Genomic DNA, 112,782 nt, shown 5'->3' with positions numbered 1-112,782 from the left:
TCTCTGTTGCTCAGCGCGGGCCACGCGTGCGCCAATATTGTCATTAATGGCACGCGTGTTCTTTACCCTGAGAATAACAAAGAGGTGATTGTTCAGTTAATCAATACGGGTGATGCCCCTGCACTGGTGCAATCATGGATTGATGACGGCGACATTAATTCCACACCGGAAACGGCAAACGTTCCGTTTCTGTTATCACCGCCGGTAGTGAAGGTCAGCGAACATAATGGTCAGCAACTGCGTATTAAAAAGCTGCCTGCGAATTTACCGGGCGATCGTGAATCGGTCTTTTTCCTGAACGTGCTCGATATTCCCCCGAAGCCGGAAAATGTGCAAAACCAGAATACCGTTCAGCTGGCGATTAAATCACGCATCAAACTGTTTTATCGCCCGGCCGCGTTAACCGGCACGCTGGATGACGCGACGGGAAAACTGACGCTGATTGCCAGCGGAAAACAGTTTCGCATCGTAAATGAGAGTCCTTTCCATATTACGGTCGCCAATATTTCCCAGGGCAAAACCAAATTACTGCAGGAATCACCGATGGTATCGCCATTCGGTCAGCTCACCGTTGCGACGAAAAACGCGGTGAAACGCGGCCAAACCTACCAGCTGATGTATGTGGACGATTTGGGTGCTTACAAAACCCGCACGCTCATCAGCCAGTGACCGGAAAGACTCACCATGAAATTGAAACAAAACAGGCTCTGCATGCTGGCTGTCTGCTCGCTTCTGCTTTCGCATAAATCGGGGGCGGTATCGTTTGATACCTCCCTGCTTGCTGGCGCATCCGGTGAGTCCGATCTGTCACGCTTTTACGAAAACAACGCCATGCCTGCCGGCCCGCAGGAGATGGATATTTACGTCAACGGGGACTGGAAAGGACGCTATACGGTGACCTATGGCGAACAACAGGATGACGTTCGCCTTGCGTGGAAAGATGCCCTGATGCTGGGGATCAACACCAAAGCGATCCCGGCGCCCGCCATTGCTCAGGGACAGGTGCAACTGCACGATCTCGTTCAGGGTGGCGAGGTGAAAACGGATACCGGCACCCTGAGCCTGGCGCTCACCGTGCCGCAGGCGGCCGTGTTGCACACGGAAGAGGGCTATGTTGCCCCCCAGTTCTGGGATGAAGGGATCCCGGCGCTCATGCTCTCCTGGAACACCACCTGGTACAACACGCGGACGAAAGGCTCAGCGAAAGAGACCAATGACGATTTTTACGCCGGACTGGATTCCGGAGCCAACCTGCTGGGCTGGCAGTTTCGCGACAGCAGCACCTGGCGCAAATCCGCGAGCGGCGACAGCAGCTGGCAGAACAACACCCGTTACCTGCGCCGCCCGCTGGCGGCGCTGAAATCCAACCTGACGCTGGGTGACTTTTATATTCCGGGCGATCTGTTTGATTCCCTGCGCGTGCGCGGCGTCTCGCTGGCGTCAGATATAAAAATGCGTCCCAACTCGCAGCAAGGCTTTTCGCCGGTAGTGCACGGGGTGGCGCGCACCAACGCCCTGGTCAAAGTGATCCAGAACGGTAACGTCATCTATCAGGAAAACGTTCCGCCGGGACAGTTTACCCTTGACAGTATTCAACCTACCGGGTCGGCCGGCGACCTGCTGGTGGTCGTGCGTGAAGCCGACGGCTCGCAGCAATCCTTCACGGTGCCCTTCTCTGCCGTGCCCGGTATGCTTAAAGAAGGCGTGAGCGAGTACAGCGTGGTCGCCGGTAAAGTCCATCAGAACACCCTTGAGGCGGAACCGGCCTTCCTGCAGGCCACGCTGCGCTATGGCTTTAATAACCTGATGACAGGTTATACCGGCACGATCGTGAGCGACGATTATCAGGCCGGGCTTATCGGCACCGGCTGGAACTTGCCGTTCGGCGCGGTCTCCGTTGACGTCACCCATGCAAAGACGACGCTGCAGGACAGAACCGACAGCGGCCAAAGCTTTCGCGTGTCGTACAGTAAGTTTATCGATACCACTGCCACCAACTTCACGCTGGCGGCCTACCGTTATTCCACAAAAGGCTATTACAGCTTTAGCGACGCGCTCTACTCCCGGGACGGGTATCAACGCCTGAAAGCGCAGTATAACGAGTATGAGGATCGCTTCGGGGTCGCCCCGGAGATGACTATGAGCACCTGGGATGCCCTGCGCGCCGCGCAGCCTAAAAATACCTTCACCCTGAACCTGAACCAGCGGCTGCTCAATAATTGGGGCACGGTATTTATCTCCGGCACGCAGCGCGACTACTGGAATTCCGGGCAAACCTCGCGCGAATATCAGGCCGGCTACTCCAACGCTATCGGCCGGGCCAGCTATACCGTCTCCGCCAGCCGGGTGCGCAACAGCGAGCGTGAAGAAGAGACGCGTTTTTACCTCTCCCTCAGCCTGCCGTTCTCGCTATTTGATAATAACGCGTGGATCACCTCCAGCCTGACGGCCAGCGATTCGCATTACGAACAGAGCAATATCAGCATGAGCGGCAACGCGCTGGAGTCGAACCGCCTGAGCTATACGCTCTCCGGCAGCAATGCCCGGGGCGGGAACAACACGGCGAGCGTGAACACCGCATACCGTGCAAACTTCGCCACGCTGGGCGGCTCATATAGTGAATCCTCCGACTACCGCCAGACCGGGCTGAACGGGCGCGGCAGCCTGGTGGCCGTGCCGTGGCATCTGCTTGCCTCGAACGAAACCGGCACCACCATGACGATTGTGGATGCTCCACAGGCTGAAGGGCTGATGGTCAACGGCGACGAAAGCATCGTGACCAACCGTGATGGCGTGGCGCTGGTTCCCTATGCCACGCCGTACCGTAAAAACGCCATCACCCTGTCCGAAACGGCGAACAGCCGTGGGGCGGAAGTGCGCGGCAACATCGCTAACGTCGCCCCATACGATGGCGCAGTGAACTACATCCGCTTCGACACCGACCAACGCCAGTCCTGGATGCTTCGCGCCAGCCGTCCAGACGGTGCGCCGCTGCCGTTTGGCACCGAAGTGCTGAATGAGCGCGGCGAGTCGGTAGGTTATGTCGGCCAGGCCAGCGTGCTCTATATCCGCGCGGAACAACCACCACGCGAGCTTAACGTTCATTTGCGTGGCGGAAACTGCACTATCGCCACTCCGGCGTGGGGACTGGAAAGCCCGTCCTCTGTTTGCCATAACTAACGGAACATCAACATGATACGGTTACTGACCTTTCTGTTTCTCGCCTGCATTAGCGGGGCAAGCTATGCCACCTGTTCCGGGGGCGGTATCTCCTATGGCCCGCCGATCGGCATCGACCTGTCGGATAAGCTGACGCCGGCCACACCGACCTGGACCGGGAGCTTCAGCACCCAGTACAGCGGCTCGTTTAACTGTTCAACCGGCAACAGCGAGTTTTCCTACACGCCGATCCTCTCGACCGACAGTAAGTACGCCACCATTCTGGGCTTCAGCAACGATAAATATAGGGTGCGGGCGGAGATCACCAGCACGCAACCCAACAAAACGCTGACCGCGGGCGGTAACCATACGGCCTCTGAGCTGAATACGCCGTTTACCGTACGCTTTACGCTGGTTAACCAGAGCGGCACCACGCTCACGGGCGACACGGCGACCATGAGCGATGTGCTTTTCGTCAGCGATATGAGCGGCATGTCGTTCTGGGAGATCGTTACCTGGCCGATAAACCAGCTGGTGAAAATTGTGCAGTGGCTGTTTAACGGCTTTAAGTGGCCATACGATAACCGCGATATGTTTGGTCAGCCGATGACCATCAAATATGCGCCGAAGCTGACGACCTGCTCGTTCGATAACGCGGGGCTGACGGTTCATTTGCCTACGCTCGGTATTCCCCAACTGAGTGCCTCTGCTCAGCCAGGGCTGACCCCCTTTACGCTCAATATGAGCTGCCAGAATCTGGCGACGAACGGGAGTTCTGACCGGTCGATTGAGATGTTCCTCTCCAGCACCCAACTGCTGTCGACCGACAGTTCCGTGCTGGTCGACACCAGCAGCAGCGCCGCGCAGGGCGTTGGCCTGCGGCTGATTCAGAGGAACAACCCGCAGCTGCCGGTCGTCTTCTCAACCTCGACCACCAGCCGGGGGAGCGCCACGCTGCTGTTTAGCGTGGCGGCGGGCGAGGCATTGAGCAAGACCTTCACCCTGCCAATGGCGGCGTCGTATTATGTCTGGGCACCGGCGAAGGTCAGCCAGGGCAAGCTGAATACCTCGGCCACGCTGAATATTATCTACCCGTAATACGCAATCATGAGACATTCTCGCTTAATTCCCGATTTTCCCCGCCATCTGCAGGTACTTGATCAGTTCACTGTGGTTGGCGAGGTTGAGCTTCTTCATCGCATTGTGCTTTTGGGTGGCGATGGTACTGGCAGAGCGGCTTCGCAGGTGGGCAATTTCGGTCACCGTATAGCCTTCCACAATAAGATGAAGAACCTCCCATTCCCTGGCGGATAGCACCGAACGCGATCGCGCGCCGGCGCGCATCATCCCCTTCAGAAAAGATGAGATCCGCGGCTTAACGTCTTCTGTCGTCAGCAGCGCCCGCAATTCAGTTTTTAACTCCCCGGGCGCATCCTGCAGAGAAAGTGTCAGCTCATACTTCATCTCCAGCACTTTTTTTAATAAACCGTACTGTAATTCCGGAACAAACAGCACACGCTTTACGTTATGCGTATGACACAACGTATTAAGCCTGTTACTGGTTTGCACTCCCCACGCCTTATGATTAAACAGATAACTGAACTCGGTTATCATAATATCAACCTGGCGATCGATAATCGCATCAAAGAGCTGCTCTGTTGATTCAACTATCGTTATGTGCAGGGAATATTCAGGCAGTAATTTCTGTAGCGCATCGCTTATCATCTCCTGCAGAATATTGACTCGATAAAACACAAGGATCCTGACGGTTAATTCAGTATAATTCATATTATTTCATTGCTAACACGAATAAAGAAGAGTGATAGTAATTTAATAAAATCACGCTCACAACTTATTCCCTCCAGGATTTTAACGGCTATGGCGATAAAAATCTGCAGCGGGGAAAAACACTAGCCCAGGGTAAAGATTTTCGGGACCGAAAGAGCCATACCCCCCACAAAAATCGACCTTCACAGCCACTTTGCACCAGACCAAATCTTAATTTTCGCTATTTTTCAGAATAAAAATCTGTTTGCAATATTATTAGAAGATTAAAGACATTGGTTCTGACATTAAAATATTTTTTGAATTTTATTTCCCTCTAATAAAAAACATTCCCTTTACTCGTTATGTTCCTCTGGCATACATTTTACGCATCATCCCACCACACATTAATGGGTGACGACTACATTCGAATGACTTTTTCGCTTACAGGGATCTGGTGCTCAGCTAAAGGAGAATGACCATGAAAGAAAAAATATATGTGGCGGTTGTTGATAGTTGCGAATTCACAATGATTGGCCTGCAATATCTTGGCAACCGCGAACCTGACGAGCATCGGGATGTTATTTTCCATGGGTTTAGCAATATTGAAGACTTTCTTCTCAGCGAACGGGTGTGGGACATCGTGATTTACGATCCGCTAAATACCGGCAATTTTATGATCACGCCAAATGAAGACATTCTGCGCATGAAAGAAATACAGCCTGAAGCGAGGATATATATCTATTCGTTATCCGCTGGTTTTCTGAAGTTTAAGCATGTGGATGGGATCATCAATAAGCGTGTTTCGCTGGGGGATATCAAGGCGATGTGGCAAATCCTGATGAGCCAGACGCCAAAGGCATTAAACCATTACAACGTCAGTATTACGACGCGACAGCGCCCTGCAAGACTCTCTAATGAGGAGGCCAGCGTGCTTCGGGGTTACTCATGTAATCTGAAAACCAAGCAGATTGCCCGCCAGCTGGGCTGCAACGTCAGGCTGGTCTACTTCTACAAAAACAACGCCATGAATAAGCTCAAGGCCGTCCGGGGACCCTCGTTCTATCAGAGCATTCGCTGGATCCTGAATTAACTTCTCGACCGTGTGTCGTTTGCCTTTGTTCCCGCATCCGCGGGAACCTTTTTTTTCTCAGGGCCTCGTCATGTACACCGTTCTTCCCTCTCCCATGCTGCATACCATCACGGGGCTTCGGTTTCAGCCTTTAGTGGATTTTCATTCCGGCCAGGCCGTGGCGCATGAGGTTCTTGTGGAGATCCACAACGTCAATCTTGATGTGCTGTTCGCTTCGCTGCCCACCCGGTGTGCGCTGCAAATCTTTTTCTGGCAGGCTAAGACGCTGTTACAGAGACAGGACAAAGGCCAGTACTGGCTTAATTTTCCGACAGATCAGCTGCTTGACCCCAGGTCCATCGATCTGTTGCTTGCGCTACGTCACCAGCAACGCTTAACGATTGAGATTCAGGACCCGCTAACCCTGACCCGCATGAGTACCGCAGAGCAACGCAGCATTCATAAAAACCTGCATCGGCTTAAAGCGGCGGGCTGGAAAATCTGGCTGGACGACCTGACTTACGAGCTGGCAGACGATTATGCGCGACTTGCCCTGCCGGTTGACGGCATCAAACTTGACCGCTCAGAGCTCAACACCGCTGGCCGGTTTGACGAACTCGTTCACTTCGTCCGAGATAAGATTGCCAGGGCTGTCGTCGTTGAAGGGATTGAAACCGCGCAGGATCTGCAGCGAGCCCGCGCGTCGGGCGCCCGGTTTGGCCAGGGTTTTCTCTGGCCGGAAAGCCGGATAGACGCCACCGTGACGACGTAAAAGCCGGTGGCGTTACCAGCCCGGTACCGCCCCGCCGTTAAAGATCGTTTCAGCCGCTTTTGCCACTTCAGGCGACTGATAAGACTGGATAAACGCCTTCACGTTTTGCGCTTCTTTGTTGTCTTCGCGCGTGACCACAATGTTCACGTACGGCGAGTTTTTATCTTCAATAAAGACGCTGTCATGTACCGGCGACAGCCCGGTTTGCTGAATATAGGTGGTGCTGATAATGGCGACGTCCACTTTCGGGTCATCCAGCACGCGCGGCAGCTGTGCGCCTTCCAGCTCCATAATGTTCAGGTGTTTAGGATTGGCGGTAATATCCAGCGCAGTTGGCAGCAGACCGGTGTCTGGCTTCAGGGTAATGAGCTTCTCTTTTTGCAGCAGCAGCAGCGCGCGACCAAGGTTGGTTGGATCGTTTGGAATGGCAATGGTCGCTCCGTCCTTCAGTTCGGTCACGGATTTAATTTTGCGGGAATAGCCCGCCATCGGGAAGACGAAGGTGTTCGCCACGGCAACCAGTTTATAGTTATGCGCCTTGTTATCTTCTGCGAGGAACGGGCGATGCTGGAAGACGTTGGCATCCAGTTCACCCTGGTTGGTGGCATCGTTAGGCAGCAGCGAACCACTGAACCCCACCAGCTCCACATCGAGGCCATATTTCTCTTTTGCCACTTTTTTGGCGACTTCCGCCACGTCCTGTTCAGCGCCATTGATGACGCCGACTTTAATGTGTTTGGCATCGCTGCCACTTTGATCGCATCCTGCCAGCAGCAGACCCGCGAGAACCAGAGCACCCAATCGACGTTTCACAAGACAGTTCCTTTTGATGAATGTTGTAGAGACTATATCGACAACGAGATGGTGAAATAAAAACCGAAAACGAATCAATAAGAAGGATAAGTTATATGCGGTCTGTTGCCGGGTGGCGCTGCGCTTACCCGGCCTACATGACGGGGGAAGTGTAGGCCCGGTAAGCGTAGCGCCACCGGGCGATGAATCTCGATGCCTAATGACAGAACCGGGCTTAAAGGGCTTTCGCCAGATAGTGTCTCTGCATACCCGCATAGGGGTAATCCTGCAAAGACATCTGCAGCTGATACCCCTGTTTTTCATAAAACGGACGCGCCTGGAAGCTGGCGGTATCCACCAGCGCGTGCTTGCAGCCTTTACGTCTGGCTTCATCTTCCGCCGTTTTGATGAGCTGGCTGCCAACGCCGCTACCCCGCACGGTGTCGCTCACCCACAGATAATCAATATTCAGCCAGTCGCCTTTTCGCACGCCGATTAACCCGCCCAGCATCACGCCTTTTTCATCTCGTACGTACACACCAATATCGCCGCTAAAGGTCGCCATATCCAAAAACTGCGCGTTGTAGGCCCTTAATCCCACGAATAACTCTTCTTTTTCCTGCTCCGTAACCGTATTGGTAATACTCAGTTGCATAGCGTTCTCCCTGTTTTTGTGTGCGGTTTGACTATCTCACAGATATTTTCTGGAGAAAATTCATACTTTCGGATGGCGTCGCTACACTGAATGTAACGATATATTTCATGGGAAGCATGTGTCTCTTAAAGGGGGTTTCGATGAAAGCTGCGCACCTGGTCTGCCTGCTGGTTTGTCTGCTCTTCGCTGCGTTTGTCCATGCTCAGGAAAAGGACGACCCGGCGAAAGAGGCGCAAATCAAGCAACAGGTTCTTAGAGATGTGAAGAAAACCTGTACGCCACAGAAAAAACAGAGCGATAAGGCCTGGCAGGAGATGATTTTGTCATCTGAGGCCAATCAGCTGCTGATCAAAAACGCCATTACCGCCGTCAAGCGCGACAACCTGGACGCCTACTGGGCAGCGATTGGCCAGGTGGATTGTATGGAAGATTATTGAGGGCTGGAAACGTGCTTCTCGCCGGGTGGCGGCTGCGCCTTACCCGGCCTACACAACATTTTTAACGCTTACGCACATCCGGAATAATCAAATCCCCGCGCAGAACGTAGGACCCGAGCATCTGCGTTTTTTCCGTCAGCCAGCTCACGATACGCGCTGCCATTGCATCCATTGAATATTCAATAGCCGGGATCACCGGAATACCCGGCAGGTGCAGCGATCCGGCAAGGCTGAAGATCATAATGTCGTCCGGCACGGATTTATTGAACGCCTGAAGCTGCGGGATCACCCGCTGGGCTTCCTGCTCGTCCGCCACCAGTAACGCGTTGAAATTCAGCGTGCTGGCGTTATTCAGCAGCTCCTGTAGCGCAACGGATGAGGAGGTCGCGTCCATAAAAACAAGGTTGCGATTAAAGGGCAGGAAATTTTTCTCCAGCGCGTGTTTGTAGCCAAGCAGAACCTGGTCAGCAAAACCGCTGCCGTGCGGGTGGATGAGGGCAATCTGGCGTCGACCCTGGCTGGTCAGGTAGTTACAGGCGGTTTCGGCGGCAAAGGCGTGATCGAACTGGATGCTGTTGGAATTATCAGACTCCATACAGTCAACCAGGATGACGTTGTCCATATCGACGTCCAGCGGAAAACGTGCGCCAATCACCAGGATGTCATCACAGAGCCCGCAGGAGAGTTCTTCAAGGGCGTGCATCACTTCCGCTTTGCTATGCGCGAAGCGCAGCAGCAGGTGTTTTTGATGCTGGCTGAGCTGTTTTTCCAGCGCGTAGAGATAACCGGTGGTCTGGTTAATGTTTTCCTGCGCGCAAATGACCCCGATACAGCCCGTCGACTGGCTCAGCAGCGACTGCGCAATCACATTTGGGCGGTAGTTAAGTTCATCCACGGCCTTCAGAACGGCCTGACGGCTGGCTTCCTTTACGCCACGCGACCCACTCAACACTCGCGATACCGTGGCTTTAGACACCCCGGCAAGACGTGATACATCATTGATTGTCGACATCTCTTTCCCCTGACAGGCTTACCTTTCGCCTGCAAATTCCATGACCGCTTCGGCTCACATTATAGCCAGAACGGAGTATATCCGTTTCCGTTTTTCATGGAAACCGATTTTCCGTTTCCACTCAAAATGATGTCAAAACAGCCAAATTCTGTGACATGCATCCGGTTAATTAGCCTCATAAGTAAGGGATCTTGATGGTTGTCACACTTCTGTCTTTTATGAATGGAAACCGGTTTCCGTATAATGTCCAATCATCCTCGCAATAACTTTTTACATTTAGAGGATGGTTGTCGATGTTCAAGATTATGCTGTGCTGCTCTGCCGGGATGTCCACCAGCCTGCTGGTCAGCAAAATGGTCGATGTCGCGAAAGAACGTGGTTTGCCGGTGAAGATAGATGCGTACGGTGTTTCCGAATTTGATACGCAGTTTCCGCAATACCAGGTCGTCCTTCTCGGACCGCAAGTGAAATACATGTTAAAGACACTCTCAGACAAGGCGGCGACGCAAGGCATTCCGGTGCAACCCATCGATATGATGGATTACGGCATGCAACGCGGCGATAAAGTACTGGACTATGCTCTGTCGCTTATCGAAGCGGCACACTAAAAGGTGTTCACATGAGTTCGTTATATCAATCAATGGTCGCGGTGATTGAGCAGTCAATTACCCCGCTGGCCGCAAAGCTTGGACAGCAAAAGTATGTGATTGCAATCCGCGACGGCTTTACCGCCGCGCTGCCGTTTATGATCATCGGCTCGTTTATGCTGGTGTTTATCTTTCCGCCGTTCTCGGCGGATACCACCAACAGCTTTGCCCGCGGCTGGCTGGATTTCTCCCAGACCTACCGCGAGCAGCTGATGCTGCCGTTTAACCTCAGCATGGGCGTGATGACCTTCTTCATTTCGGTGGGGATTGGGGCAAGCCTGGGGCGTCAGTTTAACCTCGACCCGGTGATGTCCGGCCTGCTGGCCTTTATGGCCTTCCTGCTGGTGGCCGCACCGTATGCAGACGGTAAGATTTCCACTCAGTATCTGTCCGGCCAGGGGATTTTCACCGCACTGATCACCGCGATTTACTCCACCCGCGTTTACGCGTGGCTGAAGCAGAACAACGTGACCATTCGCCTGCCAAAAGAAGTGCCGACCGGCGTGGCGCGCTCGTTTGAGATCCTGATCCCGGTGATTGTGGTGATCGGCACTCTGCATCCGCTAAACCTGTTCATTGAAGCGCAGACCGGGATGATTATTCCGCAGGCGATTATGCACCTGCTGGAGCCGCTGGTCTCTGCGTCGGACTCTCTGCCAGCCATTCTGCTCTCCGTGCTGCTGTGCCAGATTTTCTGGTTCGCCGGTATCCACGGCTCGCTGATTGTCACCGGCATCATGAACCCGTTCTGGATGGCAAACCTGTCGGCAAACCAGGCGGCGCTGGCCGCAGGCGCCGCGCTGCCGCACGTCTACCTGCAGGGCTTCTGGGATCACTACCTGCTGATCGGCGGCGTGGGCTCTACTCTGCCGCTGGCCTTCCTGCTGCTGCGCAGCCGCGCAACGCACTTACGTACCATCGGAAAAATGGGCATTGTGCCAAGCTTCTTTAACATCAACGAACCGATTCTGTTCGGCGCGCCGATCATCATGAACCCGATGCTGTTTATCCCGTTCGTGTTTGTTCCGCTGGTAAACGCCTGCCTGGCGTACGGCGCAACGAAGCTCGGCTGGCTGGCACAGGTTGTGTCGTTAACGCCGTGGACCACCCCCGCACCGATTGGTGCCTCGTGGGCTGCCAACTGGGCGCTAAGCCCGGTGGTGATGTGCCTGGTGTGTATGGTGATGTCAGCGTTGATGTACCTGCCGTTCCTGCGTGCCTATGAGCGTACGCTCATCAAAAACGAAGAGCAGAAAGCTCAGGCGACCGTCGGTGCCGCTGAAACAGCAAGCCATTAAGTCAAAGAGGAAGAGTCATGAAATACGCATTTCCCGATAACTTCTGGTGGGGCAGCGCAAGCTCCGCTCTCCAGACGGAAGGGGCAAGAGAGGGTGAAACCACGTGGGATTTCTGGTTTGCCCGCGAGCCGAACCGTTTTCACAACGGCGTGGGGCCGCAGCAGACCTCCACGTTTTATCAGCACTGGAAAACGGATATTCAGCTGTTAAAGCAGCTGAACCACAACAGCTTTCGTACCTCGATTAGCTGGGCGCGCCTGATCCCCGACGGTATCGGTGAAGTGAACCCGGAAGCAGTCGATTTTTACAATCAGGTCATTGATGAGCTGAATGAACAGGGCATCACGCCGTTTATCACCCTGTTCCATTTCGACATGCCGATGGCGATGCAGGAAATCGGCGGCTGGGAAAACCGCGACGTGGTGGACGCTTACGCCCGCTATGCGCAGATTTGCTTCGACCTGTTTGGCGATCGCGTGCTGCACTGGTTTACCTTCAACGAGCCGATTGTCCCGGTTGAGGGCGGTTATCTCTACGACTTCCACTATCCGAACGTGGTGGATTTCCGTCGGGCGGCTACCGTGGCGTATCACACCGTGTTGGCCCACGCGAAGGCCGTTCAGGCTTACCGCACCGGACATTACGCGGGTGAGATCGGCATCGTGCTGAACCTGACCCCGTCTTACCCGCGGTCGCAAAACCCGGCTGACGTGAAAGCGGCGCACGTTGCGGATCTGATGTTTAACCGCAGCTTCCTCGACCCGGTGCTGCGCGGGGAGTATCCGGCCGACCTGGTGGCGTTACTGAAATCCTACGATCAGCTGCCCGCCTGCAAGCCGGAAGACGGTTTCCTGATTGCGGAAGGGAAAATCGACCTGCTCGGCATTAACTACTATCAGCCGCGTCGCGTGAAGTGTCGCGACAGCGCGGTGAACCCACAGGCACCGTTTATGCCAGAGTGGTTCTTTGATAGCTACGAGATGCCGGGCCGCAAGATGAACCCGTACCGCGGCTGGGAAATCTACGAGCCGGGTATTTACGATATTCTGGTCAACCTGCGCGATAATTACGGCAACCCACGCTGCTTTATTTCTGAAAATGGCATGGGCGTCGAAAACGAGCAGCGCTTTATTGAGAACGGCCAAATAAACGATCAATACCGCATCGAGTTTATTTCCGGGCATTTAACCTGGCTGCATAAAGGTATTAGCGAAGGGTGCAATTGTCTTGGCTACCATATGTGGACATTTATAGATAACTGGTCGTGGTGCAATGCGTATAAAAATCGCTACGGATTTATCCAGCTCGATTTAGAGACGCAGCAGCGCACCATTAAAAAGAGCGGAGAGTGGTTTGCTGCCACCTCTTTGAATAATAGTTTCGAGATATAGAGAAAGAGATGATGATTGCCTTAGAAGAAGCCGTAATGGAAATCATCGTCAATGCTGGTCAGTCGCGCAGCCTGTGCTTTGAAGCACTGCACGCTGCGCGTCAGGGCAACATCGACGAAGCCAAAAGCCTGCTGCGCGAAGCCGATGGCTACGCGCGCCAGGCGCACAAGATGCAGACCAAACTGATCGAGCAGGATGCGGGTGAAGCCCGCCAGCCGATGACCTTAATTATGGTGCACGCGCAGGATCATTTAATGAATTCGCTATTAGCGCGTGAATTGTCTGAAGAAATTATTCATTTATATCAGAGATAGTCTATGGCGAAATAATGTTAATGTAATACCTCTGTACCTTAAATAGAATTCCACTTGTTCTGATGATAGCGACATATTCTGTCAGATCGGAGCGGGATGGTTATTGTCTGAATAAAACTAAACTATATTGAGATAACCATGAATACGATTAAAAAACTTCCATTAACCATGGCGGTTATCGCCGCGCTTTGCCCAATTTCCGTGCTCGCACAAGAATTTACGCAGGAGCAAATCGACGCCATTGTGGCAAAAGCGGTGGACAAAGCGCTGGCTGAGCGTCAGGCCAAAATGGATGCCGCCGTCGCGAAAAAAGCCGACGTGGTGACCGAGCCGCAAAGCGCGGCGCAATCGCCGGATATGGCGATTCCATTCGGCATTAAGTTTACCGGCTACGCCCGCTACGGAGCGCACTTCCAGGCGGCCGATCAGAAATACGTAGCGGTAGACGGTTCCTATAACGGCGCGTCCGCCATTGGTCGTCTCGGTAACGAAGGCAACGGCGGGGAATTCCAGCTATCCAAAGCCTTTAAGGGTGAAAACGGCGCCATCTGGGACATCAACGTGATGATCGACCACTGGGGCGACGAAGTTAACCTGAAAAAGGCCTACGCCGGGGTGACCAACATTATGGCCTCCAACCCGAACGCCTACTTCTGGGCCGGCCGTGACTTCCACCAGCGTCCGCAGCAGGGCATCAACGATTACTTCTGGATGAACCACGACGGCCAGGGCGCCGGGGTGAAGAACTTCGATATCGGCGGCGTGCAGTTTGACGTCGCCACCGTGGCGGCGGTGGAATCCTGTAGCCCGGAAGTGATGGAAGACGAAGCGAACCCGTCGCGCATCACCTGTACCGGCGGTTCCGGCACGGGCGACAAAGGCAACTACGCCGCCACCTCAAAAATTCACGGCATGAAGCTCGGCCCCATCGACATGGAGCTGTATGCCAACTACGGCTTTGACTCCAAAGCCGTTGATAGCGACGAGCGTCTGAACGCCTGGCAGGGCGGCGTGGTGCTGAGCCACACCAATGACAGCGGCGTGAACAAGGTGATCGCCCGTTACTCTGATAACGCGGACAACAGCGTGTTCAACAAAACCGAGGATCTGACCACGGTCTACGCCAGCTTCGAAGGGCTGTACAAATTCACCCAGGCCACGCAGGTGGAGTACATCCTCGCCTTCCACGACTACGACAACAGCCGCGATAAAACCGATAACCGTAAGAACTACAACGCCATCGTGCGCCCGATGCACTGGTGGAACGACGTTCACTCCACCTGGCTGGAAGCGGGCTGGCAGCATGTTGATTATGACAACGGCGGCGATAACAAAGGCTGGAAGCTGACCCTGTCGCAGAACATGTCTATCGCCATGGGGCCGGAGTTCCGTCCGATGCTGCGCTTCTACGTGACCGGCGGCAAAGTGGATAACGAACGCACCGCGCGCGTGAACGGCACCAAAGACGAAACGCTGGACGACTTCAACGTCGGCGCGATGTGGGAGGCGTGGTTCTAGTAGAGCGTCGTTTGTTTCGCCCGGCGGCGCTGCGCTTGCACGGGCCTACAAGGTTTTGTAGGCCGGGTAAGCGTAGCGCCACCCGGCAAGATCCCATGTTATGCTACAAAAAAACCAACATAGCAGGGGAGAACATGGGTTCCACACGTAGAGGGATGCTAAACGTCCTGATCGCCGCCGTTTTATGGGGCAGTTCAGGCGTTTGCGCGCAGTACATCATGGAGAAAAGCCACATTTCTTCGCCTTACCTGACTATGGTTCGCCTGCTGTTTACCGGCGTGATCCTGCTGACCTTATCCTTCGTTCACGGCGACAAGATTTTCTCGGTCATCAGACATCGCAAAGACGCCCTCAGCCTGCTGATTTTCTCGCTGGTTGGCGCACTTACCGTGCAGCTCACCTTCCTGCTGACGATTGAAAAATCCAACGCCGCTACCGCCACCGTGCTGCAGTTTCTGTCCCCGACCATCATCGTGGCGTGGTTTGCCCTGGCGCGGAAAAAGCGCCCCGGCGTGTTTGTCCTGTCCGCCATCATGACGTCGCTTGTCGGTACCTTCCTGCTGGTCACCCACGGCGATCCGACCTCGCTCTCCATCTCACCTGCCGCGCTGTTCTTCGGCATTGCCTCGGCCTTTGCCGCGGCGTTTTACACCACGTACCCGTCAACGCTGATTGCCCGCTACGGCACGCTGCCGATTGTCGGCTGGAGTATGTTAATTGCGGGATGCATGCTGACGCCGTTCTACGCCGGACGCGGCACCACTTTTACGATCGACGGCAGCCTGCTGCTGGCGTTCTTCTATCTGGTGGTGATCGGCACGGCGCTGACGTTCAGCCTGTATCTGAAAGGCGCGCAGATGATCGGCGGGCCGAAGGCGAGCATTCTGAGCTGCGCCGAGCCGCTGAGCAGCGCGTTACTGTCGGTTATTTTGCTGGGCGTGGCGTTCACCCTGCCCGACTGGCTGGGCACGCTGCTGATTGTGTCGTCAGTGGTGTTGATTTCGATGGATTCGAGAAGACGGGTTCAGACATCGGCATGATTTATGAATAATAGTGATAGCGGCACATCAGAATGGTGAGCGCGCTATCCGACACACCGTAAACCAGACGGTCAGTGTCGTTGATCCGGCGGGACCAGTATCCGGAAAGATTGCCTTTAAGCGGTTCCGGCTTACCCAGGCCATCGAAGGGTTGACGCTTCGCATCTTCAATTAATTTATTGATTCTGCGAAGCGTTTTCTTATCTTGCTCCTGCCACCACAAGTAATCATCCCAGCCGTTATCAGTCCAAATCAGTAGCCTGGTCATCTATCAGATCCCTCTGCGTGGTTTTTCCCGTGCTTGCCTGTGCGATTGACTCCATCAGTCGGCTGGCGTTGGCAGGCGAACTCATCAGATGGATGGTTTCCATCATTGAGTTGTAGTGCTGCAGAGACATCACTACCGCATCACCACCGTTGCGACGGCTGATAATGGTTGTCTCCACGTTGTCATTCACGTCGTCCAACACATCTTTGAGTCGGCTTCGCGCTTCGGTAAACGTCACAACCTGCATACTTCCTCCTGTACAAGTTACGGTACAAGTATATCGCCGAAGTGACTATTTATCAATCAACGCGCCTTAACCTTCCCCGCCACCAGCAGCGCCGTCAGCAGCATCAGCGTGCCGGAAATCACCAGCGGTGACGTCAGCCCCAGATGGTCGAGCGCAACGCCGCCCACCGCCGCGCCGCAGGTGTTCGCCAGCTGGATCACCGCCACCTGAATCGACCCGGCTTTTTCGGCCTGATCGGCAAGCGTTCGGGTGATCCACGTCGACCAGCCCACCGGGATCAGCGCAAAGGCAAAGCCCCAGATAATCGCAACCGCAGAGGCCACCCACTTATCGCTGCCCCACAGCACCAGCACCGCTGCACTGACAGCCAGCACCAGAGGCGCCCCCGCCAGCGCCACTTTCAGGGAGCGTTTCAGGAACTGGGACGACAGCGAGGTGCCGACAAAGCTGGCGATACCGAAGCTCAGGAGCACCAGCGTCAGACCGTCCACGTCAAAGCCCGCCATGGTCATAAACACCGGACGGATATAGGTGAAGAAGGCAAACTGCCCGGCAAAGGCCATAAAGATGGCGGTCATCCCCGCCAGCACGCCAGGGCGTTTAAGCAGGCTGAACATGTTCTGTTTGTGATGCGCCGCTTCGCCCGGCAGCGACGGCAGCGCTTTCCAAACCCAAATGATGCAGAGCAGGCCCATCACCGCCGCCGCGTTAAAGACGTTACGCCAGCCGATAATCCCGCCGAGGAAACTGCCTAACGGCGCGGCGATCACCAGTGCGATGGAGACCGCGCCAAAGATAACGGACAGGGCTTTTGGCACGGTACGCGCGGGTACCAGGCGCATGGTCAACGAGGCGGACATTGCCCAGAAGCCGCCTAACCCCAGTCCGAGACAGGCGCGCCCCAGCAGCAGCAGGGTGAAGCTTTCAGCGAAGGAGACCAGCAGGCAGGAGAGCGTCAGCAGGACGCTAAAAAGAATGACCACTTTACGGCGGTCAATCGCGCCAATCACCTGCGTGATAAACAGGCTGGCGAACATCGCCACAAAGGCGGTGACGGTAACAGACTGCCCCGCCACGCCTTCAGAAATGCCCAGGTCCTGCGCCATCGGGGTCAGCAGGCTCACCGGCAGAAACTCAACAGTAATCAGGCAGGCGACGCAGAATGCCACAGAGAAAACCGCCGACCAGTTGGGGCGAGAAACCTCTTTGGTCTGCGGTTTGGTCGAAGGCTGGATATGTTCTGTCATGGCGTCACCTGAAGATAAAAACGTGCGGAAAAGTCGCGCAGTTTATCATCAAAAGTGTGATGAATTTAACGTTTAGACAACTTTTGACGTTTTTAATGGGCCAGGAGGGAGAGCATCGTCGACTGATACCTTTTCAGCATAACGAAAATGAAAATTCAGTATCCACATTTGAGGTGAAACAATCATAGCGTCTGAAAAGGAGAAACTATGAAAACACGTACTTTATCTCAAAATCTTACCGTCAGTGCTGTCGGCTATGGTGCCATGGGTCTGAGTGAATTTTATGGCCAGACTAATGACAAAGCCTCACTGCAGGTATTGCATAGCCTCATCGATCTGAACGTGACGTTTATTGATACCGCAAATTTATATGGCCGTGGTCATAATGAAAGACTAATCGGTCATTTTCTTGCCGGGCTGGATAAAAGCACTCGCGAGCAGTTCAAAATAGCCACGAAGTGCGGCATCGACCGCTCGCCTGACGAGTCTTACGCCCGCACCATCAACAATACGCCTGACTATATCATCCGCTGCTGTAATGAGTCCCTCAAGCGGCTTGGCGTGGAGCGAATCGACCTCTTTTATCTACACAGACTGAGTAACGCCACACCGGTCGAAGAGAGTATGGATTGTCTGCGCACCCTGGTTAAAGAGGGCAAGATCAACCACATCGGCCTTTGCGAAGTGTCGGCTGCAACGCTGCAACGGGCCCATGCGGTACATCCAGTCACCGCACTGCAAACGGAATATTCTCTGTGGACACGCGACATCGAGGAAAGCATTCTGCCGGTCGTGAAAGAGTTAGGCATCGGTCTGGTGCCCTACTCGCCTCTTGGCAGAGGCTTCCTGACGGGAAAATACCTGAACAATAGCGACTTTGCAGAAGGTGATTTCCGTAGAAATAACGAACGTTTTGTTCAGTCCAGCCTCGATCATAATCGCCAACTGCTCGATGTCATCCACCCGCTGGCGGCGAAGTACGGCTGTACCGCAGGTCAGATTGCCCTTGCCTGGCTGTTAGCGCAATACGATAAGCTTGTGCCCATTCCTGGCACTAAGCACCTCAACTATCTGACCGAGAATGCGCAAGCTGCCGACATTGTGCTTGAGATGAATGACATTGAATCATTGAATAACCTTCATCGCCGGATAGCGATCAAAGGCGATCGCTATTCCGCCGAGGGTATGAAGGGCGTGAACGCCTGATACCTCATCATGAAATAAAAAAACCGGGTTTCCCCGGTTTTTTTATTTCTACGGATACGCCGAGCCGTCAGCGATAAACGCTCAACGCGACGCCTTCCCCACCGCCTACGCACAGTGCGGCGACGCCACGCTTGCCGTCGTTACGGACCAGGGAATGAACCAGCGTCACCAAAATCCGGCAGCCAGATGCGCCTATCGCATGCCCAAGCGCGATGGCCCCGCCGTAAGGATTGATACGATCCGGGGAAATCCCAGCCAGCTGAATCACCGCCAGCGCCTGGGCGGCAAACGCTTCGTTGGATTCAAGGTGATCGACATCCTCAGGCTTCCATCCCGAGCGGGAAAGACAGTCGGCAATGGCTTGAATCGGGGCTGCCCCCATTAATGCCGGCTGGATACCGGAATTGGTAAACACGCCCAGCGAAGCCAGAACCGGCAAGCCACGCGCTTCGGCGGTATCACGCGTACAAAGCAGCACCGCAGCGGCACCGTCATTCAGCGATGACGCATTTCCCGCCGTCACCGTTCCCTCTTTTCGGAAGACAGGCCTCAGCTTCGTCAATTTTTCAATACTGGTTGCACGCGGCCCTTCATCCCTCTCCACGCTAATCGTTTCGCCTTTTCGCGTCAGCCACTCAACCGGCACAATTTCGCGCTCAAAAATGCCGCGCGCCTGCGCTTCAAGCGCATTGTGGTGAGAGACAAGGGCATACTCATCCTGCATTTCGCGGCTGATACCAAACTCCGTTGCAACATTCTCAGCGGTGATACCCATATGATAATCATTGAAGGCATCCCAGAGCCCGTCAGAAACCAGGCTATCTTTGAGAGTGATATCACCCAGCCGCGTTCCGCTACGCGACGTCATGGCGATATGCGGCGCGTTGGACATACTCTCCTGACCGCCGGCGATAACAAACTCAGCCTCACCCGTCTGAAGCGCCTGCATACCTAGATGGACCGCCTTAAGCCCGGAACCACACACTTTATTGATTGTCAGACATTGCGTTTCTACCGGTAATCCGGCATTCAGGGCCGACTGCCGGGCCGGATTCTGACCACAGCCCGCAGTAAGTACCTGTCCCATAATGACCTGAGAGATATCACTGGCCTCTACGCCAGATTCTTTCAGGAGCGCCTGAATGACCCGGCTTCCCAGGTCAGAGGCGGAATGCTCCGCAAGCGCGCCCTGAAATGCGCCCGTCGCCGTGCGGCGGGCTGCAATAATGACAACCTCGCTCATGCGCCTTCCCCTTTCAGTCCTGGCAAGGTATGACCCGTCGCGGCCATTGCCGCCCGGTATGCAGTAAGACCATTCATACAGGCGGGAATGCCAGCATACACCGCCATCTGAATCACGATTTCAAGCAGCTCTTCCGGCGTCACGCCCGTGTTGAGCGCGCCTCTCATATGCAGTTCCAGCTGCGGCATGGCATTACCCAGCGTCACAAGCGAGGCGACGGTCAGCATTTCGCGCGTTTTGAGATCCAGTCCCGGACGCCCCACCACATCCCCGAACGCATAGTCGGTAATCAGGGCGGGCAGCCCCGGGTCCAGCTCGCTCAGGCGGCGGGTAACTTTATCCGCAAGTCCCGCTTCAAGACGGTCCATAATCTCTCTGCCATAGCGCGTGCGGTCATTAATTTGACTCATAAGATTTCTCCAGTGGGGACTGTTTTGCGGTCAACGTTGCAGGAATAACCGCGACAAGCAGAACGGACAGGCCGATGGCCGTGCCGGCGACGATATACAGGAGCGGCATTGAAAATGCTGAAACCATCCAGGCACCGACCGACGCGCCGATACCAATGGCGGTATTGAAAAACGAAACGTAGATTGCGGAGGCCGGAAAAGCTTTATCTTCAGCCATACGTAAAACCCACGTCTGGAAGCCGACAAATATTCCTGACACGGCAACGCCCCAGACAATCATGCTGATGAATATCAACGCAGCAGAGAGCGAGGAACCAGACAGGCCCAGGAACAGCAGCACTGCACAGATCAGCAGTACAGACAAAGAGACCGTCAGCTTGAGATACTTATCAATCAACACGCCGGTCAGAAAGTTACCGGCCAGACCCGCGATGCCGTAAACAAAAAGCACAGCGGGAATAAACGCGGTGGACAGTAAACTCTGCGTGTGCAGCCAGGGTTCAATGTACGTAAAGGCGGCAAAGTGGGCCGTAACGGCCAGCAGGGTAGCGGAGTAAATTTTCCACAAGGTAGACGATTTCAGCACGCCTTTAAGCGCATCCAGGCCAAGCGCACTTTTGCTGGTGATCTGGGGAACAAGCACGCTAATACCCACAAAGGCAATTACGCTCAGCGCGGCCATCAGCCAAAATGCCTGCCGCCAGCCGAAGTGAATACCAATGTAGTTGGATACCGGCACGCCAAAAACGCTTGCTGCGGAGACGCCACCAAATACGATTGACGTCGCCGCCCCAATATATCTGGCAGGAACGATAGCAACCGCCGTTGCGCCGATCATCGCCCAGAATGCACCGTGAGCAAGCGCACCCAGCACTCGGGCGCTAAGCAGCATGCTGTAGGTGTTTACCGTCGCGGCCATGATGTTGGAGATCAGAAGCACCACGGTGAGCACGAGTAAAAGGCGTTTCTTGGCCACATTGCCTAAAAAGACGGATGCAAACAACGCACTCAACGCTCCCACCCAGGCATAAAGCGACACGGTCATGCCCACCGCGGATTCCGAAGACTGTAGCCCCTCTGCGATTGGCGTTAATAATCCGACCGGCGCCAGTTCGGTAGTGACAATAGTAAACGTTGAAATAGCCAGAATGAATAAAGCAAGCCATGACCTTAACGTCATATTTTGCAAAGAGAGTTCTGAAGTCATACTACTTACCTCAATGATAGTTTAAATAATTTGCCAATTTTTTTCTGTTGCATATCTGGTAAGCGCGGAATGCTCTCCCACACACACGGGATGCCCGATGGCTTCGAGCATTGGAATATCCGAAAGATCGTCACCGTAGGCATAACAATCCACCGGGTTAATTTCCTTATTCCGGCAAAACGTCATAAGCGCGTCTTTTTTACCCGCTCCAATGGTTTGCGGCAGGCCGATTTCACCCGTTAACTCACCTGCTTCATTTATTATGACCGGCGCACAGAGTACATCCGTTACCCCAAGGTATTTCGCAATGGGTGAAAGAATCGGAAGCATAGAGCCAGATATAAATACGGTGTACATATTCTGGCGCTGATGTTTTTTCAGTGCTGCAACAGCGCTCTCAATAAAAAACTCATTTTCCAGCTTACGCCTGAACCATTCCTCACCCATTTCGTCCAGATAACGACGAGATACACCTTTAAACTGGCGATAATACTCTCGGTTCAGCGTCTCCCTTGGCACACCGTTTTTTACGTCGGCGCGAAAGCGAGACATAAAGCGCTGAAGACGACCGTGTTGATTATTTCCCCTGCACCAGAAATCATAAAAATCAAACATACTTTTAATATTTATAAGCGTCTCATCAACGTCAAAAAATGCGGCGTGTTTACGCAAAGCCTATTCCTCGTAGTTTTTTCTTCGACTCTTAACCGGGAAATCTTTATCCGTACCAGGCACGCCTGCATCCGCCCAGCGGGAAGGCGGAATTTCAGAAACCACCACGGAAATTTTATCCAGCGGTGCACCTGTATTTTTGTGAACGGCAAACGTAATATCTTCCTGTAGCCTGATGATTTGATTTTCATCTTTCGTCGGCCAGGTCATCACATGAACAAACGGCATACTTTTCTCACTCTATAGTTGTAAATTCATCGAAGGAACGGCCTTTGAGTTTTAAATGGGCATGGATATCGCCTCCAAGACCGTAAAAACCAATTGCACCGCCGTAGCTCTGACGCGAGCTCATATAAAGTACGACTACGTTAATAATTCTGTTTCCTTTCCTCTCCGGTGCCGGAAAAGGATCGGTTAACTCAGCCCAATATTCGGCATTGCCTTCGCTATCGGTTATAAATACGTTGGGTATGCCCAGCGGGCCAGGCCTGCTCGGCGCCTCAGAGGCTAAATCGTTTTCCCTGAGGCTCATCACGGTATAAACGCTATCCGGAACAAGACTCCGGAACGAAAACGTGAACCGTGCTCGTTTTTTATCTTCGGACAACGTGACGTCAAAAGTTCCCTCTGCCTCAAGCCAGGCAGCGAGGGTGACAGGCTGGATGTCTCGCTTTCCATCGCTGCTGCGATAGTCCGCGATATAGCCGTCATGAAGCGGCACGCTCGGCCTCTTTTCTTTGTTGGCGTGCGGCCGCTGTTCCGGTGCAAAAATCATCCGATAGTTGTTCATCGGAATGGGTAAAGGAAGAGTATGAAGAATAATGTCCTTCAACGCGTCCTGGGGCATCTTTTCTATATCACACAGAATGTTATAGGGTGCGATTTCCCCAAATGCCGGAAGCGCGCTGTTCGGTGAGACAATGACGCTTCGCCACTGCAAACCGTTATCCCCAGGCACCATGCCAACTACGACAAAATTACCCTTCCCGTCCATGACCTCCGCAGGGGGGTAAAGCGGCCCCTGCGTGGTCGCAGCCAGACGGTATTTCTGGCTACGTAATTCAGGCATGCGTTACCCCCTGAACCACCCCTTGCTGCTGAACGATGGCCGCCTGCATGGCAACCTCAGCCAGAGATTTTTCTTTCTCTGTAATCAGGGCGGAAGGATAGACGGTGAACGACACATCCATTGTCGCGCAAAGCGTTTGGTGCTGAGTGACGCGTACCTGAGCCTTGAAACGCCCCCGGCGGTCGTTAATATCTTTTTCCAGAAATTCAAAATGGACCAGCGCCGGTAAAGGGAACAGGAAACTGGCAAAATTGATTGCCATGCTATTAATGACGTAATAGCGCCCACTTTCCTGCTGGTAAATAAACTCTTCGGTGACGCCGATAAAGGCCTGTCGGCTGGCTTCAACCAGCAGCATTCCCTGAATATGCTGACCCGTCTGGTGATCCGCCATCAATTCGCAACGTTCGTCGATTAACAGAGGCATCGCATAAAGGTCGGGATTATGCTCAGCCTGTTCCGCAGGTCCTATAAGTACGTTCTGTTCCAGTTTTTTATGGCAATGTGCATTTTTTTTGTCGCTAACCAGTTTTTCCAGAGAGCACATTTTTAGTTTATTACCATGAATTGCGTTTCTTGCCTGGTTTGAAATTACTTTTCCGGCAAAATCCTTGCGCACGCCCTGCCCAACAATAATTTCGTGTTCTTTATCTATGATATTCGCAGGGATCTGAGTCAATAATTCAAGCTGAGATATAGTCAGTACATCTTTACCGTTGGCAAATTCATTAAATTTATCGCCAACAACAACCAACTTTTTACAGTTCATTCATTGTTCCTCAACAACAGCAAGCACGGTAGATGCGCGTATAAAGGCCGTCATTGCCGCCAGTGATAAAGTTGTCGCCGGCCTGCTGAATGATTTCCTGGTAACGCGCATTGGTAAATGCTTCTTTATATGCTGCTTTATCGCCGTTGAATGAGGAGATAAACATTACGCCCGGAACGCCACTGATCAGAGAATGAAACGCTTCGAAACTTTCAATCTTATCTTTGTTATCTCTTACCACATTAAAAATGGTTTCATCGCGCCACTGACGGTACTGCTGATAGTTATGCGCAGGCACTTCAACGTGACGAAGCTGGATATAAGTTGATTCTGGTAAGTTCTTTTTATTATCAATCGGGGATTCAACAAACTTAAGTAATTCGCGACGAATATCGGCAGAAAGAACATCAGAGAAACGATGGAACATGGATTCCATTTCACTCTCAACCCACGCAATTTCTTTAATATCGTTGAATGCGCGCAGTTCCAGCAATTCATTAACACCGTTTTCTTCACAGGAATAGTAGCGAACGTTTTCATTGCTTTTTAATGAAGTGAATTCTTTTTCAGAAAAAGCATTTTTTAATGGGAAGCGTGATACCAGTACATATTTAGACGACATAATTACTCCGAATATTGATTGAGTGAGGATTCGGATAGAAATTTATCAATACAGGAAACAATTGGAATTGTTAAATTTGTAATATATTTTTTGTATTACTGTTAAAACGGGTTTTGCTGCCTGCATTTAGCGTGTAATATCAAAATCGAAAAAAGACTAAATACCTTTTCGCATTCAGGACTCACGTATGGCCACAGCAGAACATTTAATCAGCAATAACCTGCCCAGTATCAAACAATTACAATGCTTTCTCGCTGTTGCACATGAACTGAATTTCCGTAAGGCTGCCGAACGTCTACGCATGACTCAACCGCCATTGACGCGTCAGATAAAGTGTCTGGAAGCGGTTCTGAAACGTCAGTTGTTCAGCCGCAGCACGCATGACGTTAGCCTCACTGAAGCAGGTCGTGCGCTGGTTGTTCAGGCAGAAAAAATACTTAAAGACATCAGTAATCTAAAAGAAGATCCTCTCTCTTCTGAAACGAGCCTGCGTATCGGGCTCACGCGGACGCTTAATTTTGAATATATTGAACCCGTGAATACCCAGCTTCAAAAAATGAACGCGGGAGATGATGTCGAAACGCCGGACCTGACGTCTGCCCAACTGCTGCAAAGCTTGTCAAAAAATATGCTGGATCTGGTGCTGACCGGTGAAAAAGGAACGGGTCATGAAGACATTGTTCAATACCGCTGGGTCTGCCAGGAACCGTTGCTCATCGCAATGCCCTCTTTACATCCTGCCAGCCTGAAAGAGAAAGTCGCGCTGGAGGATATTAGCGATCTTCCCATTTTCTGGTTTTCCAGAAGTGCTAACCCGTCATTCTACGACAAATGCGAAAGCTACTTTGATACGATGAAAACGCCGCTGAAGCGGATAAAAGAGCCGGATGATACCCTCGTGATGCTAAGCCGTATCGCAAGAGGGAAAGGATTTGCGCTGCTGCCTCAGTCGAAATGCACCTTTAATCAGGAAGGACTTTGCTACCGTGAACTCACGGACGCGGAGGCAAAAAGGTTAAACATAGATATCTATGCCGCCACCCGCCTCAATGAAAACAGAGAAGAAATTCTTAACGCTCAAAATATCCTGTGCGGAAAAACGGCTTAATGCAGATAAAACACACCCTCTTCCGGCAGGAAGAGCTGGTTATAGCGTAGCTGGAAGGCGTTAAGCTCCTGCGGATCGGGTTCCATCTCGCGCATAAAGCCAAGCGCCAGACGAATTTGCGCATCGGTAATGGGCGCGGCCAGGCGGGCTTTACGCAGCAAGCGGTGCCACGTATGCAGGTTCTCTTCGCTGCCATCGACAATGCAGACCTGCCAGATGAGCAACACCTGGGCGGCGTTTTGCATATGCGCCTCGTCGGGGCGCTCAAGATAACGAATAAACTCGTTGCCGGGCGTTTTACCGAACTGGTCGATCATCGACTCGACCGGCATCAGGGTGATCCCCAGCCGCTCGCTTAAGCGTTTGATGGCGCGGCGGGAATCTGAGGTCAGGATACGGAATCCGACCACAAACACCACGGCAAGCGTTGCCAGCATTATCCAGACCATGCGTTCTCCTTAGACTAGCCGCTCATCATAGCGGGAAACGCAGGGCGTCAACAGCGGGCAGAAGCATAATAGTGAACTGAAAAGCGCTGGAAAAAGGGCAGAAAACTTGTTTTAGTTTTTATGGGGACGATTGTATATCCACGGTGTATGGTCAACGACTGGCGGTAACGAATCATCACTTCAGGGAAAGAGCGAACATGTCCATAACTATCAGTGTCCTGCTGGAGAACCGACCTAACCCCGGCGCTAAAAACTTATTGCGGGCTAAAGCAGGGCTCAGCCTGTTTATACAGGATGAAAATGATTTCATTCTGTTTGATACCGGTCCTGATGATAGCTTCCTGCATAACGCAGGTCTGATGGGGGTCGATTTGACTCGCCTGACCGCAGCGGTACTTTCTCACGGGCACTATGACCACTGTGGCGGCGTTCCGTGGCTACCGGATAATTGCCGAATCGTATGCCATCCCCACGTGGCCTGCGAGCGCTACTCGGCAATACAGTTTTCAGGGTATACCGCCAGACTAAAAAAATTGTCGCTGAATAATGATTATTCACGCTACCGTATGGAATACAGCAGTACCCCGCTCCAGATTGGGGAGCGCTTTATGTGGTCAGGGGAGATCCCTGTCGCAAAACCGCACGCCTACGGTGTTATCGGCAGTAAAAATGCGAATACGGATTATGTAAAAGATGAAGGGGTTCTGATTTATAAATCTGACCGTGGCCTGGTCATTTTTATCGGCTGTGGGCACCGAGGGCTGATTGATATTGTGCGTCATTGCCAGAGAATAACCGGCATCAATCATATCCATGCAATTTTCGGCGGTTTCCATCTTCGCTGTGCGTCACCGCGTAAGCTCTGGGCAGTCAGGCAGTTTCTGCACGGCTTACAGCCCGACAAAATAATGGGCTGCCATTGTACGGGTAAATGGGGCAATTTATGGTTGCCGGGCACTGTCACCCCGTCAACAGGGGATATTTTTGTTCTGGGGTAGGTCTTAATTCAGCGAATAAAAAAGCCCGGCATCACACACCGGGCAAAGAAGTCACCTGCACACTCAGGCTATTTTTAATTTCTGCGCACGATTTTCACGGCGAATTTTACGTTCTTCCAGCACCGCAACCATCGCCATCAGAACGATACAGCCAATCGCTGCCGCATCCAGCGCCGCGAAGGTGCCTGCCCAGCCGGTGAGGCCGAAAATCGGCGTGCCGTCGGCGATCATCCCCAGACCCAGCTTAGCGAAGCTGTCACCAATCAGATAAGCGAAGGTGCCCTTAATCCCATCGGCAGCGCCGATCGCTTTTTTCGGCACGAAGCCAACGGCGGCTACGCCGATCAGCAGCTGCGGACCAAACACCAGGAAGCCGAGCGCGAACAGGGACGCCAGGTAAACGTACTGGTTACTGGCGTGTTGGTACACGCCAAGGGTGGCAATAATCAGCGCCAGCGCGACGCAGGCCACCAGCGCGCGACGGCCGTTGGCGAGGTCAGAGAGCCAGCCCCACAGCAGGGTGCCGACCAGCGCGCCCACTTCAAACAGGGTAAAGCCCTGAATCGCCACTTCTTTAGAAAGCTTCAGCTCCTGGAAGGCATACACGGTCGACCATTGGTCAATACCGATGCGCACCACGTACAGGAAGATGTTCGAGAAGCAGAGCAGCCAGATCACTTTGTTTTTCAGCACGTACTCAACAAAGATCTGCCATTTGGTCATCTCGTTTTCTTCGGTCTCTTTGTCCTCTTCGCTGATCTCCTCGCCGAACAGCTCTTCAGCTTTGCCGAGGCCGTAGGATTCCGGGGAGTCGCTGCCGAAGCGCAGGCCGATAAAGCCGACAATCAGGGCGATAATCGACGGGAAGATAAACATGCCGATCACGTGGCCGTCGAACAGGTAGTTCGCGCCAAACAGCGCCACGCCTGCCGCACCGGCCCCGCCGAGGTTGTGGGAGATGTTCCACATGCCGAGGTACGAACCACGCTTGCGGCGCGGGGTCCATTTGGTGATGGTAGAGTAGCTGCACGACCCGCCGGTACTCTGGAAGAAACCGCTCAGGGCGTAGAAGGCGATCATCAGGAACAGGCTAACGGAGCCGGTGCCCATGCTGGCGCTGAAGCCGAGCATACAGATAGCGGAGAGGATCAGCATAAACGGCAGGAACTGCTTGGTGTTTTTGCCGTCCGCGTAGTAGGACACAACGGTTTTCCCCACCCCGTAGGTGATGGAGAAGCCCAGGCCAATCATCCCCAGCTGCGTCATGCTCAGCCCGTAGGTCGAGATCATGTCGTTCTGCGCGATGTTAAAGTTCTTGCGGATCAGGTACATGGTCAGGTAGCCGATAAAGACCACCAGATAAGACTGCATGAACGGTTTGAACCACATTTTGCGCCGCACGTCGAGCGGCAGATCCAGGGTCGGCTTACGCACCTGATTGAGGAAGGCCAGCATGGTTTGCTCCTGAGCTGATTTTTACCTGCGAATGGCAGGCATTGTAAAAATCAGCCGGGAGAGACGCCTGAGACAGCGTCCAGGTAAAACCGGGAAAATTTCTTAGTTTTACGCCATTCGGGGCGAAAAGGTGAGGCGCATCACATCACGCTGGCTTCGCGCGGCGCCTGCGCGTTCAAAAACGGCAGCAGCAGCAGCGCAGAAATCCCCGCAGCGATGGCGATCACCGCGAAGAAACCGCTCCAGTGCCAGATGTCGATCACCCGCGCCAGCGGCCAGCCGGAGAGCGACGCGCCAAGGTAGGCGAACAGCCCGACAAAGCCCGTCGCCGCGCCGGCCGCCTCCTTGTGGGAACACTCCGCCGCCGCCATGCCGATCAGCATCTGCGGGCCGAACACGAAGAAACCAGTGGTGAAGAAGCACGCCGCCTGCATCACGTAGCTGGCAAACGGCATCAGCCACAGCGAGCCGACGGAGAGCAAAATCCCGGCGGCGAAAATCAGGTTCATTGGGCCGCGGTTGCCGTTGAACAGCTTATCCGAGCCCCATCCCGCCACCAGCGCACCGATAAACCCGCCCAGCTCGAACATCGTCACCGCCGAGTTGGCGGTCACCAGGTCCACACCGAGCGTCTCGGACATGTACAGATTGCCCCAGTCGTTGATGGCCGCACGCACCACGTAAACCAGCACATAGCAGAGCGAGAGAAGCCAGATATAGGGGTTTAACAGCACGTATTTGGTGAGGATCTCCTTGCGCGTCAGCCCCGCCCCCTCCTGCTGTTGCGCCATTTCCATCTCATCGTGCCGCCAGTCGCCCACCGCGGGCAGACCAACGGTTTGCGGCCTGTCGCGCAGCCGCCAGCAGAGGAACAGCCCCGCGAGAATGGCAAGCCCGCCGGCAATCATCATTCCCGCGCGCCAGCCGTAGTGCAGCGCCGCCGCGCCTACCACCATCGGGATCAGCGCCCCGCCGACGTTATGCGCGGTGTTCCAGACGGCCCACCAGCCGCCGCGCTCGTTGCGCGAGTACCACGCCGTGAGCAGGCGGGCGCAGACCGGCGCGCCCCAGCCCTGGAAAAACGCATTCAGCGCCCACAGCAGAGCAAAGGCCCAGAGAGAAGTGGAGAAGCCAAACAGAATATTCACCACGCCGGTGGCAATCAGCCCAACGCCCATGAAATAGCGCGCGTTGGAGCGGTCGCTGACAATGCCGGAGAAGAACTTCGACAGGCCGTAGGTGATGTAAAACAGCGTCGCCAGCAGGCCAATATCGGTACGCGTCATCACGCCGCTGGCGAGGATTTCCGGCGCGGCGGCGTTGAAGCTTTTGCGGGTGAAGTAGAACAGCGCATAGCCGAGCCAGATAGTGATCAGGATATGGCGACGCCAGTAGCGGTAGCGGGCGTCGATCTCCGCTTTATTGCCTATCGGCGCGGCGTTAACAGGGGTTTTAAACATGGTGGCTCCTTAGCGGCAGGCTGACGCTGACGCGCGTCCCGTGGGTGCAGGAGATATTCAGCGTGCCGCCCAGCGCCTTCACGCGCTCGCGCATGCCCGCCAGGCCAAAGCCCTGCTGGCCGGAGCCCGGCGGCAGGCCGCAGCCGTCGTCTTCAATCACCAGCTTGAGGCTTTCATCCTGCTGCCAGCCCTGCAGCGTCACCGCGCTGGCGTTGGCGTGTTTGACGATATTGTTCAGCCCCTCCTGACAGACGCGGAACAGCGTCACGCGCTGGCCTTCGCTGAGCGTAGATTCGTTAATGCGCCAGTCGAGATGGCTGACTATTCCGCGGCTTTCCAGCTCCATCTCGCGCATCAGGGAACGCACCGCCTGCTCCAGCGTCAGGTCATCAAGCTGGCGCGGGCGCAGCCGTCCCAGCAGGCGGCGAACAGAGTCATAGACCCCCAGCGAAAGCTGTTCGATATGCGCCCCGCCCTGCTTCACGCCGGCGTTTTCCGCCGCCAGACGCTGGACGATGCCCGCCTGCGTGCGGATGGCGGTGATGGTCTGGCCGATATCGTCGTGCAGTTCGCGGGCAACCTCCTGCCGCACGCTCTCTTCGGTCTCCAGCAGGCGCTCTGCCAGGCGGCGGTTGCGCGCCAGCTCGGTCTGCAGGGACTGGTTCAGCTCGCGCAGGCGCTGAATGCCCGCCCCCAGCAACAGCCCGGTCAGGCTCTGGGCCAGCAGGGAAAGCAGGAGGTCCACCGGATGGTCGTGCCAGGTCTGGCTGGCAATCAGCGCGATGGCGTTCATCAGCGTGGCGATCAGCGCCCCCTGCCAGCCATAGTGCCAGGCCAGTGCGATGATCGGCAGCGCCAGACAAAACGGGGTAAAGCGCGAAAGCTCTGCGGGCAGGCCAAGCTGCAGCCACAGGCTCACCACAAACAGCAGCAGATACCAGATGAGATGCCGGGCACGCCAGTTCACGGGTTGAGATACCAGCGCCGGGCCGAGCGGCTGCCAGACGGTGCTGGTGAGGTAATGCCAGATAACCAGACAGGTCGGGGCCAGCGTCAGGCCGCCGGTGAGGGTCAGCAGCAGCGCGTTGAGCATCTCCTTTTCCCCCATCCACGGCAAGGACTGCAGCAGCGCGGCGGCAATCAGCGCCGCGCCCTGACGCAGAAGCGTGCGCCAGTCGCGCTGGTGACGATAGCGGGAAATAAGCGCAACCGGAAGGAGCGTGAGCAGGCTTCCGGTCATCAATAAGGGCAGATGCGCGAGGGCGACTTCCTGCGCCAGCCAGACCAGCATCAGCCATTCAGCACCCAGCAAAACGGGCCAGTAGCCGCGCGGACATTGCAGCATCAGCCCCAGACGCAGACCGAAGGGAAACAACAGTACCGCCAGCTCCGGGCGCTCCACCAGATGCAGACTGATGCTCCACAGGCAGAACCAGGCGGCGGAGAAGATAAAGAAGCTGGCAACGACGGCAATCAGCCGCGAAAAGACGGGACTCATTGCCAGCTGTCGAACATACGGCGCGCCAGCTCAACGTCGTTGCTGACGTTGAGTTTTTCCATCAGGTTGGCGCGATGAACGTGCACGGTTTTCGGGGACAGATCCAGCTCAGCGGCAATCTCTTTTACCGACATCCCCTGCGCGAGTTTTTCCGCAACCTGACGCTCGCGCTTTGTGAGCGGATCCTGGCGTCCGGCCGCCAGCTTGATGGCGATATCCGGAGTTAAATAGCAGCCGCCGGTGGAGACGGTACGCACGGCGGCGATCAGCTCATCCGGGCTACAGCGTTTAGAGAGGAAGCCGCGCGCGCCCGCGTTGAGCGCCTGCTCGACCAGCGCCGGGCTGTCGTGGACTGACAGCATGATAGTCGCCATGCCTTTTGGAAGCTGGCTTAAGAGCTCAAGCCCGGAGAGATCCGGCATCGAGATGTCGCAGATACAGACCTGCACGCCGCGCCCCGGCAGGCCCGCCAGCGCTTCGCGTCCGGAGCCGAACTCGGCCACGACCTGAAAATCGGGTTCGAGGTTGAGAAGCTGGGCAAATCCGGAGCGGACGATAAGGTGGTCGTCGATAAGGGCGATGGTGGTCATGTGAGTTCCTGCGGTCTGAAAAAGCCGGATGGCGCTGCGCTTATCCGGCCTACAAGAGCGAAAGACGCTTACCTTAAGCGATTTACTCGAAGAACACCGCAATTTTGTTAAACATGGCGGGATCGGACTGGTTGCGCGCCACTTTGGTGACGTCTTCCAGCTTGTCGATCTGAGCCATCATCTGCTCCAGACGCTGGTCATCATTGACCAGTAGCCAGATGCGACTGTGCTCGCTGCCCTGAATCGGCAGACAGAGAATGCCTTCCACGTTAAACGCGCGGCGGGCAAACAGCCCGCAGACGTGAGTCATGACGCCAGGGTGGTTGCGGACGGTGAGTTCCAGAATGACGTTATCATGTTGTTTCTGCATGGCTTATTCCCCCACCATCTCAGTATTTGCCGCACCCGGCGGCACCATCGGATACACTTTTTGTTCAGGATCGATACGCACGTGGATCAGCGCCGGACCAGGGCGAGAGATCGCCTCCTGCAGTGCCGCGTGGGCATCCTCTTCCGCGTTCAGATCGCAGGTGTGCAGGCCAAAACCGGCGGCAATCTGCATAAAGTTAATCATCCCCGGATAGGTCGCGGCAAATACCCCCTGCTTGTAGAACAGGCTTTGCTGCTGGTGTACCAGCCCCAGCGCCTCGTTGTTCATCAGGATGATTTTCACGTCTAACTGGTTTTCGGCCGCGGTCGCCATTTCCTGAATGTTCATCATCAGGCTGCCGTCACCGGAGAAGCAGATCACCTTACGGTCCGGATTGGCCAGCGCCGCGCCCACGGCGGCGGGCAGGCCAAAGCCCATAGTGCCCAGGCCGCCGGAGGTCAGCCACTGGCGCGGACGGTTCAGCGGGTACGCCTGGGCAGTCCACATCTGGTGCTGACCAACGTCGGTGGTAACGATCGCGCTGTCGTCCACGCAGGCGGCAACGGCGTTAATCAGCCCGTAGTGGCTCAGCGGGTCGCCTTCGGTTGGAATGGTGCCCGGGAACTCGCGCTGCAGATCGGCCACCAGCTTACGCCAGTCGGCGCGGTCGGCTGCGTCCGTCTGCGGGATCAGCTGCGCCAGCACTTCCGCCACATCCCCCTGAATCGCCACATGCGGCTGTTTGATTTTGCCCAGTTCGGCGCGGTCGATATCCACGTGAATGATATTGGCATTCGGGCAGAACTGTTCGGTTTTACCAATCGCCCGGTCATCAAAACGCGCGCCCATAACAATCAGTAAATCAGCCTCTTGCAGAATGTAGTTGGTGCTGCGCGCGCCGTGCATGCCCAGCATTCCCAGAGACAGCGGGTGCGCTTTGGGCAGCATGCCGAGCGCCATCAGGGTCATGGTGGTGGGCAGGTTGGCTTTTTCCGCAAACTGACGGATTTCATCTGCGGCGTTAATTGCCCCACCGCCCAGATAGAGCACCGGACGTTTGGCGGCGTTAATCATGGCGGCGGCATCGCGCACGCTCTCAGCGCTGAATTCTGGCGCGGGGGCACGGTCGCCCGGCTCCGGCAGCACGTCGATCTCAATTTCCGCGGTCTGGACATCCTTAGGAATGTCTATCCACACCGGGCCTGGACGGCCAGACTGCGCAATGCGAAACGCATCGCTGATAACCTGAGGAAGCTCGGCGATGTCGCGAACTAAATAGTTATGCTTGGTGATGGGGATAGAGATGCCGTAGGTATCCACTTCCTGGAATGCATCGGTACCGATCATCGAGGACGGCACCTGACCCGTGATGCAGATCAGCGGAATGGAGTCGAGGCGCGCGTCGGCGATGGCGGTCACCAGGTTGGTTGCACCCGGGCCGCTGCAGGCCATACAGACCGCCGGTTTGCCCTGGGTACGCGCCATGCCCTGAGCGATAAAACCTGCCCCTTGCTCGTGGCGCGCCAGCACGTGGCGGATCTGCGTGCTTTGGCTTAACGCATCGTACAGCGGCAGCACCGTGCCGCCAGGGATGCCCGCAACCGTGGTGATACCTTGCCGTTCCAGCAAATGAACGATCAGCTGCGCGCCGGTGAAACGCGTCTTGGTGGATGTTGTGCCCGAAATTGCCATGCTCCAGTCCTTTTATGGGCCGACTTTCCGGGAGGCGTTTAAACTAAAAACCCCGCCCGGTTTGCGCCGGCGGGGTTTTGGATTCGTGTGTTGATCCAGTCCCTACGGCGCATTGCCGACGACCACCACCACACGCACGACGACCACTGCGGCTGGTTGCGCAGTTTTTAGTAGGGTCGCGGTGTTCATGGATGCAGTCATTGGGGACCTGTGTTTGGATTCATTGATTGAATTTATACAAACACAGGTTTTTCGGCGTGACAATGGAAATATTTTCATCTGCGCAAAAATGCGTCAGGGATCACGTTTCGTTTGTTGAGCGATAAAAACAAAAAACCCCGCCGGAGCGAGGTTTTTATCAGGGTTTTGCGGTTGGTCGCCGCAGAACACACTGTGTTACGTCAACGCAAAAAAGTATACGCGATCGAAGACGAACGCGCAATTCAGGCACGGATTTTGACGTTTTTGAGTATGGATGGGGTTTCGTGTTTTGTCCAAAAAATACTGTTCATACATACAGTATTTATCTATAATGAGGATGTTCGCAGTGAGCGAGGGGGCCGCAGTTCTACCGGCGCAACGAAGTCCTGGCTGAAACGGGTGGTGCCGTCAGTGCCTTAACCCCTGAAGTGAGCACACTGTGTTACGTCAATCCAGGTGCTGGCAACAGGCGGCGGAAAGGTACGCCAGCATCGTGCTCCTTTTAACCAAAAGGAGACGCGTATGAGCGTAGTGGATATGGTGATACTTATCCTCAAACTCATTGTTGCTGTACTGCAACTGCTTGATGCTGTCCTGAAATTCATTCGCTGATTCAGGTTCAAGTCGCACCTGAGAGGGGCGGGAAACCGCCCCTCTTTAATAACGAGGGAATGCTATGTCGCGTCTGTTAATTGAGCCTGTTACGCCAGAAGAGCCAGGGTACATCGCCCTGAAGGCTGAAAGTATCGCATTGAATTTCAACATGCTGCGCAGGCTGGAAGAGAACTGGCAGCGGGGTGAAAACCGCTTTAACGCGCCGGGCGAAAAGCTGCTGGGTGCCTTTCTCAACGGCAAGCTGGTGGGCGTGTGCGGTCTTAACCGCGATCCGTTCAGCCAGCAGCCGCGCGCCGGCCGCATTCGCCATCTCTACGTCAGCGAGAAGTGCCGCGGGTTGGGCATTGGCAAACAGCTTTTGACCGTGGTGATGGCCGATGCCAGCATCTGGTTTGATTTCCTCAATACCCATGCGCCGGACGCCGCGTACGGTTTCTATCGTCAGGCGGGTTTTACGCTGGTGTCTGACGAACCGCGGGTGACGCACCGTCTGTTTTGCGCAATTTGAGCGGCTTGCGGCATCGGATGGCGAATGTTACAGTTAAGTGACAACTCACCACCCGACACGCCATGACCATCACCGTTTTCTGCATTTTACTCTTCGCCGCGCTGCTGCATGCCAGCTGGAACGCCATCGTCAAAGCCGGAACGGACAAGCTCTATTCTGCAATCAGCGTCAGCGGCTCCGCCACGCTGATTGCCCTGGTGCTGCTCCCCTTCTCGCCGCAGCCTTCTGCCGCAAGCTGGCCGTTTTTGATTGTCTCCTGCGCCTTACAGGTGGTGTACACGGTGCTGGTGGCGAAGACCTATCAGGTCTCCGATATGAGCCAGACCTATCCGCTGATGCGCGGCACCGCGCCGCTGCTGGTGGCGCTGGTAAGCGTGCTGGTGCTCGGCGATAGCCTCTCGTGGCTCGCCTGGTCCGGCATCGGGGTGATCTGCCTGTCGATACTGGCGATGGCGATGAACGGACGCATGCAGTCGCGAAAAGGGATCTGGCTGGCGCTGCTGAATGCCTGTTTTATCGCGGGCTATACGCTGGTGGACGGCACCGGCGTGCGGCTCTCGGACACCGCGCTGGGCTACACGCTGTGGACCTTCTTTATGAACGGCTTCTGCCTGCTGAGCTGGGCGATGGTCGCGCGTCGGCGTGAAGCGTCCAGCTATCTCCGTCTGCACTGGAAAAAGGGGTTGCTCGGCGGCGTGGGGACCATGGGCTCTTATGGCCTGGCGCTATGGGCAATGACGCAGGCACCGCTGGCGGTGGTCGCGGCGCTGCGTGAAACCTCCATTCTCTTTGGGGCGCTTATCGCTTTTATGCTTTTAAAAGAGCGGGTTGCGGGCCTGCGTATTGCTGCGGCGCTGGGAATTGCGGGCGGCGCGATTCTGCTGCGCCTGGCGTAAATCACTGGCAACATTAGTTGCCGATCTTGTTTACAAATCCTGCCTTGTCCTGTTTCTCCATTCATCACAGTAATGCTTAATTTGTCATCTCACTGTGGTAGATTCCTCGCGCATTTATGGGAATGCGCAGTCACTTATTCTTCATTTTTCTCTTTTGGCAAAAGTATTCAGCGACATGAAAAAACAAAGGAACGTTAACTTATTGTTGATGCTGGTGTTACTGGTGGCCGTCGGTCAGATGGCGCAAACCATCTACATTCCGGCGATTGCCGACATGGCAAAGGAACTTAACGTCCGCGAGGGCGCAGTACAAAGCGTGATGGCAGCCTACCTGCTGACCTATGGCGTTTCGCAGTTGTTCTATGGTCCGCTCTCCGACCGTATCGGCCGCCGTCCGGTGATTTTAGTCGGCATGTGCATTTTCATGGTCGCGACGGTGATTGCGATGACCACTCATAACCTGACCGTACTGATTGCCGCCAGCGCCCTGCAGGGCGTCGGTACCGGCGTCGGCGGTGTGATGGCGCGAACCTTACCGCGTGATATGTATCAGGGCACCCAGCTCCGCCATGCCAACAGCTTGTTGAATATGGGGATTCTGGTAAGCCCGCTGCTGGCACCGCTGATTGGCGGCCTGCTGGACACGATGTGGTCCTGGCGCGCCTGCTACGCCTTCCTGCTGACGCTCTGCATCATTGTGACCTTCAGCATGGCGCGCTGGATGCCGGAAACGCGCCCGCATGACGCGCCGCGCACGAAGCTCATCACCAGCTATAAAACGCTGTTCGGTAACGGATCGTTTACCTGCTACCTGCTGATGCTGATCGGCGGTCTGGCGGGCATTGCGGTGTTCGAAGCCTGTTCCGGCGTGCTGCTGGGCGCGGGTCTTGGCCTGAGCAGCATGGTGGTGAGTATTCTGTTTATTCTGCCAATCCCGGCGGCGTTCTTCGGTGCGTGGTTTGCCGGACGTCAGAACAAGCGTTTCTCAACCCTGATGTGGCAGTCGGTGATCAGCTGCCTGCTGGCTGGCGTAATGATGTGGATCCCGGGGCTGTTCGGCGTGATGACCGTCTGGACGCTGCTGATCCCGGCGGCGCTGTTCTTCTTCGGTGCGGGCATGCTGTTCCCGCTCGCCACCAGCGGCGCGATGGAGCCGTTCCCGTTCCTTGCAGGCACGGCGGGCGCGCTGGTGGGCGGTTTGCAGAACATCGGTTCCGGCGCGCTGGCCTGGCTCTCCGCGATGATGCCGCAGAACGGGCAGGCTAGTCTGGGGTTACTGATGACGCTGATGGGGCTGCTGATTTTACTGTGCTGGCTGCCGCTGGCGTCGCGTGTCCCGCATCACGAGCAGCCGGTTTAACCGCATGATGGCCCGGCTTCTCGCCGGGCTTTTCACAGACAGGTGCGATCATCGCCTGTAATAACGGCTCTGGCGCAGGTCGCCAGGCGCCCTCTTCTCCGTCGTAAAACTGAAAATCCGCGTTAAGCGCATACGGAATTTTCGCCTTTTGCAGCTCGCAGGCCATATACGTGGCAAACGCCATTTGTGACGCAGTCGGCGTTAAGCGGCTTGATTCCCCAACGCCCCAGCCGCCGACCCAGCTAACGTGTCCGGTTTTTTGCTGCCAGCGCAGCGCGGTATTGATGCGGTTATGGATAGCCGCTTTCTCCGCCGCCGTGCCGGACGTCCACGGATATTTACCGCTATTTTTCAGCGGCCCCCACGGGAAAATATGCCACTCCGCCAGCAGGTAGTTCTGGCTATGGGCAGGCAGCTTCAGGCTGGTTAAATCCTCCGGCGCGGCGCGCAGGCGCGGTGCGATGAAGATCATGCGCTGCGGGTCAATGTCGTGGATCGCTTTAATGGTTTTTTCATAGACGCGGTTTAACGACGCCAGGTTGTGATTGAGCTTGTCAGCCGGCTCATAAATGAGATCAAACCCCAGCAGAGGGTAGCTCTGGCCGAAATAGTGCGCCACGGCAATCCACCAGTTGATCGTCTCTTTCTCATTATCGGCTTTCGGGTCGTTTTTGTATTCATCAGCCTGATAAGCGACTATCGGGATCACGCCATACTGCTCGCAGGCTTCCACCAGCTTGCGCAGGTGGATCAGCCGCGCTTCCGTCGGTTCATCGGCCACGCGGATACGCACATGGGTAATGCCTTTTGCACGGAAATCGCGAACCACCAGCGGATCGAACTCGCGAATACCGCGCTCGGTGCGCGCCCAGTCCACATCCATTCCGACGCCCAGCTGCTGCGCATAGTGGGCAGCCGTCAGCGGCGGCTCAGCGGCAACCGCCCAGCCGGAAGAGATCAGTAACGCAGAGGCAATAAAAGGCTTTAACACGGTTTACCCTGGATAAATCAAAAGCATTACCTGTATTTAGCACGCTTTTTCACATTTGGTGTAGCGTCAAAGCGTAATAATTCTTCACCTCACCAGTTCTCTCAGCCAGCCGATAAAGGCGTCAATTTTCGGCCACTGGCGGCCGGGAAGCGTTGAGATGTAATAATGCTGATGGCATTTGAGGGTTTTTTCACCAAACGGTGCAATCAACTCGCCCCGCTCGAGCCGTTTTTGCACCAGCCGCTTTCTTCCCATCGCGACGCCTACGTGGTTGATGGCCGCAATAATCGCTAAATCGGAACGATCGAAACCAATGCCCGATGATGGCGGCATATTCACCGCAAAGTGCTGCGCCCAGCTCAGCCACTCGTCCGTGCCGGAATCATTGCTCCAGGCCTGACGGTCATGCAGTAACGTGCAGTGGCTGAGGTTATGGGGGTTTTTCAGCAGTTCATGCTCCCGGGCATACGCCGGCGAGCAGACGGGCAAAATTTCTTCGTCCATCAAAAAGTGATGAGAAAGGTGGTTTGGCGGCGTATCGTCGAAATAGAGCGCCAGATCGATGCCGGTTCTCTGCATGTTGACGTAATCATTGCCGGTCAAGATGGTGAGTGAAATCGACGGGTAGCGGCGGGTAAAATCCCCCAGCATCGGCACCAGCCAGCACTGAGCAATCGACGGCCGGGAGTATACCGTTAGCGTACCGGACAGCGCCTGGTTTTTGATATCCAGGATCTCCTGATTCAGGGTGTCGAGGGACGATTTCAGCGTCCAGTAAACGCGCTTTCCCTCCTGCGTCAGTTCAACTTTACGGTGTGAGCGAACAAACAGCTGAATGCCCAGTTCCTCTTCCAGCAGGTTGATGCGGTGGCTCACCGCGCTGGGGCTGAGCGAGAGTTCCTCCGCCGCCAGTGCGAAGGACTCATGCCGGGCAGCCACTTCAAAGGTGTACATTTTCGACAGCTGCCAGCCGTTTAACAGCCGGTTTCTGACTTCATTCGCATCGGTCATCACAATTCTCACACGTTATTTCTGCGCTCAGCATACCGCTCAAGCATGAATTAATGTGAACCAACGACGAAATAAGTGTGCTTTTTAGAGTTCAGTCACTCAGTTGATCCAATCTGGCTCACCTGAACGCCAATTTATATCGTTTGTCAGCCCACGCCGTTTTTTCGTCCAATACCCCCAGATGACATAAGGGTGAGGTGAGATATGGGATCTCAGGTCTGGGTTGTGGCAACGCTGCTTGTCAGCATCGTGTTGATTGTTTTAACCATCGTAAAACTGAAGTTTCACCCGTTCCTCGCGCTGCTGCTGGCGAGCTTTTTCGTCGGCGCGATGATGGGGATGAGCCCGCTGGATATGGTGAACGCCATTGAGAGCGGAATTGGCGGTACGCTGGGCTTCCTGGCGGCGGTTATCGGCCTTGGCACTATTCTCGGCAAAATGATGGAAGTTTCCGGCGCGGCAGAGCGCATCGGGATTACGTTGCAGCGCTGCCGCTGGCTGTCAGTAGACGTGATTATGGTGCTGGTGGGCCTTATCTGCGGCATTACCCTGTTCGTGGAAGTGGGTGTGGTACTGCTGATCCCGCTGGCGTTTTCCATCGCCAAAAAGACCAACACGTCGCTGCTCAAGCTTGCCATTCCGCTCTGCACCGCACTGATGGCGGTGCACTGCGTGGTGCCTCCGCATCCGGCTGCGCTGTTTGTCACCAACAAATTAGGTGCGGATGTCGGAACGGTGATTGTCTACGGTCTGATGGTGGGCCTGATGGCCTCTCTGGTCGGTGGCCCGCTCTTCCTGAAACTGCTCGGCAACCGTCTGCCGTTTAAACCGGTTCCGGCGGAATTTTCAGACCTGAAGGTGCGGGAAGAGCACACTCTGCCGTCGCTGGGTGCGACGCTGTTCACCGTGCTGCTGCCGATTGCCCTGATGCTGGTGAAAACCATCGCCGAGCTGAATATGGCAAAAGAAGGCACGCTGTATACCCTGCTGGAGTTTATCGGCAACCCAATCACCGCGATGTTTATCGCCGTGTTTGTCGCCTACTACCTGCTGGGGATCCGCCAGCATATGGGCATGGGCACGATGCTGACGCACACCGAGCACGGCTTCGGCTCTATCGCCAACATTTTGCTGATTATCGGCGCGGGCGGCGCGTTCAACGCCATCCTTAAAACCAGCGGGCTGGCGGACTCACTGGCGCATATTCTCTCGAACCTGCACATGCATCCTATCCTGCTCGCCTGGCTGGTGGCGCTGGTGCTGCATGCCGCCGTTGGCTCCGCTACGGTCGCGATGATGGGGGCGACGGCGATAGTCGCGCCGATGCTGCCCCTCTACCCGAACGTAAGCCCGGAGATTATCACCATTGCCATCGGTTCTGGCGCTATTGGCTGCACGATCGTGACCGATTCTCTCTTCTGGCTGGTGAAGCAATACTGCGGCGCGACCCTGAATGAGACCTTCAAATACTATACGACGGCGACGTTTATCGCCTCGGTGCTTGCACTTGGCGGCACATTCCTGCTTTCTTTCATTATCTGAGCGCGACGAGACGTATTATGGAAAACGCAACTATCACTACTTTAACCGCACAGTTTCCTCTGGTTGAGGATCTGATTGCCCTGAAAGAAACCACCTGGCTCAACCCGAACGCCACCACGCTTGCACAAGGGTTGCCGTATGTCGGGCTGACCAAAGCCGACGTGGACGATGCGCATGCTCGTCTCAACCGCTTCGCGCCGTATCTGGCGAAAGCCTTCCCTGAGACGGCCGCCACGAAGGGGATTATTGAATCCGAACTGGTCGCCATTCCGGCAATGCAGGCGCGGCTGGAGAAAGAATCTGGCAAATCCATTCCCGGCATGCTGCTGCTGAAAAAAGACAGCCATCTGCCAATCTCCGGCTCGATTAAAGCGCGCGGCGGCATCTATGAGGTGCTGACCCACGCGGAAAAGCTGGCGCTGGAGGCCGGATTGCTGAGCACCGAAGACGACTACAGCATTCTGCTGGAACCGCGCTTTAAGGACTTCTTCAGCCAGTACAGCATCGCGGTGGGTTCAACCGGCAACCTGGGGATGTCCATCGGCATTATGAGCGCTCGTATTGGCTTTAAGGTCACGGTGCATATGTCCGCCGATGCCCGCGAGTGGAAGAAAGCCAAACTGCGCAGCCACGGCGTCATCGTTGTGGAGTATGAGCAGGATTACGGCGTGGCGGTAGAGCAGGGACGAAAAGCGGCGGAAAGCGATCCGAACTGCTTCTTTATCGACGATGAAAACTCCCGCACCCTGTTCCTGGGCTACGCGGTTGCAGGCGAGCGCCTGAAGGCGCAGTTTGCCGAACAGGGCCGCGTGGTGGATGCGGAGCATCCGCTGTATGTCTACCTGCCGTGCGGCGTCGGCGGCGGCCCTGGCGGCGTGGCGTTTGGCCTGAAGCTGGCCTTTGGCGATAACGTGCACTGCTTCTTTGCGGAGCCTACGCACTCTCCGTGCATGCTGCTGGGCGTCTACACCGGCCTGCATGATGAGATTGCCGTGCAGGATCTGGGCATTGATAACGTCACGGCAGCGGATGGGCTGGCAGTAGGACGCGCGTCGGGCTTCGTGGGCCGCGCGATGGAGCGCCTGCTTGACGGGTTCTACACCCTCTCCGATCAGAGCATGTACGACATGCTGGGCTGGCTGGCGCAGGAGGAAGGGATTCGCCTGGAGCCGTCCGCGCTGGCAGGCATGGCCGGCCCGCTGCGCGTGCATTCGGATGCCAGCGTCACTCACCTGGTGTGGGCGACCGGCGGCGGCATGGTGCCGGAAGACGAGATGGCGAAGTATCTGGCTAAAGGGAAGTAATTATGCCGGGTGGCGACTGCGCCTTACCCGGCCTACAGTTCGCGGCAGTTGTAGGCCCGGTAAGGCGTAGCCGCCACCGGGCTTACAGGCTTAAAATTTGTTGAATGTGGGTTACCGCAAACAACAGCGACAGCGAGAAAACAGCGAGCGCGATCAGGAACTTATCGCGCACCGCTTTCGGCTGCACAAAATCGTCCTGCGCCACGTCCATCAGGTTACGGCTGCGGGTATAGCGCCATAAAATGAGGGCCACCAGCGCCAGCACAACAACAGAGATCCAGAACGGCACCCCGGCGCGGTGCCAGTTGTGCTTAATCGCCAGGGCAATCAGCGCGCCATACCCCAGCAGCGTGCGCAGCCACGCGAGGGACGTCCGCTCCGGCTGCAGGCCGGGGTCCGCTTCGCGCCGCGCTTTGCGGCTATCCGCCATAGAACACCAGCACCATCACCACGCCCGCTACCGCCAGCAGGATTGCGCTGATGATGAGTAATCCGCGCGTATAGGGCAGATCCTGCTTCAGACGCATCGCCTTCTCATTGCGCAGCCAGCGCAGGTAACCATAAATCGCCAGCACGCCCGCAAACAGGCACAGCAGTAGCGCCAGCACTTCGCGAATCAGCGGCGTGGCGAAATCAGGCGCGAGCTGGTCGAGGCCGACGCCTGCCGCCAGAAAACCGAGCGCCGTGCGGATCCACGCTAAGAACGTGCGTTCATTAGCCAGCGAGAAGCGGTAGTCCGGCGCTTCGCCGAGGCGGGAAATTTTCATGAAGGTTCCTTGTCGTGCTACAGGCAGGCTTCAGCATAGCGTAAATCGACCAGGACAAGGAGACCGGCATCGGGCGATGCCGGTCTGGAAGGTTAATGCAGCTCTGGCCAGTACTCTTTGTTGGCTTCGATCAGGTCATCCAGAATCGCTTTCGCAACGGACGCGCTCGGCACGGTTTTCGACAGGGTAATCGCCTGCCAGAGTTTCTGGTACGAGCGGTGCTCCCAGGCATCCACCACCAGTTTCTCTACCGCCACCTGCTGGCTCATCAGCCCTTTCTGGAAGTGTGGAATATCACCCACCGTGAGCGGCTCCGGCCCGTTATGGCCCACCAGGCACGGAATTTCCACCATCGCGTCGGCGTCAAAGTTATGGATGGCCCCGTTGTTTGGCACAATCAGCAGCATCCGCTCCTGGGTGTTAAAGGCAATGGCCGTCGCCAGATCGACGATATACGACGCATGTTCATCGATTTCCAGCTCACCGGCGGAGGATTTTCCGGCTTCGATAATCGCCCGGCAGGCGCTGAACACATGCTTCTCACGGTGATCCATGACCTCATTAGCGCGGGTCCGTTCCGGGTTGGCGTGCGCCACCACGTAGTCCGGGAACAGGTAATACTTCAGGTAGGTGTTCGGCATAGTGTCCGGATCCAGCGCCTGCACGTCTTTTGCTTTGGCGAAGGTATCGTTCCAGCTCGCTTCGGTATGCGCATCGTCCGAAGGCGGAACATAGCCGTTTTTCGCCACGTATTCGCGCAGTTTCGGCAGCAGATCGTTGCCGTTCAGATCTTCAATAGACGTCCACCAGCCGAAATGATTCAGTCCGTAGTAGCGCACGCGCATCTGTTTGCGGTCTTTCAGGCCGACAATCTGCGCCATGCGTCCTTCAATGCCGATCGGCATATCGCATATGTTGAGGATTTTGGCGTTCGGACGCAGGCGGCGCGTGGCTTCCGCGACAATCGCCGCCGGGTTGGAATAGTTCAGCATCCACGCGTTCGGGGAGTACTGCTCCATGTAATCCACCAGCTCCAGCACGCCGCCGATAGAGCGCATGCCGTAGGCGATCCCGCCCGGTCCGCAGGTTTCCTGGCCCAGCACGCCGTGGCGCAGCGGGATTTTTTCATCTTTTTCACGCATCGGGTATTTGCCCACGCGGATATGCGCCATCACGAAATCCACATCAGTAAACGCCGCTTTCGGATCGGTGGTGTAGCTGAACTCAATCTCCGGAGCCTGCTCTCTGAGGATGATTTTGCACGCTTCGGCGATGGTCTCCTGACGCGCGCCGTCGTTGTCATAAAACTTCAGGGCGCGCAGCGGGAAACGGTCACGGTTGGCTAACAGCATCAGGACGATACCAGGCGTAAACGTGCTGCCGCCGCCTGCAATGACAACTGAGAATTTTTTCATGATATAGCCTCTGTCAGGGTAGTTTGTTCATTCGTTGAAGGGGTTTTCATTAGCGATTCAAGCTGGTCGCGCACCTGAGGAACGTGCAGACCAACAATCACCTGAATGCCGTTGCCGCGTCGCACCACACCGTGTGCGCCAAGGGCTTTGAAGACGTCGTCGCTTTGCGTTTTCGCCATATCGACCAGCGCAATGCGCAGGCGGGTGGCGCAGTTGTTGATGCTTTCGATGTTGGCCGCACCGCCGAGCGCCTGCAGGAATCCGGCGGCCTGTCCGACCTGCTGGCTGGCCGCCGCCGGGGCGGTGGTTTGCCCGCGCGCCGCCTTATAGTCGGCCTTGCTGTAGAGTTTGATTTCGCTCTCTTCCCGGCCCGGGGTTTTCAGGTTCAGCCGCTCAATCAGCGTTTTGAAGACCACGAAATAGAGACCGGTGAAGCAGACGCCAATGCCGATCTGGGTGAATACCGTTGACGCGTGGTTGTGGAACATCGGGATCCAGTTTTGCGGCAGGAACTGGTCCAGCAGGCCGCCACCCATGTTCCCCACGACGCCGAAGAGGTACATCACCGTCGCCATGGTCGCCGCCAGCACGGCGTGGACGGCAAACAGCAGCGGTGAGATAAACAGGAAGGTGAATTCCAGCGGCTCAGTAATACCCACCAGCACGGCGGTGAGCGTAGCCGGGATCAGCAGCCCCGCCACCTTAACGCGGTTTTCCGCCGACGCGGTGTACCAGATGGCCAACGCAATCCCGACCGAGCCAAACACCTTAGAGTTGCCGTGCAGCGCGAATCCGCCTTCCGGGAAGAGAGTTTTCAGCGGCAGCGTGCTCTGGCTGAATTCCTGCAGGTGCTGCGCCCAGTAGACCTGAATCCCCCCTTCCACCGCCGCCGGACCGAAGATGAACGGACCGTAGACGAAGTGGTGCAGCCCGGTTGGGATCAGAATGCGTTCCAGGAAGGTATACACCCACACGCCCAGCGCACCGGCAGAGCGCAGGAAAGCCTGCAGGGACTCGATGCCCATCTGCACTTTCGGCCAGCCCAGCAGCGTCAGCCAGGCGCAGGGGATCATGACGAAGAACGCGAGGATAACGACAAACGAGCTGCCCTGGAAAATCCCCAAAAAGACCGGCAGCGGCTTGTCAAAATAGCGGTTGTGGATGGCGGTAACGATACCTGAAATCACAATGGCACCGATGATGCTGGTATCGAGCGTTTTGATTCCGGCAATCATCGCCAGCCCGCTTCCGGCGGTAGGTTCAGCAGAGAAGTCGACGCCAAAGAAATGGCCCCAGGTCATGCCCATCGCGTTGATGAAGTAGTTCCAGGTCAGGAAGCTAATCAGCACCGCCAGACAGGCGCGGCCCTGCGCCTGCTTCGCCAGGCCAATCGGTAAGCCGACGGCAAAAATCAGCGGCATATTGCGAAACACCGCCCAGCCGCCCTCTTCAATAATGTGAACAATCTGCGCGAAAAGATGATCGGGGGCCGTTAACGCTTCGCCGACAAACAGCGGGTTGCGAAGCATAATGGCGATTCCCACCACGATCCCGGCAAACGGAAACAGCAACACCGGGGTAAACATGGCACCGCCAAAACGTTGTATTTGACTGAGCATTTTTAAATCCTCACGTAACAACCTGTAGGGGGTAGAGGCCTTTATGTTTTTTTACTGGCCTGAGGTGAGCATAAGAACTTACTGATGCGCGAACATGGCGTGCCGCTGCGATTCGTGATCGCATTCATGGTTTTATTTTGACCAATCAGGTCTACTTTTTGCTGTAAATATGGACATGTCAGGACGCCCTCCACGCCCTGATAAGGGCAGAGAGGTCTACTGGTGATCTACAAATCAATCGCCGACAGATTGCGGCTGCGGCTGAATTCGTCGGACTACAACATCGGCAGCCCGCTGCCGGGCGAAAAAGCGCTGGCGCAGGAGTTTGGCGTGGCGCGAATGACCATCCGCAAGGCGCTGGATCTGCTGGTGAGCTGGGGTCTGGTTGAGCGGCGGCACGGCAGCGGCACGTTTGTCTCGCGTAAAGACGTTCACCACGAAACCACTAACCTGACCGGGCTGGTGGAGGTGCTGCGCCAGCAGGGGAAAGAGGTGCAGAGCAAGGTGCTGCAGTTCGAAGTGATGCCCGCCCCGCCCGCCATCGCCAGCCAGCTGCGGATTCAGGTGGATGAGCGGATCTATTTTTCACGGCGGGTGCGCTACGTGGACGGAAAGCCGCTGATGCTGGAGGACAGCTTTATGCCGGTGAAGCTGTTCCGCAACCTGTCTCTGGCGCATCTTGAAGGGTCAAAGTTTGATTACATCGAGAAGGAGTGCGGGATCACCATCAGCGGCAACTACGAGAGCCTGACGCCGGTGCTGGCGGATAAACAGCTGGCTGGCTATATGAACCTGCCGGAACAGACGCCGCTGCTGCGCATTACATCTCTCTCCTACAGCGACAGCGGCGAGTTCCTCAACTATTCCGTCATGTTCCGAAATACCAGTGATTACCAGGTGGACTACCATCTGCGGCGCATCCACCCGGACGACCTGCTAGCTCATCCCCCAGAACAGCACCGCCAGTAGCTGCGGGGTGATGATGCGCAGGAACATCACCAGCGGGTAGACGGTGGCATAGGACAGCGCCGCCGCACCGCTGGTGGCGTGCAGGTTGTTGGCAAAGGCCAGCGCGGGCGGGTCCGTCATGGAGCCCGCAAGCATGCCGCACAGCGTCAGGTAGTTCATTTTAGCGAACATACGCGCCAGTATGCCTACCGTCAGCAGCGGGATCGCCGTGATAAATATGCCGTAGCCGACCCAGCTCATCCCTTCCCCCCTGACCAGGGTATCAACAAAATCCCCGCCGGATTTCAGGCCAACCACTGCCAGGAATAACACAATGCCCAGCTCGCGCAGCGCGAGGTTGGCGCTCGGCGGCATGAACCAGTAGAGCTTACCGATACAGCCGATACGCCCGAGGATCAGCGCCATAATCAGCGGCCCGCCCGCCAGGCCCAGCTTGAGCGCGACCGGGAAACCCGGCACGTATACCGGAATGGAGCCGAGCAGCACGCCAAGCCCGATGCCGATAAACACCGGCAGCATCTGCACCTGCTGCAGTTTTTGCTGGGCGTTACCCACCATATCCGCGACAGCGTCAATGGACGACGGACGCCCGACCAGATTAAGGATATCGCCGAACTGCAGGCTGGCCTCCGGGCTGGCAACCAGCTCGACACCCGCGCGATTAAGCCGGGAGATGACCACGTCATAGCGCTCTTTGACCTGCAGATCGCGTATTTTCTTGCCCAGAACGTGCTCGTTAGTCACCACAACGCGTTCCACGCGCATATCGGTGCCGCGGGTGGAGAGCGAGGTATCCACTTCCTGACCAATCACCAGCCGCGCGTTGTTTAAATCGCCTGGCTGGCCGACCAGGTGCAGCAGATCGCCTTGCTGGATAATGGTGCCCGGCGCGGGCACCATCAGCATCTCGTCGCGCTTAAGGCGCGAGCAGATAATGTTGGCGCTGTTCAGGATCGGCACGTCCTGAATTGCCATATTGTTCAGGTTGGGGTTATCGACCCGAATGTTGATGGTTTTGATCGGCATATGGCCGTTGGTGAGCGTGGTTTCGTGGTCCTTCGCCTCTTTGTCGACGTTAATGCGAAACAGGACGCGTACCAGCCACATGGAAAGCAGAATGCCGCAAATCCCAAACGGATAGGCCATGGCGTAGCTCATCCCCATCTGGTCGACAATGCCGGGTTCGATGCCCAAATCGCGCAGGATTTGCTGCCCCGCACCGAGCGCTGGCGTGTTGGTAACCGCCCCGGAGAAAATGCCCAACACGACGGGCAGCGGGATATCAAAGATCTTGTGCAGAATCGCGGTGACCAGCCCGCCCATCACCACAATACCGAGGGCAAACAGGTTGAGCCGTAATCCGGAGACCCGAAGAGAGGCGAAAAAGCCCGGTCCCACCTGAATGCCAATGGTATAGACGAACAGGATCAGGCCGAACTCCTGAGTAAAGTGGAGCATTTCGGCGCTGAGGACCAGACCGAGCTTGTCGGCAAAATGCCCGACAAAAATACCGCCAAACAGCACCCCGCCGATCCCAAACCCAACGCCGCGGATTTTGATATTACCAATCCACAGCCCAACGACGGCGACCAGGGCCAACACGCTGACGGTTAACGCGATATCACTCATGATCCCCTTCCTTAGCATAACCTTAGTTATGCTAAGGATTCTCTCAGAACCGGGGGCGATTGTATGGGCGATGGCGCACAAAAAAGCCCTGCCGGGGCAGGGCTTCGTGCTGTCTGTGAGTATTGTCGGGTGGCGGCTACGCCTTACCCGACCTACAGGATCGGCGGGCTTGTTAACTGTTCAACGCCGGCCGATCGCTAATGGCGATACGCTGCGGCGCGATGGCTTCCGGCACGTTGCGGAGCAGGTCGATGTGCAGTAGCCCGTTGGTAAACGTTGCACCAGATACTTCCATATGGTCTGCCAGAGTAAAGCTCAGGCTGAACGGCTGATTAACCAGCCCCTGATGCAGCCATTTGGTCTCGGTCTCTTGTTGTTCCGGCGACCCTTTCACGGTCAGGCGCGTGCCTTCAAGCTGGATATCCAGATCTTCCTGGCGGAAACCGGCCAGCGCCAGGGTGATGCGATAGTGGTTATCGTCGCTTTTTTCGATGTTGTAAGGCGGAAACGTCTGTTGCTCATTGCTGCTTTGCAGGGCGTTAGCCAGTTTGTCAAAACCAATCCACTGACGCAGTAAGGGGGATAAATCATAGTTACGCATACTAAATCTCCTTCTGAGAAGCGAGTTCGGCACAGTTTAATTTTGTGCGCAGTTGTTCCTGCAAATCCTGACGGATTCACATATGCTCCCATTACGGCAAGCAAGTCTGGGTGGGCCGCTCGCGCGACCCACATAATTAGTTAATTTCGATACGACGCGGTTTTTTCTCTTCCGGAATCACACGTTCCAGTTCGATAAACAGCAGACCGTTGACCAGGTTCGCGCCTTTCACGTGAATGTTCTCGGCTAACTGGAACTTGCGTTCAAAGTTGCGCTCGGCGATGCCCTGGTAAAGGTAGGTACGTTCTTTCTGCTCAGCCGTATGAGAACCTTTCACCACCAGCAGGTTGTCCTGCGCGGTGATCTCCAGTTCGTTTTCTGCAAAACCGGCGACGGCAATGGCGATGCGGTAGTGGTTTTCGTCAACCAGCTCAACATTGTATGGAGGGTAGCCGTTGCTCTGGCTTTGGTTATTTTCTAAATGGTTAAACAGGCGGTCAAAACCAATTGCAGAACGGTATAGCGGAGAAAGATCGAAGTTACGCATAAATAAAACTCCTGAAATCAGCGAGAAAATGTAGCCTTCCACCATGGACAGGCCTTTGCGCCCCCGAACACCCATCAGGCGTGTTCGTTATCGGGCCACATTCTTAAAATGGGTCTGCAATCGGGCTTTTCAAGCACGACGACTGCACTTTTTTTTGCACTTTTGTGCATCTCGCTTAGACTGGGACAACAGCACAAAGGGTTAAATTGCGATGGCTGCCACAGTGCGGGGTTATCGGGCTATCCATTTTGGATAAGGCTCGCTATAACCCTGAGTTGCAGGTCTATGCAGTGCCATTAACGATGACTGAGTGATGATGAAAAATGTTCTGATAAAGCTGACGACGTTCAGCGGGGTAGTTTTACTTTGCGGGTGTTCGAGCGTGATGTCTCACACCGGCGGTAAAGAAGGAACATATCCGGGGACGCGCGCCAGCGCGGCGATGATCTCCGATGACGATACAAACTGGGGCACCAAATCCCTGGTTATCCTGGATATGCCGTTTACGGCTGTGGCGGATACGCTTCTGCTGCCGTGGGATATATTTCGTAAGGACAACTCCGTGCGCTCACGGGTAGAAAAAAGCGAGCAGGAAAACCTGGCGACGAACGCCGTCATCCCGCCCGCAGCAATGCCTCCACGCTAGTTCTGCGCGGTTTCCGTTAACCAAAGCTGACGGAAACCGCCTGTCTCTTCCATCCACGCGATAAAGCGCCCGTCCGGCGAAAATACCACCGCATCAGCAGACGGCGGGTTGCCGTGATCGGACGTCAAAAACGTCACCTTGCCGGTTCGTACATCGCAGCAGGCGATCCGATTTTCGAGCACAAACCCCAGATGATTGCCGGAAGGATGCCAGTTAAACGCAGACTGAATGCCGCTCTCAGTATGGGTTAACGGGTACGGCTCGCCGCCCTCAGGAGAGATCAGCCACAGCTGCACAATACCGTTATCATCACGCATCAGGAATGCAATCCGCGTCCCCTGTGGGTTGCTGCGTACCCAGTGACGCGGTACGTTCACCAGACCCGGATAGCGGTTCTGGTGAGTAAACGTTAACCGGCGCTGCATCACCCCCGCGGGTGGCGCAGGCAGGGTTTCTGCCGTGCCCTGCAGCGGCGTATCGCCCGCACGCTTCCAGCCCTGCTCGTCTTCTGGCAGGTCGACGATAAACAGTTCAGGCACTTTTTCGCCTTGCGCAGAAAGGGTATCGCCGATAAACGCCAGCCTGTCGTTGCCCACCCAGCCCTCTTCATAGGCGCGGTTGATCTCATCGCTGCCCGGCTGCGGGTCAGGCGTCGTGCGGGTGACCAGCACGCTCCAGAACGTGCCCGAGTACTCACGGGGATGGTTCCCCTGCGGGTTCACCGGGCCGTAAGGCGCAGCTACGCCGACGTTGCGCAAATCAAGCTTAGGGTCGCGCGCGTGCAGAACATGGTCGTTATAGGTAAAGCTGACGAACTGCCCGTTCGGGCTGTAGACATGGACGTGGCTGCCGCCGCGCAGCGCGCCTGCGGTGTAAGGCGCGGTGATATCCATCGCATCCAGATTGCTCACCTGGCCATGATGCGCAATCACCCCCTGGCGATGATGAAAATCGTAGTGCCAGTCTGCATCTGGGTTTTTCGGGCCGTGGATAAAGACGTATTTCTCCTGGGCAGGATGAACGGTCACCACGCCGACGTGCGCGCCGTCAGTGGCGCGATAAACCACCTCCACCTCGCCTGAATGGACGTTAACCCGCTCAATGGTTTCACCGGTGAACGACGCGCCTGACGGGCGCACATCGTAGACCAGCCACTGGCTGTCCGGCGTCCAGGTATTGATATTGGTGAGCTGGTGGTGACGGGAAGCGAAGGTGATTTGTTTCATGGGGATACCCTGATGCGCGGTTTTCGCATCAGGGTAAAACATCAGCGGGATTTAGCCTACTCGTTTAACGTCGCCCACCAGCAGAATGTAGGAGAGCGCACCGACCAGCGCAACCGCCGAGATATAGACCAGCGCCGGGCCGAAGCCGTAGTCCTGCGCCAGGTAGCCGATAACCAGCGGCACGGTGATGCCGCCCAGCCCGCCAACGAAGTTAAATACGCCGCCGGTCAGGCCAATCAGCCGCATCGGTGCCAGAGACGACACCAGCGACCAGGTGATAGAGGCGAACCCATTCCCGAAGAACGCCACCGCCATCAGGGTCATAATCCACACCGGATCGTTAGTGTAGTTGGCGCCCATGATGCAGGTAGAGATCAGCAGCCCGCAGATAATCGGCGTTTTACGCGCCACACCCAGCGAGTAGCCTTTTTTCACCAGCTTATCGGCCAGCCAGCCGGAAAGCAGTACGCCGAAGAAGGCCGCCAGGAACGGTACGGTGGTCATAAAGCCTGCCTTCAGCGCGGTAATCCCCTTCTCCTGCGTCAGATAGTTCGGGAACCAGGTCAGGAAGAACCACAGCGTTGAGGTCACCGCGAACTGGCCCAGATACACGCCCACCAGCTTACGATGGAAGACCAGCTTCCAGTCTGCTTTGGTCAGCGGCTGGCGCGCCTCTTTTTTCACCGGCGCATCGCCATCCACCAGGCCACCGCCGTCGCGGATGTAGTCCAGTTCGGCTTTGGTGATGCTTTTGGTCAGACGCGGCGGCTGGTAAACCTTGAACCAGATCAGCGACCAGATAATGCCAACCCCACCGGTGACGATGAACACCCAGTGCCAGCTCAGCAGCTCCTGGATCCAGATCAGCAGCGGCGTCAGGAACGCCAGGCCGACAAACTGTCCGGAGGTATAAAAACCGACGGCGGAAGCGCGTTCGTGTTCCGGGAACCAGCTGGTCACCATACGGTTGTTGGTGGGGAATGCCGGCGCTTCAAAAATACCGGTGATGGCGCGCAGGCCAATCAACGACATCAGCCCGGTCGCGAAGCCCTGGAACAGGGTCGCCACGGACCAGCCGAAAATGGCGATAAAATAGGTCAGACGTGAGCCGACGCGGTCAAGGAACCAGCCGCCGGGGATCTGGCACAGCGTATAAAGCCAGGCAAACGCCGAGAAGACGTAGCCCATTTCCGCTTTGGTGATGCCAAACTCTTCCTGAATATGAGCCGATGCCACGGCAAGGTTGGCGCGGTCAACATAGCAGATAACCACGGTAATAAAGATCATGATTAGCGTCAGGTAGCGGCGACGCCCGGTTTTTGCAGCAGTAACTGGAATATCCATCGCAATCTGTCTCCAGATTTTGGGCATAGCGAAGCCGCTCACCATGCCCTGTAATTTACAGAGGGTTATATTTTTGTATGTATAATTTTTGCCCGAAGGCTTACGGGTCTACGGGATGGCGATTACCATTCCGCTACACTGCCATCTTCATGACGCCACAGTGGGTTACGCCAGTCCGGCGCGTTTTTACTCAGCTCAATAACTTTGGCTTCGTCAATATCCACGCCAAGGCCAGGCTTCATTAACGGTTTGAAGAAACCGCCTTCCATGTTGAAATCGTCTTTGTTTTTCACAAAGTCGAGCAGCTCTGCGCCCTTGTTATAGTGAATGCCCATGCTTTGCTCCTGGAACACGGCGTTGCGGGAAACAAAGTCGACGTGCAGACAGGCAGCCAGCGCGATCGGCCCAAGCGGGCAGTGCGGGGCCAGCGCCACATCATAGGCTTCTGCCATCCCGGCAATTTTGTAGCATTCGGTGATGCCGCCTGCGTGGGAGAGATCCGGCTGCAGAATCGCAATACCTCCCGCTTCCAGCACGCGCTTGAACTCGAAGCGCGAGAACATACGTTCACCCGCCGCGATCGGAATATGGGTCTGTTCTGCCAGCTTCGGATAGTACTCCGCCTGCTCGGCCAGCACCGGCTCTTCGATAAACAGCGGGCGATACGGTTCCAGCTCTTTAATCAGCACTTTGGCCATCGGCGCGCTGACGCGGCCATGGAAATCCAGACCAAACTCAATGTCGTTGCCGAAGGCTTCACGGATTTGTGCCACGGTATTCACGGCACGATCGACCGCGCGCGAGTTGTCGATAACGCCCATCTCTTCGCAGCCGTTGAGCTTGAAGGTATCAAAGCCAATGTTGCGCAGCTGCGTGATGCCGTCGATCACTTCCGCAGGGCGGTCGCCGCCCACCCAGCTGTAGGCTTTGATTTTGTCGCGCACCAGGCCACCCATTAGCTGCCAGACCGGCGCGTTTAGCACTTTGCCTTTGATATCCCACAGCGCCTGGTCGATGCCTGCGATCGCGCTCATCAGGATCGGGCCTCCGCGGTAGAAACCCGCGCGGTACATTACCTGCCACAGGTCGTTGATGCGTGCCGGATCCTGACCAATCAGGTATTCACCCAGCTCATGTACCGCAGCTTCAACAGTGCGCGCACGCCCTTCAATCACCGGTTCGCCCCAGCCCACAACCCCTTCATCGGTTTCGATTTTCAGGAACATCCAGCGCGGGGGTAAACGGTACGTGGTGAGTTTGGTTATTTTCATTTCACTGCCTCTCGATACGCTTTCACAAATGCTGTCGCCTGCTGTGCGGTACGTTCCACGGACTGTCCAGCGCGATAGAGATCGCTGCCCAGCCCCGCGCCCACGCAGCCAGCGTTCATCCACTGGCCCAGGTTTTCTGGCGTTACGCCGCCCACGGCAAAGACCGGCACGCTGGCGGGTAAGACCGCTTTCAGCGCTTTGATGTAGTCAGGGCCAAAGGCCGAAGACGGAAAAATTTTGAGCGACTGCGCGCCCGCATCGAGGGCAATAAAGGCTTCGGTAGCCGTCGCACATCCCGGACACACGGTCATGCCATGGCCCACCGCGCGGCGGATGACCTCGGGGTTGATGTTGGGGGTGACGATGAGTTTGCAGCCCATCTTCGCCAGCCTGTCCACCTGCTCCGGCTGTAACACGGTACCCGCGCCAATCAGCGCTTTATCGCCATAGGCATCCACCACCGCCGGAATGCTTTTTTCCCATTCCGGGGAGTTGAGCGGGATTTCCACCGCGTCGAACCCGGCGTCGATAACCGCGCCAACGTGCTCTAGCGCTTCACCGGGCGTAATGCCGCGCAAAATCGCGATAAGGGGAAGATCAGTTTGCCACTGCATGAGCGATGCTCCTTATTCCTGCCTGAAATGCCGTGTCGCCGGATACCGTTGAAACATCACGTCCAATGGCTCGAAACGCCTGCTTGTAGCGCGACGTTAGCGATGCGCCAGCGACAATCGTGATAGCCTGGTCATGCGCGATGAAGTCACGCATGCTGGCGACCTCTGCGCCAATCAGCAGGCCAGAAAGAAACTCGCTAACCTGCTCACGCGGGAGGCTTCCCAGCACGTGCGAGGCGCGAACCTCAAAAAGCTGCGGCAAAACGGCAGGGGAAGCGATCCCACGTTCAAGCCCGGCAGCAAACGCCTCTGACGAGGCTTCTTGCTCCGGCAAACCGGCTCCCACCAGTGAATGGTTGAGCAGCAAATGGTGCAGCTCGCCGGTCATCACGGTGCGAAAATCGTGGATTTGCTCAGCGTCGGCCTGCACCCACTTGCAGTGCGTTCCGGGCATGACGTAGACAGAAGAAGGAGAAAGCGTGCGCGCGCCAAGCAGCTGCGTCTCTTCGCCGCGCATCACGTTGTGGTTATCGTCGCGAGAGACGCACAAGCCGGGAATAATCCAGATATTGTCGCCAACGAACGTTAACTGCTCGCCAATAGCGGAGAAATGGGCGGGAACCGGTAGATAAGGCGCGACTTTCCAGCCTACGTTACTGCCGACCATCCCCGCCATCACCACCGGCGTGGCGCCATCGCGCCAGTTTTGCGTTATCTCTGCTAACACCGCTTCGGGGGATTTCCCGTTCAGACGCGTAACGCCTGCTTCCGATTGCCTGCTCTCCAGGCACTGCTCGCCCTGATAAAGCCAGGCGCGCAGATTGGTCGATCCCCAGTCAATTGCGATGTAGCGAGATGTCATGTGATTTCCTTCAGCCTTCGTGTCGAGCTGGCGATCATGGTGAGCGCCGCCTGCTCTGCCGCATCGCCGTCCTGATGCCGTATCGCATCGAACAGCGCTTTGTGTTCCTGGAGCGTTTTCGGCATGTTGGCCTCATCGCCCATCCAGGTACGTTCAAATACCGCCCGCTGTAGCGAGCTGATCGCTACGCTAAGCTGCTGTAACACCGGGTTATGCACCGACTGCAACACCGCTTCGTGGTAGCGAATGTCCGCCTCGTTGAACGCCTCCCGGTTCTGGTTATTGGCGATCATGTCGTTCAGGGCCGACTCAATCTGCGCCAGGTCACCGGACGTTGCGCGTTCCGCCGCCCAGCGAGCGATGGCCGGTTCAACCAGGTTTCGCACCTCGCTCATCGCGCCGATAAGCCGTGGGTCGTAGTCGTTTTCCAGCACCCACTGCAGAACGTCGGTATCGAGGTAGTTCCACTGATTACGCGGAGCGACAAACGCGCCGCGATAGCGTTTCATTTCAATCAGCCGCTTCGCCATCAGCGAGCGGAAGACTTCCCGGATGATGTTGCGCGAGGTTTCAAATTCCTCACACAGTTCAGCCTCTGCCGGTAGCGGCGAACCGGGAACGTATTTCCCACCCACAATCTGGGTGCCCAGCGTGATGACGATGCGATCGGTTTTATTGAGAGTCATGGAGAGTCCTTGTGCTCTGTATGTCCATCACTACTTTACCGCGACCGCTGAATTTCACCTCACTTTTGCAGTACAAACGTGAGGGCGTTCGTCTTTGCTGTGGTGGTAATGTAGTACAATAATTTAATGTTGTACTACAATCCAGATCACAAAAAGAACAATTCAATAAATTCAGCGCAAAAAAAAGCCCCGGTTAATAACCGAGGCTGATGACTGAAAATGAGCGTTACTGCAGCACAAACTTCTCAATGGCGTATGCCACGCCGTCTTCGAGGTTGGATTTGGTAACAAAATTAGCCACTTCTTTCACCGACGGGATGGCGTTATCCATCGCCACACCCATACCCGCGTATTCAATCATCGCGATGTCGTTTTCCTGGTCGCCCAGCGCCATGATCTCGTCAGGTTTGATGCCCAGCGCGTCGGCCAGCGATTTTACGCCCGTACCTTTATTGACGCGTTTATCGAGGATTTCGAGGAAGTACGGCGCGCTTTTCAGCACGGTGTACTTCTCTTTTACCTCAGCCGGGATGCGCGCAATCGCTTTATCCAGGATCTCTGGCTCGTCGATCATCATCACTTTCAGGAACTGAGTGGCCGGATCCATCTTCTCGGCTTCACAGAACACCAGCGGAATGGTCGCGACATAGGATTCATGTACCGTGTAGTAGCTGATATCGCGGTTGGCGGTGTAGAGCGTATTGCGATCGAGTGCGTGGAAGTGGGAACCCACGTCACGTGACAGTTTTTCCAGGAACAGGTAGTCATCGTAGCTCAGCGCGGTTTGCGCAACCGTACTGCCATCCGCGGCTTTCTGCACCAGCGCACCGTTATAGGTAATGCAGTAGTCGCCAGGCTGATTCATGTGCAGCTCTTTCAGATAGCTGTGCACGCCGGCATACGGACGACCCGTGGTCAGGACCACATTCACGCCCTTTGCGCGTGCTGCGGCGATCGCGTTTTTAACGGCTGGAGAGATAGTGTGGTCAGGCAGCAGCAGCGTGCCGTCCATATCGATTGCAATGAGTTTGATAGCCATGAGTTCCCCGGGATAAATGAGTGCTGCCTCATGCTAACGCGATTAAGCACACAAAAATAGAGCTACATTGCGCAACAAAAACCCCCTTTTATGCTCATCCCGGAGAACGACGACTCACTCGCGGGTGAGAACGATTTTACCAAACGCGCCACGATCCAGATGTTCGAGCGCCTGTTCAAGTTCATCGAAGCGGTAGCGATGCTCAATCACCGGTTTCAAACCCGTGACGTCAACGGCACGGACGAAATCTTCCAGCGCCCGGCGATGTCCCACGCCAATCCCCTGAATGACCGGGGATTTCAGCAACAGTTCGCCAGCAGACAGCGAAATGTCCGTCCCGGCCAGCACGCCAATGACCGATATACGTCCGTGAACGGCAACGGCGCGCAGGGAATGCTTCAGGTTCTCCCCACCCACGGTTTCGATAATATGGTCGATGCCGCGATCCTGCGTGAGTGCCAGCGTATCTTCAGCCCAGTCGCCTTTCAGCCGGTTGATACCCTGGCTGGCCCCCAGTTTTTTGGCCAGCGCCAGTTTTTCATCACTTCCCGAGGTGACAAACACCTCTGCACCGTGCGCTTTTGCAATTTGCAAAGCGAAAATCGCCACGCCACCGGTACCTTGCACCAGTACCGATTGCCCGGCACGTAGATGACCGCGCTCCACCAGCGCGAACCACGCGGTAAGCCCTGCGCAGGGTAAGGTGCTGGCCTCTGCGTCATCCAGGGTCTCCGGGGATGCCGCCAGCGCATCTTCATTCACAATCACATATTCGGCCAGCATGCCCTGGAAGTAGCCGCCGGACGTTTTATAGGGCAAATTGCGCGCGTCCGCCTGCGGCTTACCGTCGATCCACTCAGGGAAGAAGGTTGAGATGACGCGCGCACCGGGTTTGAAACGTGTAACACCTTCACCAATGCTGTCCACCACGCCCGCCATGTCAGACGCCGGCGTAAACGGGAAGGAAAGCGGAATCGGCATCGTGCCTTCAATCACCATTTTATCGCGATAGTTGAGCGCAACGGCATTTACCCGTACGCGCACTTCACCCGGGCCGGGCTGTGGAACAGGTTCCTGAATGAGTTTGAGGCTCTCGCGCCCGAGGGCGTTCATGGACCAGCGCTGCATTGTCTCTGTCATTTTTTCTCTCCTGCCATCAAATAAGCTTTAAGACTGACAGTCTACCGTTGACTTCCACTCACCAGTGGCGATAAGTTTTCTCTTTATTGACGCCTTAATAGATACAATTCATGACCGATACGCTGAAGGATATTCCTGTTTTTGTAGCCGCCGTTGAGGCGGGAAGCTTTGCTCAGGCCGCAATCCGTCTGCATTTGTCACGCTCGGCGGTAGGAAAAAGCATCGCTCGTCTTGAACAACGACTGGGAGTACGCCTGTTTCAACGCACCACCCGCAGCCAGAGCCTGACCGATAACGGTGCCCTTTTTTATGAACGCTGCCTGCGCGCGCTGGAGGAAATTCGGGGCGCAGAGTCGCTGCTTGAAACAGGGAAACAGCAGGTCAGCGGCCGCCTGCGCGTTGCCATGCCGGTGCTGTTTGGTCGCCAGTGTGTCGCCCCGCTGCTGATAGAACTGGCACAGGAACACCCCGGACTTGAACTGGAAATGTCATTCAGCGACCGCGTGGTGGATCTCGTCGAGGAAGGGTTTGATATGGCAGTGCGTAACGGCACGCTACAGGACAGCAGCGTGCTGGTCGCCAGAAGGCTGGGTGAACACCGCATGGTGCTGTGCGCGGCGCCGGATTATCTACAGAAAAGAGGTCTGCCAGAAACCGTTGCTGATTTACCCCAGCATACGGCGATTAACTATCTGCGCGCAGGCAGAGTGTTGTCCTGGCAGTTGATGGACAGCGAAGGAGCGTCGCACACCTTTACACCCCGATCGTCGCTCAATATGGATGATTTGCAGGCGATCTGCGACGCTGCGCTGGCGGGGCACGGCATTGCATGGCTGCCCTGCTGGATGGTCGTCAAAGATATTCACCAGGGTAAACTCGTCCCGCTGTTAAAGCAGGCACCGGATGTGCATTTCGACGTTCATGCGGTCTGGCAACAGACGCCGCATCTGCCGCTGAGAGTCAGAATTGCCGTCGATACGCTCGCCAGCCGTTTACCGTCAGTGCTGTCGCTGGAGATGCCTGCGCCCATAAAAAAGCCGCGCTAAAAGCGCAGATTAACGATCTGATTCATACAGGCAAACCTGCTTACCAGGCGAAACTCTGCTTATAACAGTGAAGTACACATCCTGGCTACGTTCTGACGTCCACAGCTCCCCGGCCGGGGCTTTTCTCGCAAAGGAATAGCCACGCAAAACAAGATATTGTTTAAGTGCAGCGGTATCAGATACCCCGCTAAAGCACACCCCAGCGGTGTCCGGCTGTCCATTTGCAGCAGAGTGGCTGAAGGTATAATCCGGTGAAAGGCGTGGTGCCTGCTTAATCGATTCTGGGGTGTAAAGATGATAGCGAACCCTATCTGATTCACGGTATGTCATCTCAGGCTCATACGGCAAAAGGAGGTATATGACCGTGACAATCACAATGGCCAGCCCTGAGAATATGGCTAACTTTTTCATGCTCAACGTCGTCCTGAGTGGGTAAAGAAGGAATGATATGTGCCGTTATCGTTAAGAATACGAACAATGTCTGAACTGAAGTTATCAAACGGCGTTACCCACCTCATAAAGCGGGGAAGCGGGCCTTTATAGGGTTCATGCCGGATATTAAGGTCATCAGGGTCGGGAAACATCAATGGAAGAAAACCCCGGTTCTTGAAATTACCGATCGGTCCGTAATGATCCCAGCGGCGTAGTGCGCTTTCACGACTGACAGGCCGCAACTGAGCCCGGTAATCCGAAGGAATCAGCGCCCTGTAAAAACCGAGCAGATCCGACACCAGGTCTTCTCCGCTGAACCCGCTATCGGTGTACCAGCTGAAAAAAGCGCGGGACTGGTAATTTTCAAAATTTCTCGCGGTATCCATCATCATGGCCAGGGCAATGCTGTTAATTTCTGACATCGAGCGCCCACGTTTTATTTCCCAGCGAACAAACTTACCCGTTCCGGCCAGTCCTTTCCCGATATTCATTCTCTGATTGTATGCAATCGTGTAATAAGGTCTGCCACTGGCTTCGCCGCTGCTGAAATCAGCCAGAAGCAGGGAAATATCTTCGCCCCTGGCATGCCCCAGGTCGATCCAACCGAGGACCTCACTGTAGACGAGGCCGCTGCGGGTCGTTACCTGCCATTCATCGGCCCCGATAATATCGCTCCTGCGGCTCATTCGGTGTATTCCTTTTTCCGTAACGATTTCAACTCTAACAGACCACCATACTCATCGTCAGGGTATGTTCGGGATATATTCTCCTGGTAGAGGATTATGTCAATGAGATCGACTTTGTTCTATTGATACACAAATTTAAGCAAAAAAAGAGAGGGACATCATGCCCCTCTCTTTTTTGTTCTTAGCCAACTGCATTCTTTATGAGACATCATTTCATTTGGAATGAGACCCCACAATAACAACCGTTAAATATCGATATTTGCCGCTTTCAGCGCGTTCTCTTCGATGAAGGCACGACGTGGTTCAACCGCATCGCCCATCAGCGTCGTGAACAGCTGGTCAGCAGCAATCGCGTCTTTAACGGTGACGCGCAGCATGCGACGGCTTTCCGGATCCATGGTGGTTTCCCACAGCTGATCCGGGTTCATTTCACCCAGACCTTTATAACGCTGGATCGCGAGGCCACGACGGGACTCTTTCACCAGCCATTCCAGCGCCTGCTCGAAGCTGGCAACCGGCTGACGACGCTCGCCACGTTCGATAAACGCATCGTCTTCGATCAGGCCGCGCAGCTTTTCGCCGAGCGTGCAGATACGACGGTATTCCGGACCGGTCACAAATTCGTGCTCCAGCGGATAGTCGGTATCAACGCCGTGGGTACGCACGCGAATAATAGGCTCGAACTGCTTATCGGCGTTCTGCTGGATATCGCATTTCCACATGCTGCCGTGCTGCTCTTTCTCGTTCAGATCGGTCACCAGGGCGTTCACCCAGCGGGTTACGGTCTGTTCGTCGCTCAGATCGGCTTCGGACAGAGTTGGCTGATAGACCAGCTCCTTCAGCAGCGTTTTCGGATAACGGCGTTCCATACGCGTGATCATTTTTTGCGTGGCGTTGAACTCGGACACCAGACGCTCCAGCGGCTCACCAGCCAGCGCAGGAGCGTGAGAGTTCGCGTGCAGGGTAGCGCCATCAAGCGCGATCGCGATTTGGTACTGATCCATCGCTTCGTCGTCTTTGATGTACTGCTCCTGCTTGCCTTTTTTCACTTTATACAGCGGCGGCTGGGCAATGTAGACGTGGCCACGCTCAACGATTTCAGGCATCTGACGGTAGAAGAAGGTCAACAGCAGCGTACGGATGTGCGAGCCGTCGACGTCCGCATCGGTCATGATGATGATGCTGTGATAGCGCAGTTTGTCCGGGTTGTACTCATCGCGGCCAATGCCGCAGCCCAGCGCGGTGATCAGCGTCGCCACTTCCTGAGAAGAGAGCATCTTGTCGAAGCGCGCCTTCTCAACGTTAAGGATTTTACCCTTCAGCGGCAGGATAGCCTGGTTCTTACGGTTACGGCCCTGCTTCGCAGAACCGCCCGCAGAGTCCCCTTCCACAAGGTAGAGTTCGGACAGCGCCGGGTCGCGTTCCTGACAGTCAGCCAGTTTGCCCGGCAGACCTGCGAGGTCCAGCGCGCCTTTACGACGGGTCATCTCACGGGCTTTACGCGCCGCTTCACGGGCACGCGCCGCATCGATAATTTTGCCCACAACGATTTTCGCATCGGACGGGTTTTCCAGCAGATATTCGCTCAGCAGTTCGTTCATCTGCTGTTCAACCGCCGATTTCACCTCAGAAGAGACCAGCTTGTCTTTGGTCTGTGAGGAGAACTTCGGATCCGGTACCTTCACGGAGACAACGGCAATCAGGCCTTCACGGGCATCGTCACCGGTGGCGCTGACTTTCGCTTTTTTGCTGTAGCCTTCTTTGTCCATGTAGGCGTTCAGGGTACGGGTCATCGCCGCACGGAAGCCCGCAAGGTGAGTACCGCCGTCACGCTGTGGAATGTTGTTGGTAAAGCAGTAGATGTTTTCCTGGAAACCGTCGTTCCACTGCAGCGCCACTTCTACGCCGATACCGTCTTTTTCAGTGGAGAAGTAGAAAATATTCGGGTGAATTGGCGTTTTGTTCTTGTTCAGATACTCAACGAACGCCCTGATTCCGCCTTCGTAGTGGAAGTGGTCTTCTTTGCCGTCACGCTTGTCTTTCAGGCGAATAGACACGCCGGAGTTCAGGAACGACAGTTCACGCAGGCGTTTCGCCAGAATGTCGTATTCGAATTCGGTGACGTTGGTGAAGGTTTCGTGGCTCGGCCAGAAGCGCACCAGTGTACCGGTCTTATCGGTATCGCCCGTTACCGCCAGCGGAGCCTGCGGCACGCCGTGGGTATAAAGCTGACGGTGAATTTTGCCTTCACGCTGGATAACCAGCTCCAGCTTCTGCGACAGGGCGTTAACCACGGAAACGCCTACGCCGTGCAGGCCGCCGGAAACTTTATAAGAGTTATCGTCGAACTTACCGCCTGCGTGCAGGACGGTCATGATCACTTCTGCCGCAGATACGCCCTCTTCCGGGTGAATACCGGTTGGGATGCCACGACCATCATCGGTGACGGAGACGGAGTTATCCGCATGGATGGTGACCACGATGTCTTTACAGTGACCCGCGAGCGCTTCGTCGATAGCGTTATCTACCACCTCGAATACCATGTGGTGCAGACCGGTGCCGTCATCCGTGTCGCCGATATACATACCCGGGCGCTTACGCACCGCATCCAGTCCTTTCAGGACTTTGATACTGGAGGAGTCATAAGAATTCGACATCAACGTTTCTCGCTCATTTCAACTTGGGTTAATCCGTTATTTTACCCTTTTCCACGGTAAACATCTTCGAATTTTCGTCCGACATGTCTATAACGTGTTCAGCGCTAATGGCGCTGACGAAAACCTGCGACTGCGTGGCTTTTAAGCGGCTGGCAAGCAGCCCGCGCCGCGCGTCGTCAAGTTCCGAGGCAAAATCATCTATCAGGTACAGGCAGCGTCGCCCGCTCTCGCGGGTGAGAAACTCCCCCTGCGCCAGGCGCAGCGCGCACATCAGGAGCTTGAGCTGCCCGCGCGACAGCGTATCTTCCACCGGAGCACCGTCGGCACGAATGCGGAAATCCGCCTTGTGCGGGCCGTGCGCGGTGTAGGTCAACATGCGGTCGCGCTCGAAGTTTCTCTCTAACACCTCGGCATAATCCGTCTCTTTCTCCCAGCCGCGCTGGAAGGAGAAGGTGAGAGAGAATTCGGGTAAAAACTGTTTGCAGGTATCGGCCATGTCTTCGGCGATACCCGCGCTGTATTCGGCACGCCAGCGGCTGATCTGTTCCGCAAGGGGAATGAGTTCCATATCCCACGGACGCAGCTGGGCGTAACGCGTTACCTGGCGCAGTGCAGCGTTACGCTGCTTGAGCAGGCGCTTCAGGTTGCTCCAGGCGTTAAAGAAACCGGCTTCGTTGTGAAAGCATCCCCAGTCGAGGAACGCTCTTCTGTATTTGGGGCCGCCGTTGAGTAAAGTAAACCCCTCGGGCGTAATCAGCTGCATCGGCATCAATAGCGCCAACTCGGCCACTTTGTGGCCGTCGGTACCGTCGATGCGCACCTTGCTGTCACCCTGCTTGTCTTTACTCAGGCCGATGGCGGTTTCCCGCTCTTCGCCCTGCAAACGCCCATGCAGAACAAAAGATTCCTGTTCGTGGCGGATGACGCGACCAATCTGCAAACTGCGAAACGCCCGACCGTGGCCGAGCGTATAAATGGCCTCAAGCACGCTGGTTTTGCCGCTGCCGTTTGCGCCAACCAGGAAGTTAAAGCCAGGGGATAAAGCGAGATCCGCGCTTTCGATATTGCGAAAGTCGCGGATCAACAGACGGGTGAGCGACATTACAGTCTCATTGGCATGACAACATAGGCAGCCGACTGTGATGCGGCATCTTCAATCTGTACGCTTGAAACGGAGTCGGTCAGCAGGATGCGCACGTTCTCGCATTTCAGCGCATTCAGCACATCCAGCACGTAGCTAACGTTAAAGCCGATTTCCATCTCGGTTCCGGCGTAGGTGACGTCCAGAATTTCTTCTGCCTCTTCCTGCTCCGGGTTATTAGCGGTGATTTTGATCTGATTTTCGCTCACATACAGGCGCACACCGCGGAATTTCTCGTTCGAGAGAATCGCCGCACGGGCAAAGGCCTGCTTGAGGCTGTCGCAACCCGCTTCCAGCGTTTTGTCTGGATTCTTCGGCAATACGCGGCGATAATCCGGGAAACGTCCGTCAACCAGCTTCGATGTGAAGACAAAATCACCCACGTGTGCGCGGATGTTGTTGCTACCGATCTGCACGCGCAGCGGCGTGTCGCCACCGTCGAGCATACGCATCAGCTCAATCACCCCTTTACGCGGCACGATCACCGAATGGTTTGGCAGTGAAACGCCAATCGGCATGGAACAGACCGCCAGACGGTGGCCGTCGGTGGCCACGGTACGCAGCTCTTCACCTTCGGTTTCGAACAGCATGCCGTTTAAGTAGTAACGAACGTCCTGATGCGCCATGGAGAACTGCGTGGCTTCAATCAGGCGTTTCATCGTCGCCTGCGGCAGGGTGAATTCAACTTCACTTTGCCAGTCGTCCAGGTTCGGGAAGTCCGCAGCTGGCAGCGTAGAGAGCGAGAAACGGCTGCGGCCAGAGCGCACCAGCATACGGTCGCCTTCCAGCTGCACGGCGATTTCAGCGCCTTCCGGCAGCCCGCGGCAGATATCAAAGAATTTACGTGCCGGAACCGTGGTCGCGCCTGCGTCGTGCGGCTGAGTCAGCGTAACGCGCGCGATCATTTCCATTTCCAGATCTGTACCGGTCAGCGACAGCGTACCGTCCGCGACCTGAAGCAGCAGGTTTCCGAGAATAGGCAGCGTTGGGCGGCCACCTAATGGGCCACTCACCTGTTGCAGCGGTTTTAATAAATGTTCACGTTCAACGGTAAATTTCATAGCGTCACGATGATAATGTTCTGATTAGATTGGAAAAATCTTCTTTTATGTCGTGGCTTTCTTCGCGTAACTGCTCAATCTTGCGACAAGCGTGCAGCACGGTCGTATGGTCACGGCCACCAAACGCATCCCCGATTTCCGGCAGACTGTGGTTGGTTAACTCCTTTGCCAGCGCCATCGCCATCTGACGCGGGCGCGCCACCGAGCGGGAACGACGTTTAGACAGTAAATCTGCCACTTTGATCTTGTAGTACTCAGCCACCGTCTTTTGAATATTGTCGATAGTGACCAGTTTTTCCTGCAATGCCAGCAAATCACGCAGCGCTTCACGCACAAAATCGATGGTGATCGCACGACCGGTAAAGTTGGCATTGGCGATAACGCGGTTCAGTGCCCCTTCGAGCTCACGCACGTTGGAGCGCAGACGCTTGGCAATGAAGAACGCCACTTCACCCGGCAGGCGAATGTCATTTTCATCGGCTTTCTTCATCAGGATCGCAACGCGGGTTTCCAGCTCCGGTGGCTCGATCGCCACGGTCAGGCCCCAGCCGAAGCGGGATTTCAGACGATCTTCAACGCCGTTGATCTCTTTTGGATAACGATCCGAGGTCAATATGATCTGCTGATTTCCTTCCAGCAGGGCATTGAAGGTGTGGAAAAACTCTTCCTGCGATCGTTCTTTATTGGCAAAGAACTGGATGTCATCGATCAGCAGGGCGTCAACGGAACGATAGTAGCGTTTAAACTCTTCGATCGCATTGTTTTGCAGGGCTTTTACCATGTCCTGAACGAAGCGCTCGGAGTGCATATACACCACTTTGGCATTGGGCTTGCGCGCCATAATGCCATTACCCACCGCATGCAGCAGGTGCGTTTTACCCAGGCCCGTGCCGCCATAAAGGAACAGCGGGTTGTAGGCCCCACCGGGGTTATCAGCAACCTGGCGAGCCGCCGCGCGCGCCAGCTGGTTCGACTTACCTTCAACGAAGTTATCGAACGTGTGTTTCACGTTAACGTTAGAGCGGTAGGTTGGTTCAGCCGGTGCAGGGACGTTATCCCAGCCCTGACGAGCGGGTGCGACGCGAGGGGCCGGCGCGGGTGCGGCCTGAGCAGGTGCAGCCACATTCACGGTTTCACGAACGGTTTGGGTGACCGGCTTTGTGCCCACTTCAAAGCGCAGCTGCGGGGCATCTGACCCGCAGAAATCGTTCAGCAGTCCATTGATGTTATTAAGGTACTTGTCCCTTACCCAATCGAGCACAAAACGGTTTGGCGCATACAAAGCCAGCGTGTTATCGCTCAGCTCCGCCTGCAACGGGCGGATCCACATACTGAATTCTGTGGCTGGTAACTCATCCTGCAATCGGGCAAGACACTGCTGCCAAAGCGAAAGTGACACGGCGGACTCCACTCGAACAATAAAAGAAAACTATTGAATATTCATGATTGTTGGCGCACATCGACATGACCCAATGAGGGGGATGTGCGAACCGCTATCTGCGGTTATACACGCCATCGTTGATACAATCTGAACGATATTGTGTTTATGCCCGGCCAGGATCGCTGGATCCCGATCGGGACCGCGGATCATAGCCTAAACTGAGCCAGAGATCTTCTGTTTCTCACAGATTCTTCCCGATTTATCCACAGGAAGATCCGGAACCGGGTAAGTGTAAACGATCCTGGCGCGAGTGCCCCGCGATTTAGTCCGCATATTGGAAAAATTAATGAGCACAGACAATTTATTGCTTAAATGATCTAACGAAGATCCGGGACGATCCTTGCGCTTTGTTGGCGAGGCCGTATAATCCTCGACCCGGCGCGTGATGCTCATCTTCCTGCGTCGTCCGTTGCTCATTTTCCACGCGAAAACGTGCGGAAATACGCGGGAAATAAGGAAAGAGAATTGACTCCGGAGTGTACAATTATTACAATCCGGCCTCTTTAATCACCCACGCTGAGGCGTTAGTCGTTCGAAACTCGTTCGGGTATACGCAAAAGTCAGTGAATTTATTCAAGTTTAGGTAGAAATCGCCATGAAACGCACTTTTCAACCGTCTGTACTGAAGCGCAACCGTTCTCACGGCTTCCGTGCTCGTATGGCTACTAAAAATGGTCGTCAGGTTCTGGCACGTCGTCGTGCTAAAGGCCGTTCTCGTCTGACCGTTTCCAAGTAATAAAGCTAACCCCTGAGTGGTTAAGCTAGCATTTCCCAGGGAGTTACGTTTGTTAACTCCCACTCATTTCACATTCGTCTTCCAGCAGCCACAACGGGCTGGCACGCCGCAAATCACCATCCTCGGCCGCCAAAATTCGCTGGGGCATCCCCGCATCGGTCTCACAGTCGCCAAGAAAAATGTTAAGCGTGCGCATGAACGCAATCGGATTAAACGTCTGACGCGTGAAAGCTTCCGTTTACGTCAGCACGAACTGCCTTCTATGGATTTCGTGGTGGTGGCTAAAAAAGGGGTTGCCGACCTCGATAACCGTGCTCTCTCGGAAGCGTTGGAAAAATTATGGCGCCGCCACTGTCGCATGGCTCACGGGTCCTGATAGCCCTCATTCGGGTCTATCAACGCCTGATTAGTCCGCTACTCGGGCCGCATTGCCGTTTCACACCAACATGCTCAAGCTACGGAATTGAGGCATTGCGCAGGTTTGGAGTGATAAAAGGCAGTTGGTTGACGGTGAAACGCGTATTAAAATGCCACCCTTTACATCCCGGTGGAGACGACCCCGTCCCCCCAGGACCCTTTGATACCAGAGAACACTAACGATGGATTCGCAACGCAATCTTCTTATCATCGCTTTGTTGTTCGTGTCTTTCATGATCTGGCAGGCATGGGAGCAGGATAAAAATCCTCAACCCCAGCAGCAGACCACGCAGACTACGACCACCGCAGCGGGTAGCGCCGCCGACCAGGGCGTACCGGCCAGTGGCCAGGGGAAACAGATTACGGTTAAGACCGATGTGCTTGAGCTGACAATCAACACCCGTGGTGGTGATGTTGAGCAGGCGCTGCTGTTGACCTACCCGAAAGAGCTGAAGTCTAACGAACCGTTCCAGTTACTGGAAACCACGCCTGAGTTTATCTACCAGGCGCAGAGCGGCCTGACCGGTCGTGATGGCCCGGATAACCCGGCTAACGGTGCGCGTCCACTGTATAACGTCGAGAACGACACCTTTGTGCTGGCTGATGGTCAGAACGAACTCGTTATCCCGATGACGTACACCGACGCCGCAGGCAACACCTTCACCAAAACCTTCACCCTGAAACGCGGTGAGTATGCGGTGAACGTGGGCTACAGCGTACAGAACACCAGTGCGAAACCGCTGGAACTGTCGACCTTTGGCCAGCTGAAGCAGTCCATCAATCTGCCGTCTCACCGTGACACCGGAAGCAGCAACTTTGCGCTGCATACCTTCCGTGGCGCGGCGTACTCCACGCCTGACGCGAAGTATGAGAAATACAAATTCGACACCATTGCCGATAACGAAAACCTGAACGTCAGCGCTAAAGGCGGTTGGGTGGCAATGCTGCAGCAGTATTTCGCCACTGCGTGGGTGCCAAATAACGACGGTACCAACAACTTCTACACCGCGAACCTGGGTAACGGTCTTGCAGCCATCGGCTACAAATCTCAGCCAGTTCTGGTTCAGCCGGGTCAAACCGGTAAGATGGCAAGCACCCTGTGGGTCGGCCCGGAAATTCAGGACAAAATGGCCGCTGTTGCGCCGCACCTGGATCTGACCGTCGACTACGGTTGGTTGTGGTTCATCTCTCAGCCGCTGTTTAAGCTGCTGAAGTTCATCCACAGCTTCCTGGGTAACTGGGGCTTCTCCATCATCGTTATCACCTTCATCGTTCGTGGCATCATGTACCCGCTGACTAAAGCGCAGTACACCTCCATGGCGAAGATGCGTATGCTGCAGCCGAAGATTGCGGCGATGCGTGAGCGTCTGGGCGATGACAAGCAGCGTCAGAGCCAGGAAATGATGGCCCTGTATAAAGCAGAGAAAGTAAACCCACTGGGTGGTTGCTTCCCACTGCTGATTCAGATGCCAATCTTCCTTGCGCTGTACTACATGCTGATGGGCTCCGTTGAGCTGCGCCATGCGCCGTTCGCACTGTGGATCCATGACCTGTCCGCACAGGACCCGTACTACATCCTGCCGATCCTGATGGGCGTGACGATGTTCTTCATCCAGAAGATGTCTCCGACCACCGTGACCGACCCGATGCAGCAGAAGATCATGACCTTTATGCCGGTCATCTTCACCGTGTTCTTCCTGTGGTTCCCGTCAGGTCTGGTGCTGTACTATATCGTCAGCAACCTGGTGACCATCATCCAGCAGCAGCTGATTTACCGTGGTCTGGAAAAACGTGGCCTGCATAGCCGCGAAAAGAAAAAGTCCTGATCCGTTAAGTTAACGCTAAAATAAGGGCGGTCGATTGACCGCCTTTTTTATTTGTATTGAACGAGACCAACCATGAGCCATAACGACACTATCGTCGCCCAGGCAACCCCACCGGGACGCGGTGGTGTAGGCATTCTGCGTATCTCCGGCCTGAAAGCGCGCGAGGTCGCCGAAGCGGTACTGGGTAAACTGCCAAAGCCGCGCTATGCTGATTACCTGCCATTTAAAGATACCGACGGCACGCCGCTGGACCAGGGCATTGCGCTGTGGTTCCCCGGCCCGAACTCCTTTACCGGCGAAGACGTGCTTGAGCTGCAGGGCCACGGCGGCCCGGTCATCCTCGACCTGCTGTTAAAACGTATTCTGACCCTGCCTGGCCTGCGCATTGCGAAGCCTGGCGAGTTCTCCGAACGTGCCTTCCTCAACGACAAGCTCGACCTGGCACAGGCCGAGGCGATTGCTGACCTGATCGACGCCAGTTCTGAACAGGCGGCCCGCTCCGCGCTGAACTCGCTGCAGGGGGCATTCTCCGCGCGGGTGAATCACCTTGTGGAAGCACTCACTCACCTTCGAATCTACGTCGAAGCGGCTATCGACTTCCCGGATGAGGAGATCGACTTCCTCTCTGACGGTAAAATCGAAGCCCAGCTCAACCAGGTGATGAACGATCTTGACGCCGTGCGTGCCGAAGCGCGCCAGGGCAGCCTGCTGCGTGAAGGGATGAAGGTGGTCATCGCCGGACGCCCTAACGCCGGAAAATCGAGCCTGCTGAACGCCCTGGCGGGCCGTGAAGCGGCGATCGTGACCGACATTGCCGGCACCACCCGCGACGTGCTGCGCGAGCATATTCATATTGATGGGATGCCGCTGCACATCATTGATACCGCCGGTCTGCGCGATGCCAGCGACGAAGTTGAGCGCATCGGTATCGAACGCGCCTGGCAGGAGATCGAGCAGGCTGACCGCGTGCTGTTTATGGTGGACGGCACCACGACCGACGCCGTTGACCCGGCTGACATCTGGCCGGACTTTATTGCCCGCCTGCCGGCTAAGCTGCCGATCACCGTGGTGCGTAACAAAGCAGACGTTACGGGCGAAACGCTGGGCATCAGCGATGTGAATGGTCACTCACTTATTCGCCTGTCGGCGCGTACCGGCGAGGGCGTGGACGACCTGCGTAACCATCTCAAGCAGAGCATGGGTTTTGACACCAGCATGGAAGGCGGCTTCCTGGCGCGTCGTCGTCATCTGCAGGCGCTGGAAGAGGCGGCAAACCACCTTGTGCAGGGTAAAGCGCAGCTGATTGGTGCGTGGGCGGGTGAACTGCTGGCGGAAGAGCTGCGCCTGGCGCAGCAGAATCTGAGCGAGATCACCGGGGAGTTTACGTCGGACGATCTGCTGGGAAGGATCTTCTCGAGCTTCTGTATTGGTAAGTAACTACCGCTGATCAATGGTGATTTCCTCTCAGGAAATCACCATTGTCCAAATGGCAACTCGCCTAATCCCCTTTATCCCCCTATCCTGCTTGCCTGCATCTATGGGGGGTTTATGGCTCGTTTTCTGTTTTGTAGTTTTGCGCTGGTTCTGCTTTATCCATCTGGCATTGATATGTATCTGGTGGGATTACCGCACATCGCGCGCGATCTGGGTGCCAGCGAAGCGCAGCTACACATCGCGTTTTCGGCCTACCTCGCGGGGATGGCATCGTCGATGGTTTTTGCCGGGAAGATCGCGGATAAAGCAGGCCGTCAGCCTGTCGCTATCACGGGCGCCATCATCTTTGCACTGGCGTCAGTACTCTGCTCGCTGGCGCAAGACAGCACCCTGTTCCTGTCAGGGCGATTTATCCAGGGGATTGGCGCGGGCGGTTGCTACGTCGTCGCCTTCGCGATTTTGCGCGATACCTTAAGTGCCCAGCGTCGCGCTAAGGTGCTGTCGATGCTGAACGGTATAACCTGCATCATCCCGGTGCTGGCCCCGGTCGTGGGGTATCTGATCATGTTGAAATTCCCGTGGCAGAGTCTGTTCTGGACTATGGCAGCGATGGGCGCTCTGGTGTTTGTCCTGTCCATCGCCGTGCTGAAAGAGACCCAACCCGGCTCGCAGAATACCGGTCATATCCCAACAATTCACCCAGCCGAGAAGCTGCTTAACCGCTTCTTCCTCAGCCGTCTGGCCGTGACGACGTTAAGCGTGGCGGTGATCCTGACCTATGTAAACGTTTCCCCTGTATTACTCATGGAAACCATGGGCTTCGACCGCGGTGAGTATTCAACGGTGATGGCATTAACCGCGATGGTCAGTATGGCCGTGTCGTTCTCAACACCGTTTGCGCTGAACATCTTCCGCCAGCGCACGCTGATGCTGACCTCACAGGTTTTATTCCTCGCAGCAGGCATCATCCTGGCGACCGCCAGCTCACATGCGGTGATGCTGGTGGGTATTACCCTTATTTGTGCCGGGTTCTCGGTTGGCTTTGGCGTGGCGATGAGTCAGGCGCTTGGCCCATTCTCGCTGCGGGCAGGCGTGGCAAGCTCGGTGCTGGGGATCGCGCAGGTCTGCGGCTCGTCGCTGTGGATTTGGCTGGCGGCGGTCATCGGGCTTAACGCGCTGAATATGCTGATCGGGGTTCTGATTGGCTGTAGCATACTGTGCATTACCTTACTTATGGTCATCCAGCCCGCGGCGCATTATGAAGAAGCCCATCAGCAGTCTCGATCTTAACCTGTTGCTTTGCCTGCAGCTTTTGCTGCAGGAGCGCAGCGTCACCAAAGCGGCGAAGCGGATGAACGTGACGCCGTCGGCGGTGAGTAAATCACTGGCCAAGCTGCGTGACTGGTTCGACGACCCGCTGTTTGTCAAAACGCCGTTAGGGCTGCTGCCGACGCCGCTGACGGTAAGCCTGGAGCAGGATCTGGCCGACTGGATGCAAATCGGCAACCAAATCCTCGATAAATTCCACCATGACTCTCCGGGCGGGCTGACGTTCGTGCTGGCCGCCGAAACGCCATTGATGCTGATCCGCTTTAACGCACTGCTGGAGCAGGTAAATCAGCGCTATCCGCAGGCTACGGTGAAGATGCGTCACTGGGATTACGACTCGCTGGATGCCATTACGCGTGGAGAGGTTGATCTGGGCTTTACCGGACGCGAAACGCATCCGCGCTCGCGTGAATTGCTGAAGCTGTTGCCGTGGTTTATCGACTACGAGATCCTGTTCAGCGACCGTCCGTGTGTGTATCTGCGTGAGGATCACCCCGCGCTTCAGGAAGCGTGGAATCTGGAAACCTTCCTGCGCTACCCGCATATCAGTATCTTCTGGGAACGCAGCGACACCTGGGCGCTTGATGAAGTGCTAAAAGAGATGGGACGTGAGCGCAATATCGCCATGTGCCTGCCGGGTTTCGAACAGGCGATGTTTATGGCAGCCCAGCCAGGGCATAACTATATCGCCACGGCTCCGCACTACTGCCACCACTACAATCAACTCCACCAGCGGAAGCTGATCGCGCTACCCATTCCCATTGACGAAACGCAGGCTGAAAAGCTCACCGTTCCCTTCACGCTGATCTGGCATAAACGGAACAGCCATAATCCGAAAATTCTCTGGTTGCGGGAGATCATCAAGGCGCTGTACGGTGCGAGCGATCCAATTTTTGCCTAAGAAAATGTAAAGTTCGGTCCTAAGGCTTCTCTTACTCCCATTTACTGATTAAAACAGGAGTCAAGTTAAGCGATAATCATGTAACCGTTTAACCGATTACGACCATTATCAAGGAGCGAACAATGGCAACGCACTTTGCAAGAGGGATACTTACAGAAGGACGTCTCGTATCGGCCAGAATATCTTCATCCTGCCACAGTGAAGCACGCAAACTTCCGGAACACCGCAGGACGCGCTTTTTAGCGTCCCGAGCGCTTCTCGCTGAACTGCTGTTTATGCTGTACGGCACCAGCGAACTGCCGGACATCATTACCCAACCAGAAGGCCGCCCGGTTTTTGCCGACCCGGATCTCCCGCGATTTTCCATTGCCTACACGGGCAATATCATTGGCGTCGCGCTGACCACCGAAGGGGATTGCGGGCTGGATATGGAACTTCAGCGCGCGACTCGCAGCTTCCATGGTGGGAATGCGCATGAAGACTATCCGCTCTCCAGCAATGAGAAGCTATGGGTCCGCAACCAGAACGATCCCATAGAGGCCAGAGCCCAACTCATTACCTTGCGCCAGAGTATTCGCAAGCTCTGTGGATGCGCCTCAGACGACGCCAGCCTGCTGCAGCTGCTACCAGGCTCCGGACGGCTGCGTGCAACCCAAGCCACGCTGGTAGAGGCGCTCAGTGACGCAGAGGATGTGCTCATTTGGTCCATTGCGGTTACCCCCGCCATCGAACGCATGAAAATCTGGGAATTTGACAGTCAACAGGGATGGCGTAGCCTTCCTGATGTGCCCGAGCGCGCCAACGAGCCCGCCGCACGCCTGATGCGTTTAACCAGTTTACCGGCAGAAAAAGCATTCACACTTAGCTGATCCAATCAGGGTCATCATGATGAAACAGGAGTAATCATGTCTGATACGTTGAAAGTAGTTACGTTACTGGGAAGCCTGCGCAAAGGTTCATTTAACGGGATGGTTGCCCGTACGCTGCCACAGCTGGCACCAGCAGGTATGGAGATTAGCGCCCTGCCATCGATTGGTGATATCCCACTTTATGATGCGGATGTCCAGCAGGAAGAGGGCTTCCCGCAGAGCGTTGAGGCACTGGCAGAGCAGATCCGCCAGGCCGACGGCGTGGTCATTGTCACGCCGGAGTATAACTACTCGGTTCCGGGTGGCCTGAAGAATGCCATCGACTGGCTGTCCCGTTTACCTGAACAGCCGCTGTCAGGCAAACCGGTACTGATCCAGACCAGTTCTATGGGCGCCATTGGCGGCGCGCGCTGCCAGTATCATCTGCGTCAAATCCTGGTCTTCCTGGATGCGATGGTAATGAACAAGCCGGAATTTATGGGTGGTGTGATTCAGAACAAGGTCGACCCGCAGACGGGTGAAGTGGTGGATCAGAGCACGCGCGACCATCTCTCTGGACAGCTGACGGCGTTTGGGGATTATATTAAGCGGGTGAAGGCTTAGACCGGAGCGGCCTGTTGCCCTCACCCCAGCCCTCTCCCACGGGAGAGGGTGCAAACACTAAAGCCCTTTTCTTCGAAAAGGGCTTGCTGTTTATTTCGCATCAATAAACACAATCTTCAGCACAAACAGCAGCGCCACAACAATCACGCATGGGCTGAGGTCGCGGAAGCGACCGGTGCCGATCTTCATTACGCAGTAAGAGATAAAGCCCAGCGCGATACCTTCGGTAATCGAGAAGCTGAACGGCATCATCACGGCGGTAATAAACGCCGGCACCGCTTCGGTTAAATCATCCCACTTCACGCGTGACAGGCTGGAGGTCATCAGCACACCCACATAGATCAGCGCGCCCGCTGCCGCATACGGTGGAACCATGCCCGCCAACGGAGAGAGGAAGATCACCAGCAGGAACAGAATCCCCACGACTACCGCCGTCAGGCCGGTACGGCCGCCCACGGAAACCCCGGAAGAGGATTCAATGTAAGCGGTAACAGAAGAGGTTCCGATGAAAGAGCCCGCCACAGAGGAGACGCTATCCACAAACAGCGCCTGCTTCATGCGTGGGAATTTGCCTTTCTCATCCGCCAGACCCGCTTTGTCGGTCACGCCAATCAGCGTACCGGAGGAGTCAAACAGGTTGACCAGCATGAAGGAGAAAATCACGCCCGCCAGGCCCAGGTTCAGGGAACCCGCCAGATCAACGTGGCCAATGACGGTAGAGACGCTCGGTGGCGCGGAGACGATACCGTTGTAGTGAACGTCACCCAGCATCCAGCCCAGCAGGGTGGTGACCACGATGGACACCAGAACAGCCGCGTGAATATTACGGGAAGCCAGGATCGCGATGATAAAGAAGCCCAGCACGCCCAGCAGCACGTTATGAGAGGTCAGGTGACCGATGCTCACCAGCGTATCCGGGTTCGCCACGATTACACCGGCGTTTTTCAGCCCCATCATACCGATGAACAGACCAATACCGCTGGTGATGCCCACGCGCAGGCTGACAGGAATGTTCGCAATCATCCAGTAACGCACGCGGAAAATGGTCAGCAGCAGCAGGCCAACCGCGCCCCAGAAGATAGCGCCCATACCGACTTGCCACGGCAGCCCCATCGCCTGAACAACCACGAACGCGAAGAACGCATTCAGGCCCATTGCTGGCGCCAGTGCGACCGGCAGGTTAGCGAACACTCCCATCAAAATGCTGCCAAGCGCAGCGATCAGGCAGGTGGTCACAAAGACGGCGCTGGTGTCCATGCCAGCAACGCCCAGAATTTGAGGGTTAACAAAAACGATATAAACCATCGTCAGGAAGGTGGTGAAACCGGCGATCACTTCGGTGCGTGCCGTTGTGCCGTGCTCGCGCAGTTTGAACACGCGCTCAAGCAAACCCTGACCAGATGTCTGGGTAGTGTGTTGTTGACTCATCATCAATTTCCGAACAAGGAGGGAAAATTCGTCGCTATCCTATACCAAAATGCGACAATAGTGGCGGTTACGAGATACTTTTTTCATTGATTTTGCTTATACGGCAACGATTGCGTCTCGTTAAACAGCCCTACGTAAACGTTAAACTTGTTAAAAGGGAAAGGCATGTCCGAAATTGAAGCGGTATTTTTCGACTGCGACGGTACGCTGGTCGACAGTGAGGTCATTTGTTCCCGCGCGTATGTCACTATGTTCCAGGAGTTTGGCATTACGCTGGAACTCGAAGAGGTGTTTAAACGCTTTAAGGGCGTGAAGCTCTACGAGATCATTGACATCATTAACGAAGAACACGGTGTCAGTCTGGCGAAAGCGGATCTGGAACCGGTGTACCGCGCCGAGGTTGCACGCCTCTTCGACTCTGAGCTGGAAGTTATCGCAGGTGCGCATGCGCTACTGGATGCGATGACGGTGCCTGTCTGCGTGGTCTCCAACGGTCCGGTCAGCAAAATGCAGCACTCGCTGGGTAAGCTTGAGATGTTGCACCACTTCCCGGAAAAACTGTTCAGCGGCTACGATATCCAGCGCTGGAAGCCCGATCCGGCGCTGATGTTCCATGCGGCGAAAGCGATGAACGTTAATGTAGAAAACTGCATTCTGGTGGATGACTCGTCTGCGGGCGCGCAATCGGGGATTGATGCGGGGATGGAGGTGTTTTATTTCTGTGCCGACCCGCACAACAAGCCAATCAATCATCCAAAAGTGACGACCTTTACCGATCTGGCGCAATTGCCAGCGTTGTGGAAGGCTCGCGGTTGGAATATTACGCGTTAAATTAACGTAGGGCGGGTAAGCGCTAGCGCCACCCGCCACACACATCACTCTTTCGGATCTTTACCCGCCAGCAGCTTGTCCAGCTCGTCGCCGCCCACGTGACGGAAGTCCTGACCTTTTACGAAGTAGAAAATGTATTCGCAAATGTTCTGGCAACGGTCACCGATACGCTCGATAGAGCGCGCGCAGAACAGGGCCGTCAATACGCTTGGGATGGTACGTGAGTCTTCCATCATGTAGGTCATCAGCTGGCGCACGATTCCTTCATACTCCTGGTCGACTTTCTTGTCTTCACGGTAGATACGCACCGCTTCGTCAAGATCCATACGCGCAAAGGCATCCAGCACGTCGTGCAGCATTTGCACGGTGTGACGGCCCAGCGACTCGAGGCTCACCAGCAGCGGCTGATGCTGCTGAGAGAACTTCTCCAGCGCAGTGCGGCAGATTTTATCCGCAACGTCACCAATACGTTCCAGCTCGGCGATGGTTTTGATGATCGCCATCACCAGACGCAGGTCGCTCGCCGTCGGCTGACGTTTCGCGATAATGCGTACGCAGGCTTCATCGATAGCGACTTCCATCATGTTGACGTTTTTGTCGCCTTCAATGACGCGCTTCGCCAGCTCGCTGTCCTGGTTGTGCATCGCCGTGATCGCATCAGAAAGCTGCTGCTCAACCATGCCACCCATGGTCATCACCTGCGTGCGAATACTTTCCAGCTCTGCGTTGAACTGGCCTGAAATGTGTTTATTAAGATTGAGGTTGTCCATGGTTTCTCCACATGCACTAAGGCAAATCAACCGTAGCGGCCAGTAATATAATCTTCGGTTTGTTTCTTGGCGGGCTTAGTGAACAGATCGTCCGTGTTACTGAACTCAATCAACTCACCCAGGTACATAAACGCCGTGTGATCGGAACAACGCGCAGCCTGCTGCATGTTATGGGTCACGATAACCACGGTATAATCCTGCTTCAGCTCGGTGATCAGTTCTTCAATACGACCGGTTGAGATCGGGTCGAGCGCTGAACACGGCTCATCCAGCAGCAACACTTCCGGGCGAATAGCAATACCGCGCGCAATGCACAGACGCTGCTGCTGACCACCGGAGAGAGAGTAACCGCTCTGGTGTAACTTATCTTTGGTTTCGTTCCATAATGCGGCCTTGGTCAAAGCCCACTGCACGCGCTCGTCCATATCAGTACGGGAGAGCTTTTCAAACAGGCGCACGCCAAATGCAATGTTGTCATAAATGGACATCGGGAACGGCGTCGGTTTCTGGAACACCATCCCCACTTTGGCGCGCAGCAGGGCGATATCCTGAGCCTGGGTCAGAATATTTTCGCCGTCCAGGATGATTTCACCTTCAGCACGCTGCTCCGGATAGAGCGAATACATTTTGTTAAAGGTACGCAGCAGCGTGGATTTACCACAGCCGGACGGACCGATAAATGCCGTGACCTGGTTCTTCGCGATATCCAGGTTGATATTCTTCAGGGCATGGAATTTGCCGTAGTAGAAGTTCAAATCACGAACCTGAATCTTACCCGGGGCAGTATCAACCATACTCATTGACTCATTTCCTCATTCGGCGCCGCGAACTGCCGCGCCGTAAAAAATTAACCGTGTTTCTGCTTCGCGAAAATGACGCGCGCCAGAATGTTCAGCAACAGTACGCAAAGGGTAATGATCAGCACCCCGGCCCAGGCCAGCTGCTGCCATTCCGCGAAGGGGCTCATCGCAAATTTAAAGATCGTCACCGGCAGGTTGGCGATCGGCTGCATCATGTCCGTGCTCCAAAACTGGTTGGAGAGGGACGTAAACAGCAGCGGCGCCGTTTCACCTGCGATACGCGCAACCGCCAGCAGGATACCGGTCATGATCCCGGAGATGGACGCCTTGAGCGTAATCGCAGAGATCATCTTCCATTTCGGCGTACCCAGCGCGTAAGCCGCTTCACGCAGGCTGTCCGGCACCAGTTTCAGCATGTTCTCGGTGGTACGAATAACAATCGGCACCTGCAGCAGCGCAAGTGCAATCACACCCGCCCAGCCGGAGAAGTGTTCCATTTGTGCCACCACCACGGTGTAAACAAACAGACCTACCACGATAGACGGGGCAGAGAGCAGAATGTCGTTGATGAAACGAATAACTTCCGCCAGCCAGGATTTACGACCGTATTCCGCCAGATAGATACCTGCCATGATGCCCAGCGGTGTACCAACGACCGTCGCCCACAGGATCAGCAACCCACTGCCCGCCAGGGCGTTCGCCAGGCCACCACCCGCCGTGTTCGGCGGAGGCGTCATTTCGGTGAACAACGCCAGCGACATACCGTCGATACCGCGCACGACGGTTGAGAACAGGATCCAGACCAGCCAGAACAGACCGAACGCCATCGTCGCCATAGAGAGCGTCAGAGCAATGCGGTTTTTCATGCGGCGTCTGGCCTGCATTTTGCGGCGGGATTCCGCCAGCTCAGCGGTGTTTTGCATTTCGAGAGTTGCCATTAGCGTGCCCCCTCATTTTTAGCGAGGCGCATAATCATCAGCTTGGAAATCGCCAGAACAATGAAGGTGATAACGAACAGAATCAGCCCCAGTTCCATCAGTGCCGCGACGTGCAGACCCGATTCTGCTTCCGCAAATTCATTCGCCAGCGCAGAGGTAATACTGTTACCCGGCATGTAGAGCGATGCGCTGTCGAGCTGATAGGTGTTACCGATAATAAAGGTCACCGCCATAGTTTCACCCAGCGCACGACCTAATCCCAGCATCACGCCCCCAATCACCCCATTTTTGGTGAACGGAAGGACAATGCGCCAGATAACTTCCCAGGTGGTGCAGCCGATGCCGTAGGCCGACTCTTTCATCATCACTGGTGTTTGTTCGAAGACATCGCGCATGACCGCCGCAATGTACGGAATAATCATGATGGCGAGGATCACACCTGCCGCCAGAATACCGATACCGAAAGCCGGGCCAGAGAACAGGGCACCCACAAACGGAATGGCGGAGAGAACATTACCTACAGGCTCCTGGAAGTACGTTGCGAACAGCGGCGCAAAGATAAACAGGCCCCACATGCCGTATACGATACTCGGAATAGCCGCCAGCAGCTCAATGGCGATCCCCAGCGGACGACGCAGCCAGCCCGGCGCCAGCTCCGTCAGGAACAGGGCAATACCAAAGCTTACCGGAACCGCAATCAGCAGGGCGATGAACGATGTCATCAGCGTGCCGTAAATCGGCACCAGCGCACCGTAGATATCGTTCGGTGCATCCCACTCTTTGGTCCACAGGAAGGAGAAACCGAATTTCTGGATGCTCGGCCAGGAGGAGAAAATCAGAGACACGATAATGCCGCCCAGCAGCAATAGCACAATCAGCGCAGCCAGTTTTACCAGCGCGCTGAAAATCATGTCACCTTTTTTACCCGGAGGGTTAAATGCAGGCTTGGTTGCAGCCATAAATTACTCTTCTGTTAAACGCGTTTACGAAATCGCCGGGTGGCGCTTACGCTTACCCGGCCTACAGTCGGAACCGTAGGGCGGGTAAGCGTAAGCGCCACCCGCCATTTTCGTCAGAATGCTAAATTAATACAATGCTTTACCGCTGCTGTCTTTCACGTTGGTTTTCCATGCAGCACGAATCTGCTCAACCACGTTGTCCGGCAGGGTGGCGTAATCCAGAGCGTTCGCCTGTTTGCCGCCGTTTTTGTACGCCCAGTCGAAGAACTTCAGCACTTCAGCGCCCTGCTCAGGTTTCTTCTGCTCTTTGTGAACCAGGATGAAGGTGGTAGAGGTGATTGGCCATGCACCTTCGCCCTTCTGGTTAGTCAGATCCTGCGCGAACGATTTGCTCCAGTCAGCGCCTTTCGCAGCGTTAGCAAAGTTTTCTTCGGTCGGGCTAACCGGTTTGCCATCGGCTGAAACCAGTTTGGTGTAGGACAGGTTGTTCTGCTTAGCGTACGCATACTCTACGTAGCCAATTGAGCCTGGCAGACGCTGTACGAACGCAGCGATACCGTCGTTACCTTTACCGCCCAGACCGGTTGGCCAGTTAACGGTAGAGCCGGAGCCGACTTTAGATTTCCACTCTTCGTTCACTTTCGCCAGGTAGCTGGTGAACACGAAAGAGGTACCGGAACCATCCGCGCGGCGAACCACGGCGATGTTCTGAGAAGGCAGCTTCAGCCCTGGGTTGAGTTTAGCGATCGCTTCGTCATCCCATTTTTTGATTTTGCCCAGGTAGATATCACCCAGCGTTTTGCCGTCCAGCACCAGCTCACCCGACTTAACGCCCGGCAGGTTGATAGCCAGAACCACACCACCGATTACGGTAGGGAACTGGAACAGGCCTTCCTGAGCCAGTTTGTCATCAGACAGCGGAGCGTCTGATGCGCCGAAATCAACAGTGTTCGCGGTAATTTGTTTAACGCCACCGGAGGAGCCGATACCCTGATAGTTAACCTTGTTACCAGTTTCTTTCTGGTAGGTATCCGCCCATTTGGCATACACCGGCGCAGGGAAGGTTGCACCAGCGCCAGTCAGGCTTGCTTCTGCAAATACAGAGAACGCGCTCAGAGATAAGGTCGCGGCGACAACAGTTGCGACAGTGGTACGCATAACTTTCATAATGTCTCCTGCAAGATTTTCGTAAATCGTTGTTTAGTGGCTACGATGAGCAAAATAGGACAAACAGGTGACAGATAAATGTACGAATTATGACAGTTTTATGACAACGAAAATTTCACTTAAAAAACAGCAAAACAATGCTTATTTTTCATCGTGTTAGCCACTTTTATGACAAGACTTTTTCAGAAATATTTTCTTTATGTGACACTGAAAAAAGTAGCTGAAGATGACAAATTGTCATTATTAAAAACGAGAAAGGATTGATTAAAAACAAACCGGGCGGGATAAAAAAGCTCCACCCGAAGGCGGAGCCTGAAGGGATTATTCTACGGTAACCGATTTCGCCAGGTTACGCGGCTGATCAACGTCGGTGCCTTTGATCAGCGCAACGTGATAGGCCAGCAACTGCAGCGGAACGGTGTAGAAGATTGGTGCAATCACCTCTTCCACATGCGGCATCTCGATGATGTGCATGTTGTCGTTGCTGACAAAACCGGCATCTTTGTCGGCGAAGACGTACAGGACGCCACCGCGGGCGCGTACTTCTTCGATATTAGATTTCAGTTTTTCCAGCAGTTCGTTGTTAGGAGCCACAACGATGACCGGCATATCCGCGTCAATCAGCGCCAGCGGGCCGTGTTTCAGCTCGCCTGCCGCATAGGCTTCAGCGTGAATGTAGGAAATCTCTTTCAGCTTCAGCGCGCCTTCCAGCGCAATCGGATACTGATCGCCACGACCCAGGAACAGGGCGTGATGCTTGTCAGAGAAATCTTCCGCCAGCGCTTCAATGCGTTTGTCCTGAGACAGCATCTGCTCAATACGGCTCGGCAACGCCTGCAGACCATGAACGATGTCATGCTCAACGGAAGCATCTTCGCCTTTCAGACGCGCCAGCTTCGCCACCAGCATCAGCAGAACGGTCAGCTGAGTGGTAAACGCTTTGGTGGAGGCCACGCCGATTTCGGTGCCCGCTTTGGTCATCAGCGCCAGATCGGACTCACGCACCAGCGATGAACCCGGGACGTTACAGATGGCCAGAGAGCCCAGGTAACCCAGCTCTTTAGAGAGACGCAGCGCTGCCAGGGTATCCGCCGTTTCGCCGGACTGGGAAAGGGTGATCATCAGGCTGTTACGACGCACCGCAGATTTGCGATAGCGGAATTCAGACGCGATTTCCACATCACACGGCACGCCCGCCAGGGATTCAAACCAGTAGCGAGAGACCATACCGGAGTTGTAGGAGGTGCCGCAGGCCACGATCTGAATATGCTCAACCTTGCCGAGCAGTTCGTTCGCGTTTGCGCCCAGTTCGCTCAGGTCCACTTCACCATGGCTGATGCGCCCGGTAAGGGTGTTTTTGATGGCGTTTGGCTGCTCGTAAATCTCTTTCTGCATGTAGTGACGGTAAGCGCCTTTGTCGCCCGCGTCGTACTGCAGGTTAGATTCGATCTCCTGACGTTTCACCTGCTCGCCTTTGGTATCGAATACGGTCACGCTGCGACGAGTCACTTCAGCGATATCACCCTCTTCGAGGAAGATAAAGCGACGGGTAACCGGCAGGAGGGCCAACTGGTCAGAGGCGATAAAGTTTTCACCCATGCCCAGACCGATAACCATCGGGCTACCGGAACGTGCCGCCAGCAGCGTAGACGGATCGCGGGAATCCATGATCACCGTACCGTACGCACCGCGCAACTGAGGGATAGTACGCAGCACTGCATCACGCAGTGTACCGCCCTGCTCCAGCTCCCAGTGAACCAGGTGAGCAATCACTTCGGTGTCAGTTTCAGAGACGAAGGTGTAGCCGCGCGCTTTCAGTTCTTCGCGCAGCGGTTCGTGGTTTTCGATAATGCCGTTATGTACCACCACGATGTGTTCAGACACATGCGGGTGCGCGTTGCCTTCAGACGGTTCGCCGTGCGTCGCCCAGCGGGTGTGCGCAATACCGGTACCACCGTGCAGCGGATGTTCTTCCGCGGCCTGGGCCAGCATCTGCACTTTACCGAGACGACGCAGACGGGTCATATGACCTTCTGCATCGACGACAGCCAGACCGGCAGAGTCGTAACCACGGTATTCCAGACGACGTAAACCTTCGAGAAGGATTTCAGCAATATCACGCTGCGCAACTGCGCCAACAATTCCACACATAATTTTAGATTCCGAATTTAGGCATTATGCCTGCGTTGTCGCTGACCTGTATTTGCCCTTTCCGGGCGCCCCGAGCCTTGTAGAGAGTGGGGTTATTTTTATGGGTACTGCTTGTGGGGGGAGATATATATTTATCTCCTCTCCCGGGTTTGCCTGATGACGGCTATGCCTTATCAGGCCTACTCAATCGTAGGGCGGGTAAGCGTAGCGCCACCCGCCTTGTTATTACTTTTTCTTCACCGGGCGTTTCCAGCCCTGCTTGCTGACCTGCGGCACACGGCTTAATACCAGCTCGTTATCCGCTACGTCACGTGTCACCGTCGTCCCGGCGGCAATCGTTACGCCGCTACCCACGGTAACAGGCGCCACCAGCTGCGTGTCGGAACCGACGAACACATCATCGCCGATGATGGTTTTAAACTTATTCGCGCCGTCATAGTTACAGGTAATGGTCCCTGCACCAATATTCACGTTGTCGCCAATTTCCGCATCGCCCAGATAGGTTAAATGGCCCGCTTTGGAACCTTTACCCAGACGCGCTTTTTTCATCTCAACGAAGTTACCCACGTGAGCACCTTCCAGCAGCTCAGCACCCGGGCGCAGACGCGCAAACGGACCGATAGTACAAGCCGCGTCCAGACGGGCATCTTCTACCACGCTGTATGGGCTGATTTCGCAATCGTCACCGATGATGCTGTTTTTAATCACGCAGCCGGTACCAATTTTGACGCGATTGCCCAGCGTGACGTTACCTTCGAAGATAACGTTAGTATCAATTTCAACGTCACGCCCGTGAGATAACGAGCCACGCAGATCGAAACGTGCCGGATCGCGCAGCATCACGCCAGCCAGAAGCAGTTTTTCAGCCTGTTCGGACTGATAAACGCGCTCCAGGCGGGAGAGCTGAAGACGGTTATTCACCCCTTCAGTTTCGCTGATACGCGCCGGATGCACTGCCGCAATCTCACGCCCTTCCTGGTACGCCATCGCAATGATGTCGGTGATGTAGTACTCACCCTGCGCGTTGTTGTTGTTGAGTTTCGACAACCAGCGCTTCATGTCCGCGCCATTCGCAATCAGGATACCGGTGTTGATTTCCTGAATCTGACGCTGTTCGTCGCTGGCATCTTTGTGTTCAACAATTCCCGTTACGTTGCCGTTTTCACGGGTGATTCGGCCATAACCGGTAGGATCGTCCAGCACGACGGTTAACAAACCGATGCCACCCTGCGGTTTAGCTTCACGCAGGCGGGTCAGCGTATCGATGGAAATCAGCGGGACGTCGCCGTAGAGCATCAGAATGTCTTCGTCATCCGCAAAGAATGGCGCTGCCTGCTGCATTGCATGGCCAGTACCCAGCTGTTCAGCCTGAAGTACCCAGTTGAGTTTGTCATCGCCCAGCGTCTTTTTAAGCAGATCGCCGCCGTGGCCGTAGACCAGGTGAACCTGATGGGCACCCAATTCATTAGCGGCATCAATGACATGCTGCACCATTGGCTTTCCTGCCAGCGTGTGAAGCACTTTAGGCAGATCGGAATACATGCGGGTACCTTTGCCTGCGGCAAGGATCACCACGCTCATCGCTCTGTTTGACATACGCATCCTGACGGTAGTTTGAGTGAGAAGTAAAAACGTTTGATGCCTAAAATTCTACATCTTTTTCATCATGAATTAAGACATAAAAAAAAAGCCAGCCTGGTATCCAGACTGGCTTTTGTGCTTTTCAAGCCGGTGTTACATCGCTTTTTTGGTCAACTCGATAACGCGCAGTTTCGCGATCGCTTTGGCCAGCTCCGCAGACGCCTGAGCGTAATCCACGTCACCATGAGAGCTGCTAATGTGCTCTTCAGCCTTACGCTTCGATTCCAGGGCTCGCGCTTCGTCGAGATCCTGGCCACGAATAGCGGTATCGGCCAGAACGGTCACACTGCCAGGCTGCACTTCAAGAATGCCGCCGGACAGATAGATAAACTCTTCGTGACCGAACTGTTTAACGATGCGGATCATACCAGGCTTAATGGCGGTGAGCAGCGGTGCGTGACCCGGGAAGATACCCAGTTCACCTTCACTACCCGTTACCTGGATTTTCTCGACCAGACCAGAGAACATTTGTTGCTCTGCGCTGACGACGTCCAGGTGGTAAGTCATTGCCATATCACCCTCCGATTAAGGCGTTAAAGTTTTTTGGCTTTTTCCACGGCTTCGTCGATGGAACCAACCATGTAGAACGCCTGCTCTGGCAGGTGATCGTATTCGCCTTCCATGATGCCTTTAAAGCCACGGATGGTGTCTTTCAGGGAAACGTATTTACCCGGAGAACCGGTGAATACTTCCGCAACGAAGAACGGCTGGGACAGGAAGCGCTGGATCTTACGCGCACGTGCTACCACCAGTTTGTCTTCTTCAGACAGCTCATCCATACCCAGGATGGCGATGATGTCTTTCAGTTCCTGGTAACGCTGCAGCAGGGACTGTACGCCACGCGCGGTGTCGTAGTGTTCCTGACCAACAACCAGTGGATCCAGCTGACGGCTGGTGGAATCCAGCGGGTCAACGGCTGGGTAAATACCCAGAGACGCGATCTGACGGCTCAGTACCACGGTTGCATCTAAGTGAGCAAAGGTGGTTGCTGGAGATGGGTCAGTCAAGTCATCCGCAGGTACGTATACCGCCTGAACGGAGGTGATAGAACCGGTTTTGGTAGAGGTGATACGTTCCTGAAGAACACCCATCTCTTCCGCCAGCGTAGGCTGGTAACCTACCGCAGAAGGCATACGACCCAGCAGTGCAGATACTTCCGTACCGGCCAGGGTGTAACGGTAGATGTTATCAACGAACAGCAGAACGTCACGGCCTTCGTCACGGAACTTCTCAGCCATAGTCAGGCCGGTCAGCGCAACGCGCAGACGGTTTCCTGGTGGCTCGTTCATCTGACCGTAAACCAGGGATACTTTGTCCAGAACGTTGGAGTCGGTCATTTCGTGGTAGAAGTCGTTACCCTCACGAGTACGCTCACCAACACCTGCAAACACGGAGTAACCGGAGTGCTCGATCGCGATGTTACGGATCAGCTCCATCATGTTTACGGTTTTACCAACACCCGCACCACCGAACAGACCAACTTTACCGCCCTTCGCAAACGGACACATCAGGTCGATAACTTTGATACCGGTTTCCAGCAGTTCCTGAGAGCTGGACAGCTCTTCGTAGGAAGGTGCGGCGCGGTGGATAGCCCAACGCTCTTCTTCACCGATGTCGCCTTTCATGTCGATTGGGTGACCCAATACGTTCATGATACGACCCAGTGTTGCTTTACCTACCGGGACTTCGATCGGGTGCTCAAGGTCTTTCACTTCCAGACCACGACGCAGACCGTCGGAAGAACCCATTGCGATGGTACGCACGATACCACCACCGAGCTGCTGCTGAACTTCCAGCACCAGGCTCTCGTTACCATTCTGTACCTCAAGAGCATCGTACACGCGCGGTACGGCATCCTGAGGGAACTCGACGTCAACCACGGCGCCGATTACCTGGACAATTTTTCCAGTAGCCATCTTGAATCCTCTACGAATTAACCTGGTTATACCGCGGATGCACCACCGACGATCTCGGTGAGTTCCTGAGTAATGCTGGCCTGACGAGCTTTGTTGTATACCAACTGCAGCTCTTTAATCAGGCTGCCGCCATTGTCGGTCGCGGCTTTCATCGCCACCATACGTGCGGCCTGCTCGCTGGCCAGGTTTTCTACAACACCCTGATAAACCTGTGATTCAACGTAACGACGCAGCAGAGTATCCAGCAGCGGTTTCGGATCAGGTTCATACAGGTAATCCCAGGCTTTTTGCTTCAGCTCTTCATCTTCTGATGCCGGTAAAGGCAACATCTGAGTGAGCGTTGGAACCTGAGACATTGTGTTAATGAATTTGTTGCTGACAACGTACAGTCTGTCCAGACGGCCTTCATCATAGGCCTGCAACATCACTTTAACCGGACCGATCAGTTCGGACAGGGACGGGTTATCACCCATACCGGTCACCTGGGCAACAATGTTGCCACCCACGGAGTTAAAGAAAGACACGCCCTTAGAGCCGATCATTGCGATATCGCACTGAACGCCTTTCTCGGACCATGCTTTCATATCCGCCAGCAGTTTTTTGAACAGGTTAATGTTCAAACCGCCACACAGACCACGGTCGGTCGACACCACCAGGTAGCCCACGCGCTTAACGTCGCGTTCTTCCAGGTAAGGGTGCTTATATTCCAGATTACCGTTCGCAAGGTGACCAATCACTTTGCGCATGGTATCTGCATAAGGACGGCTGGCCGCCATGCGATCCTGCGATTTACGCATTTTGGAAGCGGCGACCATCTCCATCGCTTTAGTGATCTTCTGCGTGTTCTGGACGCTTGCGATCTTACTACGTATCTCTTTTGCGCCGGCCATGAGCTTCTCCTCAATGCCAGGCGGCTTGTCGTGAGACAAGCCCCCGGACGATTACCAGGACTGGGTTGCTTTGAAGGAATCGAGGATAGCTTTCAGCTTGCCTTCGATTTCGTCGTTATAGCCACCGGTCTGGTTGATCTCTTGCATCAGCGGAGCGTGATCACGGTCGACGTAAGCCAACAGAGCGGCTTCGAAGCTACCGATTTTCGCCAGTTCCACATCTTCGAGGTAACCGCGTTCAGCCGCGAACAGCACCAGGCCCTGCTGAGCAACAGACATTGGAGCGTACTGTTTCTGCTTCAGCAGCTCGGTCACTTTCTGACCGTGGCTCAGCTGTTTACGGGTTGCTTCGTCCAGATCGGATGCGAACTGAGAGAACGCAGCCAGTTCACGATACTGTGCCAGCGCGGTACGGATACCACCGGACAGTTTCTTGATGATCTTGGTCTGAGCGGCACCACCCACACGGGATACGGAGATACCTGGGTTAACTGCCGGACGAATACCGGAGTTAAACAGGTTGGTTTCCAGGAAGATCTGACCATCGGTAATAGAGATTACGTTGGTCGGAACGAACGCAGAAACGTCACCCGCCTGGGTTTCGATGATTGGCAGAGCAGTCAGAGAACCGGTTTTGCCCTTCACTTCACCTTTGGTGAAGTTCTCGACGTATTCCGCGTTAACGCGGGATGCACGCTCCAGCAGACGAGAGTGGAGGTAGAATACGTCGCCTGGGAATGCTTCACGTCCTGGTGGACGACGGAGCAGCAGGGAAACCTGACGATAAGCAACAGCCTGTTTAGACAGGTCATCGTATACGATCAGCGCATCTTCACCGCGGTCACGGAAGTATTCGCCCATTGCGCAACCGGCGTATGGAGCCAGGTATTGCAGTGCAGCAGATTCAGAAGCAGTTGCTACCACAACGATGGTGTTAGACAGTGCACCGTGCTCTTCCAGTTTACGAACCACGTTAGAAATGGTGGACGCTTTCTGGCCGATGGCCACGTACACACATTTGATACCGGAGTCACGCTGGTTGATGATGGCGTCGATAGCCATTGCGGTTTTACCGGTCTGACGGTCACCGATGATCAGTTCACGCTGACCACGACCGATTGGGATCATGGCATCAACGGACTTATAACCTGTCTGAACAGGCTGATCTACGGACTGACGGTCGATAACGCCTGGTGCGATAACTTCGATTGGGGAGAAGCCATCGTGCTCAACCGGACCTTTACCGTCGATTGGCGCACCCAGGGTGTTAACAACGCGACCCAGCAGGCCACGGCCAACCGGCACTTCCAGAATACGGCCAGTACACTTAACCTTCATGCCTTCGGCGAGGTCAGCGTATGGACCCATCACAACTGCACCTACGGAGTCGCGCTCCAGGTTCAGTGCGATAGCGTAACGGTTACCCGGCAGGGAAATCATCTCACCCTGCATACAATCGGCCAGGCCGTGGATGCGGATAACACCGTCACTTACAGAAACAATAGTACCTTCATTGTGAGCTTCACTCACAACATTGAACTGAGCAATGCGCTGCTTGATCAGTTCGCTGATTTCGGTGGAATTCAGTTGCATGCTCCAGTCCCCTTAAGACTGCAAGACGTCTGCAAGGCGTTCAAGACGGCCGCGTACGCTGCCATCAATGACCATATCACCCGAACGGATGATTACGCCTGCCATTACAGACTTATCGATTTTGCAATTCAGCTTAACTTTGCGTGACAGACGTTTTTCCATCGCGGCGGTGATTTTCGCAAGCTGTTCATTACTCAGTTCAGTTGCAGAAGTCACTTCGACTTCGGCAGTAGCTTCACTCAGCGCACGTAAGTGCTCAAACTGCTCGAGAACATCCGGGAGCACACGCAGACGACCATTTTCAGCCATGACCTTAATCAGGTTCTGGCCATTGGCATCCAGTTGCTCTCCGCACACGGCGATAAACGACGCGGCGAGGGTATCAGGCGCTAAAGCACCAGACAGCAACTCAGCCATTTGTTCGTTTTTCGTCACCTCAGCGGCAAACGCCAGCATATCCTGCCAGCGATCGACATTTTGGTGTTCGACAGCAAAGTCAAAAGCTGCTTTGGCGTAGGGGCGAGCTACCGTAACAAATTCAGACATCAGCCCCTCCCTCCTTACAGTTCAGCGACAAGTTTGTCCACGATGTCGCTGTTAGCAGCTTCATCCACGGAACGTTCGATGATCTTCTCGGCGCCAGCAACAGCCAGAATCGCAACCTGCTTACGCAGTTCTTCACGGGCACGTTTACGCTCTGCATCAATTTCAGCCTGAGCTTGTGTCACGATCTTAGTACGTTCCTGTTCTGCTTCAGCTTTGGCTTCGTCCAGGATCTGAGAACGGCGTTTGTTAGCCTGTTCAATGATTACCTGAGCTTCCGCTTTCGCTTTTTTCAGCTGGTCTGTCGCGTTGGCCTGTGCAAGGTCCAAATCTTTCTTAGCGCGTTCTGCAGAAGCCAGACCGTCAGCAATTTCTTTCTGACGTTTTTCGATGGCAGCCATTAAAGGCGGCCATACATACTTCATGCAGAACCAGACAAAGAGAATAAACGCGATGGCCTGGCCGAGGATTGTTGCGTTCATGTTCACAGCACAATACCTCTTTAATTTCTGTGGCTTAGGGTTTTAAAACTACTACTACGCGACAGCAAACATCACGTACAGACCCAGACCTACAGCGATCATTGGGATAGCATCCACCAGACCCATAACGATAAAGAACTGAGTACGCAGCAGAGGAATCAGATCAGGTTGACGCGCTGCGCCTTCCAGGAATTTGCCCCCGAGGATGCCGATACCGATCGCAGCACCGATAGCCGCCAGACCCATCATCACAGCGGCAGCCATGTACAGCAGATCCATATTCAGGTTTTCCATGACAGTCTCCAGTTTGTTTCAATTAAAACGTAGTAGTGTTGGTAAAAAATCAGTGCTCTTCAGACGCCATCGACAGATAGACGATCGTCAGAACCATGAAGATAAAGGCTTGCAGCGTAATGATCAGGATGTGGAAAATGGCCCATGGCACATTCAGAATCCACTGTGACCACCACGGCAGAAGACCCGCGATCAGAATGAAAATCAGCTCACCCGCATACATGTTGCCGAACAGTCGCAGACCCAGTGAAACAGGTTTGGACAGCAGGCTAACGCCTTCCAGGATCAGGTTGACCGGAATAAACGCCCAGTGGTTGAACGGCTGCAAGGTAAGCTCTTTCACAAAGCCGCTTACGCCTTTCATTTTGATGCTGTAGAAAAGAATCAGGATAAACACGCCCAGCGCCATCGACAGGGTGATGTTCACGTCCGCAGATGGAACCACGCGCAGTGCCGGCAGACCGAGGACATGCTCGCCGATCCACGGTAGGAAATCGATAGGCAGCAGGTCCATCAGGTTCATCAGGAAGACCCAAACGAATACGGTCAGGGCCAGCGGAGCAATCAGCTTGCTCTTACCATGGTACATGTCTTTGACGCTGCCATGGACGAAGCCGATGATCATTTCGATGAAGGTCTGGAATTTCCCTGGAACACCGCTGGTCGCTCTTTTAGCAACACCGCGGAACATGGCCAGGAACAGAAGACCCAAAACCACCGAGAAGAACATGGAGTCGATGTTGATCGTCCAGAAGGTGGCCGGGGGGTTATGTGGATCCACCAGCGAGAATGTACGCAGGTCCAGCTGAAGGTTATTCAGATGGTGACCTATGTAATCCTGCGGCGTCATATTTTCTGAAGCCATGATGCCTTTTACCCTTTGTTATTGATTACAGCTGGAGCCAGAACTTGTACCACCAGCACCAAAACCCACGTTGCTATCAGCGGCATGAAGACCACTTTCAAAACCGCCAGCGCCATCACCAGTAGAGCAAAGGTCAGCAACACCTTACACACTTCGCCGAGGGCGAAGGACCAGGCCACGCGGCCTTTGGCGGGTGTATGCGCCTGATGACGCCAGGCAAAAATCATAAACAACACGTTTGGCAGCACAACCGCCAAACCCCCGCACACAGCGGAGATGCCCCAGAAGGGGTCTTTGAGGCTAAACAGCAGTCCACTTGCTATCACAGCCAGAAACTGAATGAACAGAAGCTTACGAGCAACGTTTCTACTCAAGAGCGACACAGACATCACGTTTTTACTCCTGCTCCCTTCGAGGTATGCCGCGTGTCGTATAAAACGTCCTTTAAGGCTCAGAGTCAAGCATCAAAAAGCGGTCAAATTATACGGTGCGCACCCGTGATTTCAAACATTAAGTAGCGAAAAGGTGAATAAATGTTTAAATATTTTTCCCCACCGCTATTTTTTAACTTTCGCTGAAAGCGCAAACCTTCGACCAAAACTGCAAACAGCGCGAAAACGTTGACGATAAAGCGTGCACGAGATCACAAAACACACATTTGCGATAAGGTTGTATTTATCAAAGACGCAGATCGCATAAATTTATCTTTATGAAATTAAACGCAAAACGTCGTAACTATTTTCAAAACAGCCCGGTACACAATAAAAACCTTTTATTGACATTCTTAATAAATAATTAACATTCCATTCTGGTTGCTGCCTTCCACTTTTAGCAGACTTATATTTTCACAGATGACTATCTTCACGGTAAATAATAGCCACTACGTTAACCGTAAGAAAAACCTTAGTGAAAAAGAGGTTAAAAGCTCACCGGTAAATCCCCGGTAGTTGTGCTGTTTTTTAACATGGTAAGAACAGCACAAATTCCACATTTTTTATTAATTTTTTAAAAATTGTTTGGCTTAATTATCACCAGATGACGTTCCCCATCGAGCTGAGGAATGTTTAATTTCTCGATGGATTCAACAGCGAAACCGTCCGGAAGCTGTTCAATTTCTTCACCTGGCAACTGCCCTTTCAGCGCATAGAAGCGGCCATTTTCTGCGGGCAAATGCTTACACCAGCTCACCATATCATTGAGTGAAGCAAACGCGCGGCTGATAACACCGTCAAACGGCGGCTCCGCCGGGAACTCCTCTACCCTGCTCTGCACAGGCGTGATGTTCTCAAGCTTCAATTCATGCTGTACCTGACGTAAAAAGCGTACGCGCTTGCCAAGGCTATCCAGCAGTGTGAAATGGCTCTCAGGTCGAACAATCGACAGCGGAACGCCCGGCAGACCAGGGCCCGTACCCACGTCGATAAAACGCTCACCTTTCAGATACGGCGCAACCACGATGCTATCGAGAATATGGCGAATCAGCATCTCGTTGGGGTCGCGAACAGACGTCAGGTTGTACGCTTTGTTCCATTTGTTCAGCATATCGACATAGGCCACCAGCTGATTTTTCTGGTGATCGGTGAGCGAAATACCTGCCAGATCCAGCAGACGAGAGAGTTTATTAAGCACGGTGAATACCTGTTGAGAGACTTAAGTGGCGGGTGGCGCTTCGCTTACCCGCCCTACGGAGTTCTGTAGGCCCGGTAGCGCAGCGCCACCGGGCGAATTACACATGTTACGCGCTGCGGCGCAGCATACCTTGCTTTTTCAGCCATACCAGCAGGATCGAAATCGCCGCGGGGGTAACGCCCGAGATGCGGGACGCCTGGCCGATTGATACCGGTTTATGATCGTTCAGCTTGGCGATGACTTCGTTGGAAAGGCCTGTTACCTGACGGTAGTCCAGCATTTCCGGCAGCAGCGTATTTTCGTTGCGCTGCTGTTTTTCAATCTCATCCTGCTGACGCGCGATGTAACCTTCGTATTTCACCTGAATCTCAACCTGCTCTGCCGCTTCAGCGTCATCCAGGCCTGGCGCGAATGCGCTCAGTTTTACCAGATTCTCGTAGGTGACTTCAGGGCGACGCAGCAAATCTTCACCGCTGGCTTCACGCGAGAGCGGCGCAGTCAAGTGAGCGTTCACTTCAGCTGCGGTTTCCGCCTGTGGATTCACCCATGTCGTTTTCAGGCGCTGACGTTCCTGTTCAATGCGTTCCAGCTTCTCGTTGAAGCGCGCCCAGCGCTCGTCATCGACCAGACCCAGCTCACGTCCCATTTCGGTCAGACGCAGGTCGGCGTTATCTTCACGCAGCATCAGGCGATATTCTGCGCGAGAGGTAAACATACGGTACGGTTCTTTGGTACCCAGGGTGCAGAGATCGTCAACCAGCACGCCCAGATAGGCCTGAGAACGACCCGGTGCCCAGCCCTCTTTCTCGGCTGAGAAACGTGCGGCATTCAAACCGGCAAGCAGACCCTGTGCAGCCGCTTCTTCGTAGCCGGTGGTGCCATTAATCTGACCCGCGAAGAACAGACCGTGGATGAATTTGCTCTCCAGGGTCGGCTTCAGGTCACGTGGATCGAAGAAATCGTACTCAATAGCGTAGCCAGGGCGAACGATTTTCGCATTCTCCATACCCTGCATTGAGCGAACAATTTGCATCTGCACATCGAACGGCAGGCTGGTGGAGATACCGTTCGGGTAAATTTCGTTGGACGTCAGTCCTTCAGGCTCCAGGAAGATCTGGTGCTGGTTACGATCGGCAAAGCGCATCACTTTGTCTTCGATCGACGGACAGTATCGTGGGCCGATCCCTTCGATCACTCCTGCGTACATTGGGCTGCGATCGAGGTTATTGCGGATCACATCATGGGTTTTCTCATTGGTGTGCGTGATGTAGCACGGAACCTGCTGCGGATGCTGCGCCGCATTGCCCATAAACGAGAAGACCGGCATTGGGTTATCACCGTGCTGTTGCGCCAGCACGCTGAAATCAATGGTGCGCGCATCAATTCGCGGAGGCGTGCCTGTTTTCAGGCGGCTAACGCGCAGTGGCAGTTCGCGCAGACGGCGAGACAGTGGAATAGACGGTGGATCGCCAGCACGGCCACCGCTGTAGTTATCCAGACCGATATGAATTTTACCGTCCAGGAATGTGCCCACAGTCAGCACCACGGCTTTCGCGCGGAATTTGAGGCCCATCTGGGTCACGGCACCCACGACGCGATCGTTCTCAACGATAAGATCTTCAACAGCCTGCTGGAAGATCATCAGGTTAGGCTGGTTCTCCAGGGCGGTACGCACAGCCTGACGGTAAAGCACGCGGTCTGCCTGAGCACGGGTCGCACGTACGGCGGGACCTTTACTCGCGTTTAGTATCCTAAACTGAATGCCAGCCTGATCGATCGCTTTCGCCATCAGGCCGCCAAGTGCATCCACTTCTTTTACCAGGTGTCCTTTCCCAATGCCGCCAATCGCCGGATTACAGGACATTTGTCCCAGCGTGTCGATATTGTGTGTCAAAAGCAGGGTCTGCTGACCCATACGCGCTGCGGCCATTGCGGCCTCAGTGCCTGCATGACCCCCGCCAATGATGATGACGTCAAAAGGATCCTGATAAAACATGGTGGTCTGCCTCGCATAAAGCGGTATGAAAATGGATTGAAGCCCGGGCCGTGGATTCTACTCAACTTTAGTCTTTCGAGAAAGCATTGGGATCCTGGGCTATTAAAAAGAAGATCTTTTTATTTAGAGATCTGTTCTATTGTGATCTCTTATTAGGATCGCGAACCTGTGTGGATAAGTCCGATCTCATAAAGAAGATCATGAGGTTAGAAAGGATCGTTTGCTGTGAATGATCGGTGATCCTGGACAGTATAAGCTGGGATCAGATCGCGACTTTATACACAGGACAAAAACTAAGCGGCAGTTGTTCTTGGGATAACTACGGGTTAATACGAGCTTTTAACCAGAGTTATCCACATCTGTTCGCGCGATCTTTAATCGTTTTTGAGTAAATTTTTCCATTCCGCGAGCCAGATCTCGGCTGGATCCTCCGGAATGTCATGATCGAGGATGTTGATCTTGAGCGTTTCACCCAGCTGTTTTGCTCCGCAAGAGGTGACAGCGGCTTCGACTTTCTCTATTGCCCCGCAAAAGGTGTCATATTCACGGCTGCCGATCCCCACTGCGCCAAAACGGACGTTTGACAGGTCGGGCTGCTGTTCAAGCAGTTCGTCATATAAAGGTTGCAGATTATCCGGAAGATCGCCCGCGCCGTGCGTGGAGGTGATCAACAGCCAGACCCCGTCAGCCGGGAGATCTTCAAGCAACGGGCCGTGCAGGGTTTGTGTGGAAAAGCCCGCATCTTCCAGCTTTTCAGCCAGATGTTCCGCTACGTATTCCGCACCGCCAAGGGTGCTGCCGCTGATAAGGGTAATGTCCGCCATTGATCGCTCGCCCAGATAAAGAGGGGGCCATTGTACGCTGTGAACGAGCTGGGATCTACCTGTGGAAAATGTGGGAATGAATTTGCCCGATCACGGGCGGATGGTACGCATGATCGGGTTTTGCAGAGAGATCAGTGTCTCGGTGGACTGAATTTCATCGATTGTTTGGATCTTGTTGATAAGTACCTGCTGGAGGGCGTCGATGGATCGGCACATGACCTTAATAAAGATGCTGTAGTGACCGGTGGTGTAGTACGCCTCGGTGACTTCATCCAGCGCGTTTAGCTTCGCCAGGGCGGAGGGGTAGTCTTTAGCGCTTTTTAGAATGATGCCGATGAAGCAGCAGACGTCGTACCCCAGCTGCTTAGGACTGACGTCAATGCGTGCGCCGGTAATGATCCCCGCCTGCTTCATCTTCTCTACGCGAACGTGAATGGTTCCCGGGCTAACGCCAAACTGTTTCGCCAGTTCGGCATAGGCGGTACGGGCATTGGCCATTAACGCCTCCAGAATGCCGCGGTCGAGATTGTCGATCTGATAATTTTCCATAGCTTTTTCTTATGAAGATTAATGAATCACTCTATTCTAGCGTCTAATTTTAGCGAATCAAAAGTGAAGGTGGCTTTTTGTTGATGGGTTATTGAATAAGGTGCCATTTCTGTTGCTTAATCAATACCAACAGGACGCAGGAGTATAAATAATGAAAACCGCTTACATCGCAAAACAACGCCAGATCAATTTCGTTAAATCCCATTTTTCTCGCCAGCTGGAAGACAAGCTGGGTCTGATTGAAGTTCAGGCACCTATTCTCAGCCGTGTGGGCGACGGGACGCAGGATAACCTCTCTGGATGCGAAAAAGCGGTACAGGTAAAAGTGAAAACATTGCCAGACGCCCAGTTCGAAGTGGTCCACTCCCTTGCGAAATGGAAGCGTCAAACCCTGGGACAACACGACTTCAGCGCGGGCGAAGGGCTCTACACGCACATGAAGGCCCTTCGCCCCGATGAAGACCGCCTGTCTCCGATTCATTCCGTTTACGTTGACCAGTGGGACTGGGAGCGCGTAATGGGTGACGGTGAGCGCCACGTCGGTACGCTGAAATCTACCGTTGAGGCGATCTACGCCGGAATCAAAGCGACCGAAGCGGCAGTAAGCAAAGAGTTTGGCCTGGCACCGTTCCTGCCGGAGTCGATCCACTTTGTCCACAGCCAGGAACTGCTGAGCCGTTTCCCGGATCTGGATGCCAAAGGCCGTGAGCGTGCGATCGCCAAAGAATTAGGTGCCGTGTTCCTGATTGGGATCGGCGGCAAACTGTCTGATGGCAAACGTCACGACGTTCGTGCGCCGGATTATGATGACTGGAGCACTGCGGGTGAGGGAGAATTTGCCGGTCTGAACGGCGATATTCTGGTCTGGAACCCGGTACTGGAAGACGCATTCGAGCTTTCTTCTATGGGGATCCGCGTGGATGCTGACGCGCTGAAGCGCCAGCTGGCGGTCACCGGCGATGAAGATCGTCTCAAGCTAGAGTGGCACCAGGCGCTGCTGCGCGGTGAAATGCCACAGACGATAGGTGGCGGTATCGGCCAGTCCCGCCTGACCATGCTGTTGCTTCAGTTACCGCATATCGGTCAGGTTCAGTGTGGTGTCTGGCCGCAGCAGGTTCGCGAAAGCGTCGGCTCTCTTCTGTAACTAACGCTGCCAGCGTCTGAGCAGGCGGCTACGCAACCCGGTATCAAAGCGCCAGATATGATCGAAGATGCGCATGATGCCGGGTTTTCCATGGGAGGACATTGCCACTGCATGAAAACGGTGCTGATGCACCCGCTGTAACTCCTTCACTTTATTGACCACGTCATCCGGCAGTCGCTGGGCAATAAAATCAGAAATCACCACCGCGTCAGCGTCGTACCAGTCGCCCCCCTGCATCCGCTCAACGATGCTGCGAAAGCAGCTGGCCAGATCGGTACCACCGCGAAAACGCTGGCTTAAAAAGCGGATCGCCTGTTCGAGTCCCTGCTGGTTCGTCAGTTCATAACCCACCACTTCGCTGGAGAAAAGCATAATGAAGCAGCGACGGCGATCGGCGAGGGCCACGCGCATCAGAGCCAGACAGAACGCCTTTGCACACTGTTCGTTAAACCCGCCCATCGATCCGGACGTATCCACACAAACAATGAATGGCCCGCGCGGTTGTTCATCAAAATCCTGATGAACGACCGGCCGCTGGCTGAGCTTCTCGCGCCAGGCTTCGCCGTGCAGCCGGTAGGTGAGGAGCTGCTTTTCCACCAGCCGACGGTAAAATTCATACTCCAGCTCGGTCATCCCGAGCGTGCTCAGCTCCGTGGGCAGCAGACGCAAAATGTCATCGCTCTGCTGAAGCCCGTCCACCTGTTCGGGCACGGTAGCCGGTTCGCGCACCAGAGTGCGGAAAGTTTCCATCGGGGCATCTTTCTTTGGGACCGACTTTGCCTCCCTTGAACGTCCCAGCTGTTCTGCAAGCTTCATCAGCTCGGGCTGCTGCGCCAGAAAATCGCCGTACTTGACGATCAGCTGATAATCCCCGCGCCGAAGCTGACCGGCGCTCATATCCCAGAGACGCCCTGCGGCGTTCTCATTTTCCACCAGCACCTGTTCCAGCTGGCCGCTTAAGGTCATGCGTTCCTGAACTTCACTCAGCAGCTGTTCACGCTCTTCATCCAGCAGTTGCTGGTTTAGGGTCGTGGCCTGAACCACCAGGCTGAGACGCCAGCGCTGTAAAAAGAGGGTATGCAGTGCGGGGGTAAAGGTAGCGTTATCCGTGACCAGCGCTCGGGCCTGGCTGGCAAAAGGGGAATGTACTTTATCGAGCAACGTCAGGGTTTGCGGGAGCTGGACGATAAACTGCGACGTGGAAAGGCGCTGGCACTGCTGATAGCAGGCTACCTCGTCCGTTAACTCTGGCGGAACCTCGGTCTCTTTGAACCGCTGGCGCAGATTTTCCCGCCAGCGCGGCAGATCGTCCGTCATCGCTTTTTTAAGCTTCGGGAATTTTTCAAAGAAGGCTGCCAGCTGCGGTGAAGCCAGAAGGGTAATGACCACCTCTTCGATCAACCCTTCTTCGCTGACGGCCAGCATAACGTTAAGTGTATCCAGAGTTAGCATTGACGCGCCTGTTTGATCTGTGCACTTACATCCTGCAGGCTGGCTTCGATGCGACCTAACCAGTCGCTATGAATAAAGAGGCATTTTTGCTGTTCGCTAAAGCGGGTGTGCTGCTGGTGCCATTCTGTATCCAGGGCTTCCAGCTGCTGTTTAATCGCGTCGGGGACGCTGTCAGAGGCGGTTCCTGGAAGGGCAAGACGCGAGCCCTGCAGGCTTACGTCGCGGATCACCAGATGCTGGCTGCTGTCCACTTCCATATTCAGCGGCTGTGCGAAACCGATGCCGTTGAGCTTTCCACGGATCTCCCCGCCCTTATCCAGCCACTGTGCCAGCGTCTCGCGCTCAATAGAGACGTGCACCACCTGCATATCATGCAGTTTGAGCGGTTGCTGGAGCAACAGCGTCAGCGTTGGGCTGGTCAGTTCAGCGGGTAGCTCATAGTGCGGTTTGCGGGCGAACATTCCCCCCAGGCGATTCACTTTCAGCGCGGTTTTGTCGCTTTGCTGCTGCTGGAGCTGAATGCGCTGCTGGGCAATCGCCCCCAGCTGGTTGAGCATTGCCTGCTGTCCCCAGGCGTGTCCGGTCATCAAAACGTCAAGCTGCTGCTGCATCAGGTTCATACCTTCTGCGTCGTGCCAGAGGCAGTCTTTCAGCAGGATCAGATCGATTGGCGCAACGGCATCACGCCCGCTAAACAGGGCGCTGGCCTGCAGCAGGCGGATCGCTTTTTTCCAGCGGCGATCGGAGACATAGGGCGCAGAAGGAAGGAGATCGAGCTGCTGGCGTAGCAGATAGATCAGCTCGAAGACGGCGTCCGGCAGTTTGATTTTGCCAATATCCTGTTGCCACTGGTGATACTCCTCATCCGTCACCTGAAGCGAAGCGGATACCGGGTTTTCACTCTCATCCTGCTGGCTGACCAGCATGGAGCGGAAGTTGGATTTATCCTGTACTTTCTCCAGCCACAGGCGGATCAGCATGCGGTCATACAGCGCTTCCAGGCTGCTGTCGGCTTCAGGCAGTTCGTTTGAGGCGGCCACCAGCAGGCGCATCGGGATTTTCTCTTCACTGGCGCCGTTGCGGAACCGGCGTTCGTTTATCGCCGTGAGCAGGGTGTTCAGAATAGCCGGTCCTGCTTTCCAGATTTCATCGAGAAAAACAATCTCCGCTTCCGGAAGATACCCTTCTGTCAGACGCTGGTAGCGCCCTTCGTCTTTCAGCGCCTGAATGGAGAGCGGGCCAAAAACTTCTTCTGGGGTGGAAAACCGGGTCATGAGGTATTCGAAGGCGCGGGCGTTCTGAAACGCAAACTTTAATCTGCGGGCAATCAGGCTTTTGGCAATGCCCGGTGGACCCAGCAAAAATACGCTTTCACCGCTCAATGCCGCCAGTAAACAGAGGCGAATGGCGTGGCTGCGCTCGAATAGACCTTTCTCCAGCGCGCCGCTGAGGCGGGAAATTCTTTCTGCTAATAAATGTGAGTGAGCCATAATAGTTTTGCATCCTTTCGCCGTCGTGGCGGCCAATTGAAGCGAGTATAGACGTTTCAGTCAGGGCTGGTAATAGACTGAAGTGCGGCGCAATTTTCTTTGCGCTACATTAATGCGGTTGCATTTAGGGGTACGATTTTGCAATGAATCGTGCATACTGTGCGCTTTTTGTGGGCCAAGGGACTAGGCACACATTTGTTATTTAAACGAAAAGACTAGTCTATGAGCACTGATAATAAGCAATCATTACCCGCAATAACGCTTGCGGCGATCGGGGTTGTCTACGGTGATATCGGCACCAGCCCGCTTTATACGCTTCGTGAATGTCTGTCTGGCCAGTTTGGCTTTGGTGTTGAGCGCGATGCCGTGTTTGGCTTCCTGTCACTCATCTTCTGGCTGCTGATCCTGGTGGTTTCTGTTAAATATCTCTCCTTCGTGATGCGTGCTGATAACGCAGGTGAAGGCGGGATCCTGACCCTGATGTCCCTGGCAGGGCGGAATACGTCGGCCAGAATGACGTCCGTGCTGGTCATTATTGGCCTGATTGGCGGCAGCTTCTTCTACGGGGAAGTGGTGATAACGCCCGCTATTTCGGTGCTCTCTGCAATAGAGGGGCTGGAGATTATTGCTCCGCAACTTGATTCATGGGTGGTTCCGCTGGCCATTATTGTCCTGACGCTGCTGTTCATGATCCAGAAGCACGGTACAGGGCTGGTGGGCAAACTGTTTGCACCGATTATGCTGGCCTGGTTCCTGATCCTGGCGGCGCTTGGTTTACGCAGCATTATTGCTAACCCGGAAGTGCTGCACGCGCTGAACCCCTACTGGGCAGTGCATTTCTTCCTTGAGTACAAAGTGGTTTCCTTCGTGGCGCTGGGGGCGGTCGTGCTCTCCATCACCGGGGTTGAAGCGCTGTATGCTGACATGGGTCACTTCGGCAAACTGCCTATTCGTGTGGCATGGTTTATTGTGGTACTGCCGTCGCTGGTGCTGAACTACTTCGGTCAGGGTGCGCTGTTGCTCAAAAATCCGGAAGCGATTAAGAACCCATTCTTCCTGCTGGCGCCTGACTGGGCGCTGGTGCCGATGCTGATCCTGGCGACGCTGGCGACCGTTATTGCCTCTCAGGCGGTGATTTCCGGCGTGTTTTCTCTGACGCGCCAGGCCGTGCGTCTGGGTTATCTCTCACCGATGCGCATCATCCATACCTCAGAGATGGAGTCGGGCCAGATTTACATCCCGTTCATTAACTGGCTGCTCTATTTCGCTGTTGTCATTGTCATCGTTAGCTTCGAGCACTCCAGCAATCTGGCGGCGGCGTACGGCATTGCGGTAACCGGTACGATGGTGCTGACATCGCTTCTCTCCACCACGGTGGCGTACCGAAACTGGCACTGGAATAAATTCCTCGTGGCGATGATTCTGGTGGGCTTCCTGTGCATCGACGTGCCGCTGTTCTCTGCGAACCTCGACAAGATTGTCTCCGGTGGCTGGCTGCCGCTGACGCTGGGTCTGGTGATGTTTATCGTCATGACCACATGGAAAAGCGAGCGTTTCCGTCTGCTGCGCCGCATGCATGAGCACGGTAACTCCCTGGAGGCGATGATTGCCTCGCTGGAGAAATCACCGCCGGTTCGCGTGCCTGGCACCGCGGTGTATATGTCTCGTGCCCTGAACGTGATCCCGTTTGCTTTGATGCATAACCTCAAGCACAACAAAGTGCTGCACGAACGCGTCATTTTGCTGACGCTGCGCACCGAAGATGCGCCGTATGTTCACAACGTGCGTCGCGTACAAATCGAGCAGCTTTCGCCGACATTCTGGCGTGTGGTGGCGAGCTACGGCTGGCGTGAAACGCCGAACGTGGAAGAGGTGTTCCACCGCTGCGGTCTGGAAGGGCTGAGCTGCCGTATGATGGAGACGTCGTTCTTTATGTCCCACGAATCGCTGATTATCGGCAAGCGCCCGTGGTATCTGCGCCTGCGCGGCAAGCTGTATCTTATCCTGCAGCGTAACGCCCTGCGCGCGCCGGACCAGTTTGAGATCCCGCCTAACCGCGTCATTGAGTTAGGGACGCAGGTCGAGATTTAAGCTCCTCAAAATGCCGGGTGGCGCTTCGCTTACCCGGCCTACTCACACTCAATATCCCCGCCTAAATTTACTTTTCATTTCACTTAGCGAAACGTTTCGACGTCGATCACAAATCTGTTACGTCATGATGGTTTTCTGAACATTCTTGAGATTAAACTGATGTCAGCGAAACGTTTCGCTAGTGGAGCAAGAAAATGAAGAAAGGCACGGTACTTAACTCAGAAATCTCATCGGTTATTTCCCGTCTTGGGCATACCGATACGCTGGTGGTTTGCGATGCAGGCTTACCGGTTCCGCGCAGCACAACCCGTATCGACATGGCGTTAACGCAGGGCGTACCCTCGTTTATGCAGGTACTGGACGTGGTGACCGCGGAGATGCAGGTTGAGGTGGCCATTCTCGCAGCGGAAATCAAACAACATAATCCGCAACTCCACGAAACGTTGCTCAGCCACCTTGAGCAGCTGCAACAACACCAGGGAAACACCATAGAAATTCGTTACACAACGCACGAACAATTCAAACAACAAACCGCAGACAGTCAGGCGGTGATTCGCAGCGGGGAGTGTTCCCCGTATGCGAATATTATTCTCTGTGCTGGCGTCACCTTCTGAGGCCATCATGGACGCATTACTGCAACTTAAAGGGATCGATAAGTCGTTCCCGGGCGTAAAAGCCCTCTCCGGCGCGGCGCTGAACGTCTACCCCGGGCGCGTGATGGCGCTGGTGGGTGAGAACGGCGCCGGCAAATCCACCATGATGAAAGTGCTGACCGGTATCTATCAACGCGATGCCGGTTCACTCGTCTGGCTGGGTAAAGAGACCACCTTCAACGGCCCGAAATCTTCTCAGGAAGCGGGCATCGGTATTATCCACCAGGAGCTGAACCTGATCCCGCAGCTGACGATTGCGGAGAACATCTTCCTCGGCCGTGAGTTTGTTAACCGGTTTGGCAAAATCGACTGGAAAACCATGTATGCCGAAGCAGACAAGCTGCTGGCGAAGCTGAACCTGCGCTTTAAGAGCGACCGCCTGGTTGGCGATCTCTCCATTGGCGATCAGCAGATGGTGGAAATCGCGAAGGTGCTGAGCTTTGAGTCGAAGGTCATCATTATGGATGAGCCGACCGACGCCCTGACCGATACCGAAACCGAATCTCTGTTCCGCGTTATCCGCGAGTTGAAATCGCAGGGGCGCGGGATTGTCTATATCTCTCACCGCATGAAAGAGATCTTCGAAATCTGCGACGACGTTACCGTCTTCCGCGACGGGCAGTTTATTGCCGAACGTGAAGTGGCGACGCTGACCGAAGATTCGCTGATTGAAATGATGGTGGGACGTAAGCTCGAAGATCAGTATCCGCATCTGGACAAAGCGCCTGGTGAGATCCGCCTGAAGGTGGACAATCTCTGCGGTCCGGGTGTGAACGACGTGACCTTTACCCTGCGCCAGGGCGAGATCCTGGGCGTGGCGGGCCTGATGGGCGCCGGCCGTACCGAGCTGATGAAGGTGCTTTACGGTGCGCTGCCGCGATCCAGCGGGTATGTCACCCTCGACGGTCATGAAGTGGTGACTCGCTCGCCGCAGGATGGCCTCGCGAACGGTATCGTCTATATCTCCGAAGACCGCAAGCGCGATGGCCTGGTGCTCGGCATGTCGGTAAAAGAGAACATGTCGCTTACCGCGCTGCGCTATTTTAGCCATAGCGGCGGTACCCTGAAACACAAGGACGAACAGCAGGCGGTCAGCGATTTTATTCGTCTCTTTAACGTCAAAACCCCGTCAATGGAGCAGGCGATTGGCCTGTTGTCCGGCGGTAATCAGCAGAAAGTGGCGATTGCGCGTGGCTTGATGACGCGCCCGAAAGTGTTGATCCTTGATGAGCCAACCCGCGGCGTGGACGTCGGCGCGAAGAAAGAGATTTATCAGCTGATTAACCAGTTCAAGGCCGACGGTCTGAGCATCATTCTGGTCTCTTCCGAGATGCCAGAAGTATTAGGCATGAGCGATCGCATTATCGTCATGCATGAAGGGCATCTCGGCGGTGAATTCACTCGCGAGCAGGCCACCCAGGAAGTTCTGATGGCTGCCGCTGTGGGCAAGCTTAATCGCGTGAATCAGGAGTAAGAAGATGACTACCCAGGCTGTTTCTGGTCGCCGTTATTTCACCAAGGCATGGCTGCTGGAACAAAAATCGCTGATTGCCCTGCTGGTGCTGATCGCGATTGTGTCCACCATGAGCCCGAACTTTTTCACCGTAAATAACCTGTTCAACATTCTTCAGCAGACGTCCGTAAACGCCATTATGGCGGTCGGGATGACGCTGGTGATTTTGACTTCGGGTATCGATCTGTCCGTCGGTTCCCTGCTGGCGCTCACCGGTGCGATTGCCGCTTCGATTGTAGGGATTGAAGTCAACGCGCTGGTGGCCGTTGCAGCTGCACTGGCAGCGGGCGCGGCGATTGGTGCCGTTACCGGTGTGATTGTGGCGAAAGGCCGCGTTCAGGCGTTCATCGCCACGCTGGTGATGATGCTGTTGCTGCGCGGTGTGACCATGGTTTATACCAACGGCAGCCCGGTGAACACGGGCTTTACCGATAACGCCGATCTGTTTGGCTGGTTCGGTATCGGTCGTCCGCTGGGTGTCCCGACGCCGGTCTGGATCATGGCTATTGTCTTCCTGGCGGCATGGTACATGCTGCATCACACCCGTCTGGGTCGTTATATCTATGCGCTGGGTGGCAACGAAGCGGCAACCCGTCTGTCTGGCATCAGCGTTAATAAAGTCAAAATTATCGTTTACTCGCTGTGCGGTCTGCTGGCGTCTCTGGCGGGCATCATCGAAGTGGCGCGCCTCTCTTCCGCGCAGCCAACGGCGGGTACGGGTTATGAGCTGGATGCCATTGCGGCAGTGGTTCTGGGCGGTACGAGTCTTGCGGGCGGTAAAGGTCGCATTGTTGGGACATTGATCGGCGCACTGATTCTCGGTTTCCTGAATAATGGTTTGAATTTATTAGGTGTTTCCTCCTATTACCAGATGATCGTTAAGGCAGTGGTGATTTTGCTGGCGGTACTGGTAGACAACAAAAAACAGTAACTGACGACACTACAGGACATCTTAGATATGAACATGAAAAAACTGGCTACCCTGGTTTCTGCTGTCGCGCTGAGCGCAACCGTAAGTGCTAACGCCATGGCGAAAGACACCATCGCGCTGGTTGTCTCTACCCTGAACAACCCGTTCTTTGTCTCCCTGAAGGACGGTGCGCAGAAAGAAGCGGACAAACTGGGCTACAACCTGGTGGTGCTGGATTCACAGAACAACCCGGCGAAAGAGCTGGCTAACGTTCAGGACTTAACCGTTCGTGGGACCAAAATTCTGCTGATCAACCCAACCGATTCTGACGCCGTAGGTAACGCCGTTAAGATGGCAAACCAGGCGAAGATCCCGGTAATCACCCTGGACCGTCAGGCAACGAAAGGCGAAGTTGTAAGCCACATTGCGTCTGATAACGTGCTGGGCGGTAAAATTGCCGGTGACTACATCGCGAAGAAAGCAGGCGAAGGCGCGAAAGTTATCGAGCTGCAGGGGATTGCCGGTACTTCCGCAGCCCGTGAGCGTGGCGAAGGCTTCCAGCAGGCTGTGGCAGCGCACAAATTCAACGTGCTGGCGAGCCAGCCAGCAGACTTCGACCGTACTAAAGGTCTGAACGTTATGCAGAACCTGCTGACCGCACACCCTGACGTGCAGGCTGTGTTCGCGCAGAACGACGAAATGGCGCTGGGCGCGCTGCGTGCCCTGCAGACTGCAGGTAAATCTGATGTGATGGTTGTCGGATTTGACGGCACGCCAGATGGTGAAAAAGCGGTAAATGATGGCAAACTGGCTGCGACCATCGCTCAGCTGCCTGAGCAGATTGGCGCGACTGGCGTACAAACTGCTGACAAAGTGCTGAAGGGCGAAAAAGTTCAGGCCAAATACCCGGTTGACCTGAAGCTGGTCATCAAGCAGTAAAAGGCGAATCAGGCAGTCGCTGGCTGCCTGAGGGACACCAATAAAGAAAAGTGTGGCATACGCCACCGGGTAACACCGGTGGCGCTCTCAGATGGACAACCCAACCATGAAAACCGCAGGCAACCTCGTCGTCCTTGGCAGTATCAATGCCGATCACATTCTTAACCTTGAATCGTTCCCGACACCGGGCGAAACCGTCACGGGTAATCAGTATCAGGTGGCATTCGGCGGTAAAGGTGCCAACCAGGCCGTTGCCGCCGGGCGCAGCGGGGCGAATATCGCGTTTATCGCCTGCACGGGCGATGACGATACCGGTGAGCGAGTGCGCAAACAGCTCGCCAGCGATAACATTGATATCGCACCGGTCAGCGTTGTTGCAGGGGAATCTACCGGCGTAGCGCTGATTTTCGTCAACGCGGAAGGTGAGAATGTCATCGGTATTCATGCAGGCGCTAACGCCGCATTAACTACCGATCGTGTTGAAGCGCAACGTGAGTGTATTGCGAATGCCGAAGCGTTACTGATGCAGCTGGAATCGCCAGTGGAAAGCGTGCTGGCCGCTGCCAGCATTGCGCATGAAAATCATACCACTGTTGTACTTAATCCTGCGCCTGCCCGTGTATTATCAGACGAATTGCTGGCGCTGGTGGACATCATCACGCCAAACGAAACCGAAGCTGAAAAACTGACGGGCATTCGTGTTGAAAATGATGACGACGCAGCGCGTGCGGCAAAAGTACTGCACGATAAAGGCATTGGTACCGTAATTATCACCCTGGGCAGCCGTGGGGTGTGGGCAAGCGTAAACGGTGAAGGCCGTCGCGTGCCGGGCTTTAAGGTGAAGGCGATTGATACTATCGCGGCGGGAGATACCTTCAATGGTGCTCTGGTGACCGCGCTGCTGGAAGGCAAGAGAATGGATGATGCGATCCGCTTCGCGCATGCTGCTGCAGCGATTGCGGTGACGCGCAAAGGTGCCCAGCCTTCCGTTCCGTGGCGTAAAGAGATAGATGAATTCTTAAGTCAGCAGGGGTAACGCTTGGCCACAATGAAAGATGTCGCCCGCCTGGCGGGTGTTTCTACGTCGACAGTCTCTCACGTGATTAATAACGACCGCTTCGTCAGCGAGGCAATTCGGGAGAAGGTCGAAGCGGCAGTTAAAGATCTCAACTATGCGCCGTCGGCGCTGGCGCGCAGCCTCAAACTGAACCAGACGCGTACCATCGGCATGCTCATCACCGCCAGTACCAACCCCTTTTATTCTGAGCTGGTTCGCGGCGTAGAGCGCAGCTGCTTCGAGCGCGGCTACAGCCTGGTGCTGTGCAATACCGAAGGGGATGAGCAGCGCATGAATCGTAACCTGGAAACGCTGATGCAAAAACGCGTCGACGGGTTACTGCTGCTCTGCACCGAAACGCATCAGCCCTCGAAAGAGATTATTCAGCGCTACCCTTCTATTCCAACGGTGATGATGGACTGGGCGCCCTTCGACGGCACCAGCGATCTGATTCAGGATAACTCCCTGCTGGGCGGGGACATGGCAACCCAGTATCTGATCGATAAAGGCTATACCCGTATCGCCTGCATTACCGGTCCGCTGGATAAAACTCCCGCGCGTTTGCGTCTGGAGGGATATCTTTCGGCGATGGCGCGGGCGGGGCTTGCCATTCCTGAAGGCTACCGTATTACCGGTGATTTTGAATTTCACGGTGGCTTTGAGGCGATGCAGACATTACTGGAGCAAGCGCAGCGTCCACAGGCCGTATTTATTGGCAACGATGCGATGGCGTTTGGTGCCTATCAGGCGTTGTACCAGGCAGGCCTGCGCGTGCCGGACGATATGGCGGTGATCGGCTACGATGATATCGAACTGGCAAGCTACATGACGCCGCCGCTGACCACTATTCATCAGCCGAAGGATGAACTGGGCGAGCTGGCCGTCGATGTACTGATCCACCGTATGGCGCAGCCCACGCTGCAACAGCAACGTCTGCAGCTTACTCCTGTTCTGATGGAACGGGGTTCGGTTTAGACTTTGCTTTATGGCGTTCTTTGATCAGGTTGCGTCCATCTTTCGGTTTTAACAGCATAAAGACCAGCGCCGAAACCACGGTGAGCGCACCCATGGTGATAAAGGTATAGTGGAACTGCTCAACGGTATTCGCGCTGTCAAAACCCTCATAAAATCGCAGCACCGCTGCACTCACGGCAACCCCTAAACTGATCGACAGCTGTTGCGTTACCGCCAGCACGCTGTTGCCGCTACTGGCGTTTTCGTCAGTCAGATCGGCGAGGGTGATGGTGTTCATCGATGTGAACTGCGTCGACATCGCCATGCCCAGCACAAACAGCGGCAGGATCAGCATCCAGACGGGAAGCGAGGCAGATTGTAGCGAGAACTGCGCAATCATCAGACCGATAAATACCGTCACGCCAACCAGCGTCTTACGATAGCCAAACCAGCGCAGCACTTGCGTAACGGTTGATTTGGCCAGAATAGAGCCCATTGCGGTAGGGGCCATCATGCAGCCTGCAATCAGCGCTGGGTATCCGAACCCGACCTGCAGCATGAGCGGCATTAAAAAGGGTACGCAGCCTGTCCCCAGGCGTGACGCAATGTTGCCCGCAATCCCTACGGAAAACGTGCGGGTGTTAAAGAGTCCGAGGGAGATTAACGGCGTCGGGTGACGGCGTGCGTGACGTATATAAAGAAGGAACAACAGAACACCGCTGAGGATAACGGAGAGCGCAATCCATGTTGCCACGATCTTCTCACCAAACAGCTCCATCCCGCTTGAGAAGAGCACCAGGCTCAGGCCAAACAGGAAAAAGCCGCCCATATCGAAACTGCGCCTTGGCGTGGTGAAGTTCGGCATATATTTACGTGCATAAAGCAGCCCGGCTACGCCAATCGGAATATTAATCAGGAAGATCCAATGCCAGCTTGCCCAGGTGACAAACACGCCACCGAGTACCGGGCCAAGTATCGGGCCGACCAGACCCGGCATGGTGACGAAGTTGAGCACGGGAAGCAGTTCGCTTCGTGGATAGGCTCGCAGCAATGCAAGGCGCGCCACGGGCATCATCATCGCACCACCAATGCCCTGTAATACGCGGAAGATAACCAGCTCTGTTAAGGATGAGGAGAGCGCGCAGGCCAGCGAACCGAGCGTAAAGAGCGCCACGGCCAACATGAAAACTCGGCGGGTGCCGAAGCGGTCAGCCAGCCAGCCGCTGACCGGGATTAACATTGCGACCGTCAGGGTGTAGCTGATAATGGCGGACTGCATCGCCAGCGGGGAGCGGTTGAGGCTTTGCGCAATAGCGGGAAGCGCTGTGTTGAGGATGGTGGCATCCAGTGCCTGCATAAAAAACGCCATGGCTGCAATCCACGGCAATCCGGCCATGCTGCGCGCTTTTTTCGTTGTCATTTATTTACCTGCTGGTGGTTTGGCGCAGCCAGCAATGCCTGGCACGCATTCAGGGCTCGCTGCCCGTCGCTTTCCTGAATGGCATCCACTATCGCCTGATGTAAATCCAGTTTTACCACTTCGTCTTGTGTAATAGAGGTAAAGTAGGTGTGGTACACCGAATGGAATAAAGAGGCAAAAGAGGTGAGGAACGGATTAGCGCTCATCATATAGATATGTTCATGCCAGGCCATATCGACTTCAACCCATCGTTCGCGGTTGAAGTGTTTTTTCAGGAACACCATCTCTTCCATCAACGCGTTAAGCTGCGCTTTCTGCTCTGCCGTCCCGAGCGTGGCGGCGAGAAGGCATGCCTGGGGTTCAAGGCTGCTGCGCATCACCAGAAAGTGATCGACGACCTGATGAAAGTTGTCTTCCGTCATCCACCAGGAGAGCAGCTCCTGATCGAGAAAATTCCAGTTACTCTGAGGCATCACGCGTGTGCCAATACGAGGACGTGGAAGCACCATACCTTTTGCCGTTAGGGTTTTCACCGCTTCGCGCACGGCGGTTCGGCTTACCCCAAACTGCTCACCCAGCTCCATTTCACCCGGCAGGATGCTGCCCGGGGCATATTTACCCGCTAAAATCCGCTGAGCCAGCTTTTCTGCCAGCACATACGACAGGTTTTTTTGGGCGGCCAGCTGTTGTGCGCTTAATGGCATCGCTTTTATTCCTTAATGATTCATGCTGATAATTATGCCATCTCGAATGTGATTGTGGTTGCAGATACATCAAATAGAACAATTTGTAGCTTGATTTCACCGCTGTTGGTGAAAAAAGACACGGTTAGAAACTTTTTTTAAATTTCCCCTTGTCACCTAAGAATAACTCCCTATAATGCGCCTCCACTGACACGGAACAACGGCACACACGCCGCCGGGTTAGCAGAGAAAAGCGAAAATAAGCGCTTGACTCTGAATGAGGAAAACGTAATATACGGGACCTCGCAACGGTGAGCGAAAGCCGCGTTGCACTGCTCTTTAACAATTTATCAGACAATCTGTGTGGGCACTCAAAG

The 112,782-nt window shown here is 55.0% G+C and carries 113 protein-coding genes and 1 other annotated feature (1 of these 114 only partly in view); of the genes, 42 read left to right on the top strand and 71 right to left on the bottom strand.

Going from position 1 to position 112,782, the window contains the following annotated elements; translation table 11 throughout:
- The 3 genes in view from E3U32_RS07690 to E3U32_RS07680 are tightly spaced (at most 15 nt apart) and all read left to right on the top strand, a layout consistent with a single transcriptional unit that may run on beyond the window.
- On the top strand, window positions 1-669 hold the 3' portion of the coding sequence (locus E3U32_RS07690; RefSeq protein WP_134348297.1) for a fimbrial biogenesis chaperone. It extends 24 nt beyond the left edge of the window; 669 of the gene's 693 nt are visible here — the last part of the coding sequence; its start codon lies off the left edge, out of view; the stop codon is at window positions 667-669.
- Window positions 670-684: 15 nt separating this feature from the next.
- The gene (locus tag E3U32_RS07685; RefSeq protein WP_134348296.1) at window positions 685-3,180 is read left to right on the top strand and encodes a fimbria/pilus outer membrane usher protein; all 2,496 of its coding nucleotides are present in this window, start codon (window positions 685-687) and stop codon (window positions 3,178-3,180) included.
- A 12-nt stretch (window positions 3,181-3,192) separates the two neighbouring features.
- Window positions 3,193-4,257, top strand: a complete 1,065-nt coding sequence (locus E3U32_RS07680; RefSeq protein ID WP_134348295.1) for a fimbrial protein — start codon at window positions 3,193-3,195, stop codon at window positions 4,255-4,257.
- 24 nt (window positions 4,258-4,281) lie between these two features.
- On the opposite strand, the gene E3U32_RS07675 is transcribed toward E3U32_RS07680, so the two are convergent.
- Window positions 4,282-4,914, bottom strand: a complete 633-nt coding sequence (locus E3U32_RS07675; protein WP_286164239.1) for a LuxR C-terminal-related transcriptional regulator — start codon at window positions 4,912-4,914, stop codon at window positions 4,282-4,284.
- Window positions 4,915-5,404: 490 nt separating this feature from the next.
- Here E3U32_RS07675 and E3U32_RS07670 point away from each other — a divergent pair, with 490 nt between their 5' ends.
- Together E3U32_RS07670 and E3U32_RS07665 are read left to right on the top strand one after the other, a co-directional pair.
- Window positions 5,405-6,016 (top strand): helix-turn-helix transcriptional regulator, encoded by a 612-nt coding sequence (locus tag E3U32_RS07670; RefSeq protein ID WP_134348293.1) that lies wholly within the window; start codon window positions 5,405-5,407, stop codon window positions 6,014-6,016.
- A gap of 70 nt (window positions 6,017-6,086) precedes the next feature.
- Window positions 6,087-6,767 (top strand): EAL domain-containing protein, encoded by a 681-nt coding sequence (locus E3U32_RS07665; RefSeq protein WP_134348292.1) that lies wholly within the window; start codon window positions 6,087-6,089, stop codon window positions 6,765-6,767.
- 12 nt (window positions 6,768-6,779) lie between these two features.
- Here the strand turns inward: E3U32_RS07665 and nlpA are convergent, their stop codons facing one another.
- A complete protein-coding gene (gene nlpA, locus E3U32_RS07660; protein WP_208527907.1) occupies window positions 6,780-7,598 on the bottom strand; it encodes a lipoprotein NlpA in 819 nt (272 codons plus the stop codon).
- Window positions 7,599-7,794: 196 nt separating this feature from the next.
- Complete coding sequence (locus tag E3U32_RS07655; protein WP_134348290.1) at window positions 7,795-8,214, bottom strand: GNAT family N-acetyltransferase; 420 nt, start codon at window positions 8,212-8,214, stop codon at window positions 7,795-7,797.
- Between the two features lie 86 nt (window positions 8,215-8,300).
- On the opposite strand from E3U32_RS07655, the gene E3U32_RS07650 reads away from it, so the two are divergent.
- The gene (locus E3U32_RS07650) at window positions 8,301-8,651 is read left to right on the top strand and encodes a YicS family protein (RefSeq protein ID WP_346417722.1); all 351 of its coding nucleotides are present in this window, start codon (window positions 8,301-8,303) and stop codon (window positions 8,649-8,651) included.
- Between the two features lie 61 nt (window positions 8,652-8,712).
- Here E3U32_RS07650 and E3U32_RS07645 read toward each other — a convergent pair whose 3' ends face one another.
- The gene (locus tag E3U32_RS07645) at window positions 8,713-9,663 is read right to left on the bottom strand and encodes a LacI family DNA-binding transcriptional regulator (RefSeq protein ID WP_134348289.1); all 951 of its coding nucleotides are present in this window, start codon (window positions 9,661-9,663) and stop codon (window positions 8,713-8,715) included.
- Window positions 9,664-9,956: 293 nt separating this feature from the next.
- Here E3U32_RS07645 and E3U32_RS07640 point away from each other — a divergent pair, with 293 nt between their 5' ends.
- The 6 genes from E3U32_RS07640 (at window position 9,957) to E3U32_RS07615 (ending at window position 15,871) form a co-directional block, all read left to right on the top strand.
- Window positions 9,957-10,271, top strand: coding sequence for a PTS sugar transporter subunit IIB (locus tag E3U32_RS07640; protein WP_010426508.1), 315 nt, complete (start codon window positions 9,957-9,959; stop codon window positions 10,269-10,271).
- 11 nt (window positions 10,272-10,282) lie between these two features.
- A complete protein-coding gene (locus tag E3U32_RS07635) occupies window positions 10,283-11,608 on the top strand; it encodes a PTS sugar transporter subunit IIC (protein WP_134348288.1) in 1,326 nt (441 codons plus the stop codon).
- A gap of 17 nt (window positions 11,609-11,625) precedes the next feature.
- A complete protein-coding gene (locus tag E3U32_RS07630) occupies window positions 11,626-12,999 on the top strand; it encodes a glycoside hydrolase family 1 protein (RefSeq protein ID WP_134348287.1) in 1,374 nt (457 codons plus the stop codon).
- Between the two features lie 11 nt (window positions 13,000-13,010).
- Window positions 13,011-13,313: a PTS lactose/cellobiose transporter subunit IIA gene (locus E3U32_RS07625; RefSeq protein WP_008500136.1), complete on the top strand. Its 303-nt coding sequence runs from the start codon at window positions 13,011-13,013 to the stop codon at window positions 13,311-13,313.
- Window positions 13,314-13,451: 138 nt separating this feature from the next.
- Window positions 13,452-14,831 (top strand): carbohydrate porin, encoded by a 1,380-nt coding sequence (locus tag E3U32_RS07620; RefSeq protein WP_134348286.1) that lies wholly within the window; start codon window positions 13,452-13,454, stop codon window positions 14,829-14,831.
- Between the two features lie 134 nt (window positions 14,832-14,965).
- A complete protein-coding gene (locus tag E3U32_RS07615) occupies window positions 14,966-15,871 on the top strand; it encodes a DMT family transporter (RefSeq protein WP_134348285.1) in 906 nt (301 codons plus the stop codon).
- Window position 15,872: 1 nt separating this feature from the next.
- On the opposite strand, the gene E3U32_RS07610 is transcribed toward E3U32_RS07615, so the two are convergent.
- Genes E3U32_RS07610 through nepI form a run of 3 tightly spaced genes read right to left on the bottom strand, consistent with a single transcriptional unit; the run spans window position 15,873 to window position 17,633 of the window.
- Window positions 15,873-16,139 (bottom strand): Txe/YoeB family addiction module toxin, encoded by a 267-nt coding sequence (locus tag E3U32_RS07610; RefSeq protein WP_041911701.1) that lies wholly within the window; start codon window positions 16,137-16,139, stop codon window positions 15,873-15,875.
- Window positions 16,114-16,386 carry a type II toxin-antitoxin system Phd/YefM family antitoxin gene (locus tag E3U32_RS07605; RefSeq protein ID WP_134348284.1) on the bottom strand — a complete coding sequence of 91 codons (273 nt, stop codon included), beginning with the start codon at window positions 16,384-16,386 and terminating at the stop codon, window positions 16,114-16,116. The genes E3U32_RS07610 and E3U32_RS07605 overlap by 26 nt, the downstream gene beginning before the upstream one ends.
- Before the next feature lie 56 nt (window positions 16,387-16,442).
- On the bottom strand, window positions 16,443-17,633 hold the full coding sequence (nepI, locus tag E3U32_RS07600) for a purine ribonucleoside efflux pump NepI (protein ID WP_134348283.1): 1,191 nt from the start codon (window positions 17,631-17,633) through the stop codon (window positions 16,443-16,445).
- Between the two features lie 207 nt (window positions 17,634-17,840).
- On the opposite strand from nepI, the gene E3U32_RS07595 reads away from it, so the two are divergent.
- A complete protein-coding gene (locus tag E3U32_RS07595) occupies window positions 17,841-18,839 on the top strand; it encodes an aldo/keto reductase (RefSeq protein WP_134348282.1) in 999 nt (332 codons plus the stop codon).
- A gap of 67 nt (window positions 18,840-18,906) precedes the next feature.
- On the opposite strand, the gene E3U32_RS07590 is transcribed toward E3U32_RS07595, so the two are convergent.
- Genes E3U32_RS07590 through E3U32_RS07555 form a run of 8 tightly spaced genes read right to left on the bottom strand, consistent with a single transcriptional unit; the run spans window position 18,907 to window position 24,831 of the window.
- Window positions 18,907-20,082: an acetyl-CoA C-acetyltransferase gene (locus E3U32_RS07590; RefSeq protein WP_134348281.1), complete on the bottom strand. Its 1,176-nt coding sequence runs from the start codon at window positions 20,080-20,082 to the stop codon at window positions 18,907-18,909.
- Window positions 20,079-20,492 carry a carboxymuconolactone decarboxylase family protein gene (locus E3U32_RS07585; protein ID WP_134348280.1) on the bottom strand — a complete coding sequence of 138 codons (414 nt, stop codon included), beginning with the start codon at window positions 20,490-20,492 and terminating at the stop codon, window positions 20,079-20,081. The genes E3U32_RS07590 and E3U32_RS07585 overlap by 4 nt, the downstream gene beginning before the upstream one ends.
- On the bottom strand, window positions 20,479-21,699 hold the full coding sequence (locus E3U32_RS07580) for an MFS transporter (protein WP_045285310.1): 1,221 nt from the start codon (window positions 21,697-21,699) through the stop codon (window positions 20,479-20,481). Before E3U32_RS07580 ends, E3U32_RS07585 begins: the two co-directional genes overlap by 14 nt.
- A 21-nt stretch (window positions 21,700-21,720) precedes the next feature.
- On the bottom strand, window positions 21,721-22,371 hold the full coding sequence (locus E3U32_RS07575) for an HAD family hydrolase (protein WP_134348279.1): 651 nt from the start codon (window positions 22,369-22,371) through the stop codon (window positions 21,721-21,723).
- A 3-nt stretch (window positions 22,372-22,374) separates the two neighbouring features.
- The gene (locus tag E3U32_RS07570; RefSeq protein WP_047347457.1) at window positions 22,375-22,599 is read right to left on the bottom strand and encodes a tautomerase family protein; all 225 of its coding nucleotides are present in this window, start codon (window positions 22,597-22,599) and stop codon (window positions 22,375-22,377) included.
- A 7-nt stretch (window positions 22,600-22,606) separates the two neighbouring features.
- Window positions 22,607-23,440, bottom strand: a complete 834-nt coding sequence (locus E3U32_RS07565) for a hypothetical protein (protein ID WP_047347456.1) — start codon at window positions 23,438-23,440, stop codon at window positions 22,607-22,609.
- Window positions 23,433-24,209, bottom strand: coding sequence for an AfsA-related hotdog domain-containing protein (locus E3U32_RS07560; RefSeq protein WP_134348278.1), 777 nt, complete (start codon window positions 24,207-24,209; stop codon window positions 23,433-23,435). The genes E3U32_RS07565 and E3U32_RS07560 overlap by 8 nt, the downstream gene beginning before the upstream one ends.
- A gap of 10 nt (window positions 24,210-24,219) precedes the next feature.
- Window positions 24,220-24,831 carry a hypothetical protein gene (locus E3U32_RS07555; RefSeq protein WP_063430882.1) on the bottom strand — a complete coding sequence of 204 codons (612 nt, stop codon included), beginning with the start codon at window positions 24,829-24,831 and terminating at the stop codon, window positions 24,220-24,222.
- A 187-nt stretch (window positions 24,832-25,018) separates the two neighbouring features.
- On the opposite strand from E3U32_RS07555, the gene E3U32_RS07550 reads away from it, so the two are divergent.
- Window positions 25,019-25,939 (top strand): LysR family transcriptional regulator, encoded by a 921-nt coding sequence (locus tag E3U32_RS07550; RefSeq protein ID WP_134348277.1) that lies wholly within the window; start codon window positions 25,019-25,021, stop codon window positions 25,937-25,939.
- Here the strand turns inward: E3U32_RS07550 and E3U32_RS07545 are convergent.
- Window positions 25,936-26,388: a DUF1198 domain-containing protein gene (locus E3U32_RS07545; RefSeq protein WP_134348276.1), complete on the bottom strand. Its 453-nt coding sequence runs from the start codon at window positions 26,386-26,388 to the stop codon at window positions 25,936-25,938. The two genes, E3U32_RS07550 and E3U32_RS07545, sit on opposite strands and share 4 nt — an antisense overlap.
- Before the next feature lie 197 nt (window positions 26,389-26,585).
- On the opposite strand from E3U32_RS07545, the gene E3U32_RS07540 reads away from it, so the two are divergent.
- Window positions 26,586-27,386, top strand: coding sequence for an MBL fold metallo-hydrolase (locus E3U32_RS07540; RefSeq protein WP_134348275.1), 801 nt, complete (start codon window positions 26,586-26,588; stop codon window positions 27,384-27,386).
- A 63-nt stretch (window positions 27,387-27,449) separates the two neighbouring features.
- On the opposite strand, the gene uhpT is transcribed toward E3U32_RS07540, so the two are convergent.
- The 7 genes from uhpT to ivbL all read right to left on the bottom strand — a co-directional run bounded on the left by uhpT (window position 27,450) and on the right by ivbL (window position 34,652).
- Complete coding sequence (gene uhpT, locus E3U32_RS07535) at window positions 27,450-28,841, bottom strand: hexose-6-phosphate:phosphate antiporter (protein WP_134348274.1); 1,392 nt, start codon at window positions 28,839-28,841, stop codon at window positions 27,450-27,452.
- 140 nt (window positions 28,842-28,981) lie between these two features.
- Window positions 28,982-30,301 carry an MFS transporter gene (locus E3U32_RS07530; RefSeq protein WP_134348273.1) on the bottom strand — a complete coding sequence of 440 codons (1,320 nt, stop codon included), beginning with the start codon at window positions 30,299-30,301 and terminating at the stop codon, window positions 28,982-28,984.
- Entirely contained in the window at window positions 30,294-31,799 is a 1,506-nt protein-coding gene (gene uhpB / locus E3U32_RS07525; protein WP_134348272.1) for a signal transduction histidine-protein kinase/phosphatase UhpB, read from the bottom strand. The genes E3U32_RS07530 and uhpB overlap by 8 nt, the downstream gene beginning before the upstream one ends.
- Window positions 31,796-32,389, bottom strand: a complete 594-nt coding sequence (gene uhpA, locus E3U32_RS07520) for a transcriptional regulator UhpA (protein WP_014881931.1) — start codon at window positions 32,387-32,389, stop codon at window positions 31,796-31,798. Before uhpA ends, uhpB begins: the two co-directional genes overlap by 4 nt.
- Before the next feature lie 82 nt (window positions 32,390-32,471).
- Window positions 32,472-32,759 (bottom strand): acetolactate synthase small subunit, encoded by a 288-nt coding sequence (ilvN, locus tag E3U32_RS07515; protein WP_134348271.1) that lies wholly within the window; start codon window positions 32,757-32,759, stop codon window positions 32,472-32,474.
- A 3-nt stretch (window positions 32,760-32,762) separates the two neighbouring features.
- On the bottom strand, window positions 32,763-34,451 hold the full coding sequence (ilvB, locus tag E3U32_RS07510; protein WP_134348270.1) for an acetolactate synthase large subunit: 1,689 nt from the start codon (window positions 34,449-34,451) through the stop codon (window positions 32,763-32,765).
- A 102-nt stretch (window positions 34,452-34,553) separates the two neighbouring features.
- A complete protein-coding gene (ivbL, locus tag E3U32_RS07505) occupies window positions 34,554-34,652 on the bottom strand; it encodes an ilvB operon leader peptide IvbL (protein ID WP_071830013.1) in 99 nt (32 codons plus the stop codon).
- 522 nt (window positions 34,653-35,174) lie between these two features.
- On the opposite strand from ivbL, the gene tisB reads away from it, so the two are divergent.
- The 4 genes from tisB (at window position 35,175) to emrD (ending at window position 38,031) form a co-directional block, all read left to right on the top strand.
- Window positions 35,175-35,264 carry a type I toxin-antitoxin system toxin TisB gene (gene tisB / locus E3U32_RS07495; RefSeq protein WP_047347446.1) on the top strand — a complete coding sequence of 30 codons (90 nt, stop codon included), beginning with the start codon at window positions 35,175-35,177 and terminating at the stop codon, window positions 35,262-35,264.
- 64 nt (window positions 35,265-35,328) lie between these two features.
- Window positions 35,329-35,775, top strand: coding sequence for a GNAT family N-acetyltransferase (locus E3U32_RS07490; protein ID WP_134348268.1), 447 nt, complete (start codon window positions 35,329-35,331; stop codon window positions 35,773-35,775).
- A gap of 62 nt (window positions 35,776-35,837) precedes the next feature.
- Complete coding sequence (locus E3U32_RS07485; protein ID WP_134348267.1) at window positions 35,838-36,671, top strand: EamA family transporter; 834 nt, start codon at window positions 35,838-35,840, stop codon at window positions 36,669-36,671.
- Window positions 36,672-36,846: 175 nt separating this feature from the next.
- Window positions 36,847-38,031: a multidrug efflux MFS transporter EmrD gene (gene emrD, locus E3U32_RS07480; protein WP_134348266.1), complete on the top strand. Its 1,185-nt coding sequence runs from the start codon at window positions 36,847-36,849 to the stop codon at window positions 38,029-38,031.
- On the opposite strand, the gene E3U32_RS07475 is transcribed toward emrD, so the two are convergent.
- Together E3U32_RS07475 and dsdC are read right to left on the bottom strand one after the other, a co-directional pair.
- Entirely contained in the window at window positions 37,934-39,022 is a 1,089-nt protein-coding gene (locus E3U32_RS07475) for a cellulase family glycosylhydrolase (RefSeq protein ID WP_134348265.1), read from the bottom strand. The two genes, emrD and E3U32_RS07475, sit on opposite strands and share 98 nt — an antisense overlap.
- An 84-nt stretch (window positions 39,023-39,106) precedes the next feature.
- Window positions 39,107-40,033 (bottom strand): DNA-binding transcriptional regulator DsdC, encoded by a 927-nt coding sequence (gene dsdC / locus E3U32_RS07470; protein ID WP_134348426.1) that lies wholly within the window; start codon window positions 40,031-40,033, stop codon window positions 39,107-39,109.
- Window positions 40,034-40,237: 204 nt separating this feature from the next.
- Between dsdC and dsdX the strand changes: the two genes are divergently transcribed.
- On the top strand, window positions 40,238-41,575 hold the full coding sequence (dsdX, locus tag E3U32_RS07465; RefSeq protein WP_134348264.1) for a D-serine transporter DsdX: 1,338 nt from the start codon (window positions 40,238-40,240) through the stop codon (window positions 41,573-41,575).
- Window positions 41,576-41,592: 17 nt separating this feature from the next.
- Window positions 41,593-42,879, top strand: a complete 1,287-nt coding sequence (gene dsdA / locus E3U32_RS07460) for a D-serine ammonia-lyase (RefSeq protein ID WP_134348263.1) — start codon at window positions 41,593-41,595, stop codon at window positions 42,877-42,879.
- 82 nt (window positions 42,880-42,961) lie between these two features.
- On the opposite strand, the gene E3U32_RS07455 is transcribed toward dsdA, so the two are convergent.
- The 4 genes from E3U32_RS07455 to E3U32_RS07440 form a co-directional block, all read right to left on the bottom strand.
- Window positions 42,962-43,309 carry a DUF202 domain-containing protein gene (locus E3U32_RS07455; RefSeq protein WP_134348262.1) on the bottom strand — a complete coding sequence of 116 codons (348 nt, stop codon included), beginning with the start codon at window positions 43,307-43,309 and terminating at the stop codon, window positions 42,962-42,964.
- A complete protein-coding gene (locus tag E3U32_RS07450) occupies window positions 43,299-43,646 on the bottom strand; it encodes a YidH family protein (protein WP_024907384.1) in 348 nt (115 codons plus the stop codon). Before E3U32_RS07450 ends, E3U32_RS07455 begins: the two co-directional genes overlap by 11 nt.
- A gap of 92 nt (window positions 43,647-43,738) precedes the next feature.
- A complete protein-coding gene (locus E3U32_RS07445; RefSeq protein ID WP_134348261.1) occupies window positions 43,739-45,061 on the bottom strand; it encodes a 6-phospho-alpha-glucosidase in 1,323 nt (440 codons plus the stop codon).
- Window positions 45,058-46,680: an alpha-glucoside-specific PTS transporter subunit IIBC gene (locus E3U32_RS07440; protein ID WP_134348260.1), complete on the bottom strand. Its 1,623-nt coding sequence runs from the start codon at window positions 46,678-46,680 to the stop codon at window positions 45,058-45,060. The genes E3U32_RS07445 and E3U32_RS07440 overlap by 4 nt, the downstream gene beginning before the upstream one ends.
- A 222-nt stretch (window positions 46,681-46,902) precedes the next feature.
- Between E3U32_RS07440 and E3U32_RS07435 the strand changes: the two genes are divergently transcribed.
- The gene (locus E3U32_RS07435) at window positions 46,903-47,649 is read left to right on the top strand and encodes a GntR family transcriptional regulator (RefSeq protein ID WP_023618235.1); all 747 of its coding nucleotides are present in this window, start codon (window positions 46,903-46,905) and stop codon (window positions 47,647-47,649) included.
- On the opposite strand, the gene E3U32_RS07430 is transcribed toward E3U32_RS07435, so the two are convergent.
- The 3 genes from E3U32_RS07430 to ibpA all read right to left on the bottom strand — a co-directional run bounded on the left by E3U32_RS07430 (window position 47,617) and on the right by ibpA (window position 50,426).
- Window positions 47,617-49,278, bottom strand: coding sequence for a putative transporter (locus E3U32_RS07430; RefSeq protein ID WP_134348259.1), 1,662 nt, complete (start codon window positions 49,276-49,278; stop codon window positions 47,617-47,619). The genes E3U32_RS07435 and E3U32_RS07430 overlap by 33 nt on opposite strands.
- Window positions 49,279-49,450: 172 nt before the next feature.
- Window positions 49,451-49,879: a small heat shock chaperone IbpB gene (ibpB, locus tag E3U32_RS07425; protein ID WP_134348258.1), complete on the bottom strand. Its 429-nt coding sequence runs from the start codon at window positions 49,877-49,879 to the stop codon at window positions 49,451-49,453.
- A gap of 136 nt (window positions 49,880-50,015) precedes the next feature.
- On the bottom strand, window positions 50,016-50,426 hold the full coding sequence (gene ibpA / locus E3U32_RS07420) for a small heat shock chaperone IbpA (protein ID WP_008500162.1): 411 nt from the start codon (window positions 50,424-50,426) through the stop codon (window positions 50,016-50,018).
- Window positions 50,420-50,491, bottom strand: a sequence feature (ROSE (Repression Of Heat Shock gene Expression) occurs in the 5'-region of heat shock genes and acts as an RNA thermometer to modulate expression.). Its footprint overlaps the gene before it by 7 nt.
- 248 nt (window positions 50,492-50,739) lie before the next feature.
- On the opposite strand from ibpA, the gene E3U32_RS07415 reads away from it, so the two are divergent.
- On the top strand, window positions 50,740-51,072 hold the full coding sequence (locus tag E3U32_RS07415) for a YceK/YidQ family lipoprotein (protein ID WP_134348257.1): 333 nt from the start codon (window positions 50,740-50,742) through the stop codon (window positions 51,070-51,072).
- Here the strand turns inward: E3U32_RS07415 and E3U32_RS07410 are convergent.
- The 8 genes from E3U32_RS07410 to E3U32_RS07375 form a co-directional block, all read right to left on the bottom strand.
- Window positions 51,069-52,298, bottom strand: a complete 1,230-nt coding sequence (locus E3U32_RS07410; RefSeq protein ID WP_208527904.1) for a DUF3748 domain-containing protein — start codon at window positions 52,296-52,298, stop codon at window positions 51,069-51,071. The genes E3U32_RS07415 and E3U32_RS07410 overlap by 4 nt on opposite strands.
- Before the next feature lie 51 nt (window positions 52,299-52,349).
- Window positions 52,350-53,687: an MFS transporter gene (locus tag E3U32_RS07405; RefSeq protein WP_134348255.1), complete on the bottom strand. Its 1,338-nt coding sequence runs from the start codon at window positions 53,685-53,687 to the stop codon at window positions 52,350-52,352.
- Window positions 53,688-53,764: 77 nt separating this feature from the next.
- A complete protein-coding gene (gene dgoD, locus E3U32_RS07400) occupies window positions 53,765-54,913 on the bottom strand; it encodes a galactonate dehydratase (RefSeq protein WP_134348254.1) in 1,149 nt (382 codons plus the stop codon).
- A complete protein-coding gene (locus tag E3U32_RS07395; RefSeq protein ID WP_134348253.1) occupies window positions 54,910-55,527 on the bottom strand; it encodes a 2-dehydro-3-deoxy-6-phosphogalactonate aldolase in 618 nt (205 codons plus the stop codon). Before E3U32_RS07395 ends, dgoD begins: the two co-directional genes overlap by 4 nt.
- Complete coding sequence (locus tag E3U32_RS07390) at window positions 55,511-56,389, bottom strand: 2-dehydro-3-deoxygalactonokinase (RefSeq protein ID WP_134348252.1); 879 nt, start codon at window positions 56,387-56,389, stop codon at window positions 55,511-55,513. Before E3U32_RS07390 ends, E3U32_RS07395 begins: the two co-directional genes overlap by 17 nt.
- Window positions 56,386-57,075, bottom strand: coding sequence for a D-galactonate utilization transcriptional regulator DgoR (gene dgoR, locus E3U32_RS07385; protein ID WP_003861109.1), 690 nt, complete (start codon window positions 57,073-57,075; stop codon window positions 56,386-56,388). Before dgoR ends, E3U32_RS07390 begins: the two co-directional genes overlap by 4 nt.
- Before the next feature lie 226 nt (window positions 57,076-57,301).
- The gene (yidA, locus tag E3U32_RS07380; protein WP_134348251.1) at window positions 57,302-58,114 is read right to left on the bottom strand and encodes a sugar-phosphatase; all 813 of its coding nucleotides are present in this window, start codon (window positions 58,112-58,114) and stop codon (window positions 57,302-57,304) included.
- A gap of 114 nt (window positions 58,115-58,228) precedes the next feature.
- Window positions 58,229-59,254 (bottom strand): zinc-dependent alcohol dehydrogenase family protein, encoded by a 1,026-nt coding sequence (locus E3U32_RS07375; protein WP_134348250.1) that lies wholly within the window; start codon window positions 59,252-59,254, stop codon window positions 58,229-58,231.
- Window positions 59,255-59,364: 110 nt separating this feature from the next.
- Between E3U32_RS07375 and E3U32_RS07370 the strand changes: the two genes are divergently transcribed.
- Complete coding sequence (locus E3U32_RS07370) at window positions 59,365-60,300, top strand: LysR family transcriptional regulator (protein WP_134348249.1); 936 nt, start codon at window positions 59,365-59,367, stop codon at window positions 60,298-60,300.
- A 9-nt stretch (window positions 60,301-60,309) separates the two neighbouring features.
- Here E3U32_RS07370 and E3U32_RS07365 read toward each other — a convergent pair whose 3' ends face one another.
- The 6 genes from E3U32_RS07365 to dnaA form a co-directional block, all read right to left on the bottom strand.
- The gene (locus tag E3U32_RS07365) at window positions 60,310-60,711 is read right to left on the bottom strand and encodes a hypothetical protein (protein WP_134348248.1); all 402 of its coding nucleotides are present in this window, start codon (window positions 60,709-60,711) and stop codon (window positions 60,310-60,312) included.
- Between the two features lie 2 nt (window positions 60,712-60,713).
- Window positions 60,714-61,418 carry a hypothetical protein gene (locus E3U32_RS07360; RefSeq protein WP_134348247.1) on the bottom strand — a complete coding sequence of 235 codons (705 nt, stop codon included), beginning with the start codon at window positions 61,416-61,418 and terminating at the stop codon, window positions 60,714-60,716.
- A 245-nt stretch (window positions 61,419-61,663) separates the two neighbouring features.
- Window positions 61,664-64,075: a DNA topoisomerase (ATP-hydrolyzing) subunit B gene (gene gyrB / locus E3U32_RS07355; RefSeq protein WP_134348246.1), complete on the bottom strand. Its 2,412-nt coding sequence runs from the start codon at window positions 64,073-64,075 to the stop codon at window positions 61,664-61,666.
- 28 nt (window positions 64,076-64,103) lie between these two features.
- Complete coding sequence (recF, locus tag E3U32_RS07350; protein ID WP_134348245.1) at window positions 64,104-65,177, bottom strand: DNA replication/repair protein RecF; 1,074 nt, start codon at window positions 65,175-65,177, stop codon at window positions 64,104-64,106.
- Complete coding sequence (gene dnaN / locus E3U32_RS07345) at window positions 65,177-66,277, bottom strand: DNA polymerase III subunit beta (RefSeq protein ID WP_134348244.1); 1,101 nt, start codon at window positions 66,275-66,277, stop codon at window positions 65,177-65,179. Before dnaN ends, recF begins: the two co-directional genes overlap by 1 nt.
- Before the next feature lie 4 nt (window positions 66,278-66,281).
- Window positions 66,282-67,676, bottom strand: coding sequence for a chromosomal replication initiator protein DnaA (gene dnaA / locus E3U32_RS07340; RefSeq protein ID WP_010426558.1), 1,395 nt, complete (start codon window positions 67,674-67,676; stop codon window positions 66,282-66,284).
- A 637-nt stretch (window positions 67,677-68,313) separates the two neighbouring features.
- Between dnaA and rpmH the strand changes: the two genes are divergently transcribed.
- The 9 genes from rpmH to E3U32_RS07295 all read left to right on the top strand — a co-directional run bounded on the left by rpmH (window position 68,314) and on the right by E3U32_RS07295 (window position 75,833).
- Window positions 68,314-68,454, top strand: a complete 141-nt coding sequence (rpmH, locus tag E3U32_RS07335; RefSeq protein ID WP_003849659.1) for a 50S ribosomal protein L34 — start codon at window positions 68,314-68,316, stop codon at window positions 68,452-68,454.
- Window positions 68,455-68,470: 16 nt separating this feature from the next.
- Window positions 68,471-68,830, top strand: coding sequence for a ribonuclease P protein component (rnpA, locus tag E3U32_RS07330; RefSeq protein WP_134348243.1), 360 nt, complete (start codon window positions 68,471-68,473; stop codon window positions 68,828-68,830).
- Entirely contained in the window at window positions 68,794-69,051 is a 258-nt protein-coding gene (gene yidD, locus E3U32_RS07325) for a membrane protein insertion efficiency factor YidD (RefSeq protein WP_134348242.1), read from the top strand. Before rnpA ends, yidD begins: the two co-directional genes overlap by 37 nt.
- Window positions 69,052-69,053: 2 nt before the next feature.
- The gene (gene yidC / locus E3U32_RS07320; RefSeq protein WP_134348241.1) at window positions 69,054-70,697 is read left to right on the top strand and encodes a membrane protein insertase YidC; all 1,644 of its coding nucleotides are present in this window, start codon (window positions 69,054-69,056) and stop codon (window positions 70,695-70,697) included.
- A gap of 72 nt (window positions 70,698-70,769) precedes the next feature.
- The gene (gene mnmE, locus E3U32_RS07315) at window positions 70,770-72,134 is read left to right on the top strand and encodes a tRNA uridine-5-carboxymethylaminomethyl(34) synthesis GTPase MnmE (RefSeq protein WP_032662070.1); all 1,365 of its coding nucleotides are present in this window, start codon (window positions 70,770-70,772) and stop codon (window positions 72,132-72,134) included.
- 111 nt (window positions 72,135-72,245) lie between these two features.
- Window positions 72,246-73,421 (top strand): MFS transporter, encoded by a 1,176-nt coding sequence (locus tag E3U32_RS07310; protein WP_134348240.1) that lies wholly within the window; start codon window positions 72,246-72,248, stop codon window positions 73,419-73,421.
- Entirely contained in the window at window positions 73,390-74,361 is a 972-nt protein-coding gene (gene yidZ / locus E3U32_RS07305) for an HTH-type transcriptional regulator YidZ (protein ID WP_134348239.1), read from the top strand. Before E3U32_RS07310 ends, yidZ begins: the two co-directional genes overlap by 32 nt.
- A gap of 122 nt (window positions 74,362-74,483) precedes the next feature.
- A complete protein-coding gene (locus tag E3U32_RS07300; protein ID WP_134348238.1) occupies window positions 74,484-75,230 on the top strand; it encodes a 4'-phosphopantetheinyl transferase family protein in 747 nt (248 codons plus the stop codon).
- Between the two features lie 36 nt (window positions 75,231-75,266).
- Window positions 75,267-75,833 (top strand): NADPH-dependent FMN reductase, encoded by a 567-nt coding sequence (locus tag E3U32_RS07295; protein ID WP_014833835.1) that lies wholly within the window; start codon window positions 75,267-75,269, stop codon window positions 75,831-75,833.
- 90 nt (window positions 75,834-75,923) lie between these two features.
- Here E3U32_RS07295 and adeP read toward each other — a convergent pair whose 3' ends face one another.
- On the bottom strand, window positions 75,924-77,261 hold the full coding sequence (adeP, locus tag E3U32_RS07290; protein WP_166790919.1) for an adenine permease AdeP: 1,338 nt from the start codon (window positions 77,259-77,261) through the stop codon (window positions 75,924-75,926).
- A gap of 165 nt (window positions 77,262-77,426) precedes the next feature.
- Here adeP and yieH point away from each other — a divergent pair, with 165 nt between their 5' ends.
- Window positions 77,427-78,092 carry a 6-phosphogluconate phosphatase gene (gene yieH, locus E3U32_RS07285; RefSeq protein ID WP_134348236.1) on the top strand — a complete coding sequence of 222 codons (666 nt, stop codon included), beginning with the start codon at window positions 77,427-77,429 and terminating at the stop codon, window positions 78,090-78,092.
- 44 nt (window positions 78,093-78,136) lie between these two features.
- On the opposite strand, the gene phoU is transcribed toward yieH, so the two are convergent.
- The 20 genes from phoU to asnC form a co-directional block, all read right to left on the bottom strand.
- On the bottom strand, window positions 78,137-78,862 hold the full coding sequence (phoU, locus tag E3U32_RS07280) for a phosphate signaling complex protein PhoU (protein ID WP_008500182.1): 726 nt from the start codon (window positions 78,860-78,862) through the stop codon (window positions 78,137-78,139).
- 26 nt (window positions 78,863-78,888) lie between these two features.
- Window positions 78,889-79,662 carry a phosphate ABC transporter ATP-binding protein PstB gene (gene pstB, locus E3U32_RS07275; protein ID WP_134348235.1) on the bottom strand — a complete coding sequence of 258 codons (774 nt, stop codon included), beginning with the start codon at window positions 79,660-79,662 and terminating at the stop codon, window positions 78,889-78,891.
- Between the two features lie 47 nt (window positions 79,663-79,709).
- Entirely contained in the window at window positions 79,710-80,600 is an 891-nt protein-coding gene (gene pstA, locus E3U32_RS07270) for a phosphate ABC transporter permease PstA (protein WP_134348234.1), read from the bottom strand.
- Window positions 80,600-81,559, bottom strand: coding sequence for a phosphate ABC transporter permease PstC (gene pstC, locus E3U32_RS07265; RefSeq protein WP_024907883.1), 960 nt, complete (start codon window positions 81,557-81,559; stop codon window positions 80,600-80,602). The genes pstA and pstC overlap by 1 nt, the downstream gene beginning before the upstream one ends.
- 126 nt (window positions 81,560-81,685) lie before the next feature.
- On the bottom strand, window positions 81,686-82,726 hold the full coding sequence (pstS, locus tag E3U32_RS07260) for a phosphate ABC transporter substrate-binding protein PstS (RefSeq protein ID WP_008500186.1): 1,041 nt from the start codon (window positions 82,724-82,726) through the stop codon (window positions 81,686-81,688).
- A 321-nt stretch (window positions 82,727-83,047) separates the two neighbouring features.
- On the bottom strand, window positions 83,048-84,877 hold the full coding sequence (glmS, locus tag E3U32_RS07255; RefSeq protein ID WP_134348233.1) for a glutamine--fructose-6-phosphate transaminase (isomerizing): 1,830 nt from the start codon (window positions 84,875-84,877) through the stop codon (window positions 83,048-83,050).
- Between the two features lie 225 nt (window positions 84,878-85,102).
- Window positions 85,103-86,473 (bottom strand): bifunctional UDP-N-acetylglucosamine diphosphorylase/glucosamine-1-phosphate N-acetyltransferase GlmU, encoded by a 1,371-nt coding sequence (glmU, locus tag E3U32_RS07250; RefSeq protein WP_134348232.1) that lies wholly within the window; start codon window positions 86,471-86,473, stop codon window positions 85,103-85,105.
- Window positions 86,474-86,611: 138 nt separating this feature from the next.
- Entirely contained in the window at window positions 86,612-87,031 is a 420-nt protein-coding gene (locus E3U32_RS07245; RefSeq protein WP_006177560.1) for a F0F1 ATP synthase subunit epsilon, read from the bottom strand.
- Between the two features lie 20 nt (window positions 87,032-87,051).
- Window positions 87,052-88,434: a F0F1 ATP synthase subunit beta gene (gene atpD / locus E3U32_RS07240; RefSeq protein ID WP_014072438.1), complete on the bottom strand. Its 1,383-nt coding sequence runs from the start codon at window positions 88,432-88,434 to the stop codon at window positions 87,052-87,054.
- Between the two features lie 26 nt (window positions 88,435-88,460).
- Entirely contained in the window at window positions 88,461-89,324 is an 864-nt protein-coding gene (gene atpG / locus E3U32_RS07235) for a F0F1 ATP synthase subunit gamma (RefSeq protein ID WP_134348231.1), read from the bottom strand.
- 51 nt (window positions 89,325-89,375) lie between these two features.
- Complete coding sequence (gene atpA / locus E3U32_RS07230; RefSeq protein WP_003862367.1) at window positions 89,376-90,917, bottom strand: F0F1 ATP synthase subunit alpha; 1,542 nt, start codon at window positions 90,915-90,917, stop codon at window positions 89,376-89,378.
- A 12-nt stretch (window positions 90,918-90,929) separates the two neighbouring features.
- The gene (gene atpH / locus E3U32_RS07225) at window positions 90,930-91,463 is read right to left on the bottom strand and encodes a F0F1 ATP synthase subunit delta (protein ID WP_047347410.1); all 534 of its coding nucleotides are present in this window, start codon (window positions 91,461-91,463) and stop codon (window positions 90,930-90,932) included.
- Window positions 91,464-91,477: 14 nt separating this feature from the next.
- Window positions 91,478-91,948 (bottom strand): F0F1 ATP synthase subunit B, encoded by a 471-nt coding sequence (gene atpF / locus E3U32_RS07220; RefSeq protein WP_014072436.1) that lies wholly within the window; start codon window positions 91,946-91,948, stop codon window positions 91,478-91,480.
- 48 nt (window positions 91,949-91,996) lie between these two features.
- Window positions 91,997-92,236 carry a F0F1 ATP synthase subunit C gene (atpE, locus tag E3U32_RS07215; RefSeq protein ID WP_000429386.1) on the bottom strand — a complete coding sequence of 80 codons (240 nt, stop codon included), beginning with the start codon at window positions 92,234-92,236 and terminating at the stop codon, window positions 91,997-91,999.
- A gap of 49 nt (window positions 92,237-92,285) precedes the next feature.
- A complete protein-coding gene (gene atpB, locus E3U32_RS07210; RefSeq protein WP_014172280.1) occupies window positions 92,286-93,101 on the bottom strand; it encodes a F0F1 ATP synthase subunit A in 816 nt (271 codons plus the stop codon).
- 8 nt (window positions 93,102-93,109) lie between these two features.
- Entirely contained in the window at window positions 93,110-93,490 is a 381-nt protein-coding gene (atpI, locus tag E3U32_RS07205; RefSeq protein WP_008500194.1) for a F0F1 ATP synthase subunit I, read from the bottom strand.
- A 616-nt stretch (window positions 93,491-94,106) separates the two neighbouring features.
- Complete coding sequence (rsmG, locus tag E3U32_RS07200) at window positions 94,107-94,730, bottom strand: 16S rRNA (guanine(527)-N(7))-methyltransferase RsmG (RefSeq protein ID WP_134348230.1); 624 nt, start codon at window positions 94,728-94,730, stop codon at window positions 94,107-94,109.
- Between the two features lie 106 nt (window positions 94,731-94,836).
- Window positions 94,837-96,726: a tRNA uridine-5-carboxymethylaminomethyl(34) synthesis enzyme MnmG gene (gene mnmG, locus E3U32_RS07195; protein ID WP_134348229.1), complete on the bottom strand. Its 1,890-nt coding sequence runs from the start codon at window positions 96,724-96,726 to the stop codon at window positions 94,837-94,839.
- Window positions 96,727-97,100: 374 nt separating this feature from the next.
- A complete protein-coding gene (mioC, locus tag E3U32_RS07185) occupies window positions 97,101-97,550 on the bottom strand; it encodes an FMN-binding protein MioC (protein WP_023333917.1) in 450 nt (149 codons plus the stop codon).
- A gap of 90 nt (window positions 97,551-97,640) precedes the next feature.
- Complete coding sequence (gene asnC / locus E3U32_RS07180; protein ID WP_008500198.1) at window positions 97,641-98,099, bottom strand: transcriptional regulator AsnC; 459 nt, start codon at window positions 98,097-98,099, stop codon at window positions 97,641-97,643.
- 151 nt (window positions 98,100-98,250) lie between these two features.
- Here asnC and asnA point away from each other — a divergent pair, with 151 nt between their 5' ends.
- Window positions 98,251-99,243, top strand: coding sequence for an aspartate--ammonia ligase (asnA, locus tag E3U32_RS07175; protein WP_134348228.1), 993 nt, complete (start codon window positions 98,251-98,253; stop codon window positions 99,241-99,243).
- Here asnA and viaA read toward each other — a convergent pair whose 3' ends face one another.
- Both viaA and ravA read right to left on the bottom strand, forming a co-directional pair.
- Window positions 99,244-100,695, bottom strand: coding sequence for an ATPase RavA stimulator ViaA (viaA, locus tag E3U32_RS07170; protein ID WP_134348227.1), 1,452 nt, complete (start codon window positions 100,693-100,695; stop codon window positions 99,244-99,246).
- Window positions 100,689-102,185: an ATPase RavA gene (gene ravA / locus E3U32_RS07165; RefSeq protein ID WP_134348226.1), complete on the bottom strand. Its 1,497-nt coding sequence runs from the start codon at window positions 102,183-102,185 to the stop codon at window positions 100,689-100,691. The genes viaA and ravA overlap by 7 nt, the downstream gene beginning before the upstream one ends.
- Before the next feature lie 222 nt (window positions 102,186-102,407).
- Between ravA and kup the strand changes: the two genes are divergently transcribed.
- The 7 genes from kup to rbsR all read left to right on the top strand — a co-directional run bounded on the left by kup (window position 102,408) and on the right by rbsR (window position 110,323).
- The gene (kup, locus tag E3U32_RS07160) at window positions 102,408-104,276 is read left to right on the top strand and encodes a low affinity potassium transporter Kup (RefSeq protein ID WP_134348225.1); all 1,869 of its coding nucleotides are present in this window, start codon (window positions 102,408-102,410) and stop codon (window positions 104,274-104,276) included.
- Between the two features lie 194 nt (window positions 104,277-104,470).
- Window positions 104,471-104,890 carry a D-ribose pyranase gene (rbsD, locus tag E3U32_RS07155; RefSeq protein ID WP_134348224.1) on the top strand — a complete coding sequence of 140 codons (420 nt, stop codon included), beginning with the start codon at window positions 104,471-104,473 and terminating at the stop codon, window positions 104,888-104,890.
- 7 nt (window positions 104,891-104,897) lie between these two features.
- Window positions 104,898-106,403, top strand: a complete 1,506-nt coding sequence (gene rbsA, locus E3U32_RS07150) for a ribose ABC transporter ATP-binding protein RbsA (RefSeq protein ID WP_134348425.1) — start codon at window positions 104,898-104,900, stop codon at window positions 106,401-106,403.
- 4 nt (window positions 106,404-106,407) lie between these two features.
- Complete coding sequence (gene rbsC / locus E3U32_RS07145; RefSeq protein WP_134348223.1) at window positions 106,408-107,373, top strand: ribose ABC transporter permease; 966 nt, start codon at window positions 106,408-106,410, stop codon at window positions 107,371-107,373.
- 27 nt (window positions 107,374-107,400) lie between these two features.
- Entirely contained in the window at window positions 107,401-108,291 is an 891-nt protein-coding gene (gene rbsB / locus E3U32_RS07140) for a ribose ABC transporter substrate-binding protein RbsB (protein WP_047347400.1), read from the top strand.
- A gap of 106 nt (window positions 108,292-108,397) precedes the next feature.
- On the top strand, window positions 108,398-109,327 hold the full coding sequence (gene rbsK / locus E3U32_RS07135) for a ribokinase (RefSeq protein WP_134348424.1): 930 nt from the start codon (window positions 108,398-108,400) through the stop codon (window positions 109,325-109,327).
- A gap of 3 nt (window positions 109,328-109,330) precedes the next feature.
- Window positions 109,331-110,323, top strand: a complete 993-nt coding sequence (gene rbsR, locus E3U32_RS07130) for a ribose operon transcriptional repressor RbsR (protein WP_134348222.1) — start codon at window positions 109,331-109,333, stop codon at window positions 110,321-110,323.
- Here rbsR and mdtD read toward each other — a convergent pair.
- Window positions 110,289-111,722, bottom strand: coding sequence for a multidrug transporter subunit MdtD (mdtD, locus tag E3U32_RS07125; protein ID WP_134348221.1), 1,434 nt, complete (start codon window positions 111,720-111,722; stop codon window positions 110,289-110,291). The genes rbsR and mdtD overlap by 35 nt on opposite strands.
- Window positions 111,719-112,426 (bottom strand): FadR/GntR family transcriptional regulator, encoded by a 708-nt coding sequence (locus E3U32_RS07120; protein ID WP_047347397.1) that lies wholly within the window; start codon window positions 112,424-112,426, stop codon window positions 111,719-111,721. The genes mdtD and E3U32_RS07120 overlap by 4 nt, the downstream gene beginning before the upstream one ends.
- Window positions 112,427-112,782 lie beyond the last annotated feature (356 nt).

Origin of the sequence: Lelliottia nimipressuralis (assembly GCF_004402045.1) — a bacterium.
Classification (GTDB): Bacteria; Pseudomonadota; Gammaproteobacteria; order Enterobacterales; family Enterobacteriaceae; genus Enterobacter; species Enterobacter chinensis.
The sequence above is the reverse complement of the archived record's forward strand: the minus strand, read 5'-3'. Positions and strand labels throughout refer to the sequence as shown.

What these genes read in the sequence shown, in the direction of transcription:
- E3U32_RS07685 (WP_134348296.1), top strand. Translation starts at nt 685, where the DNA reads ATGAAATTGAAACAAAACAGGCTCTGCATGCTGGCTGTCTGCTCGCTT.
- E3U32_RS07680 (WP_134348295.1), top strand. Translation starts at nt 3,193, where the DNA reads ATGATACGGTTACTGACCTTTCTGTTTCTCGCCTGCATTAGCGGGGCA.
- E3U32_RS07670 (WP_134348293.1), top strand. Translation starts at nt 5,405, where the DNA reads ATGAAAGAAAAAATATATGTGGCGGTTGTTGATAGTTGCGAATTCACA.
- E3U32_RS07665 (WP_134348292.1), top strand. Translation starts at nt 6,087, where the DNA reads ATGTACACCGTTCTTCCCTCTCCCATGCTGCATACCATCACGGGGCTT.
- E3U32_RS07655 (WP_134348290.1), bottom strand. Translation starts at nt 8,214, where the DNA reads ATGCAACTGAGTATTACCAATACGGTTACGGAGCAGGAAAAAGAAGAG.
- E3U32_RS07645 (WP_134348289.1), bottom strand. Translation starts at nt 9,663, where the DNA reads ATGTCGACAATCAATGATGTATCACGTCTTGCCGGGGTGTCTAAAGCC.
- E3U32_RS07640 (WP_010426508.1), top strand. Translation starts at nt 9,957, where the DNA reads ATGTTCAAGATTATGCTGTGCTGCTCTGCCGGGATGTCCACCAGCCTG.
- E3U32_RS07635 (WP_134348288.1), top strand. Translation starts at nt 10,283, where the DNA reads ATGAGTTCGTTATATCAATCAATGGTCGCGGTGATTGAGCAGTCAATT.
- E3U32_RS07630 (WP_134348287.1), top strand. Translation starts at nt 11,626, where the DNA reads ATGAAATACGCATTTCCCGATAACTTCTGGTGGGGCAGCGCAAGCTCC.
- E3U32_RS07625 (WP_008500136.1), top strand. Translation starts at nt 13,011, where the DNA reads ATGATTGCCTTAGAAGAAGCCGTAATGGAAATCATCGTCAATGCTGGT.
- E3U32_RS07620 (WP_134348286.1), top strand. Translation starts at nt 13,452, where the DNA reads ATGAATACGATTAAAAAACTTCCATTAACCATGGCGGTTATCGCCGCG.
- E3U32_RS07615 (WP_134348285.1), top strand. Translation starts at nt 14,966, where the DNA reads ATGGGTTCCACACGTAGAGGGATGCTAAACGTCCTGATCGCCGCCGTT.
- E3U32_RS07610 (WP_041911701.1), bottom strand. Translation starts at nt 16,139, where the DNA reads ATGACCAGGCTACTGATTTGGACTGATAACGGCTGGGATGATTACTTG.
- E3U32_RS07605 (WP_134348284.1), bottom strand. Translation starts at nt 16,386, where the DNA reads ATGCAGGTTGTGACGTTTACCGAAGCGCGAAGCCGACTCAAAGATGTG.
- nepI (WP_134348283.1), bottom strand. Translation starts at nt 17,633, where the DNA reads ATGACAGAACATATCCAGCCTTCGACCAAACCGCAGACCAAAGAGGTT.
- E3U32_RS07595 (WP_134348282.1), top strand. Translation starts at nt 17,841, where the DNA reads ATGAAAACACGTACTTTATCTCAAAATCTTACCGTCAGTGCTGTCGGC.
- E3U32_RS07590 (WP_134348281.1), bottom strand. Translation starts at nt 20,082, where the DNA reads ATGAGCGAGGTTGTCATTATTGCAGCCCGCCGCACGGCGACGGGCGCA.
- E3U32_RS07585 (WP_134348280.1), bottom strand. Translation starts at nt 20,492, where the DNA reads ATGAGTCAAATTAATGACCGCACGCGCTATGGCAGAGAGATTATGGAC.
- E3U32_RS07580 (WP_045285310.1), bottom strand. Translation starts at nt 21,699, where the DNA reads ATGACTTCAGAACTCTCTTTGCAAAATATGACGTTAAGGTCATGGCTT.
- E3U32_RS07570 (WP_047347457.1), bottom strand. Translation starts at nt 22,599, where the DNA reads ATGCCGTTTGTTCATGTGATGACCTGGCCGACGAAAGATGAAAATCAA.
- E3U32_RS07565 (WP_047347456.1), bottom strand. Translation starts at nt 23,440, where the DNA reads ATGCCTGAATTACGTAGCCAGAAATACCGTCTGGCTGCGACCACGCAG.
- E3U32_RS07560 (WP_134348278.1), bottom strand. Translation starts at nt 24,209, where the DNA reads ATGAACTGTAAAAAGTTGGTTGTTGTTGGCGATAAATTTAATGAATTT.
- E3U32_RS07555 (WP_063430882.1), bottom strand. Translation starts at nt 24,831, where the DNA reads ATGTCGTCTAAATATGTACTGGTATCACGCTTCCCATTAAAAAATGCT.
- E3U32_RS07550 (WP_134348277.1), top strand. Translation starts at nt 25,019, where the DNA reads ATGGCCACAGCAGAACATTTAATCAGCAATAACCTGCCCAGTATCAAA.
- E3U32_RS07545 (WP_134348276.1), bottom strand. Translation starts at nt 26,388, where the DNA reads ATGGTCTGGATAATGCTGGCAACGCTTGCCGTGGTGTTTGTGGTCGGA.
- E3U32_RS07540 (WP_134348275.1), top strand. Translation starts at nt 26,586, where the DNA reads ATGTCCATAACTATCAGTGTCCTGCTGGAGAACCGACCTAACCCCGGC.
- uhpT (WP_134348274.1), bottom strand. Translation starts at nt 28,841, where the DNA reads ATGCTGGCCTTCCTCAATCAGGTGCGTAAGCCGACCCTGGATCTGCCG.
- E3U32_RS07530 (WP_134348273.1), bottom strand. Translation starts at nt 30,301, where the DNA reads ATGTTTAAAACCCCTGTTAACGCCGCGCCGATAGGCAATAAAGCGGAG.
- uhpB (WP_134348272.1), bottom strand. Translation starts at nt 31,799, where the DNA reads ATGAGTCCCGTCTTTTCGCGGCTGATTGCCGTCGTTGCCAGCTTCTTT.
- uhpA (WP_014881931.1), bottom strand. Translation starts at nt 32,389, where the DNA reads ATGACCACCATCGCCCTTATCGACGACCACCTTATCGTCCGCTCCGGA.
- ilvN (WP_134348271.1), bottom strand. Translation starts at nt 32,759, where the DNA reads ATGCAGAAACAACATGATAACGTCATTCTGGAACTCACCGTCCGCAAC.
- ilvB (WP_134348270.1), bottom strand. Translation starts at nt 34,451, where the DNA reads ATGGCAATTTCGGGCACAACATCCACCAAGACGCGTTTCACCGGCGCG.
- ivbL (WP_071830013.1), bottom strand. Translation starts at nt 34,652, where the DNA reads ATGACTGCATCCATGAACACCGCGACCCTACTAAAAACTGCGCAACCA.
- tisB (WP_047347446.1), top strand. Translation starts at nt 35,175, where the DNA reads ATGAGCGTAGTGGATATGGTGATACTTATCCTCAAACTCATTGTTGCT.
- E3U32_RS07490 (WP_134348268.1), top strand. Translation starts at nt 35,329, where the DNA reads ATGTCGCGTCTGTTAATTGAGCCTGTTACGCCAGAAGAGCCAGGGTAC.
- E3U32_RS07485 (WP_134348267.1), top strand. Translation starts at nt 35,838, where the DNA reads ATGACCATCACCGTTTTCTGCATTTTACTCTTCGCCGCGCTGCTGCAT.
- emrD (WP_134348266.1), top strand. Translation starts at nt 36,847, where the DNA reads ATGAAAAAACAAAGGAACGTTAACTTATTGTTGATGCTGGTGTTACTG.
- dsdC (WP_134348426.1), bottom strand. Translation starts at nt 40,033, where the DNA reads ATGACCGATGCGAATGAAGTCAGAAACCGGCTGTTAAACGGCTGGCAG.
- dsdX (WP_134348264.1), top strand. Translation starts at nt 40,238, where the DNA reads ATGGGATCTCAGGTCTGGGTTGTGGCAACGCTGCTTGTCAGCATCGTG.
- dsdA (WP_134348263.1), top strand. Translation starts at nt 41,593, where the DNA reads ATGGAAAACGCAACTATCACTACTTTAACCGCACAGTTTCCTCTGGTT.
- E3U32_RS07455 (WP_134348262.1), bottom strand. Translation starts at nt 43,309, where the DNA reads ATGGCGGATAGCCGCAAAGCGCGGCGCGAAGCGGACCCCGGCCTGCAG.
- E3U32_RS07450 (WP_024907384.1), bottom strand. Translation starts at nt 43,646, where the DNA reads ATGAAAATTTCCCGCCTCGGCGAAGCGCCGGACTACCGCTTCTCGCTG.
- E3U32_RS07445 (WP_134348261.1), bottom strand. Translation starts at nt 45,061, where the DNA reads ATGAAAAAATTCTCAGTTGTCATTGCAGGCGGCGGCAGCACGTTTACG.
- E3U32_RS07440 (WP_134348260.1), bottom strand. Translation starts at nt 46,680, where the DNA reads ATGCTCAGTCAAATACAACGTTTTGGCGGTGCCATGTTTACCCCGGTG.
- E3U32_RS07430 (WP_134348259.1), bottom strand. Translation starts at nt 49,278, where the DNA reads ATGAGTGATATCGCGTTAACCGTCAGCGTGTTGGCCCTGGTCGCCGTC.
- ibpB (WP_134348258.1), bottom strand. Translation starts at nt 49,879, where the DNA reads ATGCGTAACTATGATTTATCCCCCTTACTGCGTCAGTGGATTGGTTTT.
- ibpA (WP_008500162.1), bottom strand. Translation starts at nt 50,426, where the DNA reads ATGCGTAACTTCGATCTTTCTCCGCTATACCGTTCTGCAATTGGTTTT.
- E3U32_RS07415 (WP_134348257.1), top strand. Translation starts at nt 50,740, where the DNA reads ATGATGAAAAATGTTCTGATAAAGCTGACGACGTTCAGCGGGGTAGTT.
- E3U32_RS07410 (WP_208527904.1), bottom strand. Translation starts at nt 52,298, where the DNA reads ATGAAACAAATCACCTTCGCTTCCCGTCACCACCAGCTCACCAATATC.
- E3U32_RS07405 (WP_134348255.1), bottom strand. Translation starts at nt 53,687, where the DNA reads ATGGTGAGCGGCTTCGCTATGCCCAAAATCTGGAGACAGATTGCGATG.
- dgoD (WP_134348254.1), bottom strand. Translation starts at nt 54,913, where the DNA reads ATGAAAATAACCAAACTCACCACGTACCGTTTACCCCCGCGCTGGATG.
- E3U32_RS07395 (WP_134348253.1), bottom strand. Translation starts at nt 55,527, where the DNA reads ATGCAGTGGCAAACTGATCTTCCCCTTATCGCGATTTTGCGCGGCATT.
- E3U32_RS07390 (WP_134348252.1), bottom strand. Translation starts at nt 56,389, where the DNA reads ATGACATCTCGCTACATCGCAATTGACTGGGGATCGACCAATCTGCGC.
- dgoR (WP_003861109.1), bottom strand. Translation starts at nt 57,075, where the DNA reads ATGACTCTCAATAAAACCGATCGCATCGTCATCACGCTGGGCACCCAG.
- yidA (WP_134348251.1), bottom strand. Translation starts at nt 58,114, where the DNA reads ATGGCTATCAAACTCATTGCAATCGATATGGACGGCACGCTGCTGCTG.
- E3U32_RS07375 (WP_134348250.1), bottom strand. Translation starts at nt 59,254, where the DNA reads ATGACAGAGACAATGCAGCGCTGGTCCATGAACGCCCTCGGGCGCGAG.
- E3U32_RS07370 (WP_134348249.1), top strand. Translation starts at nt 59,365, where the DNA reads ATGACCGATACGCTGAAGGATATTCCTGTTTTTGTAGCCGCCGTTGAG.
- E3U32_RS07365 (WP_134348248.1), bottom strand. Translation starts at nt 60,711, where the DNA reads ATGAAAAAGTTAGCCATATTCTCAGGGCTGGCCATTGTGATTGTCACG.
- E3U32_RS07360 (WP_134348247.1), bottom strand. Translation starts at nt 61,418, where the DNA reads ATGAGCCGCAGGAGCGATATTATCGGGGCCGATGAATGGCAGGTAACG.
- gyrB (WP_134348246.1), bottom strand. Translation starts at nt 64,075, where the DNA reads ATGTCGAATTCTTATGACTCCTCCAGTATCAAAGTCCTGAAAGGACTG.
- recF (WP_134348245.1), bottom strand. Translation starts at nt 65,177, where the DNA reads ATGTCGCTCACCCGTCTGTTGATCCGCGACTTTCGCAATATCGAAAGC.
- dnaN (WP_134348244.1), bottom strand. Translation starts at nt 66,277, where the DNA reads ATGAAATTTACCGTTGAACGTGAACATTTATTAAAACCGCTGCAACAG.
- rpmH (WP_003849659.1), top strand. Translation starts at nt 68,314, where the DNA reads ATGAAACGCACTTTTCAACCGTCTGTACTGAAGCGCAACCGTTCTCAC.
- yidD (WP_134348242.1), top strand. Translation starts at nt 68,794, where the DNA reads ATGGCGCCGCCACTGTCGCATGGCTCACGGGTCCTGATAGCCCTCATT.
- yidC (WP_134348241.1), top strand. Translation starts at nt 69,054, where the DNA reads ATGGATTCGCAACGCAATCTTCTTATCATCGCTTTGTTGTTCGTGTCT.
- mnmE (WP_032662070.1), top strand. Translation starts at nt 70,770, where the DNA reads ATGAGCCATAACGACACTATCGTCGCCCAGGCAACCCCACCGGGACGC.
- E3U32_RS07310 (WP_134348240.1), top strand. Translation starts at nt 72,246, where the DNA reads ATGGCTCGTTTTCTGTTTTGTAGTTTTGCGCTGGTTCTGCTTTATCCA.
- yidZ (WP_134348239.1), top strand. Translation starts at nt 73,390, where the DNA reads ATGAAGAAGCCCATCAGCAGTCTCGATCTTAACCTGTTGCTTTGCCTG.
- E3U32_RS07300 (WP_134348238.1), top strand. Translation starts at nt 74,484, where the DNA reads ATGGCAACGCACTTTGCAAGAGGGATACTTACAGAAGGACGTCTCGTA.
- E3U32_RS07295 (WP_014833835.1), top strand. Translation starts at nt 75,267, where the DNA reads ATGTCTGATACGTTGAAAGTAGTTACGTTACTGGGAAGCCTGCGCAAA.
- adeP (WP_166790919.1), bottom strand. Translation starts at nt 77,261, where the DNA reads ATGAGTCAACAACACACTACCCAGACATCTGGTCAGGGTTTGCTTGAG.
- yieH (WP_134348236.1), top strand. Translation starts at nt 77,427, where the DNA reads ATGTCCGAAATTGAAGCGGTATTTTTCGACTGCGACGGTACGCTGGTC.
- phoU (WP_008500182.1), bottom strand. Translation starts at nt 78,862, where the DNA reads ATGGACAACCTCAATCTTAATAAACACATTTCAGGCCAGTTCAACGCA.
- pstB (WP_134348235.1), bottom strand. Translation starts at nt 79,662, where the DNA reads ATGAGTATGGTTGATACTGCCCCGGGTAAGATTCAGGTTCGTGATTTG.
- pstA (WP_134348234.1), bottom strand. Translation starts at nt 80,600, where the DNA reads ATGGCAACTCTCGAAATGCAAAACACCGCTGAGCTGGCGGAATCCCGC.
- pstC (WP_024907883.1), bottom strand. Translation starts at nt 81,559, where the DNA reads ATGGCTGCAACCAAGCCTGCATTTAACCCTCCGGGTAAAAAAGGTGAC.
- pstS (WP_008500186.1), bottom strand. Translation starts at nt 82,726, where the DNA reads ATGAAAGTTATGCGTACCACTGTCGCAACTGTTGTCGCCGCGACCTTA.
- glmS (WP_134348233.1), bottom strand. Translation starts at nt 84,877, where the DNA reads ATGTGTGGAATTGTTGGCGCAGTTGCGCAGCGTGATATTGCTGAAATC.
- glmU (WP_134348232.1), bottom strand. Translation starts at nt 86,473, where the DNA reads ATGTCAAACAGAGCGATGAGCGTGGTGATCCTTGCCGCAGGCAAAGGT.
- E3U32_RS07245 (WP_006177560.1), bottom strand. Translation starts at nt 87,031, where the DNA reads ATGGCAATGACTTACCACCTGGACGTCGTCAGCGCAGAGCAACAAATG.
- atpD (WP_014072438.1), bottom strand. Translation starts at nt 88,434, where the DNA reads ATGGCTACTGGAAAAATTGTCCAGGTAATCGGCGCCGTGGTTGACGTC.
- atpG (WP_134348231.1), bottom strand. Translation starts at nt 89,324, where the DNA reads ATGGCCGGCGCAAAAGAGATACGTAGTAAGATCGCAAGCGTCCAGAAC.
- atpA (WP_003862367.1), bottom strand. Translation starts at nt 90,917, where the DNA reads ATGCAACTGAATTCCACCGAAATCAGCGAACTGATCAAGCAGCGCATT.
- atpH (WP_047347410.1), bottom strand. Translation starts at nt 91,463, where the DNA reads ATGTCTGAATTTGTTACGGTAGCTCGCCCCTACGCCAAAGCAGCTTTT.
- atpE (WP_000429386.1), bottom strand. Translation starts at nt 92,236, where the DNA reads ATGGAAAACCTGAATATGGATCTGCTGTACATGGCTGCCGCTGTGATG.
- atpB (WP_014172280.1), bottom strand. Translation starts at nt 93,101, where the DNA reads ATGGCTTCAGAAAATATGACGCCGCAGGATTACATAGGTCACCATCTG.
- atpI (WP_008500194.1), bottom strand. Translation starts at nt 93,490, where the DNA reads ATGTCTGTGTCGCTCTTGAGTAGAAACGTTGCTCGTAAGCTTCTGTTC.
- mnmG (WP_134348229.1), bottom strand. Translation starts at nt 96,726, where the DNA reads ATGTTTTATCAGGATCCTTTTGACGTCATCATCATTGGCGGGGGTCAT.
- mioC (WP_023333917.1), bottom strand. Translation starts at nt 97,550, where the DNA reads ATGGCGGACATTACCCTTATCAGCGGCAGCACCCTTGGCGGTGCGGAA.
- asnC (WP_008500198.1), bottom strand. Translation starts at nt 98,099, where the DNA reads ATGGAAAATTATCAGATCGACAATCTCGACCGCGGCATTCTGGAGGCG.
- asnA (WP_134348228.1), top strand. Translation starts at nt 98,251, where the DNA reads ATGAAAACCGCTTACATCGCAAAACAACGCCAGATCAATTTCGTTAAA.
- viaA (WP_134348227.1), bottom strand. Translation starts at nt 100,695, where the DNA reads ATGCTAACTCTGGATACACTTAACGTTATGCTGGCCGTCAGCGAAGAA.
- ravA (WP_134348226.1), bottom strand. Translation starts at nt 102,185, where the DNA reads ATGGCTCACTCACATTTATTAGCAGAAAGAATTTCCCGCCTCAGCGGC.
- kup (WP_134348225.1), top strand. Translation starts at nt 102,408, where the DNA reads ATGAGCACTGATAATAAGCAATCATTACCCGCAATAACGCTTGCGGCG.
- rbsD (WP_134348224.1), top strand. Translation starts at nt 104,471, where the DNA reads ATGAAGAAAGGCACGGTACTTAACTCAGAAATCTCATCGGTTATTTCC.
- rbsA (WP_134348425.1), top strand. Translation starts at nt 104,898, where the DNA reads ATGGACGCATTACTGCAACTTAAAGGGATCGATAAGTCGTTCCCGGGC.
- rbsC (WP_134348223.1), top strand. Translation starts at nt 106,408, where the DNA reads ATGACTACCCAGGCTGTTTCTGGTCGCCGTTATTTCACCAAGGCATGG.
- rbsB (WP_047347400.1), top strand. Translation starts at nt 107,401, where the DNA reads ATGAACATGAAAAAACTGGCTACCCTGGTTTCTGCTGTCGCGCTGAGC.
- rbsK (WP_134348424.1), top strand. Translation starts at nt 108,398, where the DNA reads ATGAAAACCGCAGGCAACCTCGTCGTCCTTGGCAGTATCAATGCCGAT.
- mdtD (WP_134348221.1), bottom strand. Translation starts at nt 111,722, where the DNA reads ATGACAACGAAAAAAGCGCGCAGCATGGCCGGATTGCCGTGGATTGCA.
- E3U32_RS07120 (WP_047347397.1), bottom strand. Translation starts at nt 112,426, where the DNA reads ATGCCATTAAGCGCACAACAGCTGGCCGCCCAAAAAAACCTGTCGTAT.